A 113,689-nucleotide genomic window follows, 5' to 3' on the forward strand; every position below is an offset into this window, starting at 1 on the left:
TTTCACTTTATTCGGTGGTTGACGAGTAAACGGGTACACCGCATAGATACCCAACTTTTTACCCACTAGTTCAGGAAAAATATCCACCAGTTGACCATTGCGAATATCGTGATACACCAAGCATCGCGGGACGTAAGCTATACCATGGCCGCCCAGAGCGGCTTTACGTAATGCGGTCGCGTTATCAGTAGAAAAGCAGCCCGATACTTTGACGATGTAATTACCATCTTCGCCTTTAAACTCCCAGTCTGTTGCACCTGTGGTTTGGTAAGCGTATTGCAGACAATTGTGCGTGGTGAGATCAATCGGCTCGATCGGCTTCCCATTTTTAGCGATATATGAAGGGGACGCGCATACCACCCATTGGGAATCGAGAATATGTCGTGCGATCAAACTGGAATCGGCTAGGTAGCCAGTTCGAATGACCAAATCATAGCCATCAGCCACCAAATCGACAAAGCGGTTATCCAATGACATGTCCACGGTCAGACCCGGATGAAGGTTACAAAATTCCGCAACGGCATCAGCAAGTATCAAATCTCCAGAGATACAAGGCACGGACATTTTTATGTGACCGCTCACATTCTCTCCAAAGCCTGCAACAGCGTCCATAGCCTCCTGAGTGGCCTGCTTCACATTTTTAGCACTGTGGAGTAACACCTTACCTGCTTCGGTTAAGGTCAATTTACGCGTTGTTCGATATAATAGCTGCGCCCCTATCTCTTCCTCCAACCTTGCCATTCTTTTGCTAACTACCGAATTTGTAAGGTTATTTGCTTCTGCAACCTTACTAAAACTGCCCAGTTCGATTACTTGAGAAAATAGGATTAAGTCGTCTGCTCTCATACGATTATGTCACTTTTGGAATTAATTATTTTCATTATTTCCCTATATCAACAAAAAATAAAGGAGTAAATTCACGCCAAATTAACAAAACCATTACAACAAAAAGTCACCTCTACAGCGGATTGACACCGTTCGAGAAGTCAGCGTACGAAGGATGTACAAATGAGTGAAACCCTACTTGCCCTAGTGGCATTTTCGCCAATTGTTGTTGCCGCCATCTTATTGGTTGGTCTCAACTGGCCTGCTAAAAAAGCCATGCCTGTTGCGTTCGGTTTAACCGTCGCTATTGCCCTAATGTTTTGGGATATGTCAGCCAATCGCGTACTGGCTTCTGTATTCCAAGGGCTAGGCATTACTGTCTCTGTTCTATGGATCGTGTTTGGTGCCATCTTCTTGCTCAACACTTTAAAACACACTGGAGCGATCACCACTATCCGTAATGGATTTACCGATATTTCAGCTGACCGCCGTGTGCAAGCCATCATCATTGCTTGGTGTTTTGGCTCATTCATTGAAGGCGCATCAGGGTTCGGTACCCCGGCAGCAATTGCTGCACCACTACTGGTTGCAATCGGCTTCCCTGCGCTAGCCGCTGTCCTAATGGGCATGATGATCCAGTCAACGCCTGTTTCATTCGGTGCGGTGGGTACGCCAATCATCGTGGGTGTAAACAAAGGTTTAGACACCCATAACATCAGTGAGTCTTTGGCTGCACAAGGCGCAACATGGGAAATGTACCTGCAAGATATCACCGCGCACGTTGCTGTGATTCACGCTGTTGTAGGTACGATGATCCCTGTATTAATGGCGATGATGTTAACACGTTTCTTCGGCAAGAACAGAAGCTGGAGTGAAGGTCTGGATATTCTACCATTTGCTTTATTCGCAGGTGTCTCTTTCACTGTGCCATACGCATTAACTGGTGTGTTCTTGGGTGCAGAATTCCCTTCACTAATCGGTGGTTTGGTTGGTCTTTCTATTGTTGTTACCGCAGCGAAAAAAGGCTTCTTAGTACCAAAGACTAAGTGGGATTTCGAAAGCGAAGACAAATGGCCTGCTGAATGGCTGGGCTCGCTAAAAGTCGATCTAAACGACAATCCAGGCAAGCCAATGAGCATCGTAAAAGCTTGGGTACCATATGTAATGCTGGCGGTAATTCTCGTCGCAAGCCGCGTAAGTCCGGAACTGAAAGGCTTTGTACAAAGCGTAAGTTTGTCGTTCAGCAATATTCTTGGTGAGACTGGTGTGAGTGCCGCTATTCAGCCATTGTACCTGCCAGGTGGCATCCTCGTGTTTGTCGCACTGCTTGCCGCAATGTTACAAAGCGGTAGCGCAAAGCCATTGCGTGAAGCGTTTGGCGAGTCAAGCAAAACACTGATTGGCGCGGGGTTTGTCTTGGTATTTACCATCCCGATGGTTCGTATCTTCATCAACTCTGGTATTAACGGCGCTGACCTAGCAAGCATGCCGGTCACAACAGCGAACTTTGCCTCTGACCTTGTCGGTTCTGCGTTCCCAGCACTAAGTGCCACCGTTGGTGCGCTGGGTGCGTTCATCGCTGGCTCAAATACGGTTTCAAACATGATGTTCAGCCAGTTCCAATTCGAAGTGGCACAAACACTGTCTATTTCGAGTGTGATTGTTGTGTCGCTTCAAGCCGTTGGTGCTGCCGCAGGTAACATGATTGCGATTCACAACGTTGTTGCCGCATCAGCCACCGTAGGCTTACTTGGCCGTGAAGGCGCAACATTACGTAAGACTATTATCCCTACGTTCTACTACATTGTAATGACGGGCATTATTGGTTTGGTGTTGATTTACGGCCTCCAAATGACGGATGTCTTGATGAAGTAACGCGAAACGCAGGGTTTGTAGCCCTGCCTAATTTGACACAGCTGTCAGCACTACTACCCCGACATGTTGATTTAGCTTGCTACATCAATCCCCCCGGCAGCTGTGTCATCCTTTCCAATTTGTATAACTGATTGAGTTATTTAACAAAATCTTTCAATCAATTATGTAAATGAGTTACCAACATCACCAGTTCAAACGTAAGTGAACCATAGGTAACTATACTCATTTTGATGCCTTCACTGCTTTGCGATGAAGGCTCAACGAAAGAGCAAATTGCTCCACAACTTTGCTTAGAATAACCGCTAGGACACCATTATGATTATCTCAGCTTCTACTGACTACCGCGCTGCCGCGAAAGCCAAGCTTCCCCCGTTTCTATTCCATTATATTGATGGCGGTTCTTACGACGAACGCACGCTGAAGCGTAATACTGACGATTTAGGTGATGTCGCTCTTCGCCAACGCGTCCTACGCGATATGACAGATTTGAGCCTAGAAACCGAGATCTTCGGTGAGAAACTGGCAATGCCAATCGCGCTAGCTCCTGTTGGTCTAACTGGTATGTACGCGCGCCGAGGCGAAGTGCAAGCAGCAAAAGCGGCCGAGAAAAAAGGCATCCCGTTTACTATGTCGACTGTTTCGGTTTGTCCGATTGAAGAAGTCGCACCTGCAATTGAACGTCCAATGTGGTTCCAGCTTTACGTGCTTAAAGACCGTGGCTTTATGAAGAACGTGCTTGAGCGTGCAAAAGCTGCGGGCGTAACAACGCTGGTGTTTACCGTTGATATGCCAGTTCCTGGCGCGCGTTACCGTGACATGCACTCAGGCATGAGCGGCCCTAACGCAGCCATGCGTCGTGTATTCCAGGCGATGCGCCACCCAAGCTGGGCACTGGATGTGGGCCTACTTGGTAAACCGCACGACTTAGGTAACATCTCAACGTATCGCGGCGAACCAACAAAACTAGAAGATTACATCGGCTGGTTAGGCGCAAACTTCGACCCGTCTATCTCCTGGAAAGACCTTGAGTGGATTCGTGACTTTTGGGATGGCCCTATGGTCATCAAAGGCATCCTCGACGAAGAAGATGCGAAAGATGCGGTACGTTTCGGCGCGGATGGCATTGTGGTATCTAACCATGGTGGTCGTCAGTTAGATGGCGTACTTTCAAGTGCTAAAGCACTACCAAGCATTGCAGATGCGGTAAAAGGCGATCTTAAGATCTTTGTTGACTCAGGTATCCGTACTGGTCTTGATGTGGTTCGTATGCTCGCGCTGGGCGCAGACTGCACACTGCTTGGTCGTTCATTTGTGTACGCATTGGCTGCACAAGGCGGCGCAGGCGTTGAAAACCTACTGGATCTGTACGACAAAGAAATGCGTGTAGCTATGACGCTTACTGGTGCGAAGTCTATCGCGGACCTTTCTCGCGATTCCTTGGTGAAAATCCCATAATCTTTGCAGGCGAGCAAAACAGAAACGAAAAAACGAGCCACAGTTGGCTCGTTTTTTATTGCTCTTCAACCCGATAATTTGACGAGCAAGCTAACTAACTTGGTGAACGTACTCGATCACGACTTGGTTGCCGTCGATAAACACGTTACTGATATCGCCATCCACCGTCACACGATTTTGTAAATAAACCGTACCAGATGCAGATAGATCACGCTCCGTCAAAGACGGAATCACCTGACCAGGACGTACATGTAGCTGCTCGCATAGCTGTTTTACAAAACCTAGCGTCAGTGGAGAATTACCACGTAACAAGCCAGAAAACTCGTGTAGACTCAAACCAAGGCGCTTCGCCATTTCCATTTGAGTGATGTGCATTTTGGCTTTTTGTGACATCCAGATGTCGTAGAGCGCGTTTCGATCCAGCTCTGTAAATTCCATATCTGCCTCCGCTAATTCAAGAGCCAATACACTCTCACACTTACTTAAGATAAATGTTAGCGATAAGTCAGAGAAGTTATAATTGATCGTTCAAATATCAACGCACATCGGAGATGACGAAGCTCCGCACACGAATGGAACGGCGGCTCATCACCCAGTTTCGACCACTCACTTTTCACCTCACGAACTAGCCTACCTCAGGCGATTTATACATAAGTGAATGATTTAAAGGAAATCACTGGGGTGAAGGAGTAATATCTGCTACCTTTCCTTCCATGGTTCACTAGAAAGAAGTTACATATGTCACAGTGGTTTACCGATTTGCAAAGCTATATTGAAACATCTCATCAAGATTGGAGTGGGAGTGTCCTTTTCATTACACTCGCCAGCTTTATTGCTTGGATAGCTTGGCGACTGATCCGCTCTCGTCTCGCAGTACTAGTAGAGAAAACCCCTTTCCACTGGGATGACATGTTGCTTGATGCGCTAAAAGCGCCAGTCAGTACACTCATTTGGTGTTGGCCAGCAACCGTCTCTATCGGCATCATATTAGAGAGCGAGCTCAACGATAAAATAAACTGGTTAAGCACGCTGAAACTGATTTTGGTGATCAGTATCTTCGTCTGGACCGTTATGCGACTCATTACCAATGTTGAAGAGTACGTCCTAGAACAAAAAAACCGAGATGAAACCACAGTACAAGCGATAGCTAAAGTCGCGCGCTTGTTCTTTATTACCGTCGGAATTCTCACTGTGATGCAGGCGTTTGGCTTGTCACTGTCAGGATTGCTCACCTTTGGTGGTGTCGGTGGTTTAATCGTTGGTTTAGCGGCGAAAGATCTACTATCGAACTTCTTTGGCGGCCTTATGATCTACTTCGATCGTCCGTTTAAAGTTGGCGACTGGATCCGCTCTCCAGATCGCCAAATTGAAGGTACGGTAGAGCGAATTGGCTGGAGAATGACCATCATACGAACTTTCGACAAGCGCCCTCTTTATGTGCCAAACTCTGTGTTTAGCAACATAGTCGTAGAAAACCCATCTCGCATGCTAAACCGACGCATCTACGAAAAAATTGGACTTCGTTACGACGACGCCGAAAAAATGCCGCAAATCATTACAGCGGTGAAAGAGATGCTTAAGAATCACAAAGATATTGATGCACGCCAAACGCTTATCGTCAACTTCGATACGTTCGGTCCATCGTCACTGCATTTCTTCATTTATACCTTCACAAAAACCGTGAATTGGGTGAGATACCATGAGGTTAAACAGGATGTTCTTCTTCAAGTAATTAACATCATTAAAGAACACGAAGCAGATATCGCCTTCCCAACTCAAACACTCAAGCTCGACCCAGTTCAAATGATAAAAGCTGAAGAGCAAGAAGATCACGGCTTCTAATTTCCACCAATACCCAATAACAAAGCCCGCTTTATTCAAGCGGGCTTTTTCATTTTTATTTGCTTGGATTGGTTAGTGTTGCATTAACACCATACGAGCATTCAATGGTTGGATAGGACGATTGTTTTTCCCCATCACTTTCGTAAACGCTTTAATCTGCTCAGGGGAAATGGTTTGTGCTTCTTTCATCACTAACCAACGCACCCCTTCAGAGCATGGTGGTGTCGTTAGTGAGCCATTAAAGCGATAATACGCTTTGTCTTTTGGAAGCAACGCATCCGCTTCAAATGGCAATTTAATCTCTACACCTTGATCTTTACTTGGTATGTTTGCTAGTAACTTCGCTAAATCTGGGTTCGCTTTTCCGGATTGAAAAAACACGGCCACAACCGCCAAATGGCCAGTTGTATCAGCATGCACAAAGTGCGCTTCTAATGGGTATTCTTTGCCATCCACATGGTTTTCTGACGGGGTATGGAAGTGGAACTGCTTTAACGTGAATGCATTGCCATCAATCAACAGTGTGTTGTCACCCTCTAGGCTGGTTTGCAGGGTGTGGCCGTTATTGAGCAATGAGATTGCTTTGCCATGGTAGTCGAACTGCAATTTGTCTAACTTCGCTTCTGCTGCGGAGACAATATTAATTGGACTTTGGTTTTGACCTTTGGAACATTCAGACGCAAACTCGCCCCAATGCTCAGGCCCGTGACTCCCCTCGTAACCCCAGCTTGCTGCGTAAGCTGTTCCTGTAAATACCAACGCCAAACCTAGTGCTGCCAGTGACTTCTTCATAGTTTTCCTTATTCCTTCAAGTTAAATGTTGTGAAAACAAAACCATACTAATCGCACAGAATTAAGCGGGAATAGAGTGAAAACTATGATTACAAAAGTTTTTTGGAATAGATGCCTCTAGTTATGCAATTGATATGATGCTCAAAATTGAACATCAACGATTATCGAGTCGGTATAAGTGCCAGCTGGTGGGGTGGTTTGGCTTGTTATTATCTCTGCGCGATAATTGAAGTTCTGCGGAGTGATGCCATCGGGAATGGTGTCACCCGTATCCACATCGCTCTGTTCACGACGTTCAGAACCAGTACCCCCCCACCGCTCAGTCGATGAGGATTTATAGATTTCATACTCCAAATAGTTACCGCCAGATGCCATGCGTCGTTGGCCTCCGGAGGCATTCACACCGTCGTTTAAACCAATGGTAAAAGCACTGTTCTTGGTACAGGTTAATGATATAACCTGACTGACAGGGTCAAAACCTGCCACCAATGGTGATGAACCAAAATTAATATCTGGCGCCGTGATCATACAATCGGGAGTGACTTCCAACTCTACCGTAATCAAGCTTTGTGCATTGCCTGTTTCTCGCCCAAGACATACGCCTCCAACTCCAATTCCTGAGCAATAATTCCAAATCCAAGATACCGTAATTTGGTCTCGATAAGTCCCTGCTGAGAGATTACTACCAGCTCCTGTCCGGGCATAAAGCGGAAATTCAGCTTGAGTGCCAAATAAACCTAGTAAATCGAGCAGCCCAATTTCAAAAAAATTGTAAGTTTGGCCAAAAATATACTCTTGCGAAAGGCTTGGGTCTCCAAAAATCTGATAGCTAAGTTCCGAACTGATATCCGCCGCATTAAGCAACCGCCCATCGTTAGCGCTGTTAAACGTTGCAGACACATAATCGCCACTCAACAAAGAAACAAGTGTAGAAAAGTCACACGTTATCCCTGCGTGAGGCTGGGCTGAGCTCTGTTGCTGAATAGTTGAAACGGTAAACGAGGAAACGCTTCCAAATTGAATCAAAGGCGTCGGCGCAGTGAGCTCACAAGCCATGTTACCGGACGATATAAAAAGAAGAAAAAACCAAAGATAACGAGAATACCGACTCATAATTGTACCTCTGCTTTTTGCTCTTTCGTGCAGACTTGTTTACCTAATGTCTGTATTTTCTCGCTCCGTGTTTGATAGAGTCCCGTTATAAATACTTTACATGGTGGAAAGCCTTCGGGGTAAAAGATAATGTACTCACCTACATTACGCCCCTCAAAATACGTCACTCCATCCCAACCAATTTGCCCTACCACTCCAGTATCTGATTGACCATAAGTTCCTAATGGCAAGTAGGCGTCATTTTCATCAACAACCTCCATGCTTAACGCAACTTGCAAAGCTATTGGGAACTCGAGCAAATAGCCGTACCCAGAATGTATCGAAGCGTATTGTTCTGTTGTTGGGAAAAAAGCATTGGCTGGTAATCTAAGCGGATCAATTTCATATTTTGCGGTGTAATATGCCATTGCCCACGGCACAAGTAAGTAACCGTCATCATCAGTCAATCCAACAACTTGATTCTCATATTTGACGGGCACACCTTCAAAACCGCTAGTACTGACAACAGCGAAACTATCATACACATTATTTGCAGGGAATATTTCACCATCGAGTGACGCAACCGAACCCGACATTTCGGCAAAATAATCGTAATTACCACTCGTCCCATTTAAGCCCGCTCGGAACTCCGCCCAAGAGGCTCGGTAAGTAACATCGGCCTGCTTTCTATTGTCAGGCTTTTCATTAATATCATGCGCTAAGTTGATTCCCCAACCACCTCGAATCGGCGCAAGTCGACTAACACTAGCACGGCCACTAAGATGACCATCGCTTTCACGCTTCATGGTTAATCCCGCGCTACCAGAGAAAGCGCTCAAAGGTAATGAGAATTGTGCTAACGTAACGGCCTCCCCACCGATGTTTCGATTAAACGATAATGACATGTTGATATCGAACGGAAGCGAGCGGCTGTAAGTTACATTAAGTATTCTCGATCGAGAGTCGGTTTGCTGAACATCAAAGTATCCCCCTGATAACGAACCCCACTCATTCAGCCGTGCGCCAACATTTATCTGAGAGACATGTCGAGACAAATTCTCTCGCTCGTTAGTGTCATCACTTCTCAAGCTCTCTGGTGTTTGGGAGAGCGTGTAAAATCCCTCGCTCTCAACTTGGGTACGAGCGGCAAAGCTAAACATTCGAGATTGATAACTATAACCAACTGAATAGGAATTCGCTCTCTGCTCATAATTGCTAAACCTTACCGCCCCATCAATCGTTCCCATATTGAATAGGTTGGTAACAAAACCGACTCCCGCAACAATTAAGTCATCTTTCGCTTCCGTTTGTGCCTCCAAAGTTAGCCAGTCTGTCATTCCGTGCCTCGCAGCGGCGACAACAGCACCATCGCCATAGTCATTTGAAGCGTTGCCATAGTTTCGGCGTAAAGCACCAAAACTGGCGTTGTAAGAGGTGTAGTTAGCCTTCAGCAAGTTGGCTGAAAGGAAAAATGGACTGGTCATTGCAGTCCGCCTTCCCTGGGCATCCGTTGCAATCACTGTGGCTTCACCAGTTCCCGATACCATTGGAATATCATTAATAACAAACGGTCCCGGCCCCACAAACATTGAATCGGTTTTTAATCCGTTTACAAATAAATCTAACGTAGTGGGAGCAGTTACTTCGCCATAAAATGCAGGTAAAGGTGCGGTAACCACATCTGGACGCATAGAGAAGTCATGTGAGAGTTGAATACCAGCCATTCGAACTGGTTGACTCCACGCAAGGGGCCTCACAATGTAATCCCCTACTTCAAAGCGCAATCGACGACTTTGCTCAACATATTCGTACCTCGTGTCGAAGCGCGTATATTTATTACTTTGTTGCGCTTGAACGTCTCGATGAAGGTTAGATTTAAATATTCCCGTGGTAGAAAGTACGCCGAATTCGGAAAAGGCTCTCAATTCGTGGTTAATAGATACTTCTTTTTGACTACTCTCGTGATCATAAACACCAAACACACTGTAATTAAATAACCCACCAGTTCCGAATTTAGCAGGGGAAAAACGCCTCCTGTTCTGCGCAGAAAAGCGTTGCATCGGCAACCAATTCGGAGGCACTGTGATTGATAATTGCAGTGACGATTGCAAATAATCGACCTCTACACCCGATATTGATGTTATGTCTAACTTCTCTTGCGTCCCAGGTAATACATCCGCGACCACGCCAGCAGAAAGTAAATCGTCTCTATACACGAAGTAACGCTCGCCTTTACGTTCAACATCCGAGATTAAACCAGTCGGTCGTTGATTAATGACTAGTTCTAACGACAAATGAATATTTTCAAAGTTCTCATAAGAAAAGTTTTCAGGACTAGGTAACTGCGATAAATGGGTCACTACGTTATCGCACCAACCCACGCCAGGCGTCATACTGGTAAATAAACAAGATAGATATAAAATCTTATTCATTTTGTTCGAGTGGAATAACGTAACGCTTACCTTCAATATCCGCCTTTACTTTTATATTTTTCATATTGGAGTAAGAAATAGGCCACGTTTTATATTGCTCAGGTAATATATACCCTGCTAACCCTTTCGAAACGATAAAAGGCGATTGGTTTGGTTCGGTCACTGCTAGGTTGACTAATCTGACATAGTGATTACTGGTGTTTTCTATATGAATAAGGTTCTTATCTTTACTCTTTATAATCTTTGCCTGTAGTCCGCTCCAAACTTCATTTGTTCCTTGGGATTGTCTTTTCATCCCTTTACCGTACATAAACAATGGTATGGAATATCTCATTCTCACTTTTACTGCCAGATCATTTTCTTTATTTTCATCTTGAGGCCCTTTAGCTGGCGGGAGTTCATCGATGATAATACGATATGCGTACTCTTTATTCGAAAGCGCCCCATCTTGATTTAATATACGAATAAGTTGCTTGGCACCAGGTGCAATTTTCACAAAAGGAGGCGTAGCTATCAGTTGTCGTTGCTGCGCATATGTATCCTGCCCATCCTTCTGCCCCCACTGAAAAATACGAACCTGCAAATAAAAATCTTCAGCGCCTTGATTAACCATCCAAATTGATGTCGCATTCGATTCAGAAGATATTTTAGGGTAAATAGGCCAAATAAGGAGAGAATTAGCATAGGCCTGTGAAGTTAACGTTGATAAGAAAATAGTGACGAAAACCAGTCTTTTTATTATTAAATCCATTTAATTTCTCCGAAGGTTATCATTTCTTCGAAACAGCGCTTACCACTCAAGCGTTAAGGTAAGAGTATCTGTATAAATACCAGCGATTTCATTTCCATTTAATATCGCCTTTGCCCAAATTGGCACCTGAATGTTGTCAGGGTCTTCATTAGTTCCAACAGAATAGGGGGTATCAATGTCTAATACTTGAGAGTGTTCTGCATCTTCAAATAATAAATAATCCACCGTACTCGACTGTTCTGTGTGCTTCAGCTTGCGTACCCCTACCGAAGCGTTCAAACCACCGTCAATCTTAATATTCATGGCTATGCCTGGAGTACAACTTAACGTAAGCCCACCGTTGTAGGTGATGCTGCCTTCTACTTCCGCAGCATAAATAGCAGAATGTTCACCAAAGTTTAACTCTCCTATTGTTCCAATTTGAGTGTTACTCTCTTCTGTCAGCGCACCATTGATCAGACATCCCGTATCAATGGTCGCTGACACTTGGAAAGTTTCACTCTGCGCTGCAAAAATAGGATTGGAAAAAGTGGCACACGCGGTGAATAAAAATACTTTGAGTAATATAGAGTTCACTTACCAACTCAGAGTTACGTTTAGTGTATCAACATAACTCCCTGCGACGCTGCTGGTACCGTATGCCGTGGCGTACAAATTAATGGTCTCTGAATCAACACCATTAAATGTAGAGAGTGCTATAGGGTTACTCGAGGTAAACTGGGTAGAACGATCTGAATCAGTGAAGAGAGTGTAATCCACAAACTCGGATCCGTTGGTCATTGCGTGATTACCTGTCGTCGAACTGGGATCGTTGGCACCACTGACTAAAGAGAAAGTAGGCGTGACTCCATTGCTGCAAAGTATTTCGATCCCCGTACCACCTTCCCCAGTCAAGACTGCTTCTTGCTCAGTAAAAATGGCCGGAACGTCACCAAAATTTAATGAGCCAAAACCAATATTACTGGAACCGTTCACCGCATTGTTGCCATTAATGACACAGCCTTCCACTAAATTGATCGAAACGTCTATCGTACCGCTAATTGTCTCTGCCCTCGTTTGTAAGCTCAACACTGTAAATAACAAGGGAATAATCAAAAAAAATTTTTTCATATGAAGCTCCATTTCTATCTCTGTGAACTCTATACAGATGATTGTATTATTAGTTATAGCTCAACAAATAAAACAAAGTGCATATCAAGATTAAAAAGATAAAAAGAAGCCAGTTCATTGTAGTTGTCAAAAGAAAAGCAGTGCTTTACACCGAGATATTCTTTTAGGTTGGAATATAAAACCACCAATTAACCATACTAAACAAAAGGTCTTTGGTGTATTCTGCATACGTTGAAACACGAAGAAGGCAGTTTTTTCTGAGTTAGACAGCTTTTAGAAACGAAAAGAGATAGGGTGTGAGCTAAATAATAAAAAATCTAAGCGTTTAAAAAACGAAAAAAACGCCCCTTTCGGAGCGCTTTCTTATTTGAGCAGATTATTCCCAGTCAAGGATCACTTTGCCAGACATGCCTGAACGCATGACATCGAAGCCTTCTTGGAAGTCATCAATCTTGTAGTGATGCGTAATAATTGGTGATAGATCCAAACCAGATTGAATCAGTGAAGCCATCTTGTACCATGTTTCGAACATTTCGCGACCATAGATGCCTTTGATAACTAGGCCTTTGAAGATCACTTGGTTCCAATCAATGCCCATATCTGATGGTGGAATACCGAGTAATGCAATACGGCCACCGTGGTTCATTGTGGTTAGCATTGAGTTGAATGCCGCTGGGTTACCAGACATTTCTAGGCCTACGTCAAAACCTTCTGTCATGCCTAGTTCAGCCATTACATCTTCAAGCTTCTCTTCAGCAACATTTACTGCGCGTGTTACACCCATTTTACGAGCTAGCTCTAAACGGTACTCGTTTACGTCTGTGATAACCACATGACGAGCGCCGACGTGTTTCGCAACTGCGGCGGCCATGATGCCGATTGGGCCAGCACCAGTGATGAGCACGTCTTCACCAACTAGATCGAAAGAAAGCGCAGTGTGTACCGCGTTACCGAACGGGTCGAAGATCGATGCTAGATCGTCAGAAATCTCGTCAGGGATCTTAAACGCGTTAAATGCAGGAATCACTAGGTATTCTGCAAATGCGCCTTCACGGTTTACACCCACACCGATCGTGTTGCGACACAAGTGAGTACGACCGCCACGACAGTTACGGCAGTGACCACAAGTGATGTGACCTTCACCAGATACGCGGTCACCGATTTCAAAGCCACGAACTTCCTGACCAATCGCAACCACTTCACCCAAGTATTCGTGACCGACAACCATAGGCACTGGAATTATCTTTTGTGACCATTCGTCCCAGTTGTAGATGTGTACGTCAGTACCACAGATAGCGGTTTTCTTAATTTTGATCAGAATATCGTTATGGCCAACTTCAGGTTTATCAACCTCAGTCATCCAGATGCCTTCTTCAGGCTTTAGCTTTGATAATGCTTTAATTTTCATAATGTAACCTTAATTAAAGGCCCTATTATCTAGGACCTAGAGTCTTAAATAAGACCCATGTCCTTACCAACTTCGATGAACGCATCAATTGCACGATCTAGCTGCTCACGAGAATGCGCTGCTGACATTTGAGTACGGATACGCGCTTGGCCTTTTGGTACCACAGGGAATGAGAAGCCGATTACGTAGATGCCTTTCTCTAGTGCTCGTTCAGCAAATTCTGCTGCCACTTTCGCATCACCTAACATGATTGGAATGATCGCATGGTCAGCGCCGCCCATTGTGAAACCAGCAGCTTCCATACGTGCGCGGAAGTGTGCTGCGTTTTCCCATAGACGGTCACGTAGGTCACCGCTCTCTTCTAGTAGATCTAGAACGCGGATAGAAGCGCTTACGATTGCTGGTGCAACAGAGTTAGAGAATAGGTATGGACGAGAACGCTGACGTAGCCAGTCGATCACTTCCGCTTTACCTGATGTGTAACCGCCTGAAGCGCCACCCATTGCTTTACCTAGCGTACCTGTAATGATGTCGATACGGTCAACCACATTGTGGTATTCGTGCGTACCTGCACCCGTTTTACCCATGAAGCCAACCGCGTGAGAGTCATCAACCATGGTCAGTGCGCCGTATTTTTCAGCTAGGTCACAAATAGCCGGAAGGTTCGCCACTACGCCATCCATTGAAAACACACCGTCAGTAACGATAAGAATGTGGCGTGCGCCCGCTTCTTTCGCAGCAATCAGTTGTTGCTCTAGCTCTTCCATGTTGTTATTTGAGTAACGGAAGCGCATTGCTTTACATAGACGAACACCGTCGATGATTGACGCGTGGTTTAGTGCGTCTGAAATAATTGCGTCTTCTTTACCGAGAATGGTTTCAAACAGACCTGCGTTTGCATCGAAGCAAGAGGTGTAAAGAATCGTATCTTCTTTACCTAGGAACTTAGACAGCTTCTGCTCAAGCTCTTTGTGGATGTCTTGAGTACCACAGATGAAACGTACTGAAGCCATACCAAAGCCGTGTTCGTCCATACCCGCTTTACCCGCTTCAATTAGCGCAGGATGGTTAGCAAGACCAAGGTAGTTGTTTGCACAGAAGTTTAATACTTCTTCACCGGTAGAGATTTTAACAGCCGCTTGCTGCTGAGACGTGATTACGCGCTCTGATTTGTAAAGACCTTCAGCCTTCACTTCTTCAATTTGCTGCTGAATCTGTTGGTAGAATGCAGAAGACATTTGAAATTCCTTCCTGGTTATTTTGGCGAGTATTTACTCGTTTAGAATTAGGTTGAGCCTTTATGTGACGGGCATCACAGGCTATCACTCATCAATTAATTGTAGTGTAATTCAAGGAAGGAAGAAGGATTATCCCTTAAGGTGGAAAAGCATTAATGAATTCAAGGCACGAATTCAATTAATGCTTTCCTATAATATTGTAATAAAAGGAGTTATCGCCCAGTTGGTTGTTTAAGTAGTGCTTCAAAGTCTTTGGCTGGTAACGGGCGGCTATAGTGGAAACCTTGCCCGAACTCACAGTTTAAGTCTTTTAGATAATCGACATGACGCTGTTCTTCAATGCCTTCAGCGACAATCTTAAGGTTCAGCGCTTTCGCCATTGCAATGATCACGTTGACGAGCTCACGATCGGAGTCGTTTTCGAACATATTTTGCATAAAGCTGCGATCAATCTTAAGGCGATCGAACGGAAATTTCTGTAAGTAACTCAACGCAGAATAGCCAGTACCAAAGTCATCGATGGTAAGCTTAGTGCCTAACGCTCTTAAGTTATTGAGCATGTCTAATAGCTCTGAGTCGTGGTTAAAGAGAAGGCTCTCTGTCACCTCAATATCGAACTTATCTGATGGAAGACCAGACTCCTCAAGGCTCTTCTTAATAAACGCAAGTAAGCGATCACAATACCTAAATTGAACACTGGAGAAATTCACAGAAACAAACAGCGGCGTCAGATTTTGCCATTGCGCCGCTTGGCGGCACGCTTGCTGGATAGCGAATTCACCAATTTGATGAATCAAGCCATTTTTCTCAGCAATAGAGATAAATTCTTCAGGATTTACGAATCCGTACTTCTCATCATTCCAACGCATTAACGCTTCTGCGCCAACAATTTTACCACTGCGCAGCTCAATAATAGGTTGATAATACAACTCTAGTAATTGGCTGGAGATGGCATTTCTTAGTCGATTTTCCAAATCCAAATAGCGTTGCAAGTCTTGGTTCATATTGTGGTTATAAAAACAGAAGGCATCGCGTCCATCTTGCTTCACGCGATACATCGCCATGTCAGCACAGGCGAGTAGCTGCTCGGCGTTATCTCCATCATCCGGAAATACGGACATTCCGACGCTGCTACTCAAGAAGAATTCATGGTTGTTCCATACAAATGGATCGTTAAACGCCGAAAGCACGCTTGAAGCAACGCGCTTCGCGGTGTCGTTGTCAGGCAAGTCAGGAATCACTAATAAAAACTCATCCCCACCAATTCTCGCCAGTAAGTCTGTTTTTCTCGCGACTTGATGCAGTCGTTGAGCACTAAGTTTAAGGATCTCGTCGCCAACAAAGTGACCCATTGAATCGTTAATCTGCTTAAAGTGGTCTAAATCAATAAACATGACCAATACTTTTGAACCACTACGTGACGCTCTAATCAACTCCAAAGCCAGTCTCTCAGAACCGTAGCTGCGATTAGGCAAGTTAGTCAACGTATCGTATTTAGCTTGGAAGGCGAGTTCTTTTTCAGACGCTTTTCGGCGTTCAATTTCGTTAGTTAGTTTTTGGTTCTGTTGAGAAAGAATGTCTTTTCGCTTTTTCTCTTCTTCAAGTTTAATTTTCAATTCAATTCTATTATTGTTTGTAATGAACGCATAACACAGCGCAATAACAACCATAACAGCAAGAATACTCAAACCGAGAATGAAGATCCGTGATGTGAAAATATCTCGCTCACTCAAAGGCTCAAACCAAGCCATAAGTTTGAAGTGATGTTTTTCAACAGGCACTTCAAAATATATCTTTCCATCAACGGCTTCAGATATTAAATAATTCTCATCTTTATTATGAGAAGACGTTTTATTTATTGTATCCCATACGACCATCTCAACGTCTTTTATTTTGAGCACCATCCGGCTATAACTGTCTTCGTGCTCTTGATTAGTGAGCTGATCAATAACAATGTTTTTATTGAGATCTGCAATTAGAAAGGCAACTGGCTTTCCAGAGAACTTGACCTGCTTAATGACTTGAATACGCACGTCGTCGTTATATCGAGTTGCACAAACCTCTTCGGGATGCCCATGTTGAGTCATTAAAGTTTGGATATCCACCTTCTGCTCTGTGTTGTCTTCAGAGCCCGTCGTGACAATCGTTGTGCCATCACTACCTACCAGTGTGAGCTTTTTATAGATTTGGCTGCTATTAATTAACTTACCATCTATCTTTTCATCGAAACGACGCTTCAAGTTAATTAAACTCGCTCCTAATCCGTACTCCATTGACATGCCAGAGGCTAAATTAGCAAAGAATGTTTGTACTGTTTTATCTGTAGATAAATTATCAACATCCTCACTGGCAATGGTAAATAAATTATCGAGTGTGCTTGCGTAGCTTTTTACTTTTAAACCGAGTTCCCTATGTTGGGATTCTTTTAATTTATTTTGCCCCAAACTTGTCACAACAATAAGCATAGCTAAATAAATAGAGACTAATATTGCGCTTATTGCAATAAATTTTTTACTGGATATTTTTTTAACGGCCTTTTTCATCGGGTTTTCTTACTATCTTCTATGAAGTAATCGTTATAAAAGTAGTAAATAGATGGATAGTATTTTTTTACTAATTTTTCGTAGGTTCCATCTTTCTTTATTGAATCTAAATAACGATCAAATGCTTTGCGTAATTCCGGCGAGTTTTTCCGGAATGCAACAGCCATTTTCTGATTTTCGGATACTGGACCAATGACTTTTATTTCACCTGGCCATTTTTCTAATGCAATTAACGTATCGGCGACGTCTAGTAATGTGCTTTCCGCATCATTTTTCATTATCGCTGGCACCATCTCATTCAGAAGACGAGCCCCATCAGGCAGTATAACTTTTGCGCCTGTGTCATATAAGTCATAAAGGTTAGGGTCCAAGCAAGAGTGCTCCAACGCCAACACTTCGCGACCATGAATAAGCTGCTTGACGGTTTTTACATCTTCATCAACCGACCCACTGGGTTTAATCGGACTCAGCGTGGAATCTGTTCTGGAAACTAACCAAACGCCTGACGGGAAGTAATCTTGTGAAAAGTCTAAAACTTCAGAACGCCAGTCAAGAATGGTAACGCCATTTGCGATCAAGTCCCCCTCGATTGGAACACTTTCTCCCACGACGGCTTGCTTATTATGGTATTGAACATCTTGGCCCGTCAGCTTACCGACCATATCGCTCCACTGAGCTGGAACATATTGGTACTTAACGCCCAACGACTTGGCAAAGCCTTTTACTATCTCTACATCTAAGCCAGTCAAGGTTTCCACTTCACCTTGTTCAATATAAGAAACGAAGTTAGCGTACGGCACACCAATATGGCGCAACACTCCGCGATCACGGATCTGTTGTAAGTCGTCTGACCAAGCGGAAGAGGACATAACAGAGGCCGCCATAAGCGCCATCGCCGCTAAAGTTCTTTTGAATGTTTTGACTGACATAATAATATCCTTACCTTTCACAAAGCGCCCAATCATGGGCGCTTGAGTGATAAACAACGATGTTAGAACGACGAGTAATACAAATTCGTCATCGCCACCACGAGCCCTTCAACATCCTGCTCGTCATGGAACAAGTGCGTGGAGATACGGAGTGCGTAAGTATCAAAGTCATCATCTTTATGCAGCTTAAAGCTGGTTGTTCGAATGATGTAGCCATATTCTTCACGTAGACGATCTCTGAATTCAGTCAATATGTCTTCATTCGTCACATCAGAGAATGGGTTAACTGTGGTTAAGCCACTCGTTAAACCTTCCACGTTTGGTGAGTACATTTGGGCTTGTGGCAAGTACTCTTGAAGTAAGGTTTTACACAAACTACCAAGACTTAGAACACGTTCCTCAATGCGGTCACGGCCAATCTCATCCCACATTTTACAGCTATCAACTAACGCTTGTTTAGCAGGATAGTTGTCGTTCCCGATGTACTGCATCTGTAATTGTTTGCCTAAGTAATCCGCATGAGAAAGTGAAGAGTTGATCAACCACAACGGGTTTTCACGATCACTCCAATACTCATTCAAGCGATTGGCGTTATCACGTACGTACAAAATACCGGTTGCGCCAGGACCACACTGCCATTTGTGGCCAGAACCTGCATAGAAATCACAGTCCATATCATGGAAATCGAGGTCAAACATACCGACAGTATGCGCTCCATCTACAAGCGTAGGCACACCATATTCTTTCGCTAGAGCACAAATGGCTTTGGCTGGTAACGCCGTTCCCGTTTTATAGGTGATATGAGAGAACATGATGAGGCGAACGTTTTGATGCGCATCAAGCGCGTCGCGGAAAGCTTGGATGTAATCTTGTTCAGAAACGTCTTCAGTACCGGTAAATACTGGTAGTTGAATTTCAACAACATCGACGCCAAAACGATGTTTTGCGACATTCATCGGTGATGTTGCAGCCATATGCTCATGGTGCGTCGTTAAAATCACATCACCTGGTTCAAAGTGTAAGCCGTTAATGATCGAACATAGACCATCAGTAGTATTGCGGCTGAGAATGATTTCTTCTGGGTTAGCACCAAAGCCAGGCGCTACTTCTTGAACCATCTCAGAGACATAAGGCCAAGAGCCAAATTTGCCCTTCATATCCCAAGGATATTTAGCCACCAACTTGTTGTTATGCTCGTAATCTTGAAGAACTTGTCTTGGCATAGAACCCGTTGTGCCAATGTTCATGTAAGTCGTACGTTTATCCAAAACGAACTGTCGTTGCACTTTACGCCAAAAGCGCTTATCGTGTTTTCTACCTAGCCCGCGGCTGCTCCAATCAATTTTCTGTCCTCGTGCTTGAACTGCGCCCGAGAAAGCGGAAGCACTCACACCAGCAACAACAGCTCCTGTTGCGCCTTTCAGAAAATTACGGCGGCTGCTATTAGTCTGAATAGATTCCTTGTCTTTCATCTTTTTCAATCCTTGTCGGAAATTAGCCATATTATTAATTTTAAGTGCGTAACTATCTGTTACTAAAACATTATTACCCATTAAAACCAGAGTTTAATTTTTTCCTCTGCCATTAAGTGACTTTAGTTCCAATTTTTTATCTTATTTGATGATATAAGCAACAGTTTGACCACAAACCTATAAACAACCATATTCACATTAAAATATTCATTAAATTGATTATTTTTTATAGAAGACAATTCCGACAACTTCTTTATAAAACAATTATGAGCTTTGTTATAAAGTCATTAAAAATTTAACTTTGCGTTAATTTAAAAATATTCAGGCTATTTTTTGATTGACGTCTATTCTTTTTATATCTGAACAAACTCAATATGTTAAGTCTTAATAATGGAGAGCTGATTTCGCAGATAGATACCAGTTTAAGACCATAGAGTGAGACACATCACTCTCTGACATAAACCCACCGCTCAACAGACATAAGGAAGAGAAGTTTTCACTAATATGTGCTTGAGCGTACAACCAAAAAGAAGGAAGTCCCATGTTAAAAGGATTGCTATGCATTTCAGTTGCTGCCACTCTCGTAGCCGCTCCTAACGTACTTGCGCAGACTGTAGCGATGACCGATCTCAACAGCAAGAAGAGCGCTGGCACCATTGAGATTTCACAAAGTGACTATGGCGTGGTATTTATGCCTCAGTTATCAGGTTTGTCATCAGGGGTACACGGTTTCCATGTTCACACCAATCCATCGTGCGATAGCGCGGAGAAGAATGGCAAAACCGTCCTTGGCGGTGCAGCAGGTGGTCATTATGACCCCAGCAACACAGGGAAACATGGCTACCCTTGGACCGATGACAATCACTTAGGCGACCTGCCTCCACTCTACGTGGACATGGATGGCAATGCTAATCAGCCCGTTGTCGCGCCTCGCCTAAAATTATCAGATTTAAAAGGCCGAGCATTAATGATTCATGCTGGTGGTGACAATCATTCCGACCATCCTGCTAAATTAGGCGGCGGCGGTGCGCGCGTTGTATGTGGCGTTATTAAGTAGTCATTCGATAAGCCAAATTCGCGCTTCTCCTCAAGTAGCGAGAAGTGCGAATTTTTGTTGATACTCAGTGTCAGTCTCACACGTCTCTAAGTAGCTGTGGTGCAACATTAAAATTGACTGCACTATCTTTGTACCAATTCCTAATGCGCCCCCGACGGCATCTTTATCAATTCGATTGACAAAAGTGAACAGGATTCGCGACTTATCTTCACTCAAATGCGCTTGGCAATGCACTTCCGAACCGAGTGGGCTGTGGCGCAACGCATTTTCAAGCAGGTTCAATACCAACCGCTCTAAGAGTCCTTTGTCACCCACAGTTTGGATCTCGCTATCCATATCCACTTTCAACACCACTTCTTTACGAGAAAGCTGGCTCTGCATCATCTCGGCACATTCTGCCATCAACGCGCCAAGATCCACGGGGCGGTACTCGTAGTTTGGCATTGGGGCTTCTTTACGGGCAGCGTCTAATAAAGAATGCAATTGAGTTGAGAGCTTCTCACAATTTCGGAACGCGACATCAATCAAAGGATCAGATTCCGGATGTTTCAAACGCCACGTTTCCAAATAACCAAGCACACTCGATAACGGCGTTTTTAAATCATGACTGAGCTGCAACAAGCTCTGACGACGATGAGAAGACTGATACTCCAACTGTAAAAACTGCTGCTGAATGTGCTTCGCCATCATCTGATAAGAGTGCGCAATCGGCACGAGCTCCGGCACTTGGTGAGTAAAGTCAGGTTGCAGGTGAAAATCATGTTCGGCTTGCTGTTGAAGTTGCTTGGTCACACGCTCAATCGGGTTCAATAGGCTACGTTTGACCAGCACATAAGCCCCGAGAGCAAAGCCTAAAATGGACACTAAGACCAATCCTGCCAGCGCGATGTAAGGGGTATCGACTTGCGCATTGGCAATGGCGTCATGTCGGGTACTGCCAATCACCACATAGAGATAACCGACCGTAGAGCCTAATTCCTTTATCGCCGCAACAGAAAACACTTTGTGTTCACCGCGATTACGAGGATCTTCGCCTAAGATGGGAAGCGGTTCGTTGTTTAAGAATTGCTGAATGGGGTTCAGATCCACCGAATCCATAAGCTTTGCCCCATCTGGCGCAGCATGAGTGGTGATATTGCCTTGGCTATCGAGGAAATAGATTTCAAAATCAGGGCCGATCAACATAAGGGTATGAAAGATCGACTTGAGCGCTTTAGGGTTGTAATCCGTACCAATCATCAGCGGATTATCATCGCGCATGTGGCTGGCTAGCTCTTTATGCAGGCTTTGCTTAGTGCGTAACTCGATGGTTTCTTTTTGCCAATTGTAAGTCAGTGCAATCACCACCGCCGCGAGGCAGAACCACAAGCTGGTAAATACTACCAAGCGAGATTTGAAGCTCATCCTATCGCCTCCTTAAACAGCGGTGTTTTTGAAACACCCGTGATGATTGAAAAATGACGGTGAAAACAACTGCCGACTTACTGTCTTGGCTTGATATTTTGACTTGCTTTTTTGCATTAGTGTCTTGGTTGAAACTTATACCCAACGCCCCACACGGTTTGGATGAAGTGATGATCTGAATCAGACAAAGACAATTTGCTGCGTAAACGGTTAATGGTGCTACACACCGTGTGGTGATAACCAGAATGACTGGTGTTCCATACGTGATCGAGCAATTCATCTTTACTGTAGACTCTGCCCGGACGAGTCGCGAGAAACTGCAGCAAAGTAAACTCTGTCGCGGTAAGAGTGACATCCTTGTCGTTTAGGGATACTTGGTGCAACTCCGGAATGATTCTTAGCGGACCAAAATCCATCGCTTCGTCGAGGGCTTCATTTGCTACTTTGGCCTCTGCGGTTTGACTGACTCGGCGCAGCACGTTACGTACTCGCGCTTGGAACTCTAATACGCTAAATGGCTTAGTGATGTAGTCATCCACTCCCGCTTCTAAACCGTCAACCTTGTCCATTTCACCGTCTCTTGCTGTCAACATAAGCACTGGGATCCAATCTTGTTGCTGACGCAAATAATGGCAGATGTCTAGGCCATCACCATCTGGTAAACCTCGGTCAAGGATCAATAAATCAAAGGGGTGTTGCTGATATTGCGCTTTAGCATCGGCGACATTTGTTGCTCGCGACACTTGGTGTCCTTGAAACTTAAGATGCATCTGAACCAGTTCTGCCAAATCATCGTCGTCTTCCACCAGTAAAATCTTCGCCGATAAATAGCTAGCTTGTCGTTCCATGATCCTTTCCCTAACTTACGTAAAACCACTCTGCACATGACCGGAACAAACTAACATTTCTTTCATATCACCAAGTGCTCCCTTACTGCTATATTCAGCGAGTATCACCTTAGGTAATAAAAAGGTTCCGATGACGCCATGAGGGATAAAGCGCTCGGCTACAAGCGCTTTGGAAAGGAGACGTCATCGGAGCCTGTGTTACTCGACTCGAGTGATGGTGACTTTCGCACCTGGATTCAAGAAACGATGGTTCGCAGAAAGTGCTGAGTTTGCTAATCCATCATCGTGGCTAACAACACCGGCATGGAATGCAACAACGTCACTGCTGTCATTACGAGCGGCATTGAAGCCCTCACCGCCACCTGCTGGGCCCGGAATGGTTGCGGCAAGTTCATCGTTCAGTTCCGTGCCAGAATCCCAAACGTTCATGCTCATTTCATAGCTTTCACCCACTGCGAGCGATTTGAGCGATAGCCCCGTTTCGCCAACAAAGGCATCGTTGGTATTCACGAACATAGACGCCACAGACAAGTAACCGTAACGACTTGGGTCAACCGTGATAGTGACTTCGTCCGATGCACCCGGCAACACCAATCCATTGCCCGAAATACCTTGGTAAACACTGTCATTGCTGTTCATCAACTCAATCAGCTCAGCGTTACTACCGCCTTCGGCAAGGTGCTCAAGTTCAACAGATGCGGCTTGTCCAATTTCAAACAATTGGTAGTCACCATTGTGAGTGAGTACAGCGAGCGGAGACATTGGTTGATTCGCAGTCAAGTTCGCCACGTTGACGGTGTAGCGGTACGATTTCACTACGTCGTTATCATCATCGCTTGGACAACCGGCGAGTAAGCCGACTGAAGCTGCTACTAGTAAGATTCTGACTTTCATACATCCCCCTTACTTCACAACGATTGTGATGGTTGCGACTGGGTTTAACCAACGATGGCTGCTGCTGTCTAGGTCACTGATGCCGCCAGTTGGGTCGCTATCACCAAGGTTACCCGGATGCACGTGGACTTTATCGTTAGTTACCGTTGCTTCAACGCCTGTGCCGCCAGTACCAAAGGTAATGAAAGGTGGGTTTGGCATGCTAGACGCAAGCTCATCGTTCGCTTCTGTACCAGCATCGTAACTTCTTAGCGTTGCTCGGTATGTACCCGCTTCCGTTGGAATCTTCCAGCTATCTAGACCGACGAAACCGTCATTGGTTGGCAGCAGCATCGCGCTCAAAGAAAGATAACCGTGGTCGCCACTGTCCAAGGTGAAGGTGGTTGCAACACCCGGATTCAAAATGCCACCAGCAGGATTCTCAACCACCGCACCACCAGCGTTACCAATCACACTAGCAAGACCAGAGATATCACCGCCTTCTGCCATTGCTTCTAGTTCTGGCGTTGCTGCTTGACCCGTTCTGAACATTTGAAGCTCAGAACCATGTGCGGCAACAATAAGAGGCGTAAAGTAGATGCCTTTGGTTGCGTTTGTCACGGTGATTTCCAATTCCGCCGCATTCACTGATGCAGAGCCTAGCGCCATAGCGACTGAAGTCATGACGAGTCCGAGTTGGGTACGTTTTTTCATTGTGATTCCATCCTTTAATGAGGGTTGAACTACCCAAGCCCATGTGTACGGCTTTACTTCTTTGTTCGTGACTTGAGTAGGTTAAGCATTACGTTTCGAACGTTTTGCGTTCTTGCCTCTAAGAATGACGAGCAAATCTATCAGCAACTTCATCGAATTCTCATAAAATTCTCACAAGTTCTGTACGAATTCTGTCAGCAGCACTTTTTTACTCTTAATCAGCTATTTACACTTCGCGCTTTCCCCTCCTACAATGCGGTATTCCCTGTTTAAATCACGATTCTCACCATGATTCATAACGTTCTGTCTGCCTACTATGGCGAAATCTACGGCATCGCTTTTTTCAACCACTACTTGAACCATTACGCCCAAAGTGAACAACAAACGCTGTGGCAAACCTTGATTGAAGTGGAAAAGCTCACCGCAGAAAAGCTCAAACCTGTACTGCTGACAAATGGCATGGATATCGAAAGTCGACACCAAGAGATGCTGGATAAAGGCTTGGCAGATGCAACCAAGTGGATTGGTTTGCCATGGCAAGAGTTGATGGCGACTCTTCTGAAATGGGTAGAACCTTATGAGGTCAAGTATCGAGAGTGGCATGAAGAAGTGAAAGCTTCACAGCAGTATTCAATCGCTGAACGAGAAGCTATCGAGTTGATTGCAGACCACGAAACGGCCATTTATCACTGTTGGCAGCAATACCATACTGGTGAATCTGGCTTGCCTGCACTCAATGCATTTTTGGCAAAATATCGTTAAAGCGAGACGGTGACACTTGAACCTCGTGAAACCGTACCAGACAATATCGTTATTCCGCTGCGCAGAACTGAACAATTATGGTTAATCCAAAACTCATTGCCCTACTTCCTGATCTTGCTTCGTTTATCTTAGTGGTAAACGAAGGCAGTTTTACCGCTGCAGCCAAACAACTCGGCGTGACGCCATCGGCTTTAAGTAAGTTGATCACCCGACTAGAGCAAGCGCTCTCGGTCAAATTGTTTGAGCGTACGACTCGTAAGTTGATCATCACTCAAGCTGGACAAAAGGTTTACGACCAAAGCATCGCAATGGTGAATGCCGCGCAGCAAGCCGTTGAGCTATCTGCGGAAGATCATGCCGAGCCAACAGGCGCACTCACAGTGGCCGCCCCTGAAGCGTTTCTTAATTCGGTGCTTCAGCCATTTGTGTTGCCATTCCTAGAGCGTTATCCAAATATTCAGCTTAAGCTGCGTGCAGCAGATGGTGAGATTGATCTTTTCCGCCAAGGTATTGATGTCGCCTTTAAGCTCACCGACAAACCCGATGAGAATCTGGTACTCAAAGAGATCAGCAAGACCAATCTCGTTTTATGTGCTTCTCCAGATTACCTCACCAAACACGGTATGCCTGAGCATCCGACTGAACTTGAGCAGCACGACTGCATTTACCTTGCCGAGAACGACAAAGACAACATCTGGTCGTTCTTTAAAGAGGAAGCGTTCCACTCCATTGCAGTGAGTGGCCGTTATGCCGTCAACCATTCACAAATGCGCTTAAATGGCGTTAAGTCTGGCTTGGGAATTGGGATCTTCCATGACTTCGTGATCAAAGACGCGTTAGAGCAAGGAGAAGTGGTAGAGGTGCTACCGGACTGGATGATCAAGAGTAACTACCACGGCGCTATCGCGATGCAGTATGCGCAAACCAAATACATGCCTGCTCGTCTGCGCGTGTTTATCGACTTCGTTAAGGAGCATTTAGTCTCCGAGGACACTAACCATGTTTGAAGAGGCTAACCATGTTTAATGCCATTCATCACGTCGCGATCATTTGCAGTGATTATCCAAGGTCAAAACGCTTTTACACCGAATTGTTAGGGCTAAAAGTCATTGCTGAAAATTATCGTAAAGCCAGAGACTCGTACAAACTTGACCTTGCTCTGCCTGACGGTAGCCAAGTTGAATTGTTTAGCTTTCCGGACGCACCAGAGAGACCGAGCTTTCCTGAAGCTCAGGGGTTACGCCACCTTGCTTTTCAAGTGGATGATGTCGAGCATGTTAAAGAATATTTAGAGGCGAGAGAAATTGAGGTAGAGCCCATTCGCATCGATGAATTTACAGGCAAAGCGTTTACCTTTTTCAAAGATCCAGATGGCTTGCCGCTAGAAGTTTATCAACGCTAACTTTGGTGGAGCACGAGGAACTGGCGTTTCAAATCGTACACTTAGAGCCAAAAAAGTGTAGCTTTCAGAAATGACCAAGCTCAGTTGTGGAAGTATTGGTGTAGTTGGAAGTGAATCATGATGAAAGGTCGAGAAGTGGCTAAAAGGACAAGGTTTGCCTTTATGGCTGACGGCATTGTCACTTTCTTCGATTTGAACCAATTCAAAACCGTTAAGCGTACATAGCGTCGCCCACACACCCATGCTGTTACCATGAGCATTGATAACAGGCATCAGGGTCACTAGCACCCAACTTAGAGCACTAGCAAATAGCATGGAGCGATAAAAAGGAATTAATCTACGCATAACGGTGACTTAACAAATTTAATTCAGCGTAACTAATTCTGAGTGCTAGCTCAAAAACAGGATCAATAAGTGGTTGCCACCTCACAGCTTTTCTTCAATAACGCAATTGACAGACACAAAAAAGCCCACCAAAACGGCAGGCTATTTTCATATTCTATTGTCAGCTTTTATCGCGATTAGCCGAACAGCTTACTCCAAATACTTGGGTTACGCTTGTCGTGGTATTCTTCACGTAGGCTATCAATTTCACGTAATTGTGCTTTCGCGTCTTGCAGGTTACCAGCGTCTAAGTCTGCTTCAATCTTGTCTAACGTTACCGTTAGTTTATTAAAGCCTTCTAAGTAGGTATCGAATTTCTCTGGTGGATAGTTACCGCGCTTAGATTGCTCGACGATTGCTTGCAAGCTATCAATTGCAGACTTCATGGTTTCAACATCCGACGCTTCTGCCGCCTGTTTGAATTCCATCTTCATCTGCTTCATGTTTTGTTTTAAATCAACCGCTTCCGCCATTGCGTATGTTGAGCCAAACGCAATCGCACACCCTAGGACTAAAGGACGTAACATTTTCACTTCTCCATTTATAGTGCCGAATTCTGTGTCGGCTTTATTTACCCAAATAACCCTCGCCATAAAAGGCGACAAACTAGCTTAGTTGAGTAGTTCCGGGTCGCAGTGTAAAGCAATCTTACGCCAGGTGCATACCTAAAATGTAATCAAGTTTATGCGTTGCGAATGTCGTCATACTCTGGAATTGGCTTACGGCCTCTCAAAGCTAAGAAAGACAAAAACTGCTGAGCGGTGTGAGTAATCACTTTTTTGCTATCGATACCCACTTTATCCATTAGCTCTCCAACCAAATCCAGATTACCAACATCATGACAGAAATGCGCATCACTTCCCGTTGTGAAGAAGACACCGAGATCTTTACCGATTTGTGCAATCTCGTGGCAACGGTCTACGCTACCCACTCGGCTATTCCCTTTTAGCGTGGTGTTATTGATTTCAATCGCAACATTATGCTCTTTCGCGCACGTTAAAACGGCCTGAAAATCAAAGTCGAAATTTGGATTCCCAAGATGGCCAAGCGCATCAATACGACCGCTTTGAATCACATTAATGAGCGCTTCCGTATGAGTTTCTTTGTTTGCAGGACGAAAAACAGGTTCATGGAAACTTGCAATAACCCAATCTAGGTTACGATCGACACTCAGCGGAATATCGATGTCGCCTTCGGTATTAAGAATGTTGGATTCCACACCCCGAATGATCGCGATACCGTCTAAAAATCGAGGCAGGATTTTTTGGTTGGAGAAAAACCAGTAATGCGGCGCGCCCGGCATTGATTCCGCGTGATCAGTCGTACAGAACATATCCAAGCCGTTCTCTTTCGCCAATTTTGCATTTTCAATCAAGGTGCTGTACGCATGACCACTGGCGTACGTATGTGTATGGGTATCAACTTTAAATTCCATCATCCACTCTCTTAGGTGCGCTATCTTGCGTGCTATTGTATACCTACACGTGACGTACCGTCAGCCCAAGATGAGTATCAGACTTAAGCTTGCTCCTCACTGATGGCTTTTATTAGGGGCAACGCTTTTTCCCATCCGTGATTAAACATAGAAACAAAGTCGCTGTGCGTATGAATGGTGACATTGAGTAACAAACGATCACTGTTGGTGTCGATCTGATAGATCTCTCGTGATCCAATCCATTTAGATGCTAAATCTCCATCCAATTGCTGCCTATTATCCGGATTAAAAATGGCAATGTGATGAAATTCAAGATGCTGTTGCGGTTGCACGATATCGATAGTCGCTCGCGTTCCGCCCATATCGGGATCAAAAAAAGTGATGTCTTGCCCTTCTTCCCATATCCCATCAAATTGAGACTGGGGTGAGAAAGCCTGTGCCCAGCGTTTGTATAACTCAGCATCGGTTAGCACTTCCCACACCCGTTGCGGTGTAGCTGAAATCTCAACGTAATAATTTAGCGTAAGCATTATTTCTCTCCCTGAACCTTTCTTGACGCTAGTTCATTGTCAGAAAAAATCAAACCTCACCTCTGATTTGCCTTACTTAATCCTCTATTTTCCGACAGGCTAAGAAGTTCTCGCTTGTAACCTACCACCACGATGCGCCGTAAAGCGAACCCAACATGTGTTCAGTATGGTTGCGAGCACAATTAAACTCATCCCGATAATTTGGCTTTGACTCATTCGGTCATCGAAAAACACACTCTGCCAAACCGCGGTGAACAGTAGGTTAGTAAAAATAAGTGGTGCAAGTTGAGAGCCGCTGCTTGCCAGTTGATACGCTTTGGAGCGGAAAACTTGGGTGTTAATGATCATCAGGGACATCACACCGAGCCACAGCATATTAGAAGAAACAGTAGATTCCATCACATTGGCTTTGAGGAAAACATCGATGTCGTTAAACAACGTTAGCGGTAACAGAAATACGGCAGCAAACCCAAACGCCCAAAAGTTGATTTCTAATGGCGACATATCAGTTTTACTCACTTTATATAGCGTAAGCTGAGAGCCGGAATTGAAGAGTCCACCAGCTAGACCGAGTAATAAATCCGAACGCCAAGTAAACTCCCCACCAACTCCCGCCAACATAACCACTCCAGTAAACGCCATTGCTAAAGCCGCCAATGTTGAAACGCGAATGTGGCCTCCCATAAACAGCTTTTCAACCAAAGGAATAAATAATGGGCCAGTGGCAAACAATACCACCCCTTCTACCAGCGTTAACGTTTGTAGTGACGCGATGAAACACAACTGTGACAAGCCGATACAGAAGGCGCGAAGCAAAATCGGTTTTAACGTCCCAGCTTTAGGAAAGGTAAGATTTTTGAAACGAAGTAAGACAAGCAAAATAAGTGCAGGAGCCAAAAAGCGTAAGAAACTAAACAGTGTGACGGAAAGTTCACCTGTCAACTGCTTTGCTAACAACCCAGTAACAGATAAGCTTAACGTAGACATCAGCATGAAAAGGATAGATTTATTTACTGCATTCATTCGATACTCCTTAATATATGGAGTATTTTATGAGATATCACTTATTGTAAATAGCGAGTAATATTAACCATTAATGTAAGAAAAACTTACAGGTTAACTTATCTCTCATCATGTTACGGTTTCTAAAATATGCGTAAATTAGTCCCTCTAAAATCCATCTATGCATTTGTCGCTGTAGCGGAATCTGGCAGCATGACAGAAGCAGCGCAGATATTAAGTGTGAGTCATTCGGCGGTGAGTCAGGCGATAAAATCACTGGAGACTCAGGTAAACAAACCTCTGTTTGATCGCGTAGGCAGACAAGTTCAACTTAATGCTGACGGTAAAAAATATTATCGAAAGGTTGCGCCAGCTTTAGAACAAATTGTCGATGCCACAGAAGCGTTAATCCAAGACCAAAACTTGCAACGTATTACGCTTAATATGGTGAATTCCTTGGCGCTGCATTGGTGGATTCCGCGAATGTCGAGTTTGCAGGACTTTGCTCCGCAATTAGACGTTCGTTTATCAAACCTGTCTGGCAGGTTTAATCTAGAGCAAGAAGGTATCGACGCTGCCCTCGTGCATGGAAACACCGAGGAATGGCAAGATTATTACTGTGAAAAGCTCAGTGAAGATGAACTGGTTTTGGTGTGTAGCCCTGAATTGATAGCTAAGACGAATGACTCAAATATCGCTCAACTGTTAAAGCAGTATCCCATCATTGAAGTCACTAACGAACGAAGAAAAAATGACTGGAACGTGTGGCAGAATGCGACTGGCATCCTGCGACCTAAAAGCAAAAAACCAATCACTTTTAATATGTCGATACAAGCCGTGCAGGCGACGACTCGTCGTTTAGGCTTATTGGTGACTCATCGCTTGTTTGTGAAAGATGACATCAAATATGGCCAGTTAATCGAGCTGGGTAAACCCGTCATTAATCCTAACCAACAGTTTTACTTTGTTTGCCCACCACACAAGCTAAAGCTGGAATCGTTTCACCTTCTGCGCTCGTGGTTGCAACAATCATTCAATTAAAGAAACCTTTTGTTAAGCACATTCATTGAAAAATTAGTATAAAGTTAGAAAGAGCACTTTTCATCCAAGGATGGTTTATGAAGCGGTATCAAATATGGTTAAGCGTACTCTGCCTCACAGTACCCATGAGTGCAGTCGCTGAAAGTGAAGACGCTCATTCAGAGCAAGGCATCTCAACGGCAATCATAGGCGGCCAGCAAGCCACTCAAAATCAATTGCCCTTTTTCGCACGACTCATTCTACACAAAACTGGCGCGAATCAATTTGCCAACATCTGTGGCGGCACGATTGTTAATGACCGCTTCATTTTAACCGCCGCTCATTGTGTAGAGCCGAGTGTTTTTTCTGATGGATGGACAATCAATGATCTGCGAGTCTTAGTAAAAAACCCGACAATGAACGATGTGTTTGTTGAGGAATTCAAAGATGTTCGCTCTATCACTATTCATCCAAATTACGAGCCTAGTGATTTATGGATTAATGATATCGCCGTACTTGAACTTACCCATCCGATCACCGACAACGTTCAATCCATTACGTTGCCGCAAGATTTTGGTGATTACAGCAGCAAATCGGTTTATCAGATATTCGGTTTAGGGCAAACCTCGACCAACGATGAAAATGGACCAAATTATTTGCGATGGGCGGAAGTAAAACCACTCACTGATGCGCAATGTGCTTCTTTAGTGACGGGGTTTAATGCTCAAGAAAGCTTATGTGCCAATGGGTTTCCTGAGCGCAGTTATACCGGTATTTGCAGCGGTGACTCTGGTGGCCCTCTCACCTATCAAGACAACAACGGAATGTATCAACAAATCGGTATTGTAAGCTATGGTTCTTCTGTTTGTGAATCCGCTGCGATTCCGAGTGTGTTTACTGAGGTTCTAAATTACACAACATGGATTGAATCCCAAACCAGTTCGGGAGTGAAGACTCGTTACAATGCCCTCTTAGCAAGCACAGAAGATTATCATAGTGAAGGTGATTCCGGCTTTGAATCAGAAGATACCAACACATCTGGCTTTGAGGATAATGGCAGTAGTGGTGGCGCACTTGGCGCAGGGATGATCATGCTTGGAGGCTGGTTTGGTTGGCTAAGACGCCGCGGAACTTATTCGCGCTCCTAATAGCTTCGATAAGACATCATAATATCTTGCGCTTAACACGAGAGTTGATGATGTCTTCTATTATTTTTTGCTCTTTTTTCGCTTTTTCATAATTTTGCTTAGTACGCCATCGTTCGAGCACTTTTTCTAACCCTTGAACACGAGCGTGTTTGTGCTCCAGCGTTTTTTGTACAGACGCGCATTCCGCTTGCATGACGGCTTGTTCATGCTCATGGTGGCGAAGCATTTTTTGCAGCATTTGATCGACACGATTAAAGTTCATCAGTGCTGCGCTTGTCAGTGTTGGAACAGTTCTGGTTGATTGTCCCGCATGACCTTTCAATGCTGACAATTGTTCCAACTGCATTGAAAGATGGGAGTGACGTTGACGCATGGCATCAAGTTGTTGACCCACACGATCACGTTGCTTTTCTTCCATTTGTTGCAGCTTACCCACTGCTTTTAACTTGGATTTCATCTCAACGATGCCACTCCCATTTGGTTAAGCACTTTGAAAAAGCTGCGCGAGCTCGGTCAAACTGGTTGGGTAATCCACTGACTCATTGGCGGCTTGTTGTAAATACGCACGTAAGTTTGGATACATAGCAACAGATTGATCTAATTCAGGATCTTGCCCCGGTTGATAGCCTCCTAACGGCAGCAATTCTTTCACCTGAAGATAGTTGGAGTACATCTGGCGGAAATTATTCGCGATCGTGCTATGCGCCTCCTGTGTACAGGTACTCATACAACGGCTGATAGACGCATTAATATCAATGGCAGGATAGTGCCCTTGCTCGGCAAGTTGACGCGATAATACGACATGTCCATCTAAGATAGCACGCGCAGAATCCACGACAGGATCTTGCTGGTCGTCCCCTTCCGCCAACACGGTATAAATTGCGGTTAGGCTACCGTGCTGATTTTCACTGTTGCCCGCACGCTCAAGGAGTTGCGGTAACACGCTGAAGACAGAGGGCGGATAACCGCGAGATGCCGGAGGCTCGCCAAGCGAAAGAGCGATTTCACGCTGTGCCATGGCGTATCGAGTGAGAGAGTCCATCAACAACAAAACATCTTTGCCTTGATCTCGAAAATACTCGGAAACGCGATGACAAAGCAGTGTGGCTCTTAACCTCATCAGCGGGGATTCATCAGCAGGAGCTGCGATGATAATCGCCTTCTTGCGCGCCTCTGGGGTTAAGTTTCGTTCGATGAACTCGCGTACCTCTCGGCCTCGCTCACCAATAAGACCGACCACAATCACATCGGCTTCGGTGTTTTTGGTGATCATCCCCATTAAAACACTTTTACCGACACCACTGCCCGCCATTAAGCCAATGCGTTGACCTTTTCCGACGGTCAAGAGTCCATTGATTGCGCGCACCCCAACGTTGAGTGGGGTATCAACAGGACGTCGCTTCAATGGGTTAATCGGTTTTGGTTCAAGTGAAACACGATCTCCCCCTTTAAGCGGTGCCCCGTCGTCCAACGGCTCACCTAAACCATTCAGCACTCGCCCTAACCACTGAGCACTTAACTGCACGGTACTGTCACCGTCCAGAGGAATGACTTTCGCACCAGCAAATAAGCCACCTAAGCGCCGAATAGGCATTAGGTAAGCAATAGTGTGCTCAAAGCCCACCACTTGCGCTTCGATCATGTCGCCTTCTGCGGTTTCTACGAGACAGCGCTGCTCCAGTTTAAACCGGCACCCAACGGCTTGTAACATTAAGCCGTTTACTTTAATCAAGCGCCCTGTCACGCGAGCAACAGGGATTGAATCGAGCGAAGCCAATGCTTCGCTCAAACGCTCACTCAATAGCTCATGGCTTAAGGTATTACTCATGCTCTGATTCTACCTGCGGAATACTAACTTCATCCAAAAGGTGTTGTTTTACATTGTCCATACAGGCTTCTAAACGAGAGTCGCAACTTGCATCCGCCTCTGCATCATCGGTCACTAGTTGACAGCCACCAATCGGAAGTTCCGTATTAGCCACCAGTTTCCAAGATTGTGGCAGATCAGCATTAATGTGAGTAATTCGTTCTAAATCCTGCGGATTTAAATGCACGGTTACGGTTTCCGCTTTACCAGGCATGGCAGACAATGTCTCATCCACCAAAGCAAGGATCTGTTGAGGCATTAAAGTGAGCTCAGCACGAATCACTTGCTGAGCCACTTTTTGTACCAGCTCACAAATCATATGACGTTGCTGTTGCTCTTTTTCGTCTTGCCAACGAGACAGCGCATGAAAGAGCTCGTTCACGGGTTTCGCCGCCTCTAGAAAACTCTGTTTTCCCGACTGCTCACCAGACACAAAGCCTTTTTGGAAGCCTTCTTTTTGCCCATCTAACAGGCCTTGTTGCTTACCCTGCTCGATACCTTGACGTAAGCCTTCTTCATGCCCTTGTTGTAAACCTTGTTGAAAACCGGCTTCAAGCTGCTGTTGAATATCAACTTGCGGCTCTTGCCAACCTTGGTTATCTAGCCCGAACTCGTCTTCTATAGCCTTAGGCTGCGCCAAAGGCGGAAAACGGTGCAAACGGTATCCACTCGGCGGCAGTCGCATCGTACTTGATTTTGTCTCTACCATGACGTTACTCCACCGTTGGCTCTTCATAAAGAAGCAACTGAACTTCACCAGATTCATCCAACTCACGCACCATTTGCATGATGTCTTGACGCGCTTTTTGAACACGACTTAGCGCAACAGCCCCGCGCGCTTCCATATCGTCTTCCAGTGCTTTCACCATACGCTGAGGCATAGAACGTTTAATGGCTTGCTGTAACGTAATTTCTGAACCTTTGAGTGCAACTGCCCACAATTCTAGTGGGATCTGCTGCACCAGCATGTCCATGGTTTCTTCACGCTGACGACCAAGAACCATAAAGTCGAACATATTCTCTTCAATGGCATTAACGACATCTTCATCATGCAACTTCAGCATTTCCATCAACGACCCGCGATCACCTTCAAAGCGGTTAATGATGTCAGCAGCTTGCTTGACACCAGATAGCGGTGTGCTTTGGCTTGCAGATACTTTTTCAATGCAGCGCTCAACGAGCTCATGCAAATCAATAGCAACTTGATGATCGATGTCTTGCAGCTGAGCAATTCGGAACAAGATTTCGTCATGGTAATCTTGTGGCAGGTGCTTCAACACCGCTGAAGAGCTATCGGCTGGCAAATAGGCAAGAAAAATCGCTTGCATTTGCGGGTGCTCATTCACAATGAAACGAGCAAGCGTTTCTGCTTCTACCCACTGTAAGCGCTGCATATTGTTGCGAATTTCATCACCATACAGCGTATTCAGCAGCCCTTTTGCCAAATCATTACCCAATGCTTTACGTAGCGTATTAGACAAATATTCTTTAGAAGCTCCACGAATGCCACTGTGCTCACGAAAGTCTTCAAAGAAAGTTTGAATAACGCCGCGAGCGGAATCGCTCTTAATGCCATTCAACTTCGCCATTGCACGAGTCACCCGCTGGGTTTCATCACGGCTAAAGTGCTGTAAAACCTTCGCAGCGGCATCCTCGCCCATGCCTAATAGCACGAGCGCGGTTTGTTCTACATAACTAAGCGTCTGCTTTGATGGAACTGTGTTCATTGATGTTTACCCATTGTTTCAGTATTTCGGCTACGCGCTCTGGCTCTTCATTGGCAATAAGCTGTAGGTGTTTCAATTGAATCTCTAGTGGCGAACCGGCTGGAGGCAGCATGTCGCTGTTTACATCTAAGCCGGAAGAGGCTGAGATACCTTTTTCTGATAGACGACGATCAAGCACTTCTTCATGCTCACGCTCTTCACGCGTTTGCAGGTTGTCGTAATCAGGCTCTTCTTGCGGCTCTGCAAAGTCTAACTCTGGTACTGGCTTATCAACGCCAGTGAGGTGCATGATCAATGGGCGTAGTACGAAGAAGATCATCGCCAAGCCTAACAAACCACCGATAACGTAACGTATTGGCTGCTGTACTGTAGGGTCTTGCCACCACGGCAGCGCAGGAGGCGCATCAATTTCAATTGGAGTGAAGTTGAAACTCATCAAGCTTAAGCTGTCACCTCGTGCCGCAGAAATACCGACAGCATCCATGATCATATTTGAAATCTGCTCTTTATCTGCTTCACTCCAAGCAACACCATCCGGAGAGGCTTTCGAGTTCAACAGTACCGACACGCTCATTTTCTCAATTTGACCTTGTTGGTATTGAGTACGACGAACACTACTCCCCACTGCATACTGACGGTTTACTTCAGAGCGTGCGTTGGTGTTTTGGCTATCGTTCGTTTCTACTTCTTCACCAGTTACTGGCGGTTGGTTGCTTAGAGAACCTGGTACGCCTAGCGCGATTTGGTCAACTGAGTTGTTGTGAATGGTGTGCTCGTTACGTACGACAGGTGCGTTATCCAAAATCTCTTGCGTTTCTTCAACTTGGCTAAAGTCCATATCGGCAGCAACTTGCACACGGAAGTTACTCGGACCCACAATTGGCGTAAGCATGTCTGCTGCGCGTTGAATGATCTGCTTCTCAACGTTCTTTTGATATTCAAGGTATTTTGCATTGACTTTACCTGCTTCCGCCGAAGCAACATCTGCACTGAGTAAACGGCCATATTGGTCGATAACAGATACAAATTCAGGCTTCATCGCCGTCACGCTACCAACCACTAGGTTGATGATTGCTTCAACTTGCTCAGACTTGAGGTCTTCGCCAGGTTTCAGCTCAAGCATCACTGACGCTGAAGGGTTCTCGCTGTTTTGACGAACAAATAAGGTTTGACGAGGAATAGCTAAGTGAACACGCGCATTCGCCACTGAATTCAGAGACATGATAGTGCGTACTAACTCACCTTCTAAACCATGACGGTAACGCGCCGTTTCCATAAATTGGCTTGTACCGAGAGAGCTGTCTTCTTTAAGCGAATCCAAACCTGTCGGCAGTTTGGCTTTAACACCTTTTGACGCAAGCAACATGCGAACTTTCGCAACTTCGCCTTCTGGCACAAGAACTTGGCCATTTTGCTCTTGCATACGGTAGCTCACACCTTCACTTTCTAATACCGAGACAATCTCTCCGATATCAAAACGTTCTTGTTGGCTATACAGTGGACGGAAGCTTTGTGAGGAACTCCAAAGAGCGACCACAATGATTGCCGCAACAATCGCAGCGAGTACGGCAGATAACACTAGGTTTCTCTGGCTACTCGACCAGATTTGCTTCAGCTTCGTTGTTACATCGTCCATGCTATTCGCAGTAGAAAATGTCTGTGCTGAGCCGGAGGTCATGGCTGTATTTCCGGCGACTTGGGGGGTTAGTTCTGACATGAATTACACCGGCATCTTCATAATATCTTCAAATGAGGTCACGACTTTGTTGCGCACTTGCATCAAAGCATTAAATGATAAGCTGGCTTTTTGGCTAGCGACCATCGCACCAACTAGGTCATCACTTTTTCCTGTTTCTACGGCCGTCATTTTTTGACTAGCCACTGATTGATGTTGATTCACTGTATCCAACACATTTGTCATCGCTTGTGAGAACGATAATGGTGCGTTTAGTGATTGTTGATCTAAAGGATTTGCACTCACGATAAACTCTGGCGGCTGCACTTGTGCCTGCATCGCCTGCATTTTTGACAACATAAGTTGCTCTGCCGAGACCGCATGAGTAGGTTGACTTGCCATCTATTTTTTCTCCTATTAGGCAGCCGAGCCTAGTGCCGACTGTAAATCAATACCATGTTCTCGCATGGCTGCGAGTTTGTAGCGTAGCGCTCGAGTTGATACTCCAAGCGCGTTTGCGGTTTTCGTTCGGTTTCCACCAAACTGACGTAATTTTTCTAAAATAAATTGATATTCGGCCTGCTTCTTCGCTTCTACATGACCAAAGCTTGAAGCTGGCTCAGCGGATGGAACTGGCGCAACAAGTTCAATAGGCAGCATCAGATCATGGGCAGTAATGTAGTCACCATGACGCATGACCAATGCACGCTGAATGACATTTTCCAACTCGCGAATATTGCCTGGCCAGTGATACTGACTCAGCGCACTGATCGCATCTTGGGATAGATGACAGCGACTGCTATCTTGATACTTTTCAATAAAGAATTGGCTGATCGGTAAAATGTCTTCTTTTCTTTCACGCAAAGGCGGCCAGTGCAGAGGCAAAACATCCAATCGGTAATAAAGGTCTTCACGGAATGTGCCTTTTTGAACTTCTTCACGTAAGTCTTTATTGGTTGCCGCAATAACACGAATATCAAGCTTCACCGCCTTGTGGCTGCCTACGCGTTCCACTTCACGCTCTTGAAGAACGCGTAATAACTTGGCTTGAACTGCAGGGGACATTTCACCGATTTCATCTAGCAAAATCGTCCCGCCATTCGCTTCTTCAAACTTACCGCTTTGAGAGTTAGTCGCTCCTGTGAAGGCACCTTTTACATGACCAAATAGAACCGCTTCTAGCATCGACTCTGGAATGGCGGCGCAGTTAACCGCCACAAATGGACCATCAATACGTGGAGAGTGCTCATGCACATATCGAGCCAGCACTTCTTTACCCGTTCCCGATTCGCCTGTAATTAACACACTGGCGCTGGTGCAAGCGGCACGATGCGCCAATTGCAGTACCTGCTTGCTTCGCCAAGATTCCGCAACAATATTGGCCATTGGCTTACCTAACGCTTCAACGCGCTTCAGTAAATTAAGCAGCTGATTCGCTTCAAATGGGCGTAATAGATAATCGGTTGCTCCCGATTTCATCGTCTCAGCCGCCAAGATTCCCTGCTCTTGATCGACAATAGCGATAACAACACCAGAGTTACGTTGCTTTTGGTGGCAAGCAACAAACTCGCGGACACACATGTCCGGTAAAGTAGAGCTCACAAGAGTGATTTCTGCTCGCTCTTCAAGTAATGCGCCTCGGCCAGTACGAGTGTGTTTTGCGGTGTAACCTGCATTTTGCAACACATCCAATACTGGTTGAGCAAGAGCTTCATTCGGCTCAACCAACAAAATTTTCGTTTTCGTCATCATTGAACCTTAACTTTCGTTTGTTGATTTTGTTGTTGTACATCAGGGTGGTGTTTCACTGCCGTTCGCTCGTTATCTCTCACTAGGCGCAACGTTACGCGTCGATTTTTCGCTTGGCCCTTCGTCGAACTATTGCTGGCAATTGGGTAACGAGAACCATGCGCTCTTGTTTCGATCATCGATTTATCAATACCAAGTTCAACTAAGGCCTCGGCAACTTGCTCTGCTCTAGTACGTGATACTGAAAGGTTCGCCAAGCTAGAACCAACGTTATCGGTATGGCCATCAATTAAGATCTTGGTCACACGATCATCAACAGATACATAGCTATTTAGCGCTACGAGCGTTTCTTGCTGCTTACGACTTAGCGCCTTCTGACCAAAGTCAAAAGACAGAACAAGATTTCGTGCCTCTGAAAACGAAAGCTTAGGCAAACGCGCTCGACAGGCATTAAATGACTTGAGCGCGTTTTGAATTTGAATAGTCGGAATCACAATCTCCGACAAAGAGGAAGCATTACTTCCCTTTAGTGACAACGTCACCCAATTACCAGTAGCAATTGAATCCATGAGTTCATCAGCACCTTTGCTGAAGACAAATCGTTGGGATGGCTTAGTAAAATCAAGGGTGGCAAACTCTTTTCTATAAAGCTCACTTGACCATGGGGCACTTTGACTTATTAGAGCAATCGTTTTCCATTTATTATTTTCATAATGTATATCGGAAATAAAATAAGTTTTATTGTTAGGTTCCGAACGGAAATAAAACTTCCCATACGGCGTGCTTGAGTGCAATAAGTTGCATTCAAAGTTGTTTCCTTTATATGTCCACTTTGAAAGATCCATGGGGATGGTCACAACCTCACCTGAATATGTCACCTTAGACACTAGCAAACTGACAAAAATAAATATTTTACAATTTATTAAACCGTTAGGGTTCATGTATATCTTACAATTCCATGACCTTATCAATTTAATTAAATATGCCACTAAGCCGTGATAACTGGCATAGCTAATCATGTTAATTACCTATTCTGAATATTGAAACTGGTTACAAAATACTCACAAGAGCATAGCCAAACCTTTAAAACCAAGATTTAAGCTTTAAAAACAATGTCTTATATTTTAATTATCTAAATTAGCCGTTACACCATGAAGATGGTTTTAAAAAGTTAATAACAACTAAAAACGCTTAATATTTTTATATTTTCTTATTAAGCAATTTATAAAGGAAACTAACCCTTTTTAAATTTTATTAAAAGATTAAGACTATATGCTCAAGGCAACATGTGAACTAAAGTCACAATCTTAGAGTTTGAAACTAAAAGATCATTAAAATTTCTGTGTAGACTACACGCCATTAAGTTAAAACAGTTTCGATTGTTAACGCACGGTAAAATATAAATGGAAAATAGAGTTAGCGAGCCTATTTCTGATATTCAACTACTTGATGTAGAATTATTAGGCAAACCTATTCATATCATTCGTGAAAAGCTTGAAGGCTTGATTTCAGAGTCTTGTTCCAGCCTTACGATTGAATTACAAAATTGGCTCAGTACGAGTAAAGTGGAAGCTAGCTTAACCTCTGTAGACTTGCATCGCTTTATACCGATAAAAATGGATAAAGACCAAACGTCAACCTATCAACACCAAGAGGGCGGCATGGTATTTGTTCATGGAGATGCTCACACGTTAATAAAACTGGCAGATCGGTTCTATGGCGCCAGCACTGAGCGTTCAGCAACAACACTGACAGCAAGTGACCTCCGCCTACAAGAGCGAATCAGTCGTATCATTATTGGTTGGCTTGCACCAGGTGAGATGTGGGAAATGGGTGAGTACGAAGCGCCCCGAGGGATTGGGATTAACGTGCAGTTAAACATCGCGTTTGACGATCACCAAGGCTCAATTCATCTCAAACTAGATAGCCACCTTATTCAAACACTGATCGAGCAGCTTGAACTGCAGCCCGATACGGATTTGTACCAACCATTCTGTCGCTCTTTAGAGGCAACGCCTGTTCGACTGAATGTTGTTTTAAGTAAAAAGAAGATGCCGTTGAGCGACGTTGTTGGCTTACAACCTAACGATATTTTACCAATTGAGCTTCTTAATACGGTTCCAGTCAGCATTGGTAACCAATCTTTATTTACAGGTCGTATTGCTGAGCAAGACGGCCAACTTGTTTTGATCTTTAACCCTGATAAGGAACCGCAGCGATGAGCGAAGCGCCAGAAACGAATGCATTCGACGCAGAAGAATTGAACTTTGACGACTTTCAATTAGAAGACTTTGAAGCTGAAAGTACGCTCCAACAAGAACCAGCAACTGCGGAACGTGATCTTAGCTTTTTCAAAAGTATTCCCGTCACTGTCACGCTGGAAGTTGCAAGCAAAGAAATCCCACTTGGGGACTTAATGAAAGCCGGAGAAGGCACGGTTATCGAACTTGAAAAGCTCAATGGTGAGCCTTTAGACGTAAAGGTAAACGGCTCTCTAATGGGTCACGCTGAAGTCGTCGTCGTTAATGATAAGTACGGACTTCGTCTGATCGATGTACATGACTCTGCATTGAGTGGCGTTGGTCAATAATCTTAGGTAGGCATCACAATGAAAAATCTGAGCGCTTGGCACCGTTGGTTACCTCTTTTGGTACTGGTGTCACTTTTGTTTGCTTTCCCAACCATGGCGGCAGACAACGGCTTAACTATCTTGTCCGTTTCTGATGGCGACACACAGCAAGAATACAGCGTTAAATTGCAAATTCTGTTGTTGATGACGGCGCTCAGTTTTCTTCCAGCATTCATTCTGATGGCAACGAGCTTTACTCGGATTATCGTCGTCCTCGCGATTTTGCGCCAAGCCCTTGGTCTTCAACAAAGTCCTCCTAACCGCGTATTGGTTGGGATTGCTTTGGCATTGACCTTGCTGATCATGCGACCTGTTTGGAGCGATATTCATGAAAATGCATTTCAACCGTATGACAATGGTGAAATCACGCTAATACAAGCATTCTCTATAGCAGAGAAACCAGTGAGAGAGTTCATGCTGGCACAAACTCATCAAAGCTCTCTTGAGCAAATGCTGCGTATTGCCAATGAACCGCTCGACCAAAAGGTTGAAGATATTTCGTTTGCGGTTGTCTTGCCTGCGTTTGTCATCAGTGAACTAAAAACCGCCTTTCAAATTGGCTTTATGCTCTTCATCCCCTTCTTGGTTATCGACTTAGTTGTCGCCAGTGTGCTCATGGCAATGGGTATGATGATGCTATCACCTTTGATTGTTTCACTCCCTTTTAAACTGGTGGTGTTTGTACTCGTGGATGGCTGGGCAATGACGGTTGGCACGTTATCTGCCAGTTTCGGTTAAATAGGAGCATGCTATGACCCCTGAACTAACCGTAACGTTATTTTCCGATGCAGTATGGCTGATCATTCTGATGGTTGCGGTACTGGTTGTTCCTGGCCTAATTGTCGGTTTGTGTATCGCCGTTTTCCAGGCCGCCACACAAATCAACGAGCAAACACTCAGCTTTTTACCACGTTTGCTCGTTACGCTATTGATGGTGATTTTTGCGGGTCATTGGATGCTCCGAAAAATCATGGAACTGTTTGATTTCTTATTCCACAACATACCAGGGATGATTGGCTAATGGCCATCACATTTGCAGAGCTCTCAGCGATACTCGGTCAACTCTGGTGGCCGTTTTTTCGTGTGGGAGCCGTATTTATTTCGATGCCCTTCTTTGGTGATGCAATCATTCCCGTTTGGATCCGTACCTTACTGGCACTTTCGATCGTCGTGATTACCGCACCATTGATGCCACCAATGCCACAAGTCGAATTATTCTCCATGACATCTCTATTCCTTGCTTTTGAGCAAGCGATTTGGGGCGTGATGTTTGGGCTAATTTTGCACATGCTCTTTAACGTTTTCACCATGCTTGGTCAGGTCGTTTCTCTGCAAATGGGATTGGGTATGGCAATGATGAATGATCCTATCAACGGACTTTCTGTCGCCATTTTGGGTCGCATATTTCTTATATTTTCAACCTTGTTATTTCTCGCGCTAGAAGGACACTTGCTCGTCATTGATATCGTGATTCAAAGTTTTGTCGTGTGGCCGGTCGGTTCTGGCATCACATCGCTTTCTCTGCAAGGCGTTGTAAATATTTTCGGTTGGATGTTTGCCTCTGCTTTAGCACTAGCGTTGCCTGCTATTGTTTCAATGCTCTTAGCCAACATCAGTTTTGGTGTGATGAATCGCGCCGCCCCCTCACTCAACGTGTATGCGTTAGGTTTTCCAATGACGATGCTTCTTGGCCTGTTCAGCGTATTAATTTCAGTATCTGGTGTGCCGGGTCGCTACACCGCGCTTGTGCACGACACCATCAGACACTTGAGTAACTTTATGTTGGGGGGCGCATGAGCGATCAATCGTCTCAGGACAAAACTGAAAAAGCCTCGCCACAGAAAGTAAAAAAAGCACGTCAGGAAGGACAAATTCCTCGTGCAAAAGAGTTTACTACTGCGGTGATATTTCTAGCGGTAGCGCTCTACTTTTACTCTCAGCTCAATAGCATTTGGGAAAGTATGTCAGGTATTTTTCGCTACAACATGATGCTGACGCGAGCCGACCTAGAAAACCCGAAACAGCTTGTCGAGCAATTGGGACAAAGTTTAGCGGTAATCATCGACATGTTATTACCGTTGTTTACCGTCATTATTATCGTGACCTGTGGTAGCAGCCTTGTACTAGGCGGTTGGATGTTCCGTCCGGCGAACGTTATGCCAAAGCTGAGCAAAATTAATCCTTTAAGTGGGATAAAGCGCATTTTTTCGACACGCTCAGTGGTTGAGCTCTTAAAGTCCACATTCAAAGTAGCCGTTATTTTCGGCATCTTATATGGCTATTTAGACAACCACTTACAGCCTCTGCTAGGTATGCAAAACTTACCTTTAAGCCAAGGCTTTTCCCTGGTGATGTCTATTCTCTTTGAAGGCTTATTGTTGATGGGGTTTGCGTTGTTGTTATTTGGTGTTGTAGACATTCCCTACCAACGTTGGGAGCACCTAAAAGAGCTGCGTATGACCAAACAAGAGCTGAAGGAGGAATTCAAGAACAACGAAGGCCGCCCTGAAGTAAAGCAGCGAATCCGTCAAATTCAACAGCAGTTTGCACGCCGTAAAATCGATAAGATGGTACCAACGGCTGACGTAATCATCACTAACCCAACTCACTACGCTGTCGCTCTGAAGTACGAACCTTCACTTTCTGATGCTCCATTTGTGGTTGCAAAAGGCGTAGACGAAACAGCCATGCACATTCAACGAATCGCCCGAGAAAACAAGGTGGAGATCATCAACTCACCACCGTTGACTCGTTCGATCTATCACACCACGGCGATTGAACAAGCAATCCCAAGCCAACTGTACATTGCCGTGGCACATATTCTTACTTACGTTTTGCAATTGAAAGCCTTCCGTAAAGGTGAAGGAAAAGAGCCAACTCCTTTGCCTCATTTTTCGATTCCAAAGCATTTGCAGCACTGATTAACCCGCGTTTATCCAAGGACACGAAAGTATGCTTAACCGGTTAAAACAACTTCAAACATCAACCAAAGGCTACATTGGCATTCCAATTGTCTTGCTAATGATTTTGGCAATGGTGATTTTACCTTTGCCTCCCCTGCTATTGGATGCGTTGTTTACCTTCAATATCGTCTTGGCAATCCTAGTATTGCTGGTCAGCACTACCGCAAAGCGACCATTAGACTTCTCAGTTTTTCCAACGATTTTGTTAGTCGCGACATTATTGCGTCTTACACTAAACGTCGCTTCCACACGAATCGTACTCCTAGAAGGGCATAATGGGGGGGATGCGGCAGGTAAAGTCATCCAAGCGTTCGGTGAAGTCGTTATTGGCGGTAACTACGTCGTTGGTATGGTGGTGTTTGTTATCTTGATGATCATCAACTTCGTCGTAATTACCAAAGGTGGCGAACGTATCTCTGAGGTGTCTGCGCGCTTTACTTTGGATGCCTTACCGGGCAAACAGATGGCGATTGATGCCGACTTAAATGCCGGTCTTATCGATCAGGAAACCGCTCGATTGCGTCGTAAAGAAGTCGCTAACGAAGCCGATTTCCACGGCTCGATGGACGGCGCCTCAAAGTTTGTGCGAGGCGATGCTATCGCTGGTTTGCTGATTCTGTTTATCAACATCATTGGTGGTATCAGCATCGGCGTCTTTGAGCATGGACTCGCAGCATCTGACGCCTTTAAAACCTACGCACTACTTACAATCGGTGATGGCTTAGTAGCTCAAATTCCATCACTTCTATTGGCAACGGCTGCAGCGATTATCGTTACGCGAATTAATGATAGCGATAATGGCATGTCGGAAACCATGCAAAAACAATTGCTGGCAACCCCGGCGACACTGTTTACCGTCGCAGGCATCATGGCTGTGATAGGCATGGTGCCAGGCATGCCACATTTGGCCTTTTTTGCTTTCGCGGGTGCTTTAGCTTTCGCGGGTTGGCGTCAAACGAAAAAGCCCGTGCAAGACTCCCAAATCGAGGAGGTCGAAGCACTTTCACAAGCCATGCAAGAGGACGATACACCGCTTACATGGGAAGATATTCCTCATGTTCAAACGTTGTCGCTTTCCCTGGGTTACCGTCTCGTTCACCTAGTCAACAAAGAACAAGGTGCACCTTTATCACAGCGTATTCGCGGTGTGCGCCGTAACCTATCTGAACAAGTCGGCTTTTTATTACCAGAGGTGCGTATTCGAGACAACCTAAGCCTTAAACCGAATCAGTATACAATCTCTCTCAATGGCGAAGTGATCGAACAAGGCTTTATCGAGCCAGAACGTTTGATGGCGATTGCAGTCGGAGAAACGTACGGTGAAGTAGATGGTATTTTGGGCAGTGATCCTGCTTACCAATTACCAGCAGTGTGGATTGAACATCAAGACAAAGCGAAAGCGCTGAACATGGGTTATCAAGTGGTCGATGATGGCACGGTCATCGCGACTCATATTAGCAAGATAATGAAAACAAACCTTGCTGAGTTGTTTACGCACGACGATGTTGAAGCTATGACGCAACGTTTGACACAGCAAGCACCGAAGTTAGCCGAAGCCCTAGCCGCGGCACTTAACCCTGCGCAGCAACTCAAAGTATATCGCCAGTTGTTACTAGACCAAGTGCCACTAAAAGATATTCGTACGATTGCTAACACGATGCTGGAGTCCGCGGAAAACACTAAAGACCCGATTTTACTGGCATCTGATGTGCGTTGCGCACTAAAACGCACGCTCGTAAACCTGATTGCGGGACAGAAAAACGAATTAAATGTCTATGCTCTCTCTGATGAACTAGAACAAATGCTACTGACTTCGCTACAACAAGCACAATCTTCTGGTACAGTAATGTTAGACAGCTTCCCAATTGAGCCAAATATTCTTGGTCAGTTCCAACAAAACTTGCCACTGATAAGACAACAGCTCAAACAACAGGGATTACCTCCGATTCTTCTCGTTATGCCTCAGTTACGTCCACTTCTGGCTCGTTACGCACGCACATTTACGCAAGGACTGGCAGTATTGTCTTACAACGAAATTCCAGAAAACAAACAAATCAATGTGGTAGGAAACCTTGGTTAATCTTATTTCAACACATGCGATGTACGAACATTTGGTTGGTCTCGCAGTACAACATATCGTCACGGATGACGATCAATTAGTATTTGATGCTTTAAAGCACAATGACATTCAACACGCGTGCCAAGCCATTCGCGAGACTCAATCAGGCGAGGTAGAATTCCAACACCTGACGTTGAGATTTGGCACGCGTGGCGAACAAAGCGTCTATCAATTCGAACTCTCTGAACAAATGCAGTACTGCCTAGATTTGTTCAGCCTTTATCTCGCATTGCGACAAACACAGTTTCAGCTAGAAGCCTTTCACCCCGACTTAATCAGTAACGTCGTCGTGCCGATAAGAATTGACGCATTACTATGGGAACCAGGCATATACTTTCTCGAACAGATGATTCAGTTTCACTCTTCCGCTTTTCAACATGTGATTCCTTCTCTTCAAGCAGACAAAACGCTATGCGCCTATGATAAAGTCTCAGCGCTGATAGAGAAGTTAAGAGAAAACGCCTACTCACTTTGGTTTGAAGTCGCGACATCACAAGTGAACTTCGAACGAGTCGCTGACTTTAGTCCCGATATGATCAAACTATCAGTCACGTTAGAGGATAAAGAAGAAAGACATGCTTTCCTACCGATTGCTAAGTTCTTAAGAAAGCACAAATACCCTTGGGTAGCCGGGCGGGTAGCGAGCCAAACAGAGCTAAACCGCTATCGCTTGTTAGGGGCCAATTATTACTTTGGTTATTTCAGTGACATCCCGACCTCCCTCTCTTTTCAATCTTTTGGTGAGGAATGACAGAATCCTAACTATTAATCTTTATAAAACAGCGCGAATTATTCGCGCTGTTTTTTTATTTATAACGAAGAACGACAATATTGATAGATGACTGCTTCCCTGATTAAGTCAGGCTTATTCAGGTTATTTGATGTTATATCTGTATTTTCATGGAATACAAGTCACTAAAAATCATCAATTTTGATCTTTTTTAGGAATTTTTTAATTTTCAAATTAATCATTAAAGCTGACCGACCGCCTCTAGTTAGTGACTAGGGAATATCCCGAGGCCTGAAAGATATAGTGACTAACTAAGGAGACTAAGATGGCTTTATCAATGCACACTAACTACGCATCGCTTGTAACTCAAAACACTCTGAACAACACAAGCGGTCTTCTAAACACCGCAATGGAACGTCTAAGCACAGGCTACCGTGTAAACTCAGCTGCAGATGACGCTGCTGGTCTTCAAATTGCTAACCGTCTAGAAGCACAAACGCGTGGTATGTCAGTAGCAATGCGTAACGCTCAAGACGGCATCTCTATGATGCAAACAGCTGAAGGCGCAATGGATGAGATGACTAACATCACATACCGTATGAACGACCTAGCAACACAGTCTTTGAACGGTTCAAACAGCGATAAAGACCGCGCGGCAATGGACGCAGAATTTAAACAGCTTACAGCTGAACTAAAGAACATCGTGGACAACACCTCTTTTGGTGGCCAAAAACTACTAGCAACTGGTGGTGGTTTTGAAGCTGGTGCAGTTACCTTCCAAATCGGTGCTTCTTCTGCTGAAACTCTAGATGTTGACGCATCTGCAAGCATCCAGAAAGTTGCAGCGACTCTTGCTGACGCAGCAATCACAGACGGTATCGGTGATACAACTAAAGCGAAAGCAGCTCTTGATAAAATCAGTGGCGCAGCTGGTCTAGTGGAAGATATCGGTGCTACTCGTGCTCAATTTGGTGCGAACATCAACCGTCTTGAGCACACTATGACTAACCTGGGTAACATGGTTGAGAATACTTCTGCTGCTAAAGGCCGTATCATGGACGCAGATTTCGCTGTAGAATCTTCAAACATGACTAAGAACCAAATGCTAATGCAAGCTGGTACGACAGTTCTGTCTCAAACTAACCAGCTACCTGGTATGGCAATGTCTCTACTTCGTTAATAACGAACTAGAAATAAAATATACCAAAATAAAAAGCCTCCCTATGGGAGGCTTTTTTATCACCTGCGAATATAAATATAGCTTTTATTCCCACGTTGCTCTTCCGGTACTCTAAAACCTATTTTCCGCATTATATTATGAAGCACTTTATTAAATAGCTCCAACTCAACTGTCTCGCTTCCCTGTCCTTGCTGATATGTTTTCAACTCAGGGAACTTGGATATCGCTTCTTGTAGGATACTTGCTAGTTCATCTGAATTAATATTTTGTTTGCTCAGTAACTTAGCACTAATAAACGTTTCGTAAGATCGAGCACATTTCATCAGTCGCAAAACAAATTCATTCATTTCTGCCGTTCTTATCTAAGTGTTAAACTAACGTTGGAAAAATATCTTCAAACACCAAATACATACCAAGTTAAAGATACCAAAAAGCGACATCCCACTATGTAGGAATAGTCCCAATAAAATAGCAGGAAGAACCTAAAATACCGCACTATTGATAGTTTACTTAAACTCCCTCCCCCCTAAAGTGGATTAAATAATTTAGTTTTTTAGTCGCCTTGTCTTATAAGGAAACACTAGATGTTTTCTAGAGGAAGGCGGAACACACTAGGTGGAAAATCTACTTCCTCTCAAATCCAGATAACATCGTAAGCTTATGTTTTAAAAGCTCATTTCAATTGGGCACGTATCTTGCGATAAGACATATATTCCAGGCATAGAGTTACGCCAATTACCGATGAGAGAGGGAATAAGCTCGTGAGTTCATTAGATCCAATATCCATGGCAACTAAGTTGGCTACGTACGACGTTCAACCATTTAAACAGCGATATCAGCTACAAGCCGATAAATACCAATCTCAGTTATCTGCCTTGGGCAAAGTTGAAAGTGCAATGCGTGAGTTCCGAACTGCTCTCAAAGAGATGAACAGCAGTACTAGCAGCATCATTAAAAACTCAACAAGCATTTCTCAAGAAGGTTACTTTACAGCTAATGCTGACGCAAAAGCGCTATCCGGTAGCTACCAGATTTTCGTTGAACAAGTTGCAACATCACATCAAGTCTCTACAGGCATGCCTGCAGACCTTGACGCCACTACAGAGGTTCCGACTTCAGGAACTCTCGAATTCACCATCAACGGTGAAACGATGACACTTGATCTATCAACAGTCGATACCGACGGTGATGGTACAGCAACAATAAGTGACTTAGCGACTGCAATTAATAACGACAGCGATAACCCAGGTGTAAATGCAACCTTAGTGCGCTCAAACGGCCAGACTCACTTTATGCTTTCAAGCACTGAAACTGGTGTTGCTAACCAAATCAACGTATCGGCGTCTGGTACTGGCCAAGCCTGGTTTGAAGATGCATTCACAAACCTCAATCAGATAAGTGCTCCACAGGATGCTGTGATTTGGTTAGGAGCAGAAGGAACTGGGCTAAAACTAACAAACTCAAGCAATACGTTTGAAGGTGTTATCGATGGCGTAGATATTACCGTTACCAAGGCTCAAACCTCAGGAGAAACCGCTATTGGTTTAGGTATCGGAGCTGACGACGAAGCAACAAAAGAGCAGCTCAATAAGTTCGTAGAAGCCTACAACACATTGATATCTGCGATTGATGAGCACACGCAAATCGGCGGCGAAGATAAAAAGCGAGGCGCTCTGGCAAGCGATCCAACTATGCGTTCGATTGAAAGCCAGTTAACCAGCCTGGTTCGAGGTGAGCACGGCGGCATGCGCTTGAGCGAAATCGGTGTGACATTGGACCGCAATGGCAAAATGAAAGTGGACCAAGAAAAGTTTGCCGAGGCACAAAAAAACAACGGTGCGGGCTTGGAAGCGATGTTCAATGGCGACGGCGCTTTACTCGACTCTATTGATGCTATGGTCGAACCATTCCTCAAATTCTCTTCTGGAGCGTTCAAATCTCGTAAAGAATCGCTACAAGCAAACATTGATCGCATCTCAGATAAACAAACTACTTTAGAGCGTAAATACGACATGTCGTACAAGCGTTACCTAAAACAGTTCACTCAAATGAATACATTAATGACCCAAATGAACCAAACCATGTCAATGTTTGGCTAAGGCTTTAGGAGAATATCTCATGCTTATGGACTCTGGCTATGACTCGTACCAACAAGTCGATCTCGACGCGCAAGCGGCAGCAGCAAACCCACACCAATTAGTCATTATGTTGATCGATGGCTTACTTGATGAAGTTGAACGTATTCGTGGCCATTTGGCTGCGAATCGCTTGGCTGAGAAAGGTAACGGAATCAACAAATGCATGAACATCTTGATTGGGCTCACAAGCGCTCTAGATGATGAGAATGGTGGCGAAATTGCTGAAAACTTACGCCAGCTGTATGACTTCTGCCAAGTTGAGCTTTATTACGCCAGCGTGCAGAACGATGCGAATCGCTTGGTTAATGTCGAGCGTGTAATGGGTAACATTCGTGAAGGTTGGATGAATTTTGGACAACAAGCATAAAGTGTCGCCAGAGCGATTTCGTCATTTATCTCAGCTCATCCAATTCGCTACAAAAACAGCGGATTGGCATGCGCTTAAGCGTTATGACTTGCAGTTGCGAGAGCTATTGATCAGTCACAAACCTTTTTTGAAGGATCCTAAGCTTGCACCTGAAATTCAACGTGCCAAAACCGTTCATGCTGATGCATTCGCTAGATTAGAAAAATCAAAGAACGAGTTAGAAAAAGAGATGAATATGGTCAATGACCATCAAGAGCGCGCTATGGCCTATCAATTAGCGATGACCATGGAGCTAACTCAATGATCGTATCTCCTTCAACTCAAATATCCGGCAATGCATCACCTAGACATGAAGGCAACATAAAACAAGCAAGAGCTGTACACGGTTTTTCTCATAACCCTATGTCTGAGCATCGCCAGTATGACGGCCAAGGTTTCGCCTCAGCTTCAACCGTGCCGAGTTTTCATCTTACCGCTCCAGCTTTGGACAGCGAAGAAAAGGCGCATGCTCGTGGTTTGGATACTGACGAACACTCGGCTTCTGAAGCAGATGCTCACCTGACAAGTACACTGGGTTCAACAGAATCACCTGATCTTGCTATGCAAGCTCAGGCTCTAACCCAGAGTATGCTCACTATGGCCGAAAAGCAGCCGGGTCAGTTCGGAAAAACTCCGCCTTTAGCGGTAGCTAACGACGTTAAGTCTACAACACAAGACTCAAATAACGCCTTGCTAAACACCTCTCCAAAGCAACAAGAGGTGCAACAAAGCCAACCGATATCATCGAACTCGCGTCTATCAATCTCCAGTGCCGACTTTCAGACCCTATTGAGTCAACCAGCTCAAGGGCAACCAACGGCCTCACCACTCCAAGGACAAACACCAACGCCACAAGCCCCGAACACCGCCGTTGCCACGAGTCATATTCAAACTCAAGGCTCTGAGTGGGCGGCTGTGCGCGTTGACACCAGTGCTGGGAAATGGGGAGAGCAAATGATGCAAGTTCTGCATGACCGTGTGACTCTTCAAGCGCAACAAAATGTACAAGAAGCCAAAATCCGCCTCGACCCACCGGATTTAGGTAAGCTGGATTTACTTGTACGTGTTGAAGGCGACCGACTAAGCGTGCACATCAATGCCAATGCAGCCGCAACACGAGAAGCTTTAATGCAAGTGTCTGAGCGTCTACGCACAGAACTGCAAGAGCAGAACTTCGTCCATGTCGATGTCAACGTGGGCTCTGATCAAAGCCAGAGTCGCAATGACCAACATACAAATGAAGAAGACGCCACTATTTTCGCAGCACGAGAATCTGGTGCATTCCAAACCACAACAACAAACTATTCAGAACACTGGCTGAACACTCAAGCCTAGTTAATCCTCGAGGAAAAAGGTTATGACCAAACAACAAATGATCGCCCTGTTTATCGCCATGATCATCACCAGCGCCCTCGTTTCGGCCGCCACGATTATGGGCGGAATCTGGTACTTAAACAAACACGCTCAAGAGTCACCTGACTCTGGTTCCTTGATCGATGATTCTCCATTGTCATTTTTAGTCACAGAAGAACCGACAAGCAAAGGTCCTAGCTTCCATCCTTTAGACAAAGTCGTTTTAACCGTGAAAGGTAAAAAACAGACTCACTTTGTCATGCTAGAACTAGCAATTGAAACACGCCGTCCTGAGCGTATCAAAGACATTGATGAATACATGCCAATGGTACAAAACTCATTATTAAAATTGTTTAGCGACAAAACATTTGATGAGTTACAGCAAGCGGGTGCCATCGATATTCTGCAAAACGAAGTAAAACAAACGCTTTTACTGGCTTTTGCTAAGACAGACATCGTTCGCGAAATCGACGATGTTTTGTTGACTAAATATGTTGTGCAATAACGGAGCACAACCATGTTAGACATGAATATACAAGACACCTATACCACAGAAGAGGAAGTGACGACGCCATCACGTCCAATTGACGAAAATGCACTGCTGCAACGTCATCAAGTTATGGTGAAACGCGTCGTTAACCAGCTACGTGTTCATGCCACTTCTCACTGTAGTATTGAAGATATGCAGCAAATTGGCCTTATCGCTCTAGTTGAAGCTGGACGCCGATACGGCGATGTTGACGATCCTCACTTCCCTGCCTTTGCCGTGTGTCGCGTTCGAGGTGCAATTTTAGACGAATTACGCCGGTTAGATTGGCGCTCACGTAAAACTCGCCAACAGGCTCACGAACTCAACGACGTGACTCGAGATCTCACACGCTCTTTAGGTCGGATGCCTACGGATGCAGAAATCATCCAAGCCTTGGGGACGAATGAGCAGGACTATTACAACCGCCAAAATGCCGCCCTTGCGGGAGAGATGCAAAGCCTTGACCAACTGATGGAAAGCAGTGGTGATAGTTATATTGGCGGGCAATATGATGGCATGGAACATGAGCATATTCGTCGCAGTTTAGATAGCGCTTTAGGCAAATTGCCGAAGCGTGATCAATTGCTGCTTACTCTGTTCTATCAACATGAACTCAACTTACACGAAATAGCTCTGGTATTGGATCTGACACCACCTCGTATATGTCAGCTTCACAAACAAGCGCTGAAACAACTCAACCAATTAATGTCCTCTTAGGAGTCACAAGATGCAAAAGTTTTTTGGAGTCCTCACTATCCTGGTGTGCGTCTTCGGTGGATACATGTGGGCCGGCGGTAACTTAGGCGCTATCTGGCAACCAGCCGAATTCCTTATCATCATTGGCGCTGCTGCTGGTTCTTTGATCATCGGTAACCCACCTCACGTACTGAAAGAAATGCGTCGCCAAGTGCCTGCGACCATCAAAGGCCCGACAGAAGAGCATGAGTACTACATGGAATTAATGGCGCTACTCAATAACTTGCTTGAGACAGCGCGCAACCGTGGTTATAAGTTTCTCGACTCTCACATTGAGTCGCCAGAACAGAGCTCTATGTTTCTCGCTTACCCGACGATTGCTGAGGATCATCGCCTAATTTCTTTCATTACTGATAATTTACGTTTAATGGCAATGGGACAAATGTCGCCTCATGAATTAGAGGGACTGCTAGAGCAAGAAATTGAAGCTATCCAAAACGAAATGCTTTTGCCTTCACGCTCACTACAGCGTACAGCAGAAGCACTACCTGGCTTCGGTATTCTTGCAGCAGTTGGTGGCATCATTATCACCATGCAGGCCATTGATGGCTCAATCGCTATGATTGGTTATCACGTTGCAGCAGCTCTCGTAGGTACATTCATTGGTATTTTCGGTTGTTACTGTGGTTTAGACCCACTAAGTAACGCCATGGCTCAGCGAGTAAAACGTAATATGACTGCTTTTGAATGCGTACGCGCAACCTTGGTTGCCTACGTAGCGAAGAAGCCGACATTGCTCGCCATTGACGCTGGTCGTAAACATATTCAGCTAGACATCAAACCAACATTCAACCAAATGGAGAAGTGGTTAGCTGAACAGGAGGGATAATGCAAAAACAAGAGCATGTAGTGTTCAAACGTGCCAAAGCACACAGCCATGATGAACCTCATGGCGGCGCGTGGAAAGTCGCGTTTGCTGACTTCATGATCGCCCTAATGGCGCTGTTTCTTGTGCTTTGGGTTATGCAGGTGGTAGACAAAGAAGAGCGTAAAGCAATTGTCGCCCACTTACATAGCTCAAGCGTATTCGACAAGAGTTACGGTAATCCATTTGATACTTCACAAAGTATCTCTCCTATTGACTTGGCACAGGACTCTTCTGTGCCAAGTAAACACAATTCCAACCACGTGGTAAGCTCATACTTTCGAGGTGACGGCGATGGGCCAGAAATCGACTCGTTGATTCCTGGTAACTTCGATACTCAGGAGCAACTTGCAGCGTTGGCGAAAGTCATTGAACGAATGACCGCTCAGATTAACGCACAAGGAAATGTCAACGTCACCGTGACCCCACAAGGCCTACGAATCGTCCTTCAAGATGATTACAAACAGCATATGTTCAGTCGTGGTGGCGCAGAGCTGACCCCTTTCTTCGAAGACTTATTACTTGCACTTGCGCCTGTATTTCAGCGTGTGAACAACCCACTGATCATCAGCGGACATACGGATGCGATTCCATTTAAAAAACGCTTTGGTCGTCAATCAAACTGGGCGCTATCTGCATCTCGAGCTGATGTCGCAAGAAATACGCTGGTTGAAGGTGGCATGCCGGATGATCGAGTCATGCAGGTCACAGGCATGTCGGATAGAGCACTGCTTAACCCTGATGAACCAGATTCAAGCGAAAACCGCCGTATCGAGCTGTTCATTTTAACGACGCCAGCAGCCAAAGTACTCGAAACTCTTTTTGGTAACCACCAAGAAAGTGAACTGCAAAAAGCGAAAGATAAAGCCGAATTTAACCAACCAGTCATTCGACAAGAAGTCATCAATTACTCGGGTGATACGGCCACCAACGAAGTAAATATTCAAGAATTATAACCTCAAAAGGTCACCTCGCCTGATGGTGACCTTTCTAACTGAAACCTCTGTTACTGTGACTTTTTAGTTGAGTTCTATATGCACATAACACCTTCCGAAAACAAAAAACGCGATCTGTTGAAGAAAGCCTTTTTATGGTTAATTGTCTTCGACTACCTTTTATTGGCGTTTTTCTTAACTCAGCTGTCCAGTTTAACGCTTAACAGTGGGACCATGATCAGTATGCTGCTCGTCGTCTACAACGTCTTACTCGTTTCTCTGTGCTTTCAAAGAACCAATAAACAGGACTCTTATATTATCTACCCTGTTTTATCCGCGACGTTGTTGGCATTTGTCTGCTTTCTTTATTTCTTTTTTTTAATTTAGATACCAGACTCCACCATTGATTTGATTTTTAATGCTTTTTCGAAGTGGTCGAGCCGATGGGTCTGAATCCACCACGTAGCCGCCTCCATCAACTGTTCAGGATCATCATTTTTGTTGGCGAAAAACGCATAAAATGAGAGCCCAACCTGCTCACCTTTGCTTTCGATCTTTTTGTCACAGACCTCTATTATTTTGTCTCTCAATGAAGCTCTCATTTCTATTCCCTTACGCTAGTACATACTCACTAACCATACGGTTGAAAGAAATCAGATCAAACGAACCTTTAATTTCAAAACGTACTCTTCCCACCTCACTCATGAAGAACTCAATTTCACAATCTAAGTCAAAGGTACCAGACGTCTCGATAGAAAATGCATTGATCTTGCTATAAGGCAGCGACGTGTAATCCACTTTTGAGCCCGTAATCCCTTGCACATTCGCCGCAATCACTCGCTTGTTGGTAAACACCACTTGGTCGCGAACCGTTTTAAAGCCCGCAAATACCGACTCGCCATCAATAAGAAACTTGTGAAAATCTTCCCTAACTTTTGATACCTCAATGGGTTTAAGCTTAAACACTGATGAATTGTCGAAATCGATCATAGTCATTCCTTTTTAGTTGATAGCGAACAAACTCAACGTAGCAGATACACAGACCGTTGCCTATCAGCTAAGTACCATCTTTCGATTTCAAACCTAGGAAAAAATTCAACAAAGTGCATTACTTCCAGCCCTGCCGCCATAGCTCTGGGTCTTTCAGCTCTTGCCAGTTCATCTCTTGCTCACGTTTACTCATAACCGCCTCAATGACACATTTCACAACATTGCCGTCTTCATCCAGTTCCATTTCAGTTACGACAAAGTGCTTCTCTTTATTTTTAGGTGACGTCGCCGTCCATTTGCTGTGCAATAGCTTCTTGGGGTGAATTTTATTCATAGTGGTATACCAATTTAACTAGCATCTTTATATATACGACTGAATACCAAGAGAGAATCAGATTTTATTTTTAAGCATCCACGAAAAGAAAAAGCCGCAAAAGAGGTCATCCCCTAATGCGGCCTTACTTGCAACCCAATTAGGTCTTTTGACCGTTCAAACGAGGGTTTAAGTACTGACTCTGTAGCAACTGCAACGCCTTACCAACCAGCACAATCACCACCGCGCCAATCAATACGGGCGTGAACAGAAAACTCCACCCCTGCCCAGATGCCATGATCAAGATTGGATTTGCGCCCGCAGGTGGATGCGTTGTCTTCGTAATCAGCATTGCTGACACTCCTAACCCAGTCGCAATCGCCAGCGTGATTGGCGTGATCTCAACGTATTGACTAAACGCAATACCGATAGATGCCGTAATGCAGTGACCAATGATCACATTTTTTGGTTGAGCGAGAGGGCTGCTAGGCACCCCAAACACCAACACCGCCGTAGCACCAAATGGCGCCATGAGAAGTACAACCTCAGTAAGAGACACCTCGGCGTAAGACAACACACCAATAGCCAATGTCGCACCAAGCCCCGCGACCAACGATAAAATTAAATTATTCATAAACACCTCAAAGTAGACCGAATTGTCTACAAATTAAAATAGACAAACCTGTCTACCTTTGTCAATATGTGTTTGTAGAACTTTTTGAGGACGTAGTTATGAACAAAAAGAAACAGTTATTGATCGACACCGCGTTGTCGCTGTTTTACAAACAGGGCATCAACTCCATTGGCATCAATGAAGTCCTTAAAGTATCTGGCGTGGCTAAACGCACGCTGTACAGCCATTTTGAAAGCAAAGAAGCGCTCATCCTCGCCGCACTAGAACAACGCCACCAAATCTTCATGGCGTGGCTAGAGGAGAAACTATCACCAGCACAATCGAGCACAGACGTGATCGACCAGTTGTTTACCGCGCTAAACGGCTGGTTTCATGGTTCTGAGGAAAAGTTGGGCGAGTTTCGCGGCTGTTTCTTCATCAACACGTCCGCCGAATTCAGTGACGACAGCGGCGAGATTGCAACGTATTGCCGCCACCATAAACAACAGGTTCGAGAGCTAATTCAACGCTATCTCAAATCAGACAACACATCATTACTCGATGCCATTTGCATCATGAAAGAAGGTGCCATTACCACCGCTTACATGACAAAAGAGTACGACGACGTCACAAAGAAATGCGTGGAAATTTTGCGCAAACTGTAACCGCAACTGTAAGAAAGCAAGCAACGAATCGACCGAGCTCCAAACTGGCAAGAATGTTCAGAAATGGTAAGGTTATTTTATCCACCTAATGAGACACGCTTGATATGAAAATTGGCGAACTGGCACAAAAAACGGGCCTTGCTCCCTCGCGTATTCGATTTTACGAGCGCATCGGACTGCTAAAAACCGTGACCCGTAAAGCCAACGGGTACCGCGAGTATCCGCAAGAAGCATTAATGATTCTGGATATGATCACAACGGGTCAGCAAGCTGGATTCAGTTTGGATGAACTAAGTGCGTTACTGCCATCCGACCTTTCTAACTGGGATCATCACCAGTTATTGACGACCTTGCAGCAAAAAGTCCAAGAGCTCGACGAGCTTGAGCGAAAAATCGCGCAGAGTAAAAGCAAGTTAAAAGAAGTACTTAAAGAGATTGAAGCTAAGCCAGATGACATGGACTGTGCAATGAATGCAAAACGCGTCATGTCTCAACTTGGTCAAACGATTCTGACCAAAGAAAATCCCTCAAATAAAAAATAAGACCGTCACCAAATCAAAGCAATGTTAACAAGCGAAGCCTTACTCTTGATGTTGGGTTAAAGATTCGCCAATTCCCCTGCCCGCCACTAAATTGAGTCTGTCAAAACCATTCGCCCTTAGCTCAGGTGTGCCATCTCCTTGTTTCTATACTCAATAAAAAATCAATCCTATTTATCTTCAAAATGCGGGTTGACCTTAAACCTAACTTTAACGTTAGGGTGAATATCAAAGTAACACAGCAGGAGATTGGTGAATGCAAACGATATTGGGTGCAAGTGGGCAAATTGGCCGTGAGCTGGCATTAAGCCTAAAACGAAACTTTACGAGCGACATACGTTTGGTGAGCCGCAATCCGCATCGAGTCAACGAGACGGATCAACTGGTAAAAGCGGACTTGCTGGACGCGAAACAAACATCAGATGCCGTAAAAGGTTCTAGTATCGTTTACCTTACTGCAGGGCTACCAATGGATACCCAACTGTGGGTGGAACAGTGGCCAACAATGATGCGTAATGTCATCGCCGCATGTAAAACTCATCAAGCAAAGCTTGTTTACTTTGATAATACCTACATGTACCCGCAAACGGATACGCCTCAACAAGAAGATGCACCATTTCAACCCAATGGAGAAAAAGGTCGAATTCGTGCGGTCATTACTGACATGCTGCTAGAATCGATGAATCAAGGAGAAATCGAAGCCGTTATCTGTCGTGCTCCGGAGTTTTACGGCCCGGGGAAAACGCAAAGCATCACTAATTCCGCCATTATCGATAATCTACTTAACCAAAAGAGCGCAAAAGTGTTTTTACGTGATGACACCAAACGCAGCTTAATTTATACGCCAGACGCAAGCCGAGCCATGGCGCTAATTGGGAATACGCCCGATGCTTACGGACAAACTTGGCATTTGCCTTGCGATGATTGTCGACTGACGTATCGGGAGTTTATCGCTGTTGCAGCAAAGGTTTTTAACGTTCAACCGAAATACAAAGTCATCAAGCGCTGGCAATTGTGGCTAGCTGGGCGATTTAATCAAACCATTCGAGATGCAGCCGAGCTTTTGCCCCGCTACGAATCTGACAACCTTTTCGTTTCGGATAAGTTTCAGACTCGTTTTCCAGATTTTAAAATCACCACATTCGAACAAGGCTTGACCACAATTCAACAAGAAAAAGCCAATGACCAGAAACTTCTTTAAGCAGGCATTGATAGGAGCTTTTTGATGAAAGATAACACACCGGCATCATCCCCAGAGCGTTGGATCATATACGGAGCCAATGGTTATACCGGCGAGCTGATTGCGAGAGAGGCCGTAAAACGGGGTCACCACCCAATCCTTGCAGGTAGAAGTTTAGAGAAAGTACAAAGCCTAGCGGCTGAACTAGGGCTGCGAAGTCTTGCTTTTTCTCTTGAGGATAAAAACAGCGCGGTCCAACATATTTCGGGTTCCTCACTGGTATTAAACTGCGCAGGCCCCTTTTCTTCGACGGCAAAACCGATGATGAAAGCGTGCCTAGAAGCAGGCGCACATTATCTCGATATTACAGGTGAGATCTCTGTGTTTGAGTTTGCACAAACGCTGCAATCACAAGCAAAGGAAGCTGGTGTCGTATTGTGCTCCGGTGTTGGTTTTGATGTTATTCCAACGGATTGTATTGCAGCCACATTGAAAGCTGAGCTACCAGATGCAACACACTTGTCTCTCGGTTTTGACTCTCGCTCTGGTTTTTCTCCGGGCACAGCGAAAACGTCTGTCGAAGGTTTGGCTCAAGGCGGAAAAGTGAGACTTAACGGAAAAATCACCACCGTTCCGCTAGCGTATAAAGTTCGCAACATTGATTTTGGTGACAGCGAAAAACTTGCTATGACCATTCCGTGGGGCGATGTTTCAACCGCCTATTACACCACGGGGATTGAGAATATTGATGTTTTTGTTCCCGGATCGCCGAACATGATAAAAAACGCTAAACGAGCGAATTGGGTTCGCCCCCTTCTCGGCATAACCTGGGTACAAAGCCTCATAAAAAGCCGTATTGAAAGAACCGTAAAAGGACCGAATGAGGAGAAAAGAAACCAATTACCCACATATGTGTGGGGTAAAGCAAGCAACAAACTCGGACAAAGCAAAACAGCACGAGTACAAACGGCCAATGGCTACAGCTTAACCGTAACGGGATCTCTGGCGATTGTAGAACACCTGCTACATACGAAGCCTGAAGCCGGTGTATACACCCCCTCTAAGCTCATGGGCTCCAATTTTGTGTCGCAGCTTCCCGGCTCTAGTGGCATAACCATTGAAGAGTAAACAAAAAGGCACCAATCGGTGCCTTCTGCATTAACAGGGGGTGAGGCCATCACAACTCGTGTTCGGTACGAGCGATGATGTCATCCTGCGCGTCTGGTGACAGCGCGGTAAAGAAGGCTGAATAGCCCGCAACTCGTACGACAAGGTCACGATATTGCTCAGGGTTCTTCTTCGCTGCCAGCAAGGTTTTACGAGAGACGATGTTGTACTGCACGTGCCAACCTTTATGGTGATTAAAGAAGGTACGAATCAGCATCGATAGCTTGAGCTTATCCCCTTCTGAAGCGACAGCCGCTGGGCTTAACTTCTGGTTAAGCAGCACACCACCCAAGATTTTATTAGCTTGAATTTTACCGACTGAGTTGTACACCGCCGTTGGTCCCAAACGGTCAGAGCCCGATGCTGGACTTGCGCCTTCTGCCAGTGGCGTTTTCGCTTTTCGACCATCTGGTGTTGCCATCGTGGATGCGCCAAATGGCACGTTAGCAGAGATGCTCGATGTTCCTGCGTAGTAGCCACCGCCAATTGGTCCGCGCCCATGACGTGTGTTGACAAATTGCGCCAACTCATCGATATAAACTTGGTAAGCATCAGCCAGCAGTTGGTCGACATAATCGTCGTCATTGCCGTATTTTGGCGCGAAGTTGATTAAGCGTTGGCGAAGTTGTTCGTTCTCAATACCATCGAAGTCTTCTTCTAATGCTTTTGCCAGTTCCGTTTGGCTGATTTGCGCTTCTTCAAACACCAAATGTTTGATCGCCGCCAAACTGTTACCTAAATTGGCGATGCCCACTTGCAGGCCAGATACCCAATCGTATTTCGCTCCGCCTTCTTTTACTGTTTTACCACGCGCCAAACAGTCATCCACCAGCGATGAGCAAAAAATATCTTGCGCTTGCTGCTCAAGCACGCTGTCGACTACGGTATCGATCTCAATCGATTTACGTGTGTAGTAGCGAATTTGCTCCGCCCAAGAAGCGGTGACTTGCTCAAAGCTCTCGAAGTTACCTTTTGCTAGCGACTTATCATGCGGCAAGAAGGCTTTGCCCGTCGTTGCATCCACACCTTCGTTAAGCGCAGCCAGTAAAATACGCGCAAAGTTAATGAAGCTCATGCCCGTGCAACGGTAACCCCATTTGCCTGGAACAGCGGTTTCAATACAGCCAATAGACGCGTAGTTGTAAGCGTCTTCTTTCTCGACACCTAGCTTGATGAATTCTGGAATGACGATTTCATCGTTGTTGAATGCAGGCATACCGAATCCGCATTTGATCACTTCTATACAGCCCATCAAGAACTCTTGATTCAGACCTTCATGATAGCGAACACTCAAGTTCGGTTGCGTGGAACGTAGCTGACCACAAGACTCTAAAATCGCCCAAGATAGCGGATTTACGGCGTCTTCAGGTTCTCCATTCTCATTCAGCTTTTGTCCACCGATACAGACGTTTTGATACAGAGGAGAACCTGCCGATGCTTTTGAGTGCGCACCAGAGCGAATCTTGTTTACTTCAAGCAATTTCAACCAACAGCTTTGCAATAACTCAAGGGCGAACGCTTTGTTCATCGTGCCACTTTCAAGATCACGCACGTAGTAGTCGTTTAGGAACTGGTCCATCCGACCGAATGAAACAGAGTGGCCATTCGATTCTATTTGCAGCATCAACTGCACAAAATAACTCAGTTGCAGAGCTTGCCAGAAGTTGGTTGGCGCATGGAAAGCCACATGACGACAGTTTTCTGCGATTGTCTCCAGTTCTGCTTTCCTCTCTGGTCGAGTTTCGTTTTGTGCCATTTCCAGAGCGAGATCGGCGTAACTCACCATGTGCTCCTGAATCGCAAGCAAGACAATTTCGACGGACTTATAAAACTGCTCTTTCTTCAACCCTTCATACGTCGACACGTCGTTATTAGCGCGATGCTGGCGAACCTCATCCAGCAAACCGTTCATACCGATCTTCAGGATTTTTTCGTTATCCACTGCAAGGTGCGCGTCGCCCGAAGTCATGTTGCCCTCGGCTTTAATGATAGTGCTGGCTAGGATCTCTTGTTGCTCGTCGGTAAAAAGTCCATAGCAGCGATCTTGAACCGTTTTACCGCGCCAGTATGGCGTAATGGCGTGAATGCTTTGTTTGTCTTCTTCACTTACCGCAAAACCAGCCCCAGGTCGGTCGGCCAGTTCGTCGATTTCCGCTTCAATCCAACGCACCGTGTATTCAGGGAAGATCGGCGCAGCGCGTACTTTGCTCGCTTGGTTGCCTACAATCAGCTCGTCGTGCTTAATCCAAATGGTGCGAGTGCGTAAGTGCTCTTGTAACGCCAACGCTCGTTGCACAATCACAGGTTTGTCTTCATTTGCCAGATACGCTCGGGTATAAGCCTCTGCGCGCTCAGTACAGATAGGCGGCGTTACGATGTTGACCAGTGCCGATTTGTGGGCTTTGATCCGCTCAGGAAGGGTATGTAGGTCCATGGTTAACCTCTAACAATCACGTTAAGTTGAGTATGTTCGCTTGCGTATTGCATTGCGTTTTCTAGCAGTTCTGGATTATTTAATGGTTTGTCAGAACACTCGTAAGGCATATCGAGCAAACGGTATTTATTGATGCCGAGGGTGTGATACGGCAGCAAGTGAAGTTCTTGACAGCTTTCTAAAGAAGCAGCGAAATCAATGATCGCTTTGAGCTCATCAATGGTGTCATTGAAGCCCGGCACAACCGGCACGCGAATCACAATGCGTTTGGCAATCGGTGCCAATTTTCTAAAATTGTCTTTGACGCGTTTTAACGATCCCTTCGCCCAGCGGAGAAACTTTTCTTCGTCGGTATGTTTAAGATCCGCTAACCAGCAATCAATATACGGCGCGACTTTTTCTACGTTTTTCCACGGAACATGCATGCACGACTCCACCGCCGTAGACACATGGTTTTGATGCAAACGTTCGGCGAGTTCAGCCACAAGACTTGGCTGCATCAGCGGCTCGCCACCAGAAAACGTCACGCCACCTTGGCTTTGATCGTAGAAAGGCTTATCTTTCATCAACACTTCAAACAGGTCGTCCGATTTCGCCGCTTCTCCACATATGCTGAGCGCTTGTGTTGGACATACGTTTCGCAGCGCAATGATCTGCGCTTCGCTCATGGCTTTTCGATTGATGATGATTTGATCGTCAATGCGTCGGATACCATCGCTCGCCATGTCGCCGTTTACGGTTTGTTTATAAGCCGATATACAAAGCTGGCAGTCCGCCATACAACTGCGCTCATCAAACAGCAGAGAGTGCTTTTCACTGCGGCTTTCTGGGTTTTGGCACCAAGGACAGGACAGACTGCATCCCTTCAGAAACAGAATGGTGCGAATACCATCACCATCGTGGGTCGAGAACCTCTGAATATTGAAATACATTGCTGTCCGCCTCTTGGTTTGCTCTTCTACTTTTTCACGCTTTTCTTTTTCTGAAAGCTTCATTTGATAATGAAATATTGGCACTTAACTTTCGTTTTGTGAAATTATTATAGTTTCAATTGAAATTACAATTGATCAAAATCAAGATCTCAGCGGATTGTCAGATCTATAGTGATCCCATCATCAAAACGAAGATTTTGTATAAGGTAGAACCCATGATCGAACTCTATTTAGATACTGCTGACGTGGCAGAAGTAAAACGCTTTAACCAATGCCTACCTCTGAAAGGGGTAACCACAAATCCAAGTATTTTGGCGAAATCAAAACAAGGCTTGAACCAAACCTTAGCTGGCATGCAAGAAGCGTTAGGGGGCACACCCCGTTTCCATGCTCAAGTGGTGAGCACAACTGTAGAAGGCATGGTGGAAGAAGCACGCCAAATCCATGAATTACCCTATGATATGGTCGTCAAAGTGCCAGCAACCGAAACGGGCTTAGCGACAATTAAGTTAATGAAAAAAGAGGGAATTCAGGTGCTCGCCACTGCTATTTACTCTGCTCAGCAAGGTTTCCTTGCGGCATTGTGCGGCGCTGACTATCTTGCGCCTTATGTGAACCGTATTGATGCGATGAACGGAAACGGTGTAGAAGTGGTCGCAGACCTGCAATTGCTACTGGATCAAAACCAACTGCCTACTAAAATTTTGGCAGCGAGTTTTAAAAATACCCAACAAGCGATGGAAGTGATGAAGTTAGGCATTGAAGCGATCACCTTGCCTGTCGATGTGGCCGCGCAGATGTTTTCTCATCCATCAGTTCAGCCGGCTGTCGATCAATTTGATAAAGACTGGAAATCCGCATTTGGCAACAAACTTTCATTTGAAAGTTAAGCATAAAATTATCGAAAGTCCCGTTCCTCCTCGATCGAGGGGCTTTTGATATGGGAATCTCTGAGAAAAAGTAACATTCGCGCAGGCAACTGTTTATAGATGCGGCTTACGAAGAGATTCCCACCCCACTAATCTCGCCTCAACCTTCACGCAAACTACTCTATTCGTAACATCACTACTGACGAACAACGCTCGTTCCACGAGCAAAAAATTTTGCTTCAAGCCGACAAACTCACAAGCGCAACGCATCAATAAGTCGGTAATTATTAATTTTATCTATTGGAAATGAACACTGTTCATTTATAATCAGCGAACCTAACGCAGTAACAAGGAATCCACTTCATGAAACGCATTGCGCTTCTCTTTGCCATGTTTGCATTACTTTCTGGTTGTAGCAGCATGTCGCCAGAACAATGCCAAACCGCAGATTGGTATCGCGTCGGCTACCAAGATGGCCGCTCAGGCAACAACCCAAACATTTTGTACGAATACATTAAAGACTGTCGCGAAGCAGGCGTAACGCCAAATCACGTTGAGTGGCAAGACGGTTTTGATAAAGGCACTATTCTTTACTGTTCGCCAGACAATGGTTACACGGTGGGTGTAGAAGGAAAAACCTACTATGGCGTTTGCTCTAACGATCTTTTCCTTAAAAACTATCAGTTAGGCCATCAAGAATATCAGCGTCAACAGCGCATTAACGCGTTAGATGCGGAGATATCACGCCTTGATCATCAATTGGATGCAAACTTAGATAAAGACAACGCGAAGCGTATTAGAGAGAGAAGAAAACAACTGGCGCGTGAGCGTGCATCACTCATCTCGCCAGGAGCTAATTACTACTTTAACTTTTAGTCGCGACGGGCTACAACGCTAGGGTCATAAAGCGGCTATTTGGATCAGGTTGATAGTCGCCAAACGGCTCGCAGTACGCGAAGCCATGTTTTTCATATAGGCGATGCGCGGGTTCAAAAAATGCCATCGACCCAGTTTCCAAACTTAAACGTTGTATCCCCTGATGTTTCGCTTGCTCAATCACGTGATTGAGTAAGCGGGATGCCACGCCCTGTTTTCTCGCCGACGGCGTCGTACGCATCGATTTCAACTCTGCGTGACCATCTTCTAGTTGGCTCATTGCCACACATCCCAATAGCTGCTCACCATCCCAGCCCGTCCAAAATGTGATTGAAGGCAGCTTCAACTTGCTTACATCTAACGCATGCACGCTCTCTGGTGGCGATGTAGCGTACATGTCCTGTAAATGCTCTTCCAACAACGCAAGCACCTGCGGCCGTTCTAAATCGTCAATTTCAATTCTCATATTTCCATCCTTGGTGTTTTCCTAGTTAAAGCGGTTGTCTCATAATGTGCTGCGGTCCAACGGGGCCGCCGTGGTAAAGCTCATTGGTATCTTCAAACCCTGATTTTAAATAGCACTGATAAGCAGGTATGTTGCGGCAATTCACGGTGAGATAAAGCGCATCAAACTCGGGATAATGGCGTTTGGCGAAATCGGCAAACTGTTGAATGGCTTGCTTGGCGATGCCTTTGCCTTGATGACGGTGATCCACCAGCAAAGCACGTACGCCTAAGCTGTTTTTCGGGCAAAAATCGTATTTCTCGCTGTAAGCAGCATCGAACAGAAAAAAACCAACAACGTCATCGTCTGCCAAAATCAGATGCGGAAGTTCTGTAGGTTTAAGACGTGTCAGCATTTCACCCACATCCGCGACCGTAAACTGCGATTGCTCTTCTAGCACGCTAAGTTCGCAAGTTTGTTCATGTCGCTCAGGCGAATACTTTTCAATGGTAATCATAATCTTCCTTGTTGTTTTTATGCTCAATTCATACAGGGTATGTCGTAAATAGAAATACCTAGTGTCGTATTTCCCACTCGCAGGCAAACGTTTAGCACTCTATTATCCTCGCCATTCGATAGAGAGGTTTCCATGTCCCGTTTTTTACTTTGTAGTTTTGCACTCGTTTTACTCTACCCTACTGCCATTGATTTGTATCTTGTTGGTTTGCCTCAAATTGCGTCAGATCTCAACGCCAGTGAATCTCAGTTGCATATTGCGTTTTCGATCTATTTAGCTGGCATGGCTACCACCATGTTATTCGCGGGGAAAGTTGCAGACTCTGTGGGACGAAAGCCTGTTGCCGTCGTCGGCGCGATGATCTTCGTGCTCGCGTCTTTTCTCGGCGGGATGGCTGAGCAACCAAACACTTTCTTGATTGCTCGCTTTTGCCAAGGCATCGGAGCTGGATCTTGCTATGTCGTCGCATTCGCGATTTTACGCGACACGTTAGACGATGAACGCCGCGCGAAAGTATTGTCGATGCTCAATGGCATCACCTGTATCATTCCAGTGATCGCACCCGTGATTGGTCACTTGATTATGCTGAAATTTCCTTGGCCAAGTTTGTTTACCACGATGGCAGGAATGGGCATTCTCGTCAGTGTATTGGCCATTTTTGTGCTCAAGGAATCACTACCCAGCCAACAAGGTGAAGAACAGACAGCGCCAGAGATCCATCAAGAGACTTTCTTCGAGCGATTTTTTATCAGTAGGCTGATCATTACTGCACTTGGAGTGACCACCATTCTGACCTTTGTTAACGCTTCACCAATTGTCGTGATGAGCATGCTTGGTTTTGATCGCGGTGGCTATTCTTCCATCATGGCCGGGACTGCGACGATCAGTATGTTGATTTCGTTCTCGGCGCCATTGGCATTGGGGATTTTCAAGCAGCGAACCTTAATGATGACCTCTCAAGTATTGCTCGCTTGTGCAGGCATCCTGCTCAGTGCTGCCCATTTCCATGATGGACAATCTCATTACTATGTGTTCGGACTTGGGCTGATTTGCGCTGGCTTCGCTTGTGGCTTTGGCGTGGCCATGAGCCAAGCGCTCAGCCCATTCTCTCAACAAGCTGGCGTGGCGAGCTCACTACTGGGCATTGCTCAAGTTTGTAGTTCCGCGTTCTATATTTGGTTTATGGGTTTCATCGGCGTTAGTGCACTGAATATGTTGGTGTTTATCTTAGTGTTAGGTAGCGTAATCAGCCTTGCTCTAATACTATTGATTCCAAAGCCTGTTCACGATACCCATTATGAAGAAATCCCTAGCGCGACTTGATTTAAACTTATTGTTCACTCTGCAATTATTGCTGCAAGAGCAAAGCGTCTCGAAAGCCTCGAAAAAGCTGAACGTTACGCCCTCTACCGTAAGTAAGTCGCTCAACAAACTTCGTCATTGGTTCGATGATCCTTTGTTTGTCAAAACACCTAAAGGTCTTGCGCCAACGCCTTTGGCGCAAAGCATGGAGCAAGATCTTGCAGAATGGCTGCAAATTGGCAGCCAGATTGCAGAAAAACGCAGCGATATTACGCCTAAAGGAGTGCGTTTTGATATCACGATTGAGTCGCCATTAGTACTCACGGTGCTGGACAGACTCATCGTCGCTATCCACCAGCGATACCCTGAAGCGAAAGTAAAAACCAGTAACTGGGATTACGATTCACTCGACGCCATCATTCGAGGCGAGGCAGATATCGGTTTTACCGGCCGAGAAAGTCACCCGAGATCGAAAGAGTCGTTGGATCTTCTGCCGTATTTCTTGGATTTTGAGATTCTATTTTATGACCTGCCGATGGTGTATTTACATAAAGATCATCCGGCATTACAGCAAGAGTGGAATCTCGAGACCTTTCTGAGCTACCAACACATCAATATTGTTTGGGAAAAAAGTGAAACTTGGGCGTTGGATGAAGTGTTAACGGAACTAGGGCTACAGCGCTCTATCGGGCTGACGATGTCCAACTTTGAGCAATCCCTTTTTATGGCAGCGCAGCCGACGCATGACATGATCACCACCGCGCCGCACTATTGCAAAAGCTACACAGAAAAGCTGCATCTCGATTTGGTGTGCTTGCCAATTCCGTTAGACCAAACTCAACAAGACAAGTTACTGATTCCATTTACCATGATTTGGCATAAACGCAATGCGTACAATCCCAAATTGCTATGGTTGAAAAACACCATCAAGTCATTGTACAAACAACAATCCCTACCACAGTAACACTCAGGCTAAGGTCAGGTTTTCTTTGGTGATTTTTGATGGTTTTCTCGCTCTGACAGCTATAACTAATCACTTTATCAACTAATGAAAAAGGCCGTTTGACGCTACACTCAATCCATATTTCTGCGTTAAGGGCCAAGGATGTCGACCTTTTTACTCACTGCTATTACGATGCTGGCGTTCGCCGCCAATTCATTATTGTGCCGACTTGCATTGGCCGAAGGGTTGATTGATGCAGGAAGCTTCACTCTCGTTCGATTGATATCTGGCGCGATTACCTTAATCGCATTGCTTGTCGTGAGAGGTCAGTGGAAAACCGATCGGCCAACTTCTCGCTTTCGCTTTTTTGCTGGCGTGGCGTTATTTGGTTACGCTGCCCTTTTCTCTTTCGCGTACTTACAACTGGCGACAGGAACCGGTGCTTTGCTTTTGTTTGGTGCCGTGCAACTGACGTTACTGGCCATCTATTGGTGGCAAGGTGAGCGCTTTCAGTTTCTCGAAATCATCGGTATCGGCCTTTCGATTGTTGGCTTTGTTTGGTTAATGTTGCCATCTGCCACTCGCCCCGACATCAGTTCTGCACTTCTCATGTTGATTTCTGGCGTTTGTTGGGCTGCGTTTACTGCGCTCGGCAAACAAGCACCTTCTCCAAGTAGTGGCATCACGTGGGGATTTATCGCTGCATCTATAATTGGCATACTGCTATCACCATTGATGCTGTCCTCAATCCATCTCTCTCTGAGCGGAATTTTGCTCGCTATCACGTCTGGCGCCATTGCATCTGGCCTTGGTTATACACTTTGGTATCAAGTCATGCGTAAGCTCTCTTTGCTTCAAGCCGCCGTCAGCCAACTTTCCGTGCCAGCCATTGCTTTGCTGTTAGGTACCGTCGTACTCCACGAGTCTCTTTCACTGCATACACTTTTAACCAGTGGCATCATTCTTGGTGGTATCGCTTTGGTTTTTTTATCTCGATCCAAAAAAACAAGCGAACAATCGGCAAGCCGATAAAAAATAATAACTTTCCCTCTCAAATACCCATTCATCATCTATGCTTTTTAAAGCAGCAAAGCTCATTGCAGATGGTACGAGTGGCCTGCTTTAGTATCAGGCGAAGGATATAAGGTGAGAATTGGCTCACACAACACGACGGTTTTGTTTCAAAAGTGAGAATCGTCACAGATCGCGATTTTGCTCGTTTTAGGCGTTTCGTCAATAACGCCAAGGGCTAGCGCGAGATCGAGCCAAATACGCACTTTGTGTTTTGACAAAGGGTTTACAAAGCACACTTTTTCACCCGCTATATTCCGCCCCCCGAATTTATTCAGAACAAGATTCTGAATATTCACATAAGAAATTCATCAACTTATAACGATAAGCCTGAGCAAACTTTGACACTATGAACGACAAAATAAAATTCGCTATTAAAGTATCGCTTAGCCTGACTCTGGCTTATCTGATCCCGTTTGCCATGGGTTGGCCGCAAGCATCGACGGCCGCAACCACAGTGATGCTGATTGCATCCACAGGCAGTCGTCGTGAATCCCTCGCCAAAGGTACCTTACGCGTGTTCGGTACGTTGGTTGGCGCCGTCGTTGGCTTGTTACTGGTGGGATTGTTTGCTCAAGACCGCTTGCTGTACATGCTGAGCGTGTCGGTTGTGGTCTCTTTCATTTTTTACTTCCGTAATGCCTACCAAAAAGATCCAACGCTACTCATGCTGACCGGCGTCATGACGCTGATGATGTCCAATGGAGGTGACGCAGAAGGTGCGTTTCTTTATGGCGTTGACCGCGCTTATATGACGGTGTTTGGGGTGGTGGTTTACACACTCGTGGGGACTTTCTTATTCCCGACCAAAACAGAACAAAACCTAAGACAACTCATCGAACAACTCAACCAAGCACAACGCGCGCTGTTCACCGCTGTCTTGCAAAATTTCGAGCAAAAATCGGCAGGGCAAGTTTCTCCTCAAGAAGAGGGAGTCGAAAATCCAGAAGCTGAAGAGCCACAACCTAGCGTGGATTCTCTTATCGAACAGATGTTTGCCGCCCAAAATGCGCTCGAACAGCGTTTTGCCACAGTCAGTGTGGAATGCAGCGACGTGTCGGCCTACATGAAAGAGTGGCGCTTGGCGGTTCATTTGAACAAGCAGGTAACGCAACAATTGACCGTCGCGGCGCACAGCCACTTTAGCCACCAGCAAGACCGTGAAAGCATCAGCAACTTTGATCAAGCCGTTGCGGAAATTGACGCGCTATTTGATACCTGCCAACAAGTCTGGGACGAAAAAGAGCCCGCTTTTCGTGCTCAAGAGTTCAAAGTCGAATACAACCAGGCGTTGCTTGAAGACGCGGCGCACCTAGAGAAAGGCTCTGCGCTTATGCTGGGGCACCTCTTGGGGCTCATGCATCAAAACTTGTCGCGTTTAGCGGAGAGCATTAGCTGCATTGACTCTGTAACGAACAATGTCTCCTTTGACGTGCCACTGCCGAAACCGAAAGGCAAGTTTCTATGGTGGGACGCAGAAAACTTTAAAACCGCGGTCAAAACCTTTGTCACTTATTGGGTTGCAGGACTGATTTGGATTTATTTCAATCCACCAGGCGGCTACTCGTTCGTAGTCTTCTCGACCATGTTTATGTCTTTGCTGTCGTTCGTGCCTGTGCACCCGATTTTGTTGCTTGTGCTGTTCACTTTCGGCTTCTTGTTCGCGGTGCCTTCTTACGTCTTCATTCTTCCGCAATTGGATCTCGGGTTAGAACTTGGTCTGTTCATCTTTATCTACACCTTTATCGGCTTTTATCTGTTTAACGGGCCAGTGACGATTTTCTACATGGTGGGCTTGTTTGTTCTCGGTTTAGACAACAACATGTTCTATCACTTCGGAATCCTCATGACGATCATGCTGCTGTTCTACATGGTGGTGTTCATGATCATTTTCGCGCACTACTTCCCGTTTAGCTCACGACCAGAACACCTCTTTTTGACCATAAAAGAGCGCTATTTTAGGCACACTCGGGATCTGTTTGACTCCTATCAGAAGCAGTCTAGCTCGATTATTACGCCGCTCAAACGGGCCTTGCATTTGGTGACGCTCAACGTCTCATCGAAAAAGCTCAAGGTGTGGGGTTCGAAAATCAACCACAAACACTTTGACAAAACCACGCCAGAAGCGATTGGCGCGTTTAGCAAAGCGTGTGATGTACTCAGTAATCACATCAACATCTTAATGGCCGCCGAGAAAAAGTTGCTGACCAATCCGCTGATTACTCAACTTCGCCAACAACACCGCGATTCCATCATTCCTTTGATGGCGGGCGCTTTAGCCAGCCATCAAGCAACACAAGAACTCGATTCCGTATTCGACCAATACAGTCAGGATTACCAATCATTCGAAGATAAACTGGAAGATTTTTTTAGTGAGTTAGATTTATCTGACTACGCTTATTCAGAGATAGCCGGTTTTTATATCTTGCTGAATTTAAAACGGAACGTGTTCGAAGCAATCAAGCATTGCAAGCAAACCTACGAGGATATCGATTGGGTGAACTTACAACAGAAGCGTTTTTAAAGGTGGGGATATGATGCTTCCAAAACTAACTAAACCAAGCCTCGCCATACTTTCTCTGCTCGGGCTCAGTGCGTGTACCACTGTGGGGCCAGACTATGTCCACCCACCGCAAACGCCATTACCAAGCGATTGGTCGGTGCAAAAAGCAGCCAAAGATACGCAGCAATCCGAGCAACAATTACAACAGTGGTGGCAGCAGTTTAACGACCCGACGCTCAATCAATTAGTCGAGTTGGCGAATGAGCAAAACCTAGACATAGAAGCCGCGGGGCTGCGCATTGTTCAAGCGCGTTCATTGCTCGGCATTTCGACCGGCTTGCAATACCCGCAAGTTCAAACCGTGTCAGGAAATCTAGCGCGTGCCTACGTGAATGATCAGGGTGTAAACAACGCCGCTCTGTCGTTTGATGCGGCGTGGGAAATGGATATTTGGGGCAAATACGCTCGTGGCATCGAATCAGCAGAAGCCGGTTATTACGCATCCATCGCGTCGTATCACGACATCATGGTCACCATCACCGCAGAAGTGGCGCGTAATTACATCAACTATCGCACATTCCAAGAACGTATTTTGCTGTCTCGTCGCAATATCGAGATTCAAGAGCGTGTCGTCCGCATTACACAGGTGCAGTTCGACTCTGGTAACGTTACAGAATTGGACGTTCAACAGGCGAAAAACCAACTCTATACCACCAAAGCGGCATTACCGAGTCTCGAAGTCGCGATGAAACAATCACGTACCGCGTTGGCGTTATTATTAGGTGCATTACCGGAAGAAGTAGACGAGCTGCTGCAATCAGATGGAATGCATAAGCAAATTGCTGACTACGAAAAACAGTTCAAATCGACAGGCAGAAAATCGGCTTTATCGGGCACCGACGAGCGCTCCATTGTGCCGCGTCCACCGCTGTTGGATACCCAAGTGGACGCAAACTTAGTGATGCGACGTCCGGATTTGCAAGTCTCTGAGATGCAAGCTCGCGCACAAAGCGCACAAATTGGCGTGGCGGAAACCGCTCTTTACCCAAGCTTTTCATTGTTCGGTTCCATCGGTATCGACAGTACGGTTCCCGATGGCAGCAGTTTCAGTTTTAGCGATTCGCTCACCATGGTGGTCGGCCCAACGTTCAGTTGGAATATTTTCCAATACGGACGCGTGAAAAATAACATTCGTTTCGAAGATGCTCGCTTCCAAGAAACGCTGACGAACTACAACAAAAAAGTGCTGCAAGCCGTTAATGAAGTGACCAATGCAATCGAAGCGTATGACCTGTATTTGCAGCAAAAAGATTTACGTTTGCAATCAGTCAACTCTTCCATTCGTGCATTCAACATCTCCATGACGCAGTACGAAAATGGCCAAATCTCTTTTGAACGTCTGCTCAACTCGGTAGAGAAAATGACCCGTGCAGAAGACAGCTACGCAACGATCAAAGGGAACGTCGCGAACCAAGTTGTAGCGCTCTACAAAGCCCTAGGTGGAGGCTGGCAAACCCAAACAGGCAAACCCTTCCTCAGTGAATCTATTGCCAAGCAAATGACAGAACGAACTGACTGGGATGGTTATTTAAATGAAGAAAACCGCGTATTGCCGCCTTTGCGCCTCGAAACTCCGGATGAGACCAGTGATGAGAACAAAACGGAGGATCTCTAATGCCTCATGAACTCTCTTGGGGAGACATTTACTTTTCTCCCACGTTACTGGTGCTCTTTCTCGCCGTCACGGCAACGTGGATAACGGTGATGATATTGAACAAGACACGTCTGTCTCGCTTCATTGCTTTTCCGTCTCTGACGTTTATTGCCATCATGGTCGGTTATGTGGTGGCCATCGACAGCTTTTATATTCAATTTTAGGTGCCAAACAAGATGAAAAAACTATTCGTAATCGCACTCAATCTTGTCATTCTTGGTGGCGCAGCTTGGCTCGGCTATCAAAAATTTGAAGAGTATTTTAATAACCCTTGGACACGCGACGGCCAAGTGCGCGCGAACGTCATCAAAGTAGCTCCTCGTGTATCAGGCCCAATTGTAAATGTCGCGGTGCAAGACAACCAAGAAGTGAAAACAGGCGATTTACTGTTTGAAATCGACCCTGCGACTTACGAAGTTGCTTTGTCTCAAGCCGAAGTGGCACTAGAACGCGCCATTGTTAGCTCTCGCGGTAAAAAAATCGAATACGACCGCCTTAAAGATATTCGCGCCAAAGACCGCGGCGCGGTTTCTCACAAGGATCTGATTCGTCGTGAAATCGCTTACGAAGAATCGCTACTGCAAATCAAATCTGCAGAAGAGCAATTAAAATCAGCGCGCCTTAACCTCAGCTTTACCAAAGTTTATGCGACCGTCGATGGTTTTGTGTCTAACCTCGATATTCGAAACGGTACGCAAGCGGTCGCAAACCAGCCACTGCTGGCGCTGATCGACAAGAACAGTTTCTGGGTGTTTGGTTTCTTCCGTGAAAACCAACTCGCGCAAATCGAACCGGGTAGCCAAGCACGTGTCACTTTGATGTCTCACCCAGACACGCCAATTGACGCAACGGTTGACTCTATCGGTTGGGGTATTGCGCCGAAAGACGGCACGGTCGGCTACAACCTTCTTCCAAACGTGAACCCTGTATTTCAGTGGATTCGCTTAGCACAACGTATTCCGGTGCGAATCTCAATCCAAGAACTTCCAGAAGATGTTGATCTTCGATTCGGGCTTTCTGCGTCCATCATGGTGATGAAAGATTCATCGGCAGAAAATGAACAGTAACTAAGTGAGAAGAACCATGGTCATTGGTAAAAAACTCAAAAACATTAATGAAGAAAACAACTTCTTCTATCTAACTTTAGCGCTGGTGATTTTGTTGCTAGGGAGTGCGATGGCACAAGTGGTAGGTGAAGGTACGATTGAACACATACTGCAGGCGTTCACGGTTCTCACGTTCATTGTCTGTTTTGCCAGCCTTCGCTTCGACAAAATGTGGTCTCGTTTCCTCTATACCCTGTTTGGCGTTTGGGTTCTTGTGATTGTTATCAAGACCGTTTTCAACATCCGAGAGATGAATGTAGTGATGCTTGCCCTCACCTTCGCATTCTTTTTCGGCACTTTTAAATCCATCGCAAGGCAGATTCTTTTCACTGGCCACGTCAATAGCAACAAAGTCATTGGCTCAGTCGCGCTTTTCTTACTGCTTGGTCTGATGTGGGCAATTGCCTATCTCATTCTTCTAGAGTTCTCGCCAACCTCATTCACTGGGATGGAAGCCATTTCTTGGGGGCAGAATTTCTCTAATGCGGCGTATTTTAGTTTCGTCACCTTAACCACGCTTGGTTATGGCGATATCAGCCCTCTAACGCCATTGGCTCAAGTCGTGGTGTATTTAGAGGCCATTACAGGTGTGTTCTATATGGCGATTGTTGTTTCAAGTCTCGTCAGCTCTAACATTGATCATCAGGTAAACAAAAATGGATAAACAATCGGTAAAAATCGACAGTAAGCTTTTCATCAGTAATATGGTGGAATCAGCAATACGCATTGGCTTGATCTTCGTCTTGCTGATGTTTACATACGACATCATCAAACCCTTCATTCTTCCCGTTATTTGGGGTGCAATTATAGCCGTCGCTTTAATGCCACTTACAAAAAAGCTGGAGCGTGCATATGGCGGTCGTAGAGGCCTGGCAGCCACAACGATTGCTTTACTTGGTATTGCACTCTTAGTCACACCACTTGTTATGGTGTCAGGCTCCATTGTGGATGGTGCAACGCATGCGCTTGAAGTATTGCAAAACGGACAAGTGAAGATCCCAGGTCCAAAACCTTCCGTTGCGGATTGGCCTGTCGTAGGTGATAAGCTCTATGAGGTGTGGACCCTATTCGCGACTAACCTTGAACAAGCGATTCAAACCTTTATGCCGCAGATAAAGTCCGCGCTCACTTCTTTGCTAGGCACACTTGGCGGTGTATTGGGCAGTTTACTGCTTTCAATCTTGTCACTTGCGATTGCAGCAGGTTTTATGACGTACTCTGAATCTGCAGCATCAGGGCTAAGAACCATCGCTATTCGTACCGCTGGTGAAAACGCTAAAAGCTGGACCACGCTTATCGCAGCAACCATTAAAAGCGTACTGCTTGGCGTAGTCGGTGTGGCGGCGATTCAAGCCCTATTGATCGGTGCTGGTTTCTTTGTATTTGGCGTTCCAGCAGCTGGTTTGCTCACTCTGATTCTGATGATCTTGTGTATCGCTCAGCTACCAGCGCTGCTTGCCGTACTACCAGTGATCGGCTTTATGTACATGACTCAAGATACAACGACAGCCACCATGTTTACTGTCTGGGTAGTAGTTGCAGCTCTTTCTGAAAACCTGTTCAAACCAATGTTAATGGGACGTGGTGTCGACGTACCAATGCCTGTGATTCTGCTCGGTGCCATCGGTGGTATGCTTTTCTACGGCATCGTTGGTCTGTTCTTAGGTGCTGTTATCCTGGCGATTTGGTATGAGTTATTTGTTTGGTGGTTGAGCATTGAGAAAGCACAACAGCAAGAAGAAATGGCAGAACAACAAGACGCTTCTGATGACCAATCAGAGCCTGGACACGGTGCAGGCATTTAATAAATCAATAAGTTAGAAAGAAATTTAATCTATAATTTATGATATCAAACCGCTCTATTGCAGCGGTTTGATTCTATTTGGATCACAGTTTCCCCGTAATAAATGCGATAAAAATGACGTTCTTGTTAAATTTTCATACTTCTTACACTTGGGAGTTGCAATCGGGCAATGAACGATGCACTCTCGATGACCACTAATTTGCTTAGGATAAAAACAATGAAATTGATCAAGCCTTTAACTTGTGCGCTTGCTCTCGCAATGAGTGGCATGGCATTCGCAGATGTAACCGTGAGTGTTCCTGACAACGTTTCAGTATTAGCGGCTAACGGTGAAAAAGCAGACCTTTCGGGTGGTTTTTTCGCCTCGGAAAGAACACTAACGTTACCTGATGGCGTTAACCAAGTCGTATTTCGCTTCGCCCCTTACTTTAACCAAGGTAATGACCGTTTAAGTGTTGAAAGCGATGTTATCGTTACACGATTTGACGCTGCCAATGCCGAGCTGACGCTACAAATGCCAGAATACCGCAACCTTCGCGATGCGGAAGAAAAGATCAAGGACTTAGATTGGAAACTGGTTGATGATTCAGGCAACACCGTCGCCGTTGAGCAAGACAAATTGATCAAACCGGGTATGCAAATCGGTCGTGATTACGTACGTGAAGTGGAAAGCTACAACAAAACAGGCGGCGTTGCTGCTATCGCTGTTGCTGGTGCAGCCGTTGCTCAACCAGTCACACTGCCAGCAAAGATTCCTGAAGATATGAAACAAGCGAGAGCGACTGCGGCTAAATCAGATTCGACAGCAGAAGAGATGCTGCACTTCTGGTACCAAAAAGCAGACGCAGAAACCAAAGCTCGCTTTAAAGCGTACGTTAATCAACAATAAGTCTGATTAACTCTATCGATATTAAAAAAGCCACTTCATGTGGCTTTTTTGATCGAACAAGCTAGGAAGCTTGAGCGACTTTGGTATTGGTGATCATCATGTCTTCAATATGGTTATATCAATTTAACCAAACGCTACCAGTAACGCTCATAGATGATATTGCCTCCTGTTTTAGGACGATACTTTTCCAACCCAAGCCCTTGTAAGACTGGCAAGGTATCTTTGATCATCTGCGGGTTCCCACACATCATGACAAAACTACTTTGAGCAGAGAATGGCACATCAGCAGCGTTGGACAGTCTACCCGATTCGATGAGTTCGGGAATTCGACCTTGTAACTGGCCATCCACCACTTCCCTACTGACTATCGGGATGTACTTTAATCTGCCTTCATATCGTTGCTGTAGTTGCTCAATCAGATATTTGTAGACCAGATCTTTTTCGTAGCGAACCGCATGAACAAGCACAATTCGCTCATTATGGGGTGGTAAGTTTATATCATCCAGTAGCGATAAAAACGGTCCAATACCTGTACCTGTAGATAGCAGCCACAGATCATGAGCCTGTTTAGGAATAGAGTCGTGGATTAAGTCACCATGTGCGGTCTCACCAACATAAATACTATCACCAGATTTAAGCTTTTGGAGCCTTGGGGAAAGTTGTCCTTGAGGGTCCGCTACTATTAGGAACTCCAACCAATCGAACTGTTCGCTTGGTGCATTAACCACAGAGTAAGCACGACTGATCGGCTTGCCCTCATCATCTAGCAAAGCAAGCTTGGTGAACTGGCCGGCTTTAAAGGTAAGAGGCGCGCCTGAGACCCTTAAACTGAACAGCTCGCCAGTCCAGTCAATGCGTTTTTCCACCTTGGCTAGATTGAAACCTTTCAGCTCAGTCATGAGACACCTCCTATTTGGTTACTCTTAGTTAAACTTACGCCTTCAACTCGATTATGTAAAGTTTCTAGTTTACATAATAAGATTGCCATTTCATTTCACATTTTAAAAACAATTTTATTACATATTAAATGATTACATCTAGAATAAATGCTCAAAGTGATAAGTCGCGTCGCAATTTGTGGCAATGCAGATGAAAAAGGAGCACTAAAAATGGACACACTGTTAAAGGACTTTCCCGTTATCACAGAGATCAAAGTCGCATGGGGTGAAATGGATGCTCTGCAACACGTCAATAACGTTGTCTATTTTCGCTACTTTGAGACGGCGCGTTTAGATTACTTCAACAAAATTAATCTGCTAGTCGACCTGCAAACCTCGCAAATTGGGCCAGTACTGAGCGAGACGCAATGCCGCTACAAGCTTCCTGTCACTTACCCAGACACGTTATTAGTCGGCTCGCGCGTGATCGACATGCAAGAAGATCGCATCACGATGGAATACCAAGTGCTGAGTAAGAAGTGGGGTAAGATTGCGACCATCGCGACCGCTACTGGTGTGATGTTTGATTTTAAGAACAACGTAAAAGCGGCGATTCCTGACCACGTTCGCCAGTCGATTTTAGACTTGGAAGGAACTGTGGGTAGCACGCATCATTTAGAGTAGCAAGAAACAAGAGATTAAAGGCGAGGTTACCGACAGCGATTCTTCATCGCTGTCGGGAATAACGTATGGCTAATCTTCCAACCTACGCGATAAGAGAACTAGCGTCATTCTAGCGAGCCAAGGCGAGACTAAGAATCTACTTACCGCTTGCTGCAGGCCATAGAGCTATGAATAAACTCAATACAATCTGAGGGTAGATTCTGAATCACGCTTTAGACATAACAGCAGAGCTACTCTTCCAGCCTACGCGATAAGAAAAGCTGCGTCATTCTAGCGAGCCAAGGCGAGACTAAGAATCTACTTACCGCTTGCTGCAGGCCATAGAGTGATTAGCAGAACGTCTCGATGTACAGCGCTTCCACCTTATCTCTTGCCCATTGCGTTTTACGCAAAAACTTCAGAGAAGATTTGATCGACGGATCTTTCTTAAAACAGTTCACTCGAACGCGCTCATACATGCCATTCCAACCAAAGTGTTCAACTAGTCGGGTGACGATTTTTTCTAAACTCAACCCGTGAAGTGGGTTGTTCGGCTGCTGTTGGCTCATGCTATTGATCCGGTAAAGTGAAGTTGCACGCTAATCTAACTCAAACTCGCCGTGCAACCTAATGTTTTAACCTTGAATTGGCCTACGACTCTCCCCTATAGTAACCCAAACTTCTTAAAAGCCCTTTTCATTATGAAAGCCCTCAACGACCTCAATATTTTTGTCGAAACCGCGCGCCAAGGCAGCTTTTCAAAAGCCGCTAACAGCATGGACATGACACCTGCCGCCATTAGCGCATCGATTAAGCGTCTTGAAGGGCAAATCGGTTTCCCGCTGTTTGTGCGTTCTACCCGAAGCCTGCGTTTAACCTCAGAGGGCGAACTATTTTTAGACAAAACCACGCAAGCGTTGGCAACATTGCAAGAGGGGTTGGATCAGATCTCAAGTGCGCGTGGTGAGTTATCTGGTCAACTGCACATTACTGCGCCCTCCGATTTTGGTCGCAATATGTTGCTCGATTGGGTGGATGAGTTCATCGATCTCTACCCAAATGTTTCCATCAAACTAGAGCTGTCCGATAGCTTGACGGATATGTACACCAAGCCTGTCGATATTGCGATTCGCTACGGCGAGCCGGCCGACTCTAATCTGGTCGTGTTGGCATTGTGTGGGGCAAACGAGCGGATCTTATGTGCATCGCCAGAGTACGTAGCTACACATCCAGAACTCACCTCTCCTGCCGATTTAACGCAACACAACTGTTTGTGCTATATGGTCGCGGATTCGGTCTACAACAAATGGACGCTCACGCGTGACGGCGAGAAAGAACAAGTCGTGGTCAGCGGTAACTTGATGAGCAACGATAGTGACTTGCCACATCGGTTAGCGATCAAAGGCAAAGGCATTGCGAATAAATCGTTGATGGACATCAGCCGAGACTTAATCGAAGGAAGATTGGTGCGAGTGTTACCAGAGTGGGATTGCGGCCCAGTACCGCTCTACATGGTGTGCGCCGATCGTCGGTTACTAACGCCAACGATTCGGACTTTCCGCGACTTTATCCAACAAAAATGCTGCCAGCAACGCGCCAACGTGCTGGCAACCTTCTGTCATTAGGCGATAAATCGTAGAGGACGAATCTGGGTATACTCAACCCAATCGTTCTCTTCCAATGTTTCAAGAAACATCGCCATGTGTGGGCTTTGCAAATGCTTATCCAAGGCCTCTTGCGATGCCCAAATCTCTTGGAACATAAATAGGCCTTCAACTTTCTCATCAAGATACAACTCGTATTGGCAACAGCCTTCTTCTTGACGAGTTGGCTCTAGTAAACCAGCAAGCAAATTCACCACCTGATCCTTGCTGTCTGGGTAGGCTTTCACTTCTGCAACTAAGTGGATCATCGTTTTATCACTCTTTTGCGATTTATATATTGGTTACAGGGTTCTACGTAACCAGCAAGTAAGCTCGAATTAGATCTCGGTGAATACGGTTTCTGCGTCCCAGCGAGACTTTGGCGTTTTCGCGTTGAAGTCATCTTCCGCGTGGTAGCCAAGCGGCACGATCACAACGCTGGTGTAACCTTTTTCGCGCAAGCCAAATTCTTCATCCAGCACTTTGGGATCAAACCCTTCAATTGGCACTGCATCGATTTCTAGCGTCGAAGCACCCAGCAGCAACGTACCCACGTTGAGGTAAACTTGTTTCTCCATCCAATGGTTCGCATCTTTCAGATCAAAACGGTGCATGTTCACAAAGTAGCTACGACCACCGCGCACAGCCGCTTTCGCTTCTTCGGTTGGGAATCGGCCATCTTTTTCTTCTTGCGCCATTAGCGCTTCAATGTAGTCGTTATCAATGCCTGTTTTCGCACAAAACACCAATACGTGAGAAGCGTTGAGAATCTTCGCCGCGTTAAACGCGTAGTTCTCTTGTGCCGCTTTAGCGATGCGCTGTTTACCTTCTTCTGTGCTTGCCAGAATGAAATGCCAAGGTTGAGAGTTCACACTCGATGGACTAAAACGAACCAGCTCTTTAACTGCATCGATTTTTTCTTGAGGTAGCTTGCGTGTTGGGTCAAACACTTTCGTTGAGTAACGAGATTTTGCAGCTTGTACGATATCCATGAGGTTCTCCAATTAATGAGTTTAAGCTGAGTAACAGCATAACCTCATGAGATAAAGGGAAAAACCGATTTCGATTAAAAACATTTTCAAAATAAATTTGAAAATAAAACGATAAGAAAGGCTTTGAGCGTTCTCACTGAACTTCTTCATCTTTTCGGCAATAATGCATGTTTGCTCGCAACCAAACTCAACTCATGCTGCCTCAAGATAACGTTATTACATCCTTTCTGTGCAAAAAGCTCGGTCACAATCACCTTCGAATTGCCGGCGAATATTGGCACATTGAGAAGTTGGTGGCCTTGCAATGCATGATGTTGAAAGAAGCGCCTAACCTCCAAGAAGGGCTGCTTTGGTGGAGTAAAAGTGTCTCATTATTCGACCGCCGTTTGTACGTCACATTTCAACATGGTGATGCCCAAATCCATCTGCAAGTCGAATGTAGAACGGCCGATATGCCAAATTGGGCGGAGTCGGTGTTTGGCTTGCTCAAAATGCAGTTGGAAATGCTTGAGCTAAGCGAATCAATACAGGTACAAGTTCACGCCAACAATCCACTCGCGGCCGATATTTTTCTAGAGGAAACGCGAGATTCTAAAACGAGTTCAAGCGTGTTTGAACTGGTGAAACATGTTTATTTGCTGCTTTCTCACCAGCCCATTGAGCAACCCGAATTGCTGAGTGTTTTGAACGCCTTGTTCATCAAAAACAGTAATTACGCGCTCAAATTAGAGCAAGCGGCAAGGCAACTGGGCGTCTCCAAACGCACCTTGCAACGTCGACTGCAAGAAAAGCAAATGAGCTACTCTCAATGCGTTGATTTCGCTAAAAGAAAGCAAGCACTCACTTTGCTTGCCGACACCCAACTCACAACGCAGCAAATCGCCTATCAACTCGGTTATGAAGAACCATCGAACTTTCACCGCACTTTTCGTCGTTGGTATCCGTTTTCACCCATGCAGTATCGCCAACAATGTTTGGATAACCGAACTCAGCTAAATCAGCAACCGATCCGCTTGTACTACGCCAAAGCCAATACCTTCGACGATAATCACATCGACCAACCTGTCGGCAAAATCTGGATGGAAGTGGACAATATTGCGTTTGAAAAAGTGGTCTCAGTAGAATGCCGTGACCGTGATGGCGCATGGCGGCGCTACCCCGCCTTCTTCGAGCGTTTTTTAAGTCATGGCACCGAACTCTGGGCAACGACCGAACTTCCGGTGGCGCATCCCCTGACCTTTCGCCTGTGTTATGAAGTCGATGGGGAGCGTTACATTGAGAATAACCACCAGCGTGATTATGTGGTTTCTAAGGGGCTTTTAATTGGCGCAACGGAATACATTGTCCCGACTCGGCAGCTGATTAATATCGGGGCGCAATACACGCTCTTTGTCGAACTGGCATGCCGACTTGAAAACGTTGTGAGGATTGACTGTTACGTCGATGATGACCCCACACCTCACGCAATGCGCTTAACCAAACACTCGCTACATTATGCTTGTTGGGTGCTGCAATTATCGCTCACTCAAACTGCAAAGCAGTGCCGTTTCCGCCTTTATGATGAATCCGGCAACGAGCTCGCGAAAGAGCATTACCCGATACAATATCCTATTGTGCAACCGCTCAATTAAAACTGTCGGTCAGATCAAAATCGTCTCTTCGTGACATCATTTCACGTCTTTTTTGACGTGAAATGACACTCTCAATTTCAAACCTTTGCTTTATCGTTTCTGCATTACTGCATAACGGAGGCAGAAACTGTGTTTGAAACTCTACCTAACCCAATGAATAAAATAAAAATACTTCCTTTAGCGATCGCTCTTGCTCTCTCTGGCTGTGGAAGCGACGAAACCACACCAATCGATACAGGCAGCCACGTGGCATCCCCTGATTGGCAAGATCAAATCATTTACTTCCTGATGATCGACCGTTTTAACGACGGCGACAGCGCTCTCAATGATCAAGGGCAAAACGAATTCGATCCGACGTCGGATAAAAAATTCAGCGGCGGCGACCTCGTTGGCGTGAGTGATAAGTTAAGCTACATCGAAGATCTCGGTGCCACATCGATCTGGATTACTCCGCCAGTTGCTAACCAATGGTGGGATGCTGAGCAAAACTACGGCGGCTACCATGGGTACTGGGCGCGCGATTTTCAAAAAGTGGATGAACACTTTGGTGACATGGAAAGCTACCAAGCGTTAGCACGCGAAGTGCATGCACGTAACATGTTCTTAATTCAGGACATCGTGACCAACCATGTAGGCAACTTCTTCACCTACGATGATCCTTACAGTTATGATCCAAGCCTACCTTGCCAAGGCTTCCGTTTGATTAAAAATGCACTACCCGCCGGGCAAGAACTGCCGTACCCACTCAACATGAGCGAGTGTAAAACAGACGGCACAGGCAGCTACCACTGGACGCCAACCATCACCGACCACAACGATCCGGTACAAGAAAAAACCTGGCAACTCTCTGATTTGGATGACCTTAATACGTCCGATCCTGAAGTACGCGCTTATCTAAAAGAGAGCTACCGAAAATGGATTCGCGAAGTCGGCGTCGACGGATTCCGTATCGATACGGTGAAGTTTGTTGAACACGATTTCTGGAACGACTTCCTACACGCCAACGATGGTGTGATGACGCAAGCGGTTGATACCGGTCGTGACAACTTCCTCACTTTTGGTGAAGTATTCGAAACATCTACGCCATACAACACCGAAGGCGAAGAGAAGATGCTGACTTACATCGGTGAAAGTGGCTCACCGAAACAGCTAACCTCGGTACTGAACTTCCCATTGCAAGCGACCATGACGCGCGTATTTGCATCAGGACAACCGACCGACTATTTACGTTTCCGTCTTGAGAAAATGATGGAGATGTTCCCAAATCCATACATCATGCCGAACTTCATTGATAATCACGACATGCCGCGTTTTCTGTCGCAAGGTAGCGTGAATGACATGAAACAAGCACTGATCACCATGATGAGCGTGCCGGGTATTCCTGTGATTTACCAAGGTACAGAACAGGCGATGTCAGCAGCGCGCGATGCGATGTTCGCCGGAGGGTACCGTGAAGATGGCAACTACGTAGACTCATTCGACCAAAACAGTGAGATGTACTTGTTTATTCAAGAACTTGCCAAGCTACGCACTGAAAACAAAGTCATGACACGTGGCGAAATAAAAGTGATTGGCAGCGATAAAGCGGGCGCGGGCGTCTTCGCCTTTACCCGAACGTTGGATAACGACGAAGTCTTGGTTGTGATGAATACATCCAACTCGCCGATGTTGATGAACCAACTCGATGTAGAACAAGTTGGCGGCACCGTCTTCAAACAACAAATCATGTCGAACTGGGCACACGCTCCAGAACAGTTAGTCGCAGATGAAAATGGCCATGTGACGTTGGAACTGCCAGCTAAATCAGCAGTAATTTACTCAAAAACAAGCAGCAACCAATCTGTAGATACCCCAGACCTCAACATCCAACTAGCGCAGGATTGGGAAGGACAAACCATCACTGGTGATATTGTTATCGCGGGTAGTGCGAACGCCAACGAGAAGTTGAACCTCGTCGTCGATGGTAACTTGGAAACAGCGCAAGCCATTACTGTAGGCGCTGATGGTCAGTTTAGCGTCACGCTGTCGACTCGTCACTTTGCTATTGGCGAACAACAGCACCGCTTCGCGATTTATTCCACCGAGAAAAAAGCAGGCATCGAGGACGTGAATTTTGTCTCGAACCTAAGCTGGTCAAACACGCCGGATGACACCATTGATGATGCAGGCGATGCACAAGACGGCATGGGCGGTCCTAACGGTAACTACTCGCTACCAACCGATCCAACATTCGACAAAGACAGCAGCCAACTCGCAATCAACAAAGCAGAAGTGTTTACCGTTGGCAGTAACGTACGCTTGACCTTCACCATGAACAAAATCACCGACACTTGGTTGCCACCAAACGGCTTCGACCACGTGGGTTTCACCATCTTTATTGATTTACCGGAAGAAGCCGCAACCAACTTGTCTGAGCTACCGAAGGTCAACGCTTCTATGCCAAGCGGAACCTGGAGTCGCAATGTGGTTGTTTTTGGCTGGCAAAGCTCGATTTACAACACCAAAGGAGCAAATGCGACGACATGGGGAGAAGCCGTAACGCCAGCACCAATGGTCACGGTAGACAAAGCCAACAACACCATTTCGATGGACTTTGCTAGCGATGCACTAGGCCGCCCAGATTCGCTCGATGGTATCCGCTTCTATGTCACGACTTGGGACTTAGACGGTCTTTCAGCAACTTACCGTCCGCTAGAGCAAGACAAAGGCCCTTGGAACTTCTCCGGTGGCGCATCGGATGAAAGTAAGATTTGGGACGATTTACCAATCATCACCTTGTCGGAATAAACCGTTAAATAAAACACCGCCCAGCGTTTAGCTGGGCGGCTATCAACAAAAGAATGCAGAAAGACACTTCTGCTCGTTTTTATTCTAGTTAAAGAACGATTTCACCCACAGCACCAGACTGTCCCAAAGCTGACCGAACCACGAGCCCTCTTCTACCGCTTGGCTGCTGACCAAGGGATAACTCGCCACGGTACTGTCATCGCTTTTCCAAACGACCTTACCAATCTCATCCCCTTGCGCGAGCGGTGCAATCAATGGTTCATTTAACACCACACTCTTATCAAGCCCAGCCGTCATTGAACGAGGCAGAGTGAGATAGGCATCATTAGCGAAGATCGCCTCAACTTGATTGGCATTTCCCTTCCAAACGCGAACTTTAGACTCAACCTGCCCTTGTTTGGCAACTTGTTTGGTGTCATAAAAACGAAAACCATAACTGAGCAAATTCTTGGATTGGCTCGTTCGAGCCTGTTTACTTGGCGTGCCCATCACTACCGAAATCAACCGCATTTTCCCTTCTTTGGCGGAGCTCACCAAACTGTATCCCGCATTGCTGGTGTAACCGGTTTTGCCCCCGTCGACGTCAATGGAATTGTCCCACAGTAATTTATTGCGGTTGTACTGCGTAATGTCGTTCCACTTGAAGACTTTCTCACTATATAGCGCATACACAGCGGGAACGTCGTTGATGATCGACTGCATGAGTTTTGCCATATCGGTGGGTGAGGTTTGGATGCCTTCACTATCGAGACCATGGGAGTTTACAAAATAAGTGTCTTGCAGCCCTAACTTCTCAGCCCAACCATTCATCAAGGCGACAAAGCCGCGTTCACTGCCAGCTACGTGCTCAGCCAGTGCAACGCACGCGTCATTACCCGATTGGATGATCACGCCGCGCATTAAGTTCGCAACACTAATTTCATCTTTCGGTTTGATGAACATTTTAGAAGATCCGGGAAACTTGGCCGACCACGCGTTTTCGCTCACGGTGACAACATCATCCCATTTCAAACGCCCCGCTTTGATTTCTTGTCCAACGACGTAAGCGGTCATCAACTTGGTTAAACTCGCCGGAGCAAGGCCTGCTCGCCCGTTATGCTCAGCAATAATGGCACCGGATTGAAAGTCCATTAATACGTAGCCTTTTGCCTGTAACTGAGGTGGGTTGGGCGTAACAACGGCAAAAGTAGGTACGCTTATTAAACAAGTCACAATTGTCCATCGAGCCAGTGACACTTTCATCCGACTTCCTCCATGCTCTTACTTTGTCGCAACTCTATTGAGCATAGCTCACTCAACCAGTTGCACCAGTCGCTAATCGTTTCATTTTCTTGAACTTACATTGATTTGACCAAGGTATAGAACTGACGAAGCGATTTGGAAATAGCATTGGTTCTTCACGCCATTCGCAGTAAAGTAGCGCTACCCCTCAATAAGGAAATAAAGATAACAATGAACGCTCAATCATTTATCGACGCAGGATTGCATTACACTCCCCACAGCTTTACCGTTCCTCTGGATTACCAAGACGTGAGTAAAGGCACCATTGAAGTCTTCGCTCGTGCGGTTTGCCTAGTTGGCGATGAAGAATCGACCAAACCTTGGTTGGTTTACTTTCAGGGCGGGCCAGGCTTTCCCTCTCCGCGTCAAAACGGCAATAACGGCTGGGTAAAACGCGCGCTCCAAGAGTACCGAGTGTTGCTTCTCGACCAGCGCGGTACGGGCAACAGCAGCGTAATTAATCACCAGACGCTTGCTCACCTCACGCCAGAGCAACAAGCAGACTACTTGAGCCACTTCCGAGCGGATAACATCGTGCGCGACGCGGAATACATTCGTGAGCAATTTGGCGTAGAAAAATGGGCGATCTTAGGTCAAAGCTTTGGTGGTTTTTGCTCCCTCACCTATGTGTCTTTGTTCCCAGACAGCTTGCTGCAAAGCTACATCACAGGTGGCGTGCCATCAGTCTCGCGTCATGCCGACGATGTGTATGAAGCCACTTTCAAACGCACCATGGAGAAAAACCAAGCGTTCTTCCAACAATTTCCCAATGCACAGAAACTTTGCCAAAACATTGCGAATCACTTGCTAGAAAATGAAGAGTACCTACCAAATGGTCAACGCTTCACGGTGGAACAATTTCAACAAATCGGCATCAACTTTGGTGTGAGTGATACTTTCTTACCAACTTACTATTGGTTAGAAAGCGCGTTGATTGAAGTGAACGGCAAACAACAACTTCGCTATGAGTTCTTGAACGATATGTTGGCGCAACAAAACTTCCAAACCAACCCGATTTACGCCATTTTGCATGAATCGATTTATTGCCAAGGTTTTGCGTCAAATTGGAGTGCACACCGTGTTCGCCAAACCCGACCAGAGTTTAATTATGAACCTGGCAAGCCATTTTACTTTACGGGGGAAATGGTCTTCCCATGGATGTTCGATCAATACGTCAACCTCAAGCCACTAAAAGATGCCGCTGAAATATTGGCCGCGAAAGAAGATTGGACTGCGCTGTACGATCAAACACAACTGGCTCAAAACAAAGTGCCTGTCAGTTGCGCCGTTTACGCTGATGATATGTTTGTGGAAATGGATATCAGCCGAGAAACGCTCGCGTTAATCCCAAACTCAAAAGCGTGGATCACTAACGAGTACGAGCACAACGGTTTACGTGCCGACGGTGAGCGCGTTTTAGATAAGTTAATTGCGATGGGGAATCAAACCGCCGCTAATTTGAAATAAATACTATAAAAACGCCTCTTCTAGAGGTAAGAGGCGTTTCATTCCTACCATCTTGTTTTTACGAATCTCTTACGCGCTTGGTCATACGTTTCGTCATCACCCGGTAGCCCATTTTATGATAGAAATCCTCACCTTCATGGTTAAATGACGCCACGGTTAAGCCGATTTCTTCTATTCCTTGAGCACACAAATCACTTTCCATCTTATCCATCAGCGATAAACCTATTCCTAAGTTTCGATGGTTCTCTGCAACAATAAGCTCATTAATAAAACCAACGCGTTTTTCTGGTGAAATCAGCGACTGAACGTTACGAACCGAACCAGAGATAAAACCGACGACTTTTCTTTGCGAACAAGCAATAAAAGCGCTCACGCTCCCATCAAAATACTTTTCGAAGGTGCAATATGATTCTCTTAGTTGTGCCAATTCCTTGGGTGGACGATAGAAGTTCGGTTCAGCTTCATAGTGCGATGTATCGAGTTCAACGAGTAATTGTTTGAGCAAGGGAGCATCTTCTTCCCTCAGCCGCCTGATATAAAACTGCTGCATGTCCTTTCCTTGCCAACTGATCCGATTATTATTTTGTAGCTCTTGCGCACAACTTTAATGAAGAGCCGAAGAAGGAATCACAGTACAAATTTAAACCAAAAGTGTCGAGTTCAACTTACCTTGTTCTCTACAATTTATGCTTATAATTTGAACACATAGCGATTTTACCCGCGTGACGCTTTGCCGTATCAAAACACCGCTACATCCCGCCTAGCCATAATATCCGCATAATTTGTCCGTATTTCCGACTAATTTAGTCAGGTATACTTCGTGCCGCTAAAATTTTAAGGTCGTTGACCACCTGTATTTTTAAAGGAAACCTCATGAGTCAGTATGTAGTTTGTGCGCTGTACAAGTTTGTTGAGCTGAATAACTATCAAGAACTACGCGAGCCATTACTTGCGTTGATGGAAAAACACCATATTCGCGGAACATTACTGCTGGCAAGTGAGGGCATCAACGGCACTGTTGCCTCTGATCGTGCAGGTATTGATACGCTACTGGAGTGGCTAAACAACGAGCCTCGTTTGACAGGCACCGTATACAAAGAGTCGTACTCTGAGACCCAGCCATTCAATCGCACCAAAGTGAAATTGAAAAAAGAGATCGTAACATTAGGTGTTGAAGGCATAGACCCTCGCCACGTAGTGGGTACTTACGTGAAACCTCAAGAGTGGAACGATCTTATTGCTGATCCTGAAGTGTTTGTTGTCGATACACGTAATGATTACGAAATCGAGATCGGCACATTCAAAGGCGCTGTAAACCCAAATACTGAAACCTTTCGTGAATTCCCAGACTATGTAAAAGAAAACATGGACCCGGAAAAGCATAAGAAAGTGGCGATGTTCTGTACCGGTGGTATCCGCTGCGAAAAATCAACTGCTTACATGAAAGAACAGGGCTTTGATGAGGTCTACCACTTAGAAGGCGGCATTCTTAAATATCTTGAAGAAGTTCCTCAAGAAGAGAGCATGTGGGAAGGTGACTGCTACGTTTTTGATGGCCGTGTTGCAGTAAACCACCAGCTAGAAAAAGCAGATTACGACTTATGTAACGCTTGTCGTCTACCGATCACTGAAGAAGACAAACAGTCAGAATTGTTCGAGCAAGGCGTGAGCTGCCCGAAATGTCACGGCACACACTCAGAAGAACAAATTGCTCGATTCCGCGAACGTGAAAAACAAATTGTTCTTGCAGAACAACGAGGCGAGCAGCATGTTGGTGGCGAAAGTGCCAAGCAAAGAGAAGCTCGACGTGCCGCTAAGTACGCACAAAAAGAAGCTCAGCGTAAACAAGACTAAGCTCGACTCTAATTCTATTTTAAGCGAGCTGCCGTAAGGTGGCTCGCTTTTACTATGCACCAACACTCTTTCAATACAATTTTGTATCCCTCACCAAAACCTCTAGTTGATTGTCTCTTTTGCCTTCGGGTAGCCCCACCATCTCATCATAAGCACTTTTATGTACTAAAACCTGCTTATTTGCTTTGATATTCTTGCACTTCTTTTGCATCTCGATAAGGGAATGAGCCCTCAAAAAAATACCGTTGTCATCAGTGATGAATTGCGCTTTTCCATCAACTACGACAGATGCTTGATACAATGCTAGATCAAGCGAGTGAATGATCAATTTATCTACGTAGAAGAACTTTTCTAACTTACTCAGTGGTATCGACATGTCTCACCTCCTTGTGAGCAACCTCTACGTTTTAATGAACAAAACCGATCATTAGGTGAGATCTCTTCGGGTCATTTGCGTACAACATCGGAAACAAAGAGGATTCCGATGAAAACAATCAATGTCGTGTGGTTAAAACGAGATTTAAGACTGACTGACCACCAGCCCCTAACACAAGCATTGTCGTCAAAGCACCCAACGGTACTTTTATATATTGTTGAACCGTTGCTGTTAAACAACCCTCACTATTCTGAGCGTCACTGGCGATTTGTTTGGCAATCATTGCAAGACATGAATGAGACGCTCAAAGCCTATGGACACCGCATCACGGTTCTGTTTGGCGATGCCTTAGCATGTTTTCAATCAATTCAAATGCAGTATCAAATCAACGCTGTGTTTTCTCATCAGGAAATAGGGCTCAATTGCACCTTTGAGCGAGATAAGCAAGTTGCCGCTTGGCTGCATGAGCAGAACATCACGTGGTTTGAGTTCGAGCACGGTGCTGTTATTAGAGGAGCAAAAGACCGGCAGGGTTGGGACAAACATTGGGATTTGGTCATGAGAGCCTCCATAAGCCCTCTTGATCTGCAAACCAACTTGTTGCATTCATTGGATGCAGAATCACTCGGCTGCGCGTTTTCGCCACCTTCATCCTGGCTATCAAAATGCAAAGGAATGCAAACGGGAGGAAGCCAACTCGCTTGGAAAACACTGGAGGACTTTTTCAATCGTCGAGGTCGTGATTACTATCGAAGCATTTCTAGTCCCACAGCCTCACGTACAGCCTGTACTCGCCTTTCTCCATACCTCGCTTGGGGTAATATATCCTTGCGTGAAGTTTATCAGTACCTATTGAAACACTGGCAAGTTGTTGGGTTTCGTCGCAGCTTAATTGCGTTGTCTTCACGGCTGCATTGGCACTGCCATTTCATACAGAAATTCGAGTCGGAATACGACATGGAGTTTTACTGTGTTAACCGGGCTTACGAATCGTTGATTAAACAAAGTAGCACTTTCGATGAAGAAAAGTTAGCAGCATGGAAATCTGGATATACTGGCATACCTTTGATCGATGCCTGTATGCGCTGTTTGCATCAGACTGGCTATATAAACTTTCGCATGCGCGCCATGCTGGTTAGTTTTCTCACTCATCACATGAACATGGATTGGCGAACTGGCGTGACGCATTTAGCGCAACTATTCCTCGACTTTGAGCCTGGTATTCATTACACACAATTCCAAATGCAAGCCGGGGTAACTGGGACCAATACAATCCGGATTTACAACCCGGTTAAGCAAGCCCAAGAACATGACCCTGATGGCGCGTTCATCTATAAATGGGTGCCTGAATTGCAAATGGTCCCCACCCCACTATTGTTCGAGCCCTGGAAAATGACACAGATGGAAACCGTCATGTACCACTTGAAACCGGATAGCCGTTACCTAGTGCCTATTGTCGACCTAAATAGCGCAGCTAAAGATGCAAGGGAGCGTCTATGGGCATGGCGGAAACGGGCCGATGTAAAACAAGAAGGCAAACGGATTTTAACGCGACACGTGAGGCCATCGAAAGAAAGCAGGGCTCGTTGATCATCTTTTCATTTAGATGCGTACAAACGAAGACATTCTCTAGGGAAACCGTTGTACCCCCAACTCGTAAGGAACACATTATGTTTAAACGTATCTTGGTTATCACGGCTACATTGATGGCGACTTTATCTTTTATGCTTCCCGTCAAGGCTCATGAGCATGGCATGATGAAGGCTGATATTGTCGACGTTGCCACTGAAAACGGCTCTTTCAATACACTTGTCGCTGCAGTGAAAGCGGCTGATCTAGTCGATACACTCAAAGGAGAAGGCCCATTTACTGTTTTTGCACCAACGGATGACGCTTTTGCAAAACTGCCTGACGGTACAATCGATATGCTCTTAATGCCGGAAAACAAAGACAAGTTAGTATCCATTTTGACTTATCACGTCGTCCCAGGGAAAGTAATGGCTGCCGATGTTGTTAAGCTGGACAAAGCGACTACGGTTCAGGGCCAAGATGTGATGATTAAAACCATGGGCGACAAAGTCATGGTCAATGGTGCAAATGTAATGGCAACCGATGTGAAAGCTAAAAACGGCGTCATTCATGTTATTGATACCGTCATTATGCCTAAATAAAATGATTCAGAGGGCGGTATATTCCGCCCTTTAAACGGTGCTTCTTCTATCCTTAATACTGCCCCTCCCACCTTCGACCCAACAACCAATCACTCATTCACTCCAGCTATCAAAAAGACAAAAACAACAACAAAACCAATACCTTAGAAACAAAAAAGCACAATATCAATGAGGTTGGCGTACCGTTACCTTTCAATTTGAGAACATGATTCCATGTCAGTGTCGTTTACTTTTCCACATGTAAATTCTTGAGCTAAATTTTGGCTGCTCAATCACATTTCGGCAAACCACTCGAAAGGGTGGGACGCAAAGCTTCCGGTCTGTCAGCATTCCATCATCAAAAGTAATGCTCATGATAGCGGGGTTGCCATGTTGCAACACTACATTATCCAAAGTATGGATTCATACAGCGTTGCTTCATGCTCAGCATGCGCCGAGGTGTGACATTAATTTGTCAGCCATAACAGAGGACATGTGATGAAATCCTTCCCAACCAAATCCGTACTTACATTAGCACTTGCAAGCATTAGCTCAAGTGCTGCGGCTCACGGCTACGTATCAGAAACCAATGATGGTGTCGCTGCAAGTCGCGCGGCACTATGTAAGTATCCAACACCTGATACTAACGAAAAAAATAATAACTGCGGTGCCATTCAATACGAGCCACAAAGTGTTGAAGGTCCTGATGGTTTTCCACAATCAGGGCCTCGCGATGGAAAAATAGCAAGTGCTGAAACCGCTCTAGCTGCCGCTCTTGATGAACAAACTGCCGACCGCTGGGTGAAACGTCCTATTCAATCAGGTACACAGACTTTTGAATGGACATTTACAGCCAACCATGTGACGCGTGACTGGAAATATTACATCACCAAACCTGATTGGAACCCAAATGCCTCACTATTACGCGACTCGTTTGATCTGACTCCTTTCTGTGTAGTCGATGGCAATATGGTTCAACCTCCAAAACAGGTGAGCCATCAATGTAATGTGCCTACGCGAGAGGGGTATCACGTCATTCTGGCGGTATGGGATGTTGGCGACACAGCGGCTTCATTTTATAACGTGATCGATGTGAAATTTGATGGTGACAGTCCAGTCATTCCAGATTGGACGCAAGGCGGTCAAATTATTCCGACGATGGATTTAAATGTTGGAGATTCGGTTTATACACGCGTATTTGATCAGGCGGGTGAAAACATAGCTTATCGAACCGAGCTAGAAATTACCGATGCAGTCATGGGCAAAGCGAAAAATTGGTCTTACGCTCTAGCAACGAAGATCAACCAAGAGCAAACTAAACTGCAAGCTGGACAGTATGCCGAGGATAAATTCACTCCTGTTTATGGTACTAACCCGGTGTACCTGCAAGCTAATAGCGGCCTTGAGCGTGTAGAAATCGGCTACAAGATAGAAACTCCCGCTCCAGAGTACTCACTCACAGTAGATGGCTTAGCAGACGAGTATATCATTGAGTCAACACCGACAACGTTGGATCTGACACTAACTGCTGAAGGCGATTTAAACGCAGAACTCACCGTGTACAATCACCACCGTGAGCCACTTGCAAGCTGGGCAGACGAAATGAAAGACGGCTCGGTGGAGGCTGTATCGCTCGCTTTAACCAAATCAGAGCCTGGTCACCATATGCTCGTGACTCGTATTAAAGACAAAGATGGCAACTTGGTGGATCAGCAAACGCTCGACTTTCACTTAAAAGAAGAGTCAGTAACGCCACCACCATCTGGCGAGTACGATTTTGTCTTCCCTGAAGGGCTATCTAGCTACACAGCGGGCACAAAAGTGCTTGCAAGCGACGGTGCCATTTACCAATGTAAACCTTTCCCATACTCTGGTTACTGTGTACAGTGGAAAGAAAGCGCAAACCAATACGAACCAGGAACTGGTTCACACTGGGAAATGGCTTGGGATAAAGTCAACTAAATCGCCCTTTGAACGTTAAGTAAAAAGAGCCTCGCTATGAGGCTCTTTCATTATCAAACGCAAAAATGGCAGTTTTCTCGATCTAAACCATGAACACCTGACAAATTAGCCAAATGAGCCCGCCCTTCAATCAGCCCCATTTCATAACCTTCCAATAGAACGGTTTGTCGCATTGATAAGCGCTGAACAGGAAAATTATCTGGTGGTGCAATCACTCTGACATGCGTTCCCGGTGGAGGATTACGAATAAATTCCAACGATTGATTGTAGTTATCTGCACGTCTTAACATCGCGTCCGCCATTTTAGGATGTTCGGCAAATAACTTCTTCATCAGCCATGTGGTTTTTACTGGCTTCTTGGCATAATTTAGCGGGTGAGAAAGCACAACGGTTATGTCTCGAGCCCCGCGACGATAAGCCTCACGCACCGGGATAGAATCTGCAACCCCGCCATCGGTATAGCAGCCTCCAGAAAAGCAAGGGGTATGCTTGTATGCAATGGGTAACGCTGTTGTCGCTTCAATCGCATGGTGAAAATTATCACGCGTCACGCGATAATAATCTGCCTGTCCTGTATCTACATTCGTCGTCGCTGCCAGAAAAGGAATGCCATTAAACAGTTTATTTTCATCGACGGGATACAAACGATTAGACTCTTCAAACAGCCACTTCACATCAATGAGGTCCCCACCTTTAACGAATCGAGTCGGATCAAAAAAGCGTTTACTCGTTGCCAGCTTAGTAATGACATTAATGCTGCGATGCGGATAGTCGGTCAAATAACCAATCAAGTTTGATGCGCCAGCAGATACACCAATGGCAAAATCAAACGGTTTATAACTCTGCTCTAAAAACGCATCTAGCACTCCGCTTGCGAAGACACCTCGCATCGCGCCACCTTCCACTACAATTGCTTTTGTTGCCATATTTCCCCCATTATTCTTGCCAAAAGAGTAATGAAATTCGTGCAATCAAAACAATTGAATATTCTTATTATTGAAATAGGTGAAGTCTATTTATTTCTTTCTTAGAAAGTGAAAACTAAAGTTCAAAAAATCCACACCAGCTAGAAATGTAGGTGTGGATTTAGACGAGATGGAAACGCCTAAGAGAAAACAGTTTTATAGGCTTCGCCCGCGCCATCAATAAACATTTGAGTACCGATAACCGCTAGGATTAAGCCCATCATTTTCGTCACGACGTTCAGAGCACTCGGTCCAACTGCTTTGACCAATTTGTCTCCAAATAAAAACAGTATATAGGTAATAACACACAACACAGCAAAAGAAACGATGGTAATAATGGTTTGATCAAAACCACCCGCCGTAGCAAAGTTCATCGCGGTAGCAATCGTTCCAGGCCCTGCTAATATCGGCATTGCAAGTGGAGAAACGGCAATGCTCAACGCCGCCTGCTGCTGCGCTGGAGAATACGCTTTCTCTTTAGTTTTCTGATGCGTCGAATCACCTTGAAGCATATTAAAACCGATCAAAAACACCAAGATACCGCCCGTTATTCGCAAGGCGTACAGCGTGATACCAAACAAATCAAAAATTAATTTACCGGCGATCGAAAATATCGCAATGATGACAAATGCAATAAAAACCGAACGAAGCGCCATGGAACGTACGGTTTCCCTGTCCTCATCAGCCGTTAAACTCAAAAAGATAGGAATATTGGCGATGGGGTTCATGATCGCAAAGAAGCCCATAAACACCGTGACTGTATGAACGATGAGTTCTTTCATATTTTCCACTGCAGTTAAATTGTTGATTCTAAAAACAGTATATACGCTCTCAAGCAGAACGAGTGATGTATTCTCTATTCATCTTCACACTTATGCGCTAAGCATTGTTTTTCTTTTGAGATAGTTTACCGACTCATCAAATATCGCTAAGGTGAGGCTTCAGCCTTTACATGTACAGGGGATGTTAAGTCACCATGAACAATACGATACAAACAATTCTCAATCACCGATCAATTCGAAAGTTCACCTCGCAACCTATTGAGAGCGAACAATTAGAAACGATTCTACAAGCTGGCCTTGCGGCGTCTTCATCAAGTATGTTGCAAGTCGTCTCAATTATCCGCGTGACTGATAAAGAAAAGCGTACGCTATTGGCACAATATGCGGGGAATCAAGGGTACGTTGAAAGCGCTACTGAGTTTTTGGTGTTTTGCATTGATTACCAGCGCCACGCCAGTATCAATCCTGATGTGCAAGCTGATTTCACCGAGTTAACACTTATCGGTGCTGTTGATTCTGGCATCATGGCACAAAACTGCTTACTTGCGGCAGAGTCTATGGGACTAGGAGGCGTGTATATTGGTGGCTTACGAAACAATGCTCAAAAAGTCGACGAGTTACTAGGCTTACCTAAAAATACAGCCATTTTATTTGGTATGTGTCTTGGTCATCCAGATCAAGCCCCTGAAGTTAAGCCACGTCTACCTGCTCATGTCGTGGTGCATGAGAATCAATATCAAGACCTAAATTTGGATGATATTCAGGCTTATGACCAAACCATGCAAAACTACTATGCAAACCGCTCGAGCAATCAAAAACAAAGCACTTGGTCACAAGAAGTCACCAGTAAACTAGCTGGCGAATCACGTCCGCACATCCTTCCGTATTTGAATGGGAAGGGGTTAGCGAAGAAGTGACCATGTCGAAAGACAACAAAACAAAAACGAGACATGAGTCACATTATTGATAATCCTATTTAATACAACGAGGTAATTAGTCGGTAGATTTTCTTGGTTGTATTTTAGAAAGAAAACACTACATATAGAGCTAATAAACAAAATTTGAGCTAATTGAACAAGTTTTTTATCCGCAATATGAAATCTTGTAAGTGAAAACATAAAAATACGATATTTATCTGGACACTTGCTGCATTACTGTCTATTGCTCTAATCATTGAAATTCATTAGAGTTCATGCCTCCAGATGCAATCAATCCCTTATTGAGCACTTTATAAATAGAAGAAAGTGGTGCTTATAAGGTTATGTTGTGAAGTCTTTTCTGGAAAAGAATGTTGCTACCAGCAACTCGCTCTTTACGTCAGATGAATGAAAAAACATGAATTTCAAACATAAAAAGCTAGCTAGTTTAGTGCTCTCCTCAGTACTTCTTTCTGGATGTACTGTACCCGGTAGTCACCTTTCCACAGATGGAAAAAACTTCGTCGAAGACAGCAATGTTAGTCGCACTTCTGATTTCAATGTTTTTCCACTTACACTTGATAAAGTATCTCAACTTAAAAGTTTGGAGATAGAAGCCAAATCCAACCCTGATCTAGATCGCCAACTTAGCGCTTATGAGTATGAGGTTGGCCCTGGAGATATACTAAACATTACTATTTGGGATCACCCAGAACTAACTATTCCTGCTGGTTCTTATCGCAGCTCTGCTGAAGCGGGTAACTGGGTACATGCTGATGGTACTATCTTCTATCCATATATAGGTATTGTTGAAGTTGCGGGTAAAAACGTTCGTCAAATTCGTGCAGATATTTCTCGCCGATTAGCAAAGTACATAGAAAGTCCTCAAGTGGATGTCAGCGTCGCCGCTTTTCGTTCGAAAAAATCCTACATAACTGGTGAGGTAAATAATCCGGGACAACAACCAATCACCAATATCCCACTCACCTTGTTAGATGCAATTAACCGTGCAGGTGGATTAGCCGAAAACGCCGACTGGAAAAATGTAACACTGACAAGAAACGGCATAGTTGAAAACATATCTCTTTATGCGCTGATGCAAGAAGGCGACCTCACTGAAAATAGGCTACTCCAACCAGGTGATATCATCCATGTGCCAAGAAATGATTCACAAAAGGTTTTCGTTATGGGTGAAGTTAACGACCCTAAACTACTGAAAATAGATCGCGCTGGCATGAGCCTTACGGAAGCTCTGAGCAACGTTGGCGGTATTAACCAAATATCAGCGGATGCGACAGGTGTATTCGTGATTAGGAGGTCACAAGACGCTAGTTCACTGGGCGACATATATCAACTTGATGTCTCCGATGCGGCAGCGCTCGTTATTGGTACTGAATTTGCTCTCAAACCGTATGACATTGTTTATGTCACTGCGGCGCCTATCAGTCGTTGGAATCGCGTTATTGCACAGCTAGTACCTACCATCTCAGGCTTCAATGAACTTACAGAAGGCGTCCTTCGAGTCAGGACTTGGCCATAGAAAAAGCATTCTGAAGGGCTTGTTTGAACACAAACAAGTCCTTCAAACGTTGTCTATAAGGAGCAAAACATGTTTTCGAACATTCTTGTCGTGTGTGTAGGTAATATTTGTCGCTCCCCCACAGGAGAGCGGTTACTACAGCAACTACTCCCGGATAAACAGATTTCTTCGGCGGGTATTGCCGTAGAAAAAAGTCGCCTAACCGGAAAGCAAGCAGATGAAACCGCCAGACTTGTCGCGTTAGAACGTGGTATCTACCTGCTAGACCACAAAGCACAGCAGCTAACCGCTCAGTTGTGCGCAAAGCAAGACCTAATATTGGTGATGGAACAAGGTCATATCGATGCTTTGACGGAGCTGGTACCGGAGGCTAGAGGTAAAGCAATGTTATTTGGTCACTGGATAGGTTCCGTGGATATTCCAGATCCATACAGACAGAGTAGAGAAGCCTTTGAGCATACATTATCTCTGATTGAAAATGCTGCTCATGCATGGGCAAAAAAAATATAAATTCAGATCACTTGGCGAAATAAAAAATAATGGCTAACCAAACAATACAATCATCTGCTCTTGCTGATGGTGAGATCGACCTAGGCAAGCTCTTCGGCATATTGATAGACGCGAAATGGTTTATCATCAGCATTACACTCTTTTTTGCAACATTAGGTATCGCGGTCGCGTTGCTATCAACTCCGATTTACAAAGCCGACGCGTTAATACAAATCGAAAAGAAGAGTTCAGGTGGTATCTCGGCGATGGTCGGTGACATGGGAGAACTCTTTTCTGCCGAATCATCTGCAACTACAGAAATTGAAATAATTAAATCGAGAATGATTCTTGGCGATACCGTTGATAAGTTTAACTTAACAACCATTGCCACTCCTGATTACTTACCTTTTGTGGGTAAAGGTCTAGCACGAATCAACGGTACCCAAAACTACATTTCTTTGACTACGTTTGAAGTACCTCGAACGGCTAGAGGGTTATCTCATCAACTGATTGCTACAAACGTCGAGAAAGGTCAATTCAGCCTAATGCTTGAAGACCAAATAGTACTTTCTGGTTCAGTTGGTCAACTGATTGAGATGAATGGCTATCGTGTAAAAGTGAACCAGCTCAATGCTCAAAATGAAGATACTTTTACAATAAGTAAAATAAGCAAGTTAGGTGCTATCAACAAGTTAGCCTCACAACTTGCTATTTCAGAGAGAGGTAACCAAACAGGTATTGTATCTCTAAGTATTGAAGGTGAATACCCAGACCATAATCAGCTTGTTTTAAATGATGTTGTTCAAAACTATTTTTTGCAGAATGTTAGAAGAAACTCAGCTGAAGCTGAGCAAAGCCTCAACTTCCTTAAAGGTCATTTACCCGAGATTAAGGACAAGCTAACTATTTCAGAAGATACACTGAACAGTTTTAGACAAGAAAACGAGTCTATCGATTTAAATCTCGAAGCACAATCTACTCTAAAAGTGATGGTGGCACTTGAAGCCCAACTTAATGAGTTAACATTTAAAGAAAGTGAAATCAGTCAAAAATTCACCCAAGACCACCCAGCTTATAAATCACTGTTAGACAAACGTCAGACATTACTGCAAGAGAAAGAGCGTCTTAACAAACAAGTTCAAAAACTGCCAAAAACACAGCGCGAAGTCTTGCGTATGACTCGTGATGTCGAAGTAAACCAGCAAATCTACATCCAACTTTTGAATAAAGTTCAAGAGCTAAATATCATAAAAGCTGGCACCGTAGGTAATGTGCGTATTATTGACAACGCACAATCTTACGCAATTCCTATTAAACCGAAAAAACCTTTGATTGTAGTTTTGGCTACTCTTCTTGGAGGCATGGTAGCTGTCGTATTTGTTCTGGTAAAAACCGCGTTTCATCGTGGAGTGACTTCTCCTGATGAAATTGAGCAAACTGGAATATCTGTATATGCAAGTGTTCCAAAATCGGCACAACAATTGGAAGTCGCGAACAAGCTAAAACGTAAAAACAACAAAGATTTACTTCTTTTAGCAAATGCCAATCCAGCAGATCTTTCAATTGAAGCACTACGTGGACTTCGAACCAGCTTACACTTCGCAATGTTGGAAGCCAAAAACAATGTCTTAATGATTTCAGGCCCAGCTCCTTCCATTGGTAAGACGTTCGTATCAACCAACTTTGCTGCCGTTGCAGCTAAAACGGGTCAAAAAGTCCTTTTGGTGGATGCTGACATGCGAAAAGGTTATTTACAGCAATGTTTTGGCCTCACAGCAGAGCAAGGATTATCTGACTTACTAAGTGGAAAAATTGATCGAGCAACCGCAATCAAACCAAGTCAAGTTGAAAACTTGGATGTGGTTACTCGTGGTCAAGTACCACCAAATCCATCAGAGCTTTTGATGCATCCACGATTTGTTGAATTTGTAGAACAAGTATCAAATGAATACGATCTAGTCATCATCGATACACCGCCTGTACTTGCAGTAACGGATCCAAGCATCGTTGGTGCACTTGCTGGCACCACGTTGATGGTAGCTCGCTTCGACCAAACGACATTGAAAGAAATTGAGGTAGCACGTGGTCGCTTCGAGCAATCAGGTGTAGAAGTTAAAGGTGTGATTCTCAATGCGGTTGAGAAAAAAGCATCTAACTCATACGGCTATGGATACGGCTACTACAACTACGCGTACAAAAGCGAATCATGAGTTAATCTAGATCGCTAATTTGACCAAATATGACAAAGCCCTGCTAGAAACAGCAGGGCTTTTTCTATTGCACTCTTAATTGCTTGTACGTCAACAAACTGAGCGAGACAAAGAATATTGGGTCACTCCAACCAAAACCGACAAATACTCCTGTAATGCCGGCATAGGTAGTAATCACTGCCCCTAACCCATTAGTAATCAATAATGCTTTAAACAGCTGTTTCGCAGTCTTACCAGATTCCACATCACGTAACATCAAACTCACCGCAGCGATTCCACCTAAAAAGATCGACGTATGTTGCGATAAAAACAGCGCGTATTGGTTGTTAATTTGTACGCCATACATCGGCCACATCATGGTTGGTACAAAAAACAACGCAAAAGCGAATACCGTATATATGACACCATGAACGGTTAGAAAAGTGCGGTTGGTCATCATCTCCTTATCCTCCAATAGGCCCTTGATTGATCGTCGTTAACGGCACATTGATATCGAAGATTTGACCTCGTACTTCGACTACGCCCATTTTTCGTAAGCGTGCGGCATGCATTTCGAGATAAGCTTGCGCCGTGGCTTCATCTTCAAAAAGATAGATACCACCACCGAGTTTGTCTTTTTCGCTTTCCGTCCAAATTTTCCAAATCATGCCCGGCTCTTGGTTAATCGACTTAGCTAAGTCGACCAAAGCATTCGACATCTCTTCACCAAACGGACCATGAAATTCAAAATCAACTTGCAATAATTTCGCCATCTTGAGTCTCCTCTTCTTACTGACTCGCTTTTGATGACAAGATTATTACCTTTATAAAACTGACAAAAAAGTTCATAATTTTGCCATTAACTGTCTAAAAAATTGACTCATGAGACTAAAAACGACCTTAGAACAATGGCAAACGCTACAAGCGATTGATCAAGAAGGCAGCATTCAATCCGCAGCTTTGCTGCTCAACAAGAGCCATACCACATTGATCTACTCGGTGAGGAAGCTAGAAGACCAACTTGGTATTCAACTTATCGAAGTACGAGGGCGCAAAGCAGGTTTGACTGAGCACGGTAAAACAATACTGCGTCGTGCACAATCCATGCTTGAACAAGCGCGGGAACTGGAAGTCATCAGCGAGCAGTTAAAAAGTGGTGTGGAATCTCAAATCACGGTCGCAGTAGATCATCTTTGTGACCCTTGTTGGCTTTATGCACCACTCAGTCAATTTTTGGAGGACAACAACACGACCTCCGTTCAAGTGGTTGAAACGTCACTAAGCAAAACAACCGAAATGGTCGTAAATGAGCTCGCTGACATCGCAATCATCAACTTACCGATAACCAACTACCCTGCCGAAGCATTTGGCGTAACAACCATGCTGCCTGTAATCGCAGCACACCATCCACTCGCTAAAAAGCCGCATGTTTCCATCGACGATTTTGCAACCACCAGCCAAATTGTCATCCGTGACTTAGGCAATTCAGACAAAACGAAAAGAGATGTGGGTTGGTTACGCGCACGTCAGCGTGTTACCGTCGATAACTTCGACCACGCTTTTCACGCCATAGAGCAAGGCGCTGGATTTTGTCGGCTACCAGCGCACTTAGTCGCAGCCCGCAAGAGCGATAAAATTAAAGTATTGGAGATCGAACACTCCCATCAATATCAAGTTGCGCTGCACCTCACTTTGCCCAAAGGAGCCAAAAGTGGTCCTGCGACTCAAGCGCTTTATCGTACTTTACTCAAAAGTGTAGAAACTCGAGTCTAACGACAGTGGTATTGAGTTGAATCGCTAGTGTTATCGCCTATTGATTCTCCCTAAATATAGAGAAATGGCCATTTTGTGACGCTACACTCTCACAAAAGGTTGCACGGAGTATAGCGACCACCTACTATCAGTCTGCTCACGCCTAAAGCCCCCAACACTCGCGGAAAGAACTTGGTTCACGGCAACTCTTCCACCCTGCTCTGTATAGCAGGAACAATCTGTTTTTACCTTCTTTTTAGCTTCTATTTAGGCGAGTGTGGAAGAGATAAGAAAGGTGAAAAATGAACTCTACAAATAGCTTCTTAATCAACATTAACCAACAAAAATCCGTTGCTAAAAAAAGGCTCAAAGCTATACGTCAACACGATGATGAGATGTTGGATCGAGTTAAGCGATTTCATTCCAAACCAGAATCATTAGCTACCAATACAATTCAATTAGCTGACGTTCAACATTCACTAGCCAGAGAATTAGGCTTACCCAGTTGGAGTGAATTAAAAGCGCATGTCCAAGAGTTAGAAGCTCACAAAGACGCCATCAAAAATCACTCCCCTCCTCTTGATAGCGAGCTAAAAACGCTCCATGTCCGCTGTGGGCATGATATTCAGCAACGGCTTAAAGACAGCGGATTCGAGGGAACATTTTTAACCCTAATAGATCCGCTTTGTATGGGTCCAATCCCAGCAACACCACAAAACTTCCTTGCCATTCGTGCCCAATATGTCGTAGAGACTCTGCTGCCCGTGATGAAGCGTGAAGATTCAGTGCAAGATATTGTCAAGTTTGAGCAAGCTAATATTGATACGCTGCTCAGTGATACATTTGAACGAATCGTCTTTTGGGTCGAACATGACAGCTATGACCAATTAATGCTGCTTCGTGCCCTAACGTTGTTAGAGAATGTAGAAAACAAGGTGATAGAGATCATTGAGTTGAACCAGTTCCCTGGCACTGAGCGATTCATCGGTTTAGGGCAGTTGCCTAAAGAGGCTATTCGCGCATGTTGGCAATACCGTAAACCCGTGACAGCCAAATTATTCAGTCAGGCTAAACATTCCTGGCACGCTGTCACATCACCGACACCCATCTCTATGGTTAATTTGATCGAGCAGCATGATCTAGATTGCTTACCCAATATGCTCAACGTGCTAATACGCCATATGCAAGAGTTACCTCATTCACAAACAGGATTAAGCTTGACTCAGCAGATTGCATTAAAGGTCCTAAGTTCTCAAAATCGTTCAATTCTCATCAAAGATTGGTTTGAGCAATATCAACAATGTGAACCTCTACCTTACCTGGGCGATGTGATGTTTTACGCCTTACTCCTCCCTCTAGCACAATGTCAAAAGCCTTTAATCACGATTGAGTCACGTGAAAGGGACTGGTGGGAACAGAGCGTCCATATCACTGAGGCTGGTCAGCATTGTTTGGAAGGCTTCATGCTAGCGAAGCAATGCTATTGGGTTGGGGGTGTTAGCAATACTAATCAGAATTATTGGAGTTGGGATCACCTCCAATTATCTACATTGACCAACCATCATTGATTCAGCGGATAGGTAACATAAGCAGGGGCATAGACGGCTCGTTAGCCCCTTGTGTTCAGCCCAATACAAAAACTGTCAAAAAGAGACGACTTCTAGCCTGAATAAAATCTAGATAGTTATGCACGAGTAACATTTCTTAGAAAGAATATGCACTCCATTTACTACCAAAATAAATGTAAATACTCTTTCTTATCGGTTGTATATTCGATAAAAGTGTTAAAATACAAACTTTTCGACCAGTCAAATAGTTAAGATTTAGTTAAAGCTCCATTTTTATTAGTGATAAAGTTCACATCTATTAACCATTTAGAGGATTATTCTTTCGTATTTTCTCACTCCACTGCTACTCTGCTCGCCGCTTTGAAGTGAACTCAAGGTGCATAACTATAAGGAGTGTTCTCATGAATACCAAGAAACCGATGTCGCTAACCAGCCGCGTAATTTTGGGTATGGTAGCGGGTATCTTGACAGGATTTGCAATTCGCACACTTTTTGCCGGCAACGGATTTGTCGACGCATACATTGTTAATGGATTATTTGAAGTTGGTGGACAGATCTTCGTCGCCAGCTTAAAAATGCTCGTAGTCCCTCTAGTGTTTGTTTCACTAGTTTGTGGTACTAGCTCCCTCAAAGACCTTTCTACACTGGGTCGCATGGGTGGTAAAACCCTCGCTTTCTACGTTACAACAACGGCTATCGCGATTACGCTTGCTCTAACTATGGGTACTCTGTTCCAGCCAGGTGCTGGCGCTGACCTAACCGCAGCAAGTTCATTCAAATCAGCAGAAGCACCATCTTTGGGTCAGGTGATCATCGATATGTTCCCAACCAACCCTATCAGTGCAATGGCTGAAGGTAAAACCCTGCAAGTTATTGTTTTCGCAGTGCTATTTGGTATTGCGATCAGCGCAGCAGGCAAACCTGGTGAACGTATTGCAGCGTTCTTCTCTGATCTGAATGAAGTGATCATGAAACTGGTAGCGATTTTGATGAACTTAGCGCCTTATGGTGTGTTCTTCTTAATGGCGAAGCTATTTACTGGTCTTGGTCTGGGCGCGATCGTCAATCTGGCAGAGTACTTCTTAGTACTGGCGGGTACGCTTGTCCTGCACGGCCTAGTCACTTACAGCTTAATGTTAAAAGGTTTCACTGGTCTAAATCCAATTACGTTCCTACGTAAGATGGAAGACGCGATCATGTTTGCTTTCTCGACCGCATCATCAAACGCGACGATTCCAGTGACAATGGAAACGGCTAAGCAGCGTATGGGGGTTGAGAACCGCGTATCATCGTTCACAGTACCACTTGGTGCAACCGTGAACATGGACGGTACGGCGATCATGCAAGGTGTAGCAACCGCCTTTATTGCTCAAGCCTTCAATATTGATTTAACTATGGGCGATTACCTAATGGTAATCATGACAGCGACATTGGCATCTATCGGTACTGCGGGTGTCCCTGGTGTTGGCCTTGTAATGCTAGCCATGGTATTGAACCAAGTTGGTCTGCCGCTTGAAGGTATTGCGCTCATCATGGGTGTTGACCGTCTACTTGATATGATTCGTACTGCGGTAAACATCACTGGTGACAGTGCAGTTACCGTCATTGTCGCAAAATCAGAAGGCGCATTGGATGAAGCTCGCTTCAACGATCCAATGGCAGGCGTAGCCGAAGAAGAAGTGCATCTTAAACGCGCTGACGCCTAAATCGTTCTACGATTACCATTCTGAAATTATATAGTCCTGTCTAAAAGAAAGCCCCGATGGAAACATCGGGGCTTTTGTTTTCTCCGCGTCTAGAAATGCTCTTTCTAATCCGCCATCGAATTCAGTTTTTCTCTAGCTTGCTCTTCGTGTTCTTTAGTTATGGCATTGCCGACTGAGTTAGCGGCTAAGGTAAGCGCTGCCATGTCATCGGTAAAGCCGACGCCTGCTAGTACGTCAGGCACCATATCGGTGGGCAATACAAAGTAAGCCAACGCGCCACCTAAAATCGCCTTATGGCGAACGGCGGTGTTGGAATCTGTCATCGCGAGCCATGATTTTATGCCCATTACGGCAATTTCTTCACCCGCTTTCTTGACCGACCCTTTCATTTTGCGCCAGAATGTTTGCTCATCTGGCGCTTGCATCGTTTGATCTTTGGCGTCTTTCGGCGCCGATTTTACAGACATTGTTGTACTCATCGTTGCCTCCGAAATTTATGACTGTGGCCAACATATTAATAAATCGAACCTGAACGCAAGATTAATAACAAGAAATGATAGTAAAGTGAAACAAAAACACAGATAGAAAAATCCCCAAACCGAAGTCTGGGGATCGTGATGTTGGGAACTAAGTTGTCGAGTGCGCTACTGAGCTATCTTCTCCAGTACACGCATCAGCATTTTGATACGTGGTTCGATAGACTCAAGCAACAAGTACTCTTGGTCACTGTGAAAACCTGCACCGATAGGTCCTAGACCATCCAAAGTTGGAATGCCAAGAATTGCCGTATTGTTTGCATCAGAGCCGCCACCCACTTCTTTCCAGTTGATGTCGATAGACAGTTCACTTGCCGCTTCTTCAACTAATGCCATCAGACTTTCAGTTTGCACGCTTGGCACCATAGAAGGTTTGTAAGCTTCACGAACCAACTCGATGCTAACGCCATCAACGAATGGTGTTTCCAGCATGCCGTTTAGCTTGCTATCGACATCATCGTATTCTTCATTACTCCAGAAACGCACATCCACGATCGCTTCAGCATGCTCAGGGACGATGTTTGCGCCGTTACCGCCAGACACAATACCCACGTTTAATGTGGTGCCAGATTCGAAGTTCGTCATGGCATTGATTGCGAGAATCCAGTTCGCCATCTCGGTAATTGCACTGCGGCCATTTTCTGGCTCGTTGCCAGCGTGGGCTGCAATGCCATTAAACGTGATTTTGTAACGCGCCATACCTTTGCGCGCTTTGACTAAACCGCCGTCTGCACGTGCTGCTTCTGCCACCAATACGTTCTTCGCATTTTTTGCAACAGATTGAATCCAGTCGACCGAATCTAACGAACCGGTTTCTTCGTCTGGGTTCATGCAGATACAAATAGACAGTTTATCCAACACCGCTTGGTCGAGGTTACGCATCGCGTACACAATATTCAGCAAGCCAGATTTCATGTCCGAGACACCCGGACCGTACGCTTTGTCAGCGTCTTGAGACATAGGACGTAACTCTGCGGTGCCGACAGGGAACACTGTATCCATGTGACCAATCAGCATCACGTCAACTTGCTCAGCCTCAGGCTTGTTTCGAACTTCAAGACCGATACCCGCTCTGCCACAGTCGATGCGTTTTACGCTCCAACCTGACATCGCTTGGTACTTCTCTTCAAATTGAGAAGCGATGAACTCAATGCCATCAGTGGTGTACGTACCACAATCGACATTAATGAGAGGACGAAGTTCTTCGAGATATTCATTGAGAGAAAACTGCATGATTGCTCCTTAAACAAACAAGTTCATGACTAGCATTGCGCCAAATGCGTTCAATACGGAAATCGCAATCATGACTGGGATGTAACGACCTTCAGTACCGATAGGTCCCATAATTCGACCCATGTACTGAACCTGTGAGCCCATTAGGTAAATTGCAGGTGCAAGAATCGCGATGTGCGTACCATTCAAGATGCCTTGGTCAAACAATGTGATAACCACGCCAACTGCGCCGCCCATCGACATCCAAGCACCAATCAGCACCGCAGCTGCTTCACCTGGCAAACCAAAAACCGCCATTACTGGAGAAAATACCGAGCCCATCAAATCCAACGCGCCAGTAATCTGTAACGCTTTAATGATGACAAACGCCATAAGAACGTTAGGCACGGTTGATGTTGTCGCAATAACCCAGCCTTTTTTAGCGCCTTCAACGAAAATATCCGTCACCATCGGCTTACTTGCTTTTACGTCACTCATTACGCCGTCTCCTCTTTTAAGTTCTCAGATTTGTTTTGATCTTGCTTGTCTTCTTTACCTTCTGTGATGTTTAGGTAGATACGGAATAAGTTCGCGCCCACAATTTTAAATAAGAACATCACCACAACCGCCAAACCAATAGAAGACGTTACGGCAAGCGAACCATCCGCCATCGTCAGCGTAAACAGCACCGCCCCTGAGGAAAAAAAGTTAACAATGGTGGCACCAGCGGTGAACTGGAACATAGTGAACACATCGGTTTCGCATTTGGTAAGATGGCCTTCATCTTTAAGCTGACGAGTCATCGCCGCACCTGCGTCGGTACTTTGCAGCGAAGCGATAAGAGCCAAACCAGAATTACCCGGAATACCCATAATTGGACGAAGAAGCGGCGTTAACAGTTTGCGTGCTGCTTCTAGTGCGCCATAGTGCTCAAGTACATTGATCATACCCAGTGCGAACATAACGGTAGGAATCAAAGTAAGTGCAAAAATGAAACCGTCACGTGCACCGCTACCACCAGTACCACGAAGCGACGTTGTTGCAACTTGCACACCGTCAGCCGTTTCGGTGACACCATAAGCCACCTTGCCGAAAGAGCCATTCAACGTGGTGAAATCAAATACGCCATACCATTCGTTCGATTGCATGAGACCAGAAAAGAAGACGACCGCAAACGCCAGTGCAACGTAGCACCCCAGCGTAACCTTGCGCTCGGTTTGAACAGGATTTTTCATAACATTACCTACACATGTGGGACAGGACACATATGTTCACTCGAATAATGTGCTAGAGAGATGATCAAAATCAATCCGCCTGCCGAACATTCTAGCGACTCAGTTATGAAGTTTTGTTTTATGATTTTAATCACATTTGAAAGATAATAAAAATTTGTGCTAACAATTAGGTATATTAATCTATATCGATACCTCAGGACTTCTTCATCAACCCGACCAATGATTCTGACGAATATTGCTTTCTACAACATTCATGACGTACTTCATACTTTGGCATTGAGGCAATATCGATTAACTCGAAAGTAACATTCCATAATGAAATTTAGGTTAGGATTGTCCGGTCATATGCAAACGGCATAAACCAGAATCAACAGGACTAGGCAGCCCATTGTTACGCTCACAACCTAAAATAGCCAAGTGGACACTCGCCCTCGTGTTTTGGGTGGTGATGGTATGTTTAAGCCAAAATTCCGGCTTCTCGAAAAGCTGCCCTAAGGCTCACCAAATACAGAGTCAGCAAGATGAAAGCGTGAATTTATCACCATCTTGCGACCTTTCAGAGAAGCTGGTTCAAGCGTACCAACACCAGTTGGACCATATTCTTATTCCATTTTTTCTGTTTGCTTTGATTGTGGCGCTGCCGATGGCATCCACAGCAATTCATTACCTGGAATACACAGAACCGATACCGGAAAAGTGTCGGGTTCACCTAAAACTTTGTGTGTTTAGAGAATAAACCTAGCAAGGCGAGAGACCTTCTCGCCCGACTTTTGTACGTATTTTATTCACTTCACATAACAAACAACGAAATCTAAAAGTTTTAGGAAATATTATGACATTCACTCGTACACTTTTGACGTTAATGATGGCTATCGTACCTGCCGTATCTTTCGCATCAGAAAAGACCGCAGAACAAAAGCTAGAGGAAGTTACTCAGATACTAAAAGAGAATCCTCAAATTCTTGATTCATTGCACCAAAACCTTCAAGAGTACATTGCGTATCAACAGTCATTTGGAGACACCTTGAAGGAGGTTCGTCACTATCTAAGTGATGGCAAACATTCCTCTTTTGGAGCTGAAAACCCTGAGTTAACCATTATTAACGTAACGGACTACAGTTGCCCTTTTTGTAAACGTTTAGAAGGAGAACTGGTCAAAGTTGGCAAAGAATATCCGCAGATAAAAGTGCTTAACCTCAATGTCTCTTTTAAAGAACAATACGAGAAAAACGGCTACAACTCGGCAAGTTACGCATTAAATGTTTGGCAAAACCAGCGAGATAAGTACGAACAAGTGCATGAGTTATTGGTGAAAAAACCGGGCGCACATGATGCACGCTCGTTAAAGCAAATCGCGAAGAAAACAGGGACAGAAGCGCAGCTTGTCGACGACAAAGAGACCAAAGCGCTGCTTGATAAGAACTATCAGTATTTCACGCAACTTGGTTTACGCGGCACGCCTGCGTTGATCATTAATGATCAAGTCATTCCTGGCTATGTGCCGTTTGACGAGCTAGAAAAAGTCATCGACCAAGAACTGGCGAACTAAAACAACAAAGCCCTTCCTTGATAACTCAAGGAAGGGCTTTTTATTTATCGACATAAAGAGCGTTTAGTTACTTATCACGTCCTACAAACGCCACGACGACTTTGTCATTGCCAAGCGAACGAGAGAAAACGTACGCGCCTTCCTGTTCAATCACTTCGTGCTGACCCGCACCAATCGCTGGGTGCGCTTTACGAAACTGACCAAGGGTTTGCCAGTGTTTCAGCAAAGCTTGTTTATCATCAGATAGCTTCCAAACCATGTCTGAACGTGTGCCTTGGTGGAAATCATCCGCGTAAGGACCAATGTTACGACCTACTTCATCACCATAATAAACCTGAACCGCTCCTGGGCTCAGAAGCAGTGCATTCGCAGCGTTACGTTGCATGCCGTAATCTTTAAAACGTGAGAAAAACAACTCCGTATCGTGAGAAGACATGTAACTGACTGGGTTGAAGTCTTTCTCGTTCGCGATAGTTTCCGCATAGCTTTGGTAAGTGTCTGCCATTTGGCTAAAGCACGCCGCGCCTTTGTCTAGCTTCTTCTGCATATCGAAGTTGATCAACGCGTCAAAACCATCATCGAAATAAGGGCTGCGATACGCGGTGTGTCCCCAGACTTCGCCCATCATCCAGAACGGCTGACCTGATTTGCCATTTTCTTTACGCCACTGTTCTAGGCTGTTCGATGCTTCCTCTTTTAGACGCTTCCAAACTTCACCTTCGACGTGTT

At 45.2% G+C, this 113,689-nt stretch carries 116 protein-coding genes and 1 riboswitch (2 of these 117 only partly in view); of the genes, 61 read left to right on the forward strand and 55 right to left on the reverse strand.

Features of this window, described 5'->3' with window-relative positions; genetic code table 11:
• Nucleotides 1-846: the 5' portion of a LysR family transcriptional regulator gene (locus tag F7Y48_RS14650; protein ID WP_005375112.1), read on the reverse strand. It extends 54 nt beyond the left edge of the window; only the first 846 of its 900 coding nucleotides appear in the window; its start codon is at nt 844-846; its stop codon lies off the left edge, out of view.
• Nucleotides 847-1,008: 162 nt separating this feature from the next.
• Here F7Y48_RS14650 and F7Y48_RS14655 point away from each other — a divergent pair, with 162 nt between their 5' ends.
• Together F7Y48_RS14655 and lldD are read left to right on the forward strand one after the other, a co-directional pair.
• Nucleotides 1,009-2,700, forward strand: a complete 1,692-nt coding sequence (locus F7Y48_RS14655) for an L-lactate permease (protein WP_006741952.1) — start codon at nt 1,009-1,011, stop codon at nt 2,698-2,700.
• A gap of 315 nt (nt 2,701-3,015) precedes the next feature.
• Complete coding sequence (lldD, locus tag F7Y48_RS14660; RefSeq protein ID WP_005383962.1) at nt 3,016-4,155, forward strand: FMN-dependent L-lactate dehydrogenase LldD; 1,140 nt, start codon at nt 3,016-3,018, stop codon at nt 4,153-4,155.
• A gap of 90 nt (nt 4,156-4,245) precedes the next feature.
• Here the strand turns inward: lldD and F7Y48_RS14665 are convergent, their stop codons facing one another.
• Nucleotides 4,246-4,593 carry a helix-turn-helix domain-containing protein gene (locus F7Y48_RS14665; RefSeq protein WP_005375109.1) on the reverse strand — a complete coding sequence of 116 codons (348 nt, stop codon included), beginning with the start codon at nt 4,591-4,593 and terminating at the stop codon, nt 4,246-4,248.
• Nucleotides 4,594-4,893: 300 nt separating this feature from the next.
• On the opposite strand from F7Y48_RS14665, the gene F7Y48_RS14670 reads away from it, so the two are divergent.
• Nucleotides 4,894-5,997 carry a mechanosensitive ion channel family protein gene (locus tag F7Y48_RS14670; RefSeq protein WP_046875767.1) on the forward strand — a complete coding sequence of 368 codons (1,104 nt, stop codon included), beginning with the start codon at nt 4,894-4,896 and terminating at the stop codon, nt 5,995-5,997.
• A gap of 72 nt (nt 5,998-6,069) precedes the next feature.
• Here F7Y48_RS14670 and F7Y48_RS14675 read toward each other — a convergent pair whose 3' ends face one another.
• From F7Y48_RS14675 to F7Y48_RS14725, 11 genes are all read right to left on the reverse strand, one after another.
• Entirely contained in the window at nt 6,070-6,789 is a 720-nt protein-coding gene (locus F7Y48_RS14675) for a carbonic anhydrase (RefSeq protein WP_104972908.1), read from the reverse strand.
• A 141-nt stretch (nt 6,790-6,930) separates the two neighbouring features.
• Nucleotides 6,931-7,902: a spore coat protein U domain-containing protein gene (locus tag F7Y48_RS14680; protein ID WP_170902711.1), complete on the reverse strand. Its 972-nt coding sequence runs from the start codon at nt 7,900-7,902 to the stop codon at nt 6,931-6,933.
• Nucleotides 7,899-10,274, reverse strand: a complete 2,376-nt coding sequence (locus F7Y48_RS14685; protein ID WP_316685051.1) for a fimbria/pilus outer membrane usher protein — start codon at nt 10,272-10,274, stop codon at nt 7,899-7,901. The genes F7Y48_RS14680 and F7Y48_RS14685 overlap by 4 nt, the downstream gene beginning before the upstream one ends.
• Nucleotides 10,275-10,305: 31 nt before the next feature.
• Complete coding sequence (locus F7Y48_RS14690; protein WP_258506228.1) at nt 10,306-11,064, reverse strand: molecular chaperone; 759 nt, start codon at nt 11,062-11,064, stop codon at nt 10,306-10,308.
• A 39-nt stretch (nt 11,065-11,103) separates the two neighbouring features.
• Nucleotides 11,104-11,640 (reverse strand): spore coat U domain-containing protein, encoded by a 537-nt coding sequence (locus F7Y48_RS14695; protein ID WP_258506230.1) that lies wholly within the window; start codon nt 11,638-11,640, stop codon nt 11,104-11,106.
• Complete coding sequence (locus F7Y48_RS14700) at nt 11,641-12,174, reverse strand: spore coat U domain-containing protein (protein ID WP_258638615.1); 534 nt, start codon at nt 12,172-12,174, stop codon at nt 11,641-11,643.
• A gap of 376 nt (nt 12,175-12,550) precedes the next feature.
• On the reverse strand, nt 12,551-13,582 hold the full coding sequence (gene tdh, locus F7Y48_RS14705; RefSeq protein ID WP_258506246.1) for an L-threonine 3-dehydrogenase: 1,032 nt from the start codon (nt 13,580-13,582) through the stop codon (nt 12,551-12,553).
• Nucleotides 13,583-13,626: 44 nt separating this feature from the next.
• On the reverse strand, nt 13,627-14,820 hold the full coding sequence (locus F7Y48_RS14710) for a glycine C-acetyltransferase (protein ID WP_005394869.1): 1,194 nt from the start codon (nt 14,818-14,820) through the stop codon (nt 13,627-13,629).
• Between the two features lie 212 nt (nt 14,821-15,032).
• Entirely contained in the window at nt 15,033-17,363 is a 2,331-nt protein-coding gene (locus F7Y48_RS14715) for a bifunctional diguanylate cyclase/phosphodiesterase (protein WP_316684958.1), read from the reverse strand.
• Nucleotides 17,360-18,292 (reverse strand): transporter substrate-binding domain-containing protein, encoded by a 933-nt coding sequence (locus F7Y48_RS14720; RefSeq protein WP_005394865.1) that lies wholly within the window; start codon nt 18,290-18,292, stop codon nt 17,360-17,362. The genes F7Y48_RS14715 and F7Y48_RS14720 overlap by 4 nt, the downstream gene beginning before the upstream one ends.
• A 62-nt stretch (nt 18,293-18,354) precedes the next feature.
• The gene (locus F7Y48_RS14725) at nt 18,355-19,764 is read right to left on the reverse strand and encodes an aminotransferase class V-fold PLP-dependent enzyme (RefSeq protein WP_316684959.1); all 1,410 of its coding nucleotides are present in this window, start codon (nt 19,762-19,764) and stop codon (nt 18,355-18,357) included.
• 541 nt (nt 19,765-20,305) lie between these two features.
• Here F7Y48_RS14725 and F7Y48_RS14730 point away from each other — a divergent pair.
• On the forward strand, nt 20,306-20,821 hold the full coding sequence (locus tag F7Y48_RS14730; RefSeq protein WP_005394862.1) for a superoxide dismutase family protein: 516 nt from the start codon (nt 20,306-20,308) through the stop codon (nt 20,819-20,821).
• A gap of 30 nt (nt 20,822-20,851) precedes the next feature.
• On the opposite strand, the gene F7Y48_RS14735 is transcribed toward F7Y48_RS14730, so the two are convergent.
• The 4 genes from F7Y48_RS14735 to F7Y48_RS14750 form a co-directional block, all read right to left on the reverse strand.
• Complete coding sequence (locus F7Y48_RS14735) at nt 20,852-22,225, reverse strand: HAMP domain-containing sensor histidine kinase (protein ID WP_316684960.1); 1,374 nt, start codon at nt 22,223-22,225, stop codon at nt 20,852-20,854.
• A 116-nt stretch (nt 22,226-22,341) separates the two neighbouring features.
• Nucleotides 22,342-23,073, reverse strand: coding sequence for a response regulator transcription factor (locus tag F7Y48_RS14740; RefSeq protein WP_048625388.1), 732 nt, complete (start codon nt 23,071-23,073; stop codon nt 22,342-22,344).
• 198 nt (nt 23,074-23,271) lie between these two features.
• Nucleotides 23,272-23,967 carry a spondin domain-containing protein gene (locus F7Y48_RS14745; RefSeq protein WP_114322784.1) on the reverse strand — a complete coding sequence of 232 codons (696 nt, stop codon included), beginning with the start codon at nt 23,965-23,967 and terminating at the stop codon, nt 23,272-23,274.
• Nucleotides 23,968-23,976: 9 nt separating this feature from the next.
• Nucleotides 23,977-24,660 (reverse strand): spondin domain-containing protein, encoded by a 684-nt coding sequence (locus F7Y48_RS14750; protein WP_085342552.1) that lies wholly within the window; start codon nt 24,658-24,660, stop codon nt 23,977-23,979.
• Between the two features lie 288 nt (nt 24,661-24,948).
• Here F7Y48_RS14750 and F7Y48_RS14755 point away from each other — a divergent pair, with 288 nt between their 5' ends.
• The 3 genes from F7Y48_RS14755 to F7Y48_RS14765 all read left to right on the forward strand — a co-directional run bounded on the left by F7Y48_RS14755 (nt 24,949) and on the right by F7Y48_RS14765 (nt 26,824).
• Nucleotides 24,949-25,422, forward strand: a complete 474-nt coding sequence (locus tag F7Y48_RS14755; RefSeq protein ID WP_316684961.1) for a hypothetical protein — start codon at nt 24,949-24,951, stop codon at nt 25,420-25,422.
• A gap of 77 nt (nt 25,423-25,499) precedes the next feature.
• Nucleotides 25,500-26,429, forward strand: a complete 930-nt coding sequence (locus F7Y48_RS14760) for a LysR family transcriptional regulator (RefSeq protein WP_124008081.1) — start codon at nt 25,500-25,502, stop codon at nt 26,427-26,429.
• Between the two features lie 11 nt (nt 26,430-26,440).
• Nucleotides 26,441-26,824, forward strand: coding sequence for a VOC family protein (locus F7Y48_RS14765; RefSeq protein WP_237284445.1), 384 nt, complete (start codon nt 26,441-26,443; stop codon nt 26,822-26,824).
• Here the strand turns inward: F7Y48_RS14765 and F7Y48_RS14770 are convergent.
• The 5 genes from F7Y48_RS14770 to F7Y48_RS14790 form a co-directional block, all read right to left on the reverse strand.
• Complete coding sequence (locus F7Y48_RS14770; protein ID WP_080619260.1) at nt 26,804-27,169, reverse strand: hypothetical protein; 366 nt, start codon at nt 27,167-27,169, stop codon at nt 26,804-26,806. The two genes, F7Y48_RS14765 and F7Y48_RS14770, sit on opposite strands and share 21 nt — an antisense overlap.
• Nucleotides 27,170-27,345: 176 nt before the next feature.
• Nucleotides 27,346-27,735, reverse strand: a complete 390-nt coding sequence (locus F7Y48_RS14775) for a cytochrome b562 (protein ID WP_005394852.1) — start codon at nt 27,733-27,735, stop codon at nt 27,346-27,348.
• A 155-nt stretch (nt 27,736-27,890) separates the two neighbouring features.
• Complete coding sequence (locus tag F7Y48_RS14780; RefSeq protein WP_181869490.1) at nt 27,891-28,643, reverse strand: phosphatase; 753 nt, start codon at nt 28,641-28,643, stop codon at nt 27,891-27,893.
• 83 nt (nt 28,644-28,726) lie between these two features.
• Nucleotides 28,727-29,173, reverse strand: coding sequence for an SRPBCC family protein (locus F7Y48_RS14785; RefSeq protein ID WP_048625393.1), 447 nt, complete (start codon nt 29,171-29,173; stop codon nt 28,727-28,729).
• A 99-nt stretch (nt 29,174-29,272) separates the two neighbouring features.
• Nucleotides 29,273-30,196 carry a DMT family transporter gene (locus F7Y48_RS14790; RefSeq protein WP_182035994.1) on the reverse strand — a complete coding sequence of 308 codons (924 nt, stop codon included), beginning with the start codon at nt 30,194-30,196 and terminating at the stop codon, nt 29,273-29,275.
• 129 nt (nt 30,197-30,325) lie between these two features.
• Between F7Y48_RS14790 and F7Y48_RS14795 the strand changes: the two genes are divergently transcribed.
• Nucleotides 30,326-31,216: a LysR substrate-binding domain-containing protein gene (locus F7Y48_RS14795; protein ID WP_006741976.1), complete on the forward strand. Its 891-nt coding sequence runs from the start codon at nt 30,326-30,328 to the stop codon at nt 31,214-31,216.
• 125 nt (nt 31,217-31,341) lie between these two features.
• Complete coding sequence (locus tag F7Y48_RS14800; protein WP_316685477.1) at nt 31,342-32,343, forward strand: serine protease; 1,002 nt, start codon at nt 31,342-31,344, stop codon at nt 32,341-32,343.
• 16 nt (nt 32,344-32,359) lie between these two features.
• Here F7Y48_RS14800 and fliJ read toward each other — a convergent pair whose 3' ends face one another.
• Genes fliJ through F7Y48_RS14840 form a run of 8 tightly spaced genes read right to left on the reverse strand, consistent with a single transcriptional unit; the run spans nt 32,360 to nt 40,380 of the window.
• The gene (fliJ, locus tag F7Y48_RS14805; protein ID WP_005394844.1) at nt 32,360-32,800 is read right to left on the reverse strand and encodes a flagellar export protein FliJ; all 441 of its coding nucleotides are present in this window, start codon (nt 32,798-32,800) and stop codon (nt 32,360-32,362) included.
• Between the two features lie 24 nt (nt 32,801-32,824).
• Nucleotides 32,825-34,171, reverse strand: coding sequence for a flagellar protein export ATPase FliI (gene fliI, locus F7Y48_RS14810; protein ID WP_005394843.1), 1,347 nt, complete (start codon nt 34,169-34,171; stop codon nt 32,825-32,827).
• On the reverse strand, nt 34,164-34,919 hold the full coding sequence (gene fliH, locus F7Y48_RS14815) for a flagellar assembly protein FliH (protein WP_005394841.1): 756 nt from the start codon (nt 34,917-34,919) through the stop codon (nt 34,164-34,166). The genes fliI and fliH overlap by 8 nt, the downstream gene beginning before the upstream one ends.
• A 4-nt stretch (nt 34,920-34,923) precedes the next feature.
• Complete coding sequence (locus F7Y48_RS14820) at nt 34,924-35,937, reverse strand: flagellar motor switch protein FliG (protein ID WP_005394839.1); 1,014 nt, start codon at nt 35,935-35,937, stop codon at nt 34,924-34,926.
• Nucleotides 35,906-37,654, reverse strand: a complete 1,749-nt coding sequence (gene fliF, locus F7Y48_RS14825; RefSeq protein ID WP_031780427.1) for a flagellar basal-body MS-ring/collar protein FliF — start codon at nt 37,652-37,654, stop codon at nt 35,906-35,908. The genes F7Y48_RS14820 and fliF overlap by 32 nt, the downstream gene beginning before the upstream one ends.
• Before the next feature lie 3 nt (nt 37,655-37,657).
• On the reverse strand, nt 37,658-38,014 hold the full coding sequence (gene fliE / locus F7Y48_RS14830; RefSeq protein ID WP_005375045.1) for a flagellar hook-basal body complex protein FliE: 357 nt from the start codon (nt 38,012-38,014) through the stop codon (nt 37,658-37,660).
• A 15-nt stretch (nt 38,015-38,029) separates the two neighbouring features.
• Nucleotides 38,030-39,361: a sigma-54 interaction domain-containing protein gene (locus F7Y48_RS14835; protein ID WP_006741978.1), complete on the reverse strand. Its 1,332-nt coding sequence runs from the start codon at nt 39,359-39,361 to the stop codon at nt 38,030-38,032.
• A complete protein-coding gene (locus F7Y48_RS14840; RefSeq protein ID WP_301572214.1) occupies nt 39,361-40,380 on the reverse strand; it encodes an OmpA family protein in 1,020 nt (339 codons plus the stop codon). The genes F7Y48_RS14835 and F7Y48_RS14840 overlap by 1 nt, the downstream gene beginning before the upstream one ends.
• A gap of 384 nt (nt 40,381-40,764) precedes the next feature.
• On the opposite strand from F7Y48_RS14840, the gene F7Y48_RS14845 reads away from it, so the two are divergent.
• From F7Y48_RS14845 to lafA, 9 genes are all read left to right on the forward strand, one after another.
• Complete coding sequence (locus tag F7Y48_RS14845) at nt 40,765-41,583, forward strand: FliM/FliN family flagellar motor switch protein (protein WP_316684963.1); 819 nt, start codon at nt 40,765-40,767, stop codon at nt 41,581-41,583.
• Nucleotides 41,580-41,951: a flagellar motor switch protein FliN gene (fliN, locus tag F7Y48_RS14850; protein ID WP_005398044.1), complete on the forward strand. Its 372-nt coding sequence runs from the start codon at nt 41,580-41,582 to the stop codon at nt 41,949-41,951. Before F7Y48_RS14845 ends, fliN begins: the two co-directional genes overlap by 4 nt.
• A gap of 18 nt (nt 41,952-41,969) precedes the next feature.
• Nucleotides 41,970-42,728, forward strand: a complete 759-nt coding sequence (gene fliP, locus F7Y48_RS14855) for a flagellar type III secretion system pore protein FliP (protein WP_316684964.1) — start codon at nt 41,970-41,972, stop codon at nt 42,726-42,728.
• A gap of 13 nt (nt 42,729-42,741) precedes the next feature.
• Nucleotides 42,742-43,011 carry a flagellar biosynthesis protein FliQ gene (gene fliQ / locus F7Y48_RS14860; RefSeq protein WP_005375036.1) on the forward strand — a complete coding sequence of 90 codons (270 nt, stop codon included), beginning with the start codon at nt 42,742-42,744 and terminating at the stop codon, nt 43,009-43,011.
• Entirely contained in the window at nt 43,011-43,787 is a 777-nt protein-coding gene (fliR, locus tag F7Y48_RS14865) for a flagellar biosynthetic protein FliR (protein ID WP_006741982.1), read from the forward strand. The genes fliQ and fliR overlap by 1 nt, the downstream gene beginning before the upstream one ends.
• A complete protein-coding gene (gene flhB / locus F7Y48_RS14870; RefSeq protein ID WP_006741983.1) occupies nt 43,784-44,911 on the forward strand; it encodes a flagellar biosynthesis protein FlhB in 1,128 nt (375 codons plus the stop codon). The genes fliR and flhB overlap by 4 nt, the downstream gene beginning before the upstream one ends.
• Nucleotides 44,912-44,942: 31 nt before the next feature.
• Nucleotides 44,943-47,033: a flagellar biosynthesis protein FlhA gene (flhA, locus tag F7Y48_RS14875; RefSeq protein ID WP_006741984.1), complete on the forward strand. Its 2,091-nt coding sequence runs from the start codon at nt 44,943-44,945 to the stop codon at nt 47,031-47,033.
• A gap of 19 nt (nt 47,034-47,052) precedes the next feature.
• Nucleotides 47,053-47,823 carry an EAL domain-containing protein gene (locus F7Y48_RS14880; RefSeq protein ID WP_046875750.1) on the forward strand — a complete coding sequence of 257 codons (771 nt, stop codon included), beginning with the start codon at nt 47,053-47,055 and terminating at the stop codon, nt 47,821-47,823.
• Nucleotides 47,824-48,127: 304 nt separating this feature from the next.
• Entirely contained in the window at nt 48,128-48,982 is an 855-nt protein-coding gene (gene lafA, locus F7Y48_RS14885; protein ID WP_053807553.1) for a lateral flagellin LafA, read from the forward strand.
• 59 nt (nt 48,983-49,041) lie between these two features.
• Here the strand turns inward: lafA and F7Y48_RS14890 are convergent, their stop codons facing one another.
• Nucleotides 49,042-49,329 carry a hypothetical protein gene (locus F7Y48_RS14890; protein WP_053807552.1) on the reverse strand — a complete coding sequence of 96 codons (288 nt, stop codon included), beginning with the start codon at nt 49,327-49,329 and terminating at the stop codon, nt 49,042-49,044.
• Nucleotides 49,330-49,743: 414 nt separating this feature from the next.
• Here F7Y48_RS14890 and fliD point away from each other — a divergent pair, with 414 nt between their 5' ends.
• The 9 genes from fliD (at nt 49,744) to F7Y48_RS14935 (ending at nt 56,351) form a co-directional block, all read left to right on the forward strand.
• A complete protein-coding gene (gene fliD / locus F7Y48_RS14895) occupies nt 49,744-51,081 on the forward strand; it encodes a flagellar filament capping protein FliD (protein ID WP_104970451.1) in 1,338 nt (445 codons plus the stop codon).
• Between the two features lie 19 nt (nt 51,082-51,100).
• Nucleotides 51,101-51,487, forward strand: a complete 387-nt coding sequence (fliS, locus tag F7Y48_RS14900; protein ID WP_005375014.1) for a flagellar export chaperone FliS — start codon at nt 51,101-51,103, stop codon at nt 51,485-51,487.
• Nucleotides 51,471-51,791, forward strand: coding sequence for a hypothetical protein (locus F7Y48_RS14905; protein ID WP_005398525.1), 321 nt, complete (start codon nt 51,471-51,473; stop codon nt 51,789-51,791). The genes fliS and F7Y48_RS14905 overlap by 17 nt, the downstream gene beginning before the upstream one ends.
• Nucleotides 51,788-52,861, forward strand: coding sequence for a flagellar hook-length control protein FliK (locus F7Y48_RS14910; RefSeq protein WP_316684965.1), 1,074 nt, complete (start codon nt 51,788-51,790; stop codon nt 52,859-52,861). Before F7Y48_RS14905 ends, F7Y48_RS14910 begins: the two co-directional genes overlap by 4 nt.
• A gap of 22 nt (nt 52,862-52,883) precedes the next feature.
• Nucleotides 52,884-53,384 (forward strand): flagellar basal body-associated protein FliL, encoded by a 501-nt coding sequence (fliL, locus tag F7Y48_RS14915; protein WP_005398533.1) that lies wholly within the window; start codon nt 52,884-52,886, stop codon nt 53,382-53,384.
• Nucleotides 53,385-53,396: 12 nt separating this feature from the next.
• On the forward strand, nt 53,397-54,125 hold the full coding sequence (locus F7Y48_RS14920; protein ID WP_005396579.1) for a FliA/WhiG family RNA polymerase sigma factor: 729 nt from the start codon (nt 53,397-53,399) through the stop codon (nt 54,123-54,125).
• 10 nt (nt 54,126-54,135) lie between these two features.
• On the forward strand, nt 54,136-54,993 hold the full coding sequence (gene motA, locus F7Y48_RS14925; RefSeq protein WP_005396580.1) for a flagellar motor stator protein MotA: 858 nt from the start codon (nt 54,136-54,138) through the stop codon (nt 54,991-54,993).
• A complete protein-coding gene (locus F7Y48_RS14930; RefSeq protein ID WP_047009612.1) occupies nt 54,993-55,985 on the forward strand; it encodes a flagellar motor protein MotB in 993 nt (330 codons plus the stop codon). Before motA ends, F7Y48_RS14930 begins: the two co-directional genes overlap by 1 nt.
• A 78-nt stretch (nt 55,986-56,063) precedes the next feature.
• On the forward strand, nt 56,064-56,351 hold the full coding sequence (locus F7Y48_RS14935) for a hypothetical protein (protein WP_031780567.1): 288 nt from the start codon (nt 56,064-56,066) through the stop codon (nt 56,349-56,351).
• On the opposite strand, the gene F7Y48_RS14940 is transcribed toward F7Y48_RS14935, so the two are convergent.
• From F7Y48_RS14940 to F7Y48_RS14955, 4 genes are all read right to left on the reverse strand, one after another.
• Nucleotides 56,348-56,566, reverse strand: coding sequence for a DUF6500 family protein (locus F7Y48_RS14940; protein ID WP_085342540.1), 219 nt, complete (start codon nt 56,564-56,566; stop codon nt 56,348-56,350). The two genes, F7Y48_RS14935 and F7Y48_RS14940, sit on opposite strands and share 4 nt — an antisense overlap.
• A gap of 10 nt (nt 56,567-56,576) precedes the next feature.
• Nucleotides 56,577-56,954, reverse strand: a complete 378-nt coding sequence (locus F7Y48_RS14945; protein WP_005396583.1) for a PH domain-containing protein — start codon at nt 56,952-56,954, stop codon at nt 56,577-56,579.
• Nucleotides 56,955-57,072: 118 nt separating this feature from the next.
• Complete coding sequence (locus F7Y48_RS14950; protein ID WP_046875742.1) at nt 57,073-57,288, reverse strand: TIGR02450 family Trp-rich protein; 216 nt, start codon at nt 57,286-57,288, stop codon at nt 57,073-57,075.
• Nucleotides 57,289-57,427: 139 nt separating this feature from the next.
• Entirely contained in the window at nt 57,428-57,901 is a 474-nt protein-coding gene (locus F7Y48_RS14955) for an HPP family protein (RefSeq protein ID WP_005396586.1), read from the reverse strand.
• Nucleotides 57,902-57,999: 98 nt separating this feature from the next.
• Here F7Y48_RS14955 and F7Y48_RS14960 point away from each other — a divergent pair, with 98 nt between their 5' ends.
• The 4 genes from F7Y48_RS14960 to F7Y48_RS14975 all read left to right on the forward strand — a co-directional run bounded on the left by F7Y48_RS14960 (nt 58,000) and on the right by F7Y48_RS14975 (nt 61,392).
• Nucleotides 58,000-58,545 carry a TetR/AcrR family transcriptional regulator gene (locus F7Y48_RS14960; protein ID WP_046875741.1) on the forward strand — a complete coding sequence of 182 codons (546 nt, stop codon included), beginning with the start codon at nt 58,000-58,002 and terminating at the stop codon, nt 58,543-58,545.
• 104 nt (nt 58,546-58,649) lie between these two features.
• Nucleotides 58,650-59,087 carry a MerR family transcriptional regulator gene (locus F7Y48_RS14965; protein WP_006741992.1) on the forward strand — a complete coding sequence of 146 codons (438 nt, stop codon included), beginning with the start codon at nt 58,650-58,652 and terminating at the stop codon, nt 59,085-59,087.
• Between the two features lie 253 nt (nt 59,088-59,340).
• The gene (locus F7Y48_RS14970) at nt 59,341-60,285 is read left to right on the forward strand and encodes an SDR family oxidoreductase (protein WP_258506344.1); all 945 of its coding nucleotides are present in this window, start codon (nt 59,341-59,343) and stop codon (nt 60,283-60,285) included.
• A 24-nt stretch (nt 60,286-60,309) separates the two neighbouring features.
• The gene (locus F7Y48_RS14975; RefSeq protein ID WP_258506354.1) at nt 60,310-61,392 is read left to right on the forward strand and encodes a saccharopine dehydrogenase family protein; all 1,083 of its coding nucleotides are present in this window, start codon (nt 60,310-60,312) and stop codon (nt 61,390-61,392) included.
• A 49-nt stretch (nt 61,393-61,441) separates the two neighbouring features.
• Here the strand turns inward: F7Y48_RS14975 and F7Y48_RS14980 are convergent, their stop codons facing one another.
• Together F7Y48_RS14980 and F7Y48_RS14985 are read right to left on the reverse strand one after the other, a co-directional pair.
• Entirely contained in the window at nt 61,442-63,865 is a 2,424-nt protein-coding gene (locus F7Y48_RS14980) for a formate C-acetyltransferase/glycerol dehydratase family glycyl radical enzyme (RefSeq protein ID WP_316684966.1), read from the reverse strand.
• A gap of 2 nt (nt 63,866-63,867) precedes the next feature.
• Nucleotides 63,868-64,797, reverse strand: coding sequence for a glycyl-radical enzyme activating protein (locus F7Y48_RS14985; protein ID WP_193277091.1), 930 nt, complete (start codon nt 64,795-64,797; stop codon nt 63,868-63,870).
• A gap of 215 nt (nt 64,798-65,012) precedes the next feature.
• On the opposite strand from F7Y48_RS14985, the gene F7Y48_RS14990 reads away from it, so the two are divergent.
• Together F7Y48_RS14990 and F7Y48_RS14995 are read left to right on the forward strand one after the other, a co-directional pair.
• Entirely contained in the window at nt 65,013-65,687 is a 675-nt protein-coding gene (locus tag F7Y48_RS14990; RefSeq protein WP_316684967.1) for a fructose-6-phosphate aldolase, read from the forward strand.
• A 342-nt stretch (nt 65,688-66,029) separates the two neighbouring features.
• Nucleotides 66,030-66,542, forward strand: a complete 513-nt coding sequence (locus F7Y48_RS14995; RefSeq protein WP_005484189.1) for a DUF2799 domain-containing protein — start codon at nt 66,030-66,032, stop codon at nt 66,540-66,542.
• Between the two features lie 10 nt (nt 66,543-66,552).
• Here F7Y48_RS14995 and F7Y48_RS15000 read toward each other — a convergent pair whose 3' ends face one another.
• Nucleotides 66,553-67,008 carry a GNAT family N-acetyltransferase gene (locus tag F7Y48_RS15000; protein WP_025499054.1) on the reverse strand — a complete coding sequence of 152 codons (456 nt, stop codon included), beginning with the start codon at nt 67,006-67,008 and terminating at the stop codon, nt 66,553-66,555.
• A gap of 25 nt (nt 67,009-67,033) precedes the next feature.
• The gene (locus F7Y48_RS15005; protein ID WP_042771478.1) at nt 67,034-67,504 is read right to left on the reverse strand and encodes a GNAT family N-acetyltransferase; all 471 of its coding nucleotides are present in this window, start codon (nt 67,502-67,504) and stop codon (nt 67,034-67,036) included.
• Between the two features lie 132 nt (nt 67,505-67,636).
• On the opposite strand from F7Y48_RS15005, the gene F7Y48_RS15010 reads away from it, so the two are divergent.
• The 10 genes from F7Y48_RS15010 (at nt 67,637) to F7Y48_RS15055 (ending at nt 78,836) form a co-directional block, all read left to right on the forward strand.
• A complete protein-coding gene (locus tag F7Y48_RS15010; protein ID WP_316684969.1) occupies nt 67,637-68,827 on the forward strand; it encodes an MFS transporter in 1,191 nt (396 codons plus the stop codon).
• On the forward strand, nt 68,802-69,770 hold the full coding sequence (gene yidZ, locus F7Y48_RS15015) for an HTH-type transcriptional regulator YidZ (RefSeq protein WP_048625413.1): 969 nt from the start codon (nt 68,802-68,804) through the stop codon (nt 69,768-69,770). Before F7Y48_RS15010 ends, yidZ begins: the two co-directional genes overlap by 26 nt.
• 141 nt (nt 69,771-69,911) lie before the next feature.
• Nucleotides 69,912-70,781, forward strand: coding sequence for a DMT family transporter (locus F7Y48_RS15020; RefSeq protein ID WP_021452935.1), 870 nt, complete (start codon nt 69,912-69,914; stop codon nt 70,779-70,781).
• Between the two features lie 388 nt (nt 70,782-71,169).
• Nucleotides 71,170-73,344, forward strand: coding sequence for an FUSC family protein (locus tag F7Y48_RS15025; RefSeq protein WP_316684970.1), 2,175 nt, complete (start codon nt 71,170-71,172; stop codon nt 73,342-73,344).
• Nucleotides 73,345-73,354: 10 nt separating this feature from the next.
• Nucleotides 73,355-74,998, forward strand: a complete 1,644-nt coding sequence (locus F7Y48_RS15030) for a TolC family protein (RefSeq protein WP_316684971.1) — start codon at nt 73,355-73,357, stop codon at nt 74,996-74,998.
• A complete protein-coding gene (locus F7Y48_RS15035) occupies nt 74,998-75,201 on the forward strand; it encodes a DUF1656 domain-containing protein (RefSeq protein ID WP_005462724.1) in 204 nt (67 codons plus the stop codon). The genes F7Y48_RS15030 and F7Y48_RS15035 overlap by 1 nt, the downstream gene beginning before the upstream one ends.
• 12 nt (nt 75,202-75,213) lie before the next feature.
• On the forward strand, nt 75,214-76,104 hold the full coding sequence (locus F7Y48_RS15040) for an HlyD family secretion protein (RefSeq protein WP_006740779.1): 891 nt from the start codon (nt 75,214-75,216) through the stop codon (nt 76,102-76,104).
• A 16-nt stretch (nt 76,105-76,120) separates the two neighbouring features.
• Nucleotides 76,121-76,807: a potassium channel family protein gene (locus F7Y48_RS15045; RefSeq protein WP_005396612.1), complete on the forward strand. Its 687-nt coding sequence runs from the start codon at nt 76,121-76,123 to the stop codon at nt 76,805-76,807.
• A complete protein-coding gene (locus F7Y48_RS15050; protein ID WP_005396613.1) occupies nt 76,800-77,948 on the forward strand; it encodes an AI-2E family transporter in 1,149 nt (382 codons plus the stop codon). Before F7Y48_RS15045 ends, F7Y48_RS15050 begins: the two co-directional genes overlap by 8 nt.
• Nucleotides 77,949-78,164: 216 nt before the next feature.
• On the forward strand, nt 78,165-78,836 hold the full coding sequence (locus F7Y48_RS15055; protein WP_237311376.1) for a DUF2057 domain-containing protein: 672 nt from the start codon (nt 78,165-78,167) through the stop codon (nt 78,834-78,836).
• A 134-nt stretch (nt 78,837-78,970) separates the two neighbouring features.
• On the opposite strand, the gene F7Y48_RS15060 is transcribed toward F7Y48_RS15055, so the two are convergent.
• Nucleotides 78,971-79,735: a ferredoxin--NADP reductase gene (locus tag F7Y48_RS15060; RefSeq protein ID WP_047009626.1), complete on the reverse strand. Its 765-nt coding sequence runs from the start codon at nt 79,733-79,735 to the stop codon at nt 78,971-78,973.
• A gap of 210 nt (nt 79,736-79,945) precedes the next feature.
• Here F7Y48_RS15060 and F7Y48_RS15065 point away from each other — a divergent pair, with 210 nt between their 5' ends.
• A complete protein-coding gene (locus tag F7Y48_RS15065) occupies nt 79,946-80,398 on the forward strand; it encodes an acyl-CoA thioesterase (RefSeq protein WP_005374933.1) in 453 nt (150 codons plus the stop codon).
• Nucleotides 80,399-80,727: 329 nt separating this feature from the next.
• On the opposite strand, the gene F7Y48_RS15070 is transcribed toward F7Y48_RS15065, so the two are convergent.
• Nucleotides 80,728-80,946, reverse strand: a complete 219-nt coding sequence (locus F7Y48_RS15070; protein WP_005374929.1) for a VF530 family DNA-binding protein — start codon at nt 80,944-80,946, stop codon at nt 80,728-80,730.
• A 132-nt stretch (nt 80,947-81,078) separates the two neighbouring features.
• Between F7Y48_RS15070 and F7Y48_RS15075 the strand changes: the two genes are divergently transcribed.
• Nucleotides 81,079-82,002 carry a LysR family transcriptional regulator gene (locus F7Y48_RS15075; RefSeq protein WP_020838235.1) on the forward strand — a complete coding sequence of 308 codons (924 nt, stop codon included), beginning with the start codon at nt 81,079-81,081 and terminating at the stop codon, nt 82,000-82,002.
• Here the strand turns inward: F7Y48_RS15075 and F7Y48_RS15080 are convergent.
• Both F7Y48_RS15080 and nfsB read right to left on the reverse strand, forming a co-directional pair.
• Nucleotides 81,999-82,289, reverse strand: a complete 291-nt coding sequence (locus tag F7Y48_RS15080; RefSeq protein WP_140069405.1) for a putative quinol monooxygenase — start codon at nt 82,287-82,289, stop codon at nt 81,999-82,001. The two genes, F7Y48_RS15075 and F7Y48_RS15080, sit on opposite strands and share 4 nt — an antisense overlap.
• Before the next feature lie 69 nt (nt 82,290-82,358).
• Nucleotides 82,359-83,012 carry an oxygen-insensitive NAD(P)H nitroreductase gene (gene nfsB / locus F7Y48_RS15085; RefSeq protein ID WP_074190356.1) on the reverse strand — a complete coding sequence of 218 codons (654 nt, stop codon included), beginning with the start codon at nt 83,010-83,012 and terminating at the stop codon, nt 82,359-82,361.
• A gap of 167 nt (nt 83,013-83,179) precedes the next feature.
• On the opposite strand from nfsB, the gene F7Y48_RS15090 reads away from it, so the two are divergent.
• Both F7Y48_RS15090 and F7Y48_RS15095 read left to right on the forward strand, forming a co-directional pair.
• A complete protein-coding gene (locus tag F7Y48_RS15090) occupies nt 83,180-84,643 on the forward strand; it encodes an AraC family transcriptional regulator (protein WP_316684972.1) in 1,464 nt (487 codons plus the stop codon).
• A 129-nt stretch (nt 84,644-84,772) separates the two neighbouring features.
• Nucleotides 84,773-87,430, forward strand: coding sequence for an alpha-amylase family glycosyl hydrolase (locus F7Y48_RS15095; protein ID WP_316684973.1), 2,658 nt, complete (start codon nt 84,773-84,775; stop codon nt 87,428-87,430).
• A gap of 84 nt (nt 87,431-87,514) precedes the next feature.
• Here F7Y48_RS15095 and F7Y48_RS15100 read toward each other — a convergent pair whose 3' ends face one another.
• Nucleotides 87,515-88,672, reverse strand: a complete 1,158-nt coding sequence (locus F7Y48_RS15100; protein WP_316684974.1) for a D-alanyl-D-alanine carboxypeptidase family protein — start codon at nt 88,670-88,672, stop codon at nt 87,515-87,517.
• Between the two features lie 210 nt (nt 88,673-88,882).
• Between F7Y48_RS15100 and F7Y48_RS15105 the strand changes: the two genes are divergently transcribed.
• Nucleotides 88,883-90,178 carry an alpha/beta fold hydrolase gene (locus F7Y48_RS15105; protein ID WP_316684975.1) on the forward strand — a complete coding sequence of 432 codons (1,296 nt, stop codon included), beginning with the start codon at nt 88,883-88,885 and terminating at the stop codon, nt 90,176-90,178.
• Between the two features lie 58 nt (nt 90,179-90,236).
• On the opposite strand, the gene F7Y48_RS15110 is transcribed toward F7Y48_RS15105, so the two are convergent.
• Complete coding sequence (locus F7Y48_RS15110; protein WP_048625423.1) at nt 90,237-90,728, reverse strand: GNAT family N-acetyltransferase; 492 nt, start codon at nt 90,726-90,728, stop codon at nt 90,237-90,239.
• 323 nt (nt 90,729-91,051) lie between these two features.
• On the opposite strand from F7Y48_RS15110, the gene F7Y48_RS15115 reads away from it, so the two are divergent.
• Nucleotides 91,052-92,032, forward strand: coding sequence for a rhodanese-related sulfurtransferase (locus F7Y48_RS15115; protein WP_085342522.1), 981 nt, complete (start codon nt 91,052-91,054; stop codon nt 92,030-92,032).
• A gap of 70 nt (nt 92,033-92,102) precedes the next feature.
• Here F7Y48_RS15115 and F7Y48_RS15120 read toward each other — a convergent pair whose 3' ends face one another.
• Nucleotides 92,103-92,408 carry a DUF6482 family protein gene (locus F7Y48_RS15120; RefSeq protein WP_005397804.1) on the reverse strand — a complete coding sequence of 102 codons (306 nt, stop codon included), beginning with the start codon at nt 92,406-92,408 and terminating at the stop codon, nt 92,103-92,105.
• Between the two features lie 108 nt (nt 92,409-92,516).
• Between F7Y48_RS15120 and F7Y48_RS15125 the strand changes: the two genes are divergently transcribed.
• From F7Y48_RS15125 to gbpA, 3 genes are all read left to right on the forward strand, one after another.
• The gene (locus F7Y48_RS15125; protein ID WP_316684976.1) at nt 92,517-93,998 is read left to right on the forward strand and encodes a deoxyribodipyrimidine photo-lyase; all 1,482 of its coding nucleotides are present in this window, start codon (nt 92,517-92,519) and stop codon (nt 93,996-93,998) included.
• An 80-nt stretch (nt 93,999-94,078) separates the two neighbouring features.
• Entirely contained in the window at nt 94,079-94,579 is a 501-nt protein-coding gene (locus F7Y48_RS15130; protein ID WP_047009633.1) for a fasciclin domain-containing protein, read from the forward strand.
• A gap of 271 nt (nt 94,580-94,850) precedes the next feature.
• Nucleotides 94,851-94,951, forward strand: a riboswitch (cyclic di-GMP riboswitch).
• Between the two features lie 105 nt (nt 94,952-95,056).
• Entirely contained in the window at nt 95,057-96,520 is a 1,464-nt protein-coding gene (gene gbpA / locus F7Y48_RS15135) for an N-acetylglucosamine-binding protein GbpA (RefSeq protein WP_316684977.1), read from the forward strand.
• 53 nt (nt 96,521-96,573) lie between these two features.
• Here gbpA and F7Y48_RS15140 read toward each other — a convergent pair whose 3' ends face one another.
• The gene (locus tag F7Y48_RS15140) at nt 96,574-97,446 is read right to left on the reverse strand and encodes a patatin family protein (RefSeq protein ID WP_005397800.1); all 873 of its coding nucleotides are present in this window, start codon (nt 97,444-97,446) and stop codon (nt 96,574-96,576) included.
• Nucleotides 97,447-97,625: 179 nt separating this feature from the next.
• Complete coding sequence (locus tag F7Y48_RS15145; RefSeq protein ID WP_046875716.1) at nt 97,626-98,267, reverse strand: MarC family protein; 642 nt, start codon at nt 98,265-98,267, stop codon at nt 97,626-97,628.
• A 194-nt stretch (nt 98,268-98,461) separates the two neighbouring features.
• Here F7Y48_RS15145 and nfsA point away from each other — a divergent pair, with 194 nt between their 5' ends.
• The 4 genes from nfsA (at nt 98,462) to F7Y48_RS15165 (ending at nt 103,423) form a co-directional block, all read left to right on the forward strand.
• Nucleotides 98,462-99,184, forward strand: a complete 723-nt coding sequence (nfsA, locus tag F7Y48_RS15150; protein ID WP_316684978.1) for an oxygen-insensitive NADPH nitroreductase — start codon at nt 98,462-98,464, stop codon at nt 99,182-99,184.
• Nucleotides 99,185-99,602: 418 nt separating this feature from the next.
• Nucleotides 99,603-100,724: a polysaccharide export protein gene (locus tag F7Y48_RS15155; protein ID WP_258506440.1), complete on the forward strand. Its 1,122-nt coding sequence runs from the start codon at nt 99,603-99,605 to the stop codon at nt 100,722-100,724.
• A gap of 69 nt (nt 100,725-100,793) precedes the next feature.
• On the forward strand, nt 100,794-101,234 hold the full coding sequence (locus tag F7Y48_RS15160) for a low molecular weight protein-tyrosine-phosphatase (RefSeq protein ID WP_152813251.1): 441 nt from the start codon (nt 100,794-100,796) through the stop codon (nt 101,232-101,234).
• Between the two features lie 29 nt (nt 101,235-101,263).
• Nucleotides 101,264-103,423 (forward strand): polysaccharide biosynthesis tyrosine autokinase, encoded by a 2,160-nt coding sequence (locus tag F7Y48_RS15165; protein WP_316684979.1) that lies wholly within the window; start codon nt 101,264-101,266, stop codon nt 103,421-103,423.
• Between the two features lie 64 nt (nt 103,424-103,487).
• Here the strand turns inward: F7Y48_RS15165 and F7Y48_RS15170 are convergent, their stop codons facing one another.
• Nucleotides 103,488-103,859 (reverse strand): hypothetical protein, encoded by a 372-nt coding sequence (locus tag F7Y48_RS15170; protein WP_005499935.1) that lies wholly within the window; start codon nt 103,857-103,859, stop codon nt 103,488-103,490.
• Between the two features lie 7 nt (nt 103,860-103,866).
• A complete protein-coding gene (locus F7Y48_RS15175) occupies nt 103,867-104,175 on the reverse strand; it encodes a monooxygenase (RefSeq protein WP_005499937.1) in 309 nt (102 codons plus the stop codon).
• A 109-nt stretch (nt 104,176-104,284) separates the two neighbouring features.
• Between F7Y48_RS15175 and F7Y48_RS15180 the strand changes: the two genes are divergently transcribed.
• The 3 genes from F7Y48_RS15180 (at nt 104,285) to F7Y48_RS15190 (ending at nt 108,428) form a co-directional block, all read left to right on the forward strand.
• Nucleotides 104,285-105,175: a LysR family transcriptional regulator gene (locus tag F7Y48_RS15180; protein WP_258506447.1), complete on the forward strand. Its 891-nt coding sequence runs from the start codon at nt 104,285-104,287 to the stop codon at nt 105,173-105,175.
• Between the two features lie 281 nt (nt 105,176-105,456).
• Nucleotides 105,457-106,722, forward strand: coding sequence for a DUF1835 domain-containing protein (locus tag F7Y48_RS15185; protein ID WP_316684980.1), 1,266 nt, complete (start codon nt 105,457-105,459; stop codon nt 106,720-106,722).
• Nucleotides 106,723-107,123: 401 nt separating this feature from the next.
• Nucleotides 107,124-108,428, forward strand: a complete 1,305-nt coding sequence (locus F7Y48_RS15190) for a dicarboxylate/amino acid:cation symporter (protein WP_316684981.1) — start codon at nt 107,124-107,126, stop codon at nt 108,426-108,428.
• Between the two features lie 104 nt (nt 108,429-108,532).
• Here the strand turns inward: F7Y48_RS15190 and F7Y48_RS15195 are convergent, their stop codons facing one another.
• From F7Y48_RS15195 to F7Y48_RS15210, 4 genes are all read right to left on the reverse strand, one after another.
• Entirely contained in the window at nt 108,533-108,907 is a 375-nt protein-coding gene (locus tag F7Y48_RS15195; RefSeq protein ID WP_316684982.1) for a YkvA family protein, read from the reverse strand.
• 165 nt (nt 108,908-109,072) lie between these two features.
• On the reverse strand, nt 109,073-110,197 hold the full coding sequence (locus F7Y48_RS15200; RefSeq protein ID WP_316684983.1) for a M20 family metallopeptidase: 1,125 nt from the start codon (nt 110,195-110,197) through the stop codon (nt 109,073-109,075).
• Nucleotides 110,198-110,206: 9 nt separating this feature from the next.
• Nucleotides 110,207-110,674 carry a YjiG family protein gene (locus F7Y48_RS15205; protein ID WP_005396746.1) on the reverse strand — a complete coding sequence of 156 codons (468 nt, stop codon included), beginning with the start codon at nt 110,672-110,674 and terminating at the stop codon, nt 110,207-110,209.
• A complete protein-coding gene (locus tag F7Y48_RS15210; protein WP_316684984.1) occupies nt 110,674-111,411 on the reverse strand; it encodes a nucleoside recognition domain-containing protein in 738 nt (245 codons plus the stop codon). The genes F7Y48_RS15205 and F7Y48_RS15210 overlap by 1 nt, the downstream gene beginning before the upstream one ends.
• A 448-nt stretch (nt 111,412-111,859) precedes the next feature.
• Here F7Y48_RS15210 and F7Y48_RS15215 point away from each other — a divergent pair, with 448 nt between their 5' ends.
• On the forward strand, nt 111,860-112,147 hold the full coding sequence (locus F7Y48_RS15215; RefSeq protein WP_054866868.1) for a hypothetical protein: 288 nt from the start codon (nt 111,860-111,862) through the stop codon (nt 112,145-112,147).
• A gap of 96 nt (nt 112,148-112,243) precedes the next feature.
• Complete coding sequence (locus F7Y48_RS15220) at nt 112,244-112,960, forward strand: DsbA family protein (RefSeq protein WP_006740805.1); 717 nt, start codon at nt 112,244-112,246, stop codon at nt 112,958-112,960.
• 67 nt (nt 112,961-113,027) lie between these two features.
• On the opposite strand, the gene F7Y48_RS15225 is transcribed toward F7Y48_RS15220, so the two are convergent.
• Nucleotides 113,028-113,689 carry the final stretch of an alpha-amylase gene (locus F7Y48_RS15225; RefSeq protein WP_257888575.1) on the reverse strand. Its footprint extends 1,399 nt past the window's final position, so the window shows 662 of its 2,061 coding nt (coding positions 1,400-2,061); its start codon lies off the right edge, out of view; the stop codon is at nt 113,028-113,030.

The sequence above is a fragment of the Vibrio sp. 2-1-2a genome, from assembly GCF_032648565.1.
Classification (GTDB): Bacteria; Pseudomonadota; Gammaproteobacteria; order Enterobacterales; family Vibrionaceae; genus Vibrio; species Vibrio diabolicus.

What these genes read in the sequence shown, in the direction of transcription:
- F7Y48_RS14655 (WP_006741952.1), top strand. Translation starts at nt 1,009, where the DNA reads ATGAGTGAAACCCTACTTGCCCTAGTGGCATTTTCGCCAATTGTTGTT.
- lldD (WP_005383962.1), top strand. Translation starts at nt 3,016, where the DNA reads ATGATTATCTCAGCTTCTACTGACTACCGCGCTGCCGCGAAAGCCAAG.
- F7Y48_RS14665 (WP_005375109.1), bottom strand. Translation starts at nt 4,593, where the DNA reads ATGGAATTTACAGAGCTGGATCGAAACGCGCTCTACGACATCTGGATG.
- F7Y48_RS14670 (WP_046875767.1), top strand. Translation starts at nt 4,894, where the DNA reads ATGTCACAGTGGTTTACCGATTTGCAAAGCTATATTGAAACATCTCAT.
- F7Y48_RS14675 (WP_104972908.1), bottom strand. Translation starts at nt 6,789, where the DNA reads ATGAAGAAGTCACTGGCAGCACTAGGTTTGGCGTTGGTATTTACAGGA.
- F7Y48_RS14680 (WP_170902711.1), bottom strand. Translation starts at nt 7,902, where the DNA reads ATGAGTCGGTATTCTCGTTATCTTTGGTTTTTTCTTCTTTTTATATCG.
- F7Y48_RS14685 (WP_316685051.1), bottom strand. Translation starts at nt 10,274, where the DNA reads ATGACGCCTGGCGTGGGTTGGTGCGATAACGTAGTGACCCATTTATCG.
- F7Y48_RS14690 (WP_258506228.1), bottom strand. Translation starts at nt 11,064, where the DNA reads ATGGATTTAATAATAAAAAGACTGGTTTTCGTCACTATTTTCTTATCA.
- F7Y48_RS14700 (WP_258638615.1), bottom strand. Translation starts at nt 12,174, where the DNA reads ATGAAAAAATTTTTTTTGATTATTCCCTTGTTATTTACAGTGTTGAGC.
- tdh (WP_258506246.1), bottom strand. Translation starts at nt 13,582, where the DNA reads ATGAAAATTAAAGCATTATCAAAGCTAAAGCCTGAAGAAGGCATCTGG.
- F7Y48_RS14710 (WP_005394869.1), bottom strand. Translation starts at nt 14,820, where the DNA reads ATGTCTTCTGCATTCTACCAACAGATTCAGCAGCAAATTGAAGAAGTG.
- F7Y48_RS14715 (WP_316684958.1), bottom strand. Translation starts at nt 17,363, where the DNA reads ATGAAAAAGGCCGTTAAAAAAATATCCAGTAAAAAATTTATTGCAATA.
- F7Y48_RS14720 (WP_005394865.1), bottom strand. Translation starts at nt 18,292, where the DNA reads ATGTCAGTCAAAACATTCAAAAGAACTTTAGCGGCGATGGCGCTTATG.
- F7Y48_RS14725 (WP_316684959.1), bottom strand. Translation starts at nt 19,764, where the DNA reads ATGAAAGACAAGGAATCTATTCAGACTAATAGCAGCCGCCGTAATTTT.
- F7Y48_RS14730 (WP_005394862.1), top strand. Translation starts at nt 20,306, where the DNA reads ATGTTAAAAGGATTGCTATGCATTTCAGTTGCTGCCACTCTCGTAGCC.
- F7Y48_RS14735 (WP_316684960.1), bottom strand. Translation starts at nt 22,225, where the DNA reads ATGAGCTTCAAATCTCGCTTGGTAGTATTTACCAGCTTGTGGTTCTGC.
- F7Y48_RS14740 (WP_048625388.1), bottom strand. Translation starts at nt 23,073, where the DNA reads ATGGAACGACAAGCTAGCTATTTATCGGCGAAGATTTTACTGGTGGAA.
- F7Y48_RS14745 (WP_114322784.1), bottom strand. Translation starts at nt 23,967, where the DNA reads ATGAAAGTCAGAATCTTACTAGTAGCAGCTTCAGTCGGCTTACTCGCC.
- F7Y48_RS14750 (WP_085342552.1), bottom strand. Translation starts at nt 24,660, where the DNA reads ATGAAAAAACGTACCCAACTCGGACTCGTCATGACTTCAGTCGCTATG.
- F7Y48_RS14755 (WP_316684961.1), top strand. Translation starts at nt 24,949, where the DNA reads ATGATTCATAACGTTCTGTCTGCCTACTATGGCGAAATCTACGGCATC.
- F7Y48_RS14760 (WP_124008081.1), top strand. Translation starts at nt 25,500, where the DNA reads ATGGTTAATCCAAAACTCATTGCCCTACTTCCTGATCTTGCTTCGTTT.
- F7Y48_RS14765 (WP_237284445.1), top strand. Translation starts at nt 26,441, where the DNA reads ATGTTTAATGCCATTCATCACGTCGCGATCATTTGCAGTGATTATCCA.
- F7Y48_RS14770 (WP_080619260.1), bottom strand. Translation starts at nt 27,169, where the DNA reads ATGCGTAGATTAATTCCTTTTTATCGCTCCATGCTATTTGCTAGTGCT.
- F7Y48_RS14775 (WP_005394852.1), bottom strand. Translation starts at nt 27,735, where the DNA reads ATGTTACGTCCTTTAGTCCTAGGGTGTGCGATTGCGTTTGGCTCAACA.
- F7Y48_RS14780 (WP_181869490.1), bottom strand. Translation starts at nt 28,643, where the DNA reads ATGGAATTTAAAGTTGATACCCATACACATACGTACGCCAGTGGTCAT.
- F7Y48_RS14785 (WP_048625393.1), bottom strand. Translation starts at nt 29,173, where the DNA reads ATGCTTACGCTAAATTATTACGTTGAGATTTCAGCTACACCGCAACGG.
- F7Y48_RS14790 (WP_182035994.1), bottom strand. Translation starts at nt 30,196, where the DNA reads ATGAATGCAGTAAATAAATCTATCCTTTTCATGCTGATGTCTACGTTA.
- F7Y48_RS14795 (WP_006741976.1), top strand. Translation starts at nt 30,326, where the DNA reads ATGCGTAAATTAGTCCCTCTAAAATCCATCTATGCATTTGTCGCTGTA.
- F7Y48_RS14800 (WP_316685477.1), top strand. Translation starts at nt 31,342, where the DNA reads ATGAGTGCAGTCGCTGAAAGTGAAGACGCTCATTCAGAGCAAGGCATC.
- fliJ (WP_005394844.1), bottom strand. Translation starts at nt 32,800, where the DNA reads ATGAAATCCAAGTTAAAAGCAGTGGGTAAGCTGCAACAAATGGAAGAA.
- fliI (WP_005394843.1), bottom strand. Translation starts at nt 34,171, where the DNA reads ATGAGTAATACCTTAAGCCATGAGCTATTGAGTGAGCGTTTGAGCGAA.
- fliH (WP_005394841.1), bottom strand. Translation starts at nt 34,919, where the DNA reads ATGGTAGAGACAAAATCAAGTACGATGCGACTGCCGCCGAGTGGATAC.
- F7Y48_RS14820 (WP_005394839.1), bottom strand. Translation starts at nt 35,937, where the DNA reads ATGAACACAGTTCCATCAAAGCAGACGCTTAGTTATGTAGAACAAACC.
- fliF (WP_031780427.1), bottom strand. Translation starts at nt 37,654, where the DNA reads ATGTCAGAACTAACCCCCCAAGTCGCCGGAAATACAGCCATGACCTCC.
- fliE (WP_005375045.1), bottom strand. Translation starts at nt 38,014, where the DNA reads ATGGCAAGTCAACCTACTCATGCGGTCTCGGCAGAGCAACTTATGTTG.
- F7Y48_RS14835 (WP_006741978.1), bottom strand. Translation starts at nt 39,361, where the DNA reads ATGACGAAAACGAAAATTTTGTTGGTTGAGCCGAATGAAGCTCTTGCT.
- F7Y48_RS14840 (WP_301572214.1), bottom strand. Translation starts at nt 40,380, where the DNA reads ATGATTAGCTATGCCAGTTATCACGGCTTAGTGGCATATTTAATTAAA.
- F7Y48_RS14845 (WP_316684963.1), top strand. Translation starts at nt 40,765, where the DNA reads ATGGAAAATAGAGTTAGCGAGCCTATTTCTGATATTCAACTACTTGAT.
- fliN (WP_005398044.1), top strand. Translation starts at nt 41,580, where the DNA reads ATGAGCGAAGCGCCAGAAACGAATGCATTCGACGCAGAAGAATTGAAC.
- fliP (WP_316684964.1), top strand. Translation starts at nt 41,970, where the DNA reads ATGAAAAATCTGAGCGCTTGGCACCGTTGGTTACCTCTTTTGGTACTG.
- fliQ (WP_005375036.1), top strand. Translation starts at nt 42,742, where the DNA reads ATGACCCCTGAACTAACCGTAACGTTATTTTCCGATGCAGTATGGCTG.
- fliR (WP_006741982.1), top strand. Translation starts at nt 43,011, where the DNA reads ATGGCCATCACATTTGCAGAGCTCTCAGCGATACTCGGTCAACTCTGG.
- flhB (WP_006741983.1), top strand. Translation starts at nt 43,784, where the DNA reads ATGAGCGATCAATCGTCTCAGGACAAAACTGAAAAAGCCTCGCCACAG.
- flhA (WP_006741984.1), top strand. Translation starts at nt 44,943, where the DNA reads ATGCTTAACCGGTTAAAACAACTTCAAACATCAACCAAAGGCTACATT.
- F7Y48_RS14880 (WP_046875750.1), top strand. Translation starts at nt 47,053, where the DNA reads ATGTACGAACATTTGGTTGGTCTCGCAGTACAACATATCGTCACGGAT.
- lafA (WP_053807553.1), top strand. Translation starts at nt 48,128, where the DNA reads ATGGCTTTATCAATGCACACTAACTACGCATCGCTTGTAACTCAAAAC.
- F7Y48_RS14890 (WP_053807552.1), bottom strand. Translation starts at nt 49,329, where the DNA reads ATGAATGAATTTGTTTTGCGACTGATGAAATGTGCTCGATCTTACGAA.
- fliS (WP_005375014.1), top strand. Translation starts at nt 51,101, where the DNA reads ATGCTTATGGACTCTGGCTATGACTCGTACCAACAAGTCGATCTCGAC.
- F7Y48_RS14910 (WP_316684965.1), top strand. Translation starts at nt 51,788, where the DNA reads ATGATCGTATCTCCTTCAACTCAAATATCCGGCAATGCATCACCTAGA.
- fliL (WP_005398533.1), top strand. Translation starts at nt 52,884, where the DNA reads ATGACCAAACAACAAATGATCGCCCTGTTTATCGCCATGATCATCACC.
- F7Y48_RS14920 (WP_005396579.1), top strand. Translation starts at nt 53,397, where the DNA reads ATGTTAGACATGAATATACAAGACACCTATACCACAGAAGAGGAAGTG.
- motA (WP_005396580.1), top strand. Translation starts at nt 54,136, where the DNA reads ATGCAAAAGTTTTTTGGAGTCCTCACTATCCTGGTGTGCGTCTTCGGT.
- F7Y48_RS14930 (WP_047009612.1), top strand. Translation starts at nt 54,993, where the DNA reads ATGCAAAAACAAGAGCATGTAGTGTTCAAACGTGCCAAAGCACACAGC.
- F7Y48_RS14935 (WP_031780567.1), top strand. Translation starts at nt 56,064, where the DNA reads ATGCACATAACACCTTCCGAAAACAAAAAACGCGATCTGTTGAAGAAA.
- F7Y48_RS14940 (WP_085342540.1), bottom strand. Translation starts at nt 56,566, where the DNA reads ATGAGAGCTTCATTGAGAGACAAAATAATAGAGGTCTGTGACAAAAAG.
- F7Y48_RS14945 (WP_005396583.1), bottom strand. Translation starts at nt 56,954, where the DNA reads ATGATCGATTTCGACAATTCATCAGTGTTTAAGCTTAAACCCATTGAG.
- F7Y48_RS14950 (WP_046875742.1), bottom strand. Translation starts at nt 57,288, where the DNA reads ATGAATAAAATTCACCCCAAGAAGCTATTGCACAGCAAATGGACGGCG.
- F7Y48_RS14955 (WP_005396586.1), bottom strand. Translation starts at nt 57,901, where the DNA reads ATGAATAATTTAATTTTATCGTTGGTCGCGGGGCTTGGTGCGACATTG.
- F7Y48_RS14960 (WP_046875741.1), top strand. Translation starts at nt 58,000, where the DNA reads ATGAACAAAAAGAAACAGTTATTGATCGACACCGCGTTGTCGCTGTTT.
- F7Y48_RS14965 (WP_006741992.1), top strand. Translation starts at nt 58,650, where the DNA reads ATGAAAATTGGCGAACTGGCACAAAAAACGGGCCTTGCTCCCTCGCGT.
- F7Y48_RS14970 (WP_258506344.1), top strand. Translation starts at nt 59,341, where the DNA reads ATGCAAACGATATTGGGTGCAAGTGGGCAAATTGGCCGTGAGCTGGCA.
- F7Y48_RS14975 (WP_258506354.1), top strand. Translation starts at nt 60,310, where the DNA reads ATGAAAGATAACACACCGGCATCATCCCCAGAGCGTTGGATCATATAC.
- F7Y48_RS14980 (WP_316684966.1), bottom strand. Translation starts at nt 63,865, where the DNA reads ATGGACCTACATACCCTTCCTGAGCGGATCAAAGCCCACAAATCGGCA.
- F7Y48_RS14985 (WP_193277091.1), bottom strand. Translation starts at nt 64,797, where the DNA reads ATGTATTTCAATATTCAGAGGTTCTCGACCCACGATGGTGATGGTATT.
- F7Y48_RS14990 (WP_316684967.1), top strand. Translation starts at nt 65,013, where the DNA reads ATGATCGAACTCTATTTAGATACTGCTGACGTGGCAGAAGTAAAACGC.
- F7Y48_RS14995 (WP_005484189.1), top strand. Translation starts at nt 66,030, where the DNA reads ATGAAACGCATTGCGCTTCTCTTTGCCATGTTTGCATTACTTTCTGGT.
- F7Y48_RS15000 (WP_025499054.1), bottom strand. Translation starts at nt 67,008, where the DNA reads ATGAGAATTGAAATTGACGATTTAGAACGGCCGCAGGTGCTTGCGTTG.
- F7Y48_RS15005 (WP_042771478.1), bottom strand. Translation starts at nt 67,504, where the DNA reads ATGATTACCATTGAAAAGTATTCGCCTGAGCGACATGAACAAACTTGC.
- F7Y48_RS15010 (WP_316684969.1), top strand. Translation starts at nt 67,637, where the DNA reads ATGTCCCGTTTTTTACTTTGTAGTTTTGCACTCGTTTTACTCTACCCT.
- yidZ (WP_048625413.1), top strand. Translation starts at nt 68,802, where the DNA reads ATGAAGAAATCCCTAGCGCGACTTGATTTAAACTTATTGTTCACTCTG.
- F7Y48_RS15020 (WP_021452935.1), top strand. Translation starts at nt 69,912, where the DNA reads ATGTCGACCTTTTTACTCACTGCTATTACGATGCTGGCGTTCGCCGCC.
- F7Y48_RS15025 (WP_316684970.1), top strand. Translation starts at nt 71,170, where the DNA reads ATGAACGACAAAATAAAATTCGCTATTAAAGTATCGCTTAGCCTGACT.
- F7Y48_RS15030 (WP_316684971.1), top strand. Translation starts at nt 73,355, where the DNA reads ATGATGCTTCCAAAACTAACTAAACCAAGCCTCGCCATACTTTCTCTG.
- F7Y48_RS15035 (WP_005462724.1), top strand. Translation starts at nt 74,998, where the DNA reads ATGCCTCATGAACTCTCTTGGGGAGACATTTACTTTTCTCCCACGTTA.
- F7Y48_RS15040 (WP_006740779.1), top strand. Translation starts at nt 75,214, where the DNA reads ATGAAAAAACTATTCGTAATCGCACTCAATCTTGTCATTCTTGGTGGC.
- F7Y48_RS15045 (WP_005396612.1), top strand. Translation starts at nt 76,121, where the DNA reads ATGGTCATTGGTAAAAAACTCAAAAACATTAATGAAGAAAACAACTTC.
- F7Y48_RS15050 (WP_005396613.1), top strand. Translation starts at nt 76,800, where the DNA reads ATGGATAAACAATCGGTAAAAATCGACAGTAAGCTTTTCATCAGTAAT.
- F7Y48_RS15055 (WP_237311376.1), top strand. Translation starts at nt 78,165, where the DNA reads ATGAAATTGATCAAGCCTTTAACTTGTGCGCTTGCTCTCGCAATGAGT.
- F7Y48_RS15060 (WP_047009626.1), bottom strand. Translation starts at nt 79,735, where the DNA reads ATGACTGAGCTGAAAGGTTTCAATCTAGCCAAGGTGGAAAAACGCATT.
- F7Y48_RS15065 (WP_005374933.1), top strand. Translation starts at nt 79,946, where the DNA reads ATGGACACACTGTTAAAGGACTTTCCCGTTATCACAGAGATCAAAGTC.
- F7Y48_RS15070 (WP_005374929.1), bottom strand. Translation starts at nt 80,946, where the DNA reads ATGAGCCAACAGCAGCCGAACAACCCACTTCACGGGTTGAGTTTAGAA.
- F7Y48_RS15075 (WP_020838235.1), top strand. Translation starts at nt 81,079, where the DNA reads ATGAAAGCCCTCAACGACCTCAATATTTTTGTCGAAACCGCGCGCCAA.
- F7Y48_RS15080 (WP_140069405.1), bottom strand. Translation starts at nt 82,289, where the DNA reads ATGATCCACTTAGTTGCAGAAGTGAAAGCCTACCCAGACAGCAAGGAT.
- nfsB (WP_074190356.1), bottom strand. Translation starts at nt 83,012, where the DNA reads ATGGATATCGTACAAGCTGCAAAATCTCGTTACTCAACGAAAGTGTTT.
- F7Y48_RS15090 (WP_316684972.1), top strand. Translation starts at nt 83,180, where the DNA reads ATGTTTGCTCGCAACCAAACTCAACTCATGCTGCCTCAAGATAACGTT.
- F7Y48_RS15100 (WP_316684974.1), bottom strand. Translation starts at nt 88,672, where the DNA reads ATGAAAGTGTCACTGGCTCGATGGACAATTGTGACTTGTTTAATAAGC.
- F7Y48_RS15105 (WP_316684975.1), top strand. Translation starts at nt 88,883, where the DNA reads ATGAACGCTCAATCATTTATCGACGCAGGATTGCATTACACTCCCCAC.
- F7Y48_RS15110 (WP_048625423.1), bottom strand. Translation starts at nt 90,728, where the DNA reads ATGCAGCAGTTTTATATCAGGCGGCTGAGGGAAGAAGATGCTCCCTTG.
- F7Y48_RS15115 (WP_085342522.1), top strand. Translation starts at nt 91,052, where the DNA reads ATGAGTCAGTATGTAGTTTGTGCGCTGTACAAGTTTGTTGAGCTGAAT.
- F7Y48_RS15120 (WP_005397804.1), bottom strand. Translation starts at nt 92,408, where the DNA reads ATGTCGATACCACTGAGTAAGTTAGAAAAGTTCTTCTACGTAGATAAA.
- F7Y48_RS15125 (WP_316684976.1), top strand. Translation starts at nt 92,517, where the DNA reads ATGAAAACAATCAATGTCGTGTGGTTAAAACGAGATTTAAGACTGACT.
- F7Y48_RS15130 (WP_047009633.1), top strand. Translation starts at nt 94,079, where the DNA reads ATGTTTAAACGTATCTTGGTTATCACGGCTACATTGATGGCGACTTTA.
- gbpA (WP_316684977.1), top strand. Translation starts at nt 95,057, where the DNA reads ATGAAATCCTTCCCAACCAAATCCGTACTTACATTAGCACTTGCAAGC.
- F7Y48_RS15140 (WP_005397800.1), bottom strand. Translation starts at nt 97,446, where the DNA reads ATGGCAACAAAAGCAATTGTAGTGGAAGGTGGCGCGATGCGAGGTGTC.
- F7Y48_RS15145 (WP_046875716.1), bottom strand. Translation starts at nt 98,267, where the DNA reads ATGAAAGAACTCATCGTTCATACAGTCACGGTGTTTATGGGCTTCTTT.
- nfsA (WP_316684978.1), top strand. Translation starts at nt 98,462, where the DNA reads ATGAACAATACGATACAAACAATTCTCAATCACCGATCAATTCGAAAG.
- F7Y48_RS15155 (WP_258506440.1), top strand. Translation starts at nt 99,603, where the DNA reads ATGAATTTCAAACATAAAAAGCTAGCTAGTTTAGTGCTCTCCTCAGTA.
- F7Y48_RS15160 (WP_152813251.1), top strand. Translation starts at nt 100,794, where the DNA reads ATGTTTTCGAACATTCTTGTCGTGTGTGTAGGTAATATTTGTCGCTCC.
- F7Y48_RS15165 (WP_316684979.1), top strand. Translation starts at nt 101,264, where the DNA reads ATGGCTAACCAAACAATACAATCATCTGCTCTTGCTGATGGTGAGATC.
- F7Y48_RS15170 (WP_005499935.1), bottom strand. Translation starts at nt 103,859, where the DNA reads ATGACCAACCGCACTTTTCTAACCGTTCATGGTGTCATATATACGGTA.
- F7Y48_RS15175 (WP_005499937.1), bottom strand. Translation starts at nt 104,175, where the DNA reads ATGGCGAAATTATTGCAAGTTGATTTTGAATTTCATGGTCCGTTTGGT.
- F7Y48_RS15180 (WP_258506447.1), top strand. Translation starts at nt 104,285, where the DNA reads ATGAGACTAAAAACGACCTTAGAACAATGGCAAACGCTACAAGCGATT.
- F7Y48_RS15185 (WP_316684980.1), top strand. Translation starts at nt 105,457, where the DNA reads ATGAACTCTACAAATAGCTTCTTAATCAACATTAACCAACAAAAATCC.
- F7Y48_RS15190 (WP_316684981.1), top strand. Translation starts at nt 107,124, where the DNA reads ATGAATACCAAGAAACCGATGTCGCTAACCAGCCGCGTAATTTTGGGT.
- F7Y48_RS15195 (WP_316684982.1), bottom strand. Translation starts at nt 108,907, where the DNA reads ATGAGTACAACAATGTCTGTAAAATCGGCGCCGAAAGACGCCAAAGAT.
- F7Y48_RS15200 (WP_316684983.1), bottom strand. Translation starts at nt 110,197, where the DNA reads ATGCAGTTTTCTCTCAATGAATATCTCGAAGAACTTCGTCCTCTCATT.
- F7Y48_RS15205 (WP_005396746.1), bottom strand. Translation starts at nt 110,674, where the DNA reads ATGAGTGACGTAAAAGCAAGTAAGCCGATGGTGACGGATATTTTCGTT.
- F7Y48_RS15210 (WP_316684984.1), bottom strand. Translation starts at nt 111,411, where the DNA reads ATGAAAAATCCTGTTCAAACCGAGCGCAAGGTTACGCTGGGGTGCTAC.
- F7Y48_RS15215 (WP_054866868.1), top strand. Translation starts at nt 111,860, where the DNA reads ATGGTATGTTTAAGCCAAAATTCCGGCTTCTCGAAAAGCTGCCCTAAG.
- F7Y48_RS15220 (WP_006740805.1), top strand. Translation starts at nt 112,244, where the DNA reads ATGACATTCACTCGTACACTTTTGACGTTAATGATGGCTATCGTACCT.